Here is a 115,036-nt window from a genome sequence, read left to right as displayed (position 1 = left end):
CCGGCCGAGTCGGAGAAGGAAGCGCTGCGGGTCGAGCTGTTCGACGACGAGATCGAGCGGCTGTCGCTGTTCGACCCTTTGACCGGCGAGATCATTTCCCGCATCGCCCGCTACACCGTCTACCCCAAGACCCATTACGTCACCCCGCGGGAGAAGCTGCTGCAGGCGGTGGAAGAGATCAAGGTCGAACTCAAGGACCGGCTGGAGCATCTCCGCAGCCAGCACAAACTGGTGGAAGCCCAGCGCCTCGAACAGCGGACCCTCTTCGACGTCGAAATCATCCTGGAGGTCGGCTATTGCTCGGGCATCGAGAACTATTCACGCTTCCTGTCGGGCCGGGCGCCAGGCGAACCGCCGCCGACCCTGTTCGATTACTTGCCGGACGATGCGCTGATCGTGATCGACGAGAGCCATGTCACCGTGCCGCAGATCGGCGCAATGTACCGCGGCGACCGCTCCCGCAAGGAAACGCTGGTGGAGTATGGCTTCAGGCTGCCGTCGGCGCTCGACAACCGGCCGCTCAAATTCGAGGAATTCGAGGCGCGGGCGCCGCAGCGGATCTATGTCTCGGCGACGCCGGGCCCCTATGAACGGGCCCACTCCGGGGCGGTGGTGGAACAGGTCGTGCGCCCCACCGGCCTGGTCGATCCGGAAGTCGAGGTCCGCCCTGCATCGACCCAGGTCGACGATTTGCTGTCGGAGATCCGCTTCCGGGTGCAGGGGGGCGAACGCGTGCTGGTGACCACGCTGACCAAGCGCATGGCCGAGGACCTCACCGAGTACCTGATGGAACACGACGTGGCCGTGCGCTATCTGCACTCCGACGTGGACACCGTGGAGCGGGTGGAAATCATCCGCGACCTCCGGCTCGGCAAGTTCGACGTCCTGGTGGGCATCAACCTGCTGCGCGAGGGTCTCGACATCCCGGAAGTGTCACTGGTGGCCATCCTCGACGCCGACAAGGAAGGGTTCCTGCGCTCGGCGGTGTCGCTGATCCAAACCATCGGCCGGGCCGCCCGCAACCTGCACGGCAAGGCCATCCTCTATGCCGACAAGGTGACGCAGTCGATGCAACAGGCCATCGGCGAGACCGAGCGTCGCCGGGCCAAACAGATCGCCTACAACGAAAGGCATGGCCTGACCCCAAGGGGTATCACCAAGTCCGTGACCGACATCCTGGAAGTGTCCATTCCGGGAGGCTCCGCGGGCTCGCGAAAGCAGGCGGCCCGCGTCGCCGAACCTGGCGCCGGGTACAAGGTGGCCAAACCGGCGGAGGCGGCCAGGCTCATCAAGCAGCTCGAAGAAAAGATGTATGCGCATGCCCGCGATCTGGAGTTCGAGGAGGCGGCCAGGCTGCGCGACGAGATCCAGCGGATCCGGGAGAGCGCACTGATGGCGTGAAGTTTGCTTGGTCTCCGTTCGGCCGGGACGCGGAATCGCCGACCGGAAAACCAGGAACGGAACGGGGGTAAAACATGGCGCAACGCATCATCGTCTGGGATCTCGCCACGCGGATATTCCACTGGTCGCTGGTGACCAGTTTTTTCGGCGCCTACCTGTCGGCGGACAGCGACTACCGGGTGCTGCACGTGATGTTCGGCTACACCATCCTCGGGCTGATCGGTTTCCGCCTGCTGTGGGGCTTCGTCGGCCCGCGCTATTCCCGCTTCAAGGATTTCGTGCGCGGCCCGCTCGCGATCTTCCGCTACCTGAAGAGCCTGTTGTCCAAGCATCCCGAACATTACGTCGGCCACAATCCGGCGGGTGCCGTCGCCATCGTACTGCTGCTGCTTCTCGGCACTCTGGTCTGCGCTTCCGGATTACTTTCTTACGACGAACGCTGGGAGGATGCTCTGAAGCGCTTCCATGCCCTGCTTTCCAATTGCATGCTGGTGATCGTGTTCGTGCATATCGTGGCGGCGATTGCTTCCGGCTTCCTGCATCACGAAAACCTCGTGCTTTCCATGATCACGGGCTGGAAGGAAGGGGAAGCCGGACAGTCCATCCCCGGCAAGCGGCCCTGGGCGGGACTGGTGCTCGCTGTCGCCATCGTGTCGTTCTGGGTACTCGCTCTACCGGCCACTCCCTTCCAGTCGGAGGCCGGCTCCGGAAATGATCGGGTCGCGGAAGAGGCGGTCGTCGCCGGAAAGGCCGCGAAGCCGGTCGCGATGTCGTCGAAGTCCGAACGGCTTTGATGCGCACCGGAACGGCGGCGATGTCGAACCCGGGCCGATACTTGCTTGTTCTCCTGTCCTTCGCCGGGCTGGGCGGCCCGGCGGTCGTCCCGGCCGATGAAGCGCAGGAATGGGGGCTTGAGGCGGCGCGCCTCCGCCAGTACGATCAAGCGATCGCTCGCTGGCGGGTGCTGGCCGAACGGGGCGACGCCGAGGCGCAGTACCGCCTAGGGGCGATGTTCCAGAACGGTCGCGGTGTGCCGCAAGACCATGCGCAGGCCTTGCGATGGTTCCGAGCCGCGGCGGGACAGGGGCAGGTCCGCGCGCAGTTCGAACTAGGGCTGATGTACGAGAAGGGCCTGGGTGTACGCCCCGATCCGGTTCAAGCCCGGAGCTGGTATGAAAAAGCCGCAGCGCAGCATCACGCGATGGCGTACAGGCGGCTGGAGGCCATGCCGACCCCGGCGCCAAGCGCTGATTCCACCGCCGAACGCAGGCATCGAGAGAAGGACACTCCCCTTCACCGCGCCGCCCGGCGCGGCGATGCCGATGCCGTACGGGAGTTGCTGGCGCGGGGTGCCGAGATCGATGCCCTGGACGACAAAGGCCGCACGCCCTACCGGCTGGCGCTGGAAGCCGGACATCCGGAGATCGCCCGTTGGCTGGCGGCTGCCGGTGCCGACCGGCACCGGAGTGCGGCGGGTACCCCGGGGGAGTCCGAAAAACGGCCCAGGCACCCGCCGTCCCGTTTGAGTTCGAAAGACGGCATCGACGGCTATCCCGGCTGGCCGGCACTCACGGTGGCCGCCTGGCGAGGGCACGCTTCGACGGTCGAAACCCTGCTCGCAAGAGGCGCCGATGTCGCCGCCAGGGCTCCGGACGGTCATACCCCGTTGACCCGCGCTGCCTGGAACGGCCATGCCGGGATCGTGAAAATCCTGCTGGCTCATGGGGCGGAAGCCGATGTTGCGACGTCGGACGGCCGGACGGCCCTGATGTGGGCCGCCCGCGAAGGGCATGGCGAAGTGGTCGCGGTGCTGGCGGCCGCCGGGGCGAGGCTCGATGCGACCGACGGAGACGGAAACACCGCGCTCTCATGGGCGGCGCAGCGCGGCAAGGCCACGACCGTGCGGGTCCTGTGCAGTCTGGGTGCAGCCACCGGCGTGGCGCGGAAGGATGGCAGGACCCCGATCATGCTGGCGGCCCTCGGCGGGCATCCGGAAAGCGTCGAGGTCCTGCTGGCGGCTTCGGCCGATCCGAATGCAACCGACGCGGACGGCCATACCGCTCTGTGGCATGCCGTCGACGGAGGACATTCCGGGATCGTCGAGATATTGCTGGCTCACGGATCCGCCATCGATCGCGACCGGGCGCCCGGTCATGACGCCCTGGCTCGCGCTGCCTGGAAGGGCGATGAAAAGACCGCCGGGCGACTGCTGGCGTACGGCGCTCGCGTGGACGCGCCGAGCGGGGATGGCAACACTGCCCTGGCCGTGGCCGCAGGCCGCGGACACGCCGGCGTGGTTCGTCTGCTACTGAGGAAGGGCGCGAATCCCGACCGCCGGAACAGGCGGAACATGACGGCGCTGATGCTGGCGGCACAAGCCGGTCACAGTGAAACCGTCGCGGCACTGCTGGAAGCCGGCGCCGATCCGACCCTCCGCAACCGCCACAGGCACACTGCCGTCTCGCTGGCCCGGGCCGGGGGCCATGAAGACTGCGTCAAAATTCTCGAAAAACACCGGGTCGGCCGTAGGACGCTGCTCGGTTTTCTGTGGTAGCGCCCGCCGCAGGGCCGCCCCGCTCGCATCTGCCCGATCGGCTCGCTTGGCCCGTGGGGCCGCATTTCGCCGTACGATTTCGTACCAGGCCTTGGCGCGTCGGATGTTCGACCGGATTCCGGACCGTTCGCACAGAAGCAGCCGGACCTGCATCGCAAGGACGACGATGACGCTTTCCGGAGACAGCGCCCGGCCATTCCCGCGTTGGCGGCCGGACGCCGTGTGCCAACGGCTCCGAGGGTTCCCGTTCGCAACCATCCCGCAGATTTGATCCATATCAAGAATCCGGCGCCAGGGGGTGTTTCCTACCGGCGACGAGAGTCCCCGACAAAAGCCTTCGGTCGATCGTAACCGTATGTGTCACATGAGAAATATTTTGTGGCACAAATATTGTTTGGCTCTAATGAGCGAGGAAACGGAGAGGCCCGACGGACCCTTTGTTTTCAGCGTTTCGGTACGGAAGGGGTGCCGGGACGGTGGGAGTACCGGACGGCTTCTTCCCTCGTAGCATCGACCAACAAGCAAGAGGTTCGGGTCATGACGAAAAAACTTGGGATTTTCCGATCTGCGAATACTACGGCCGAGGGGCCTTGGTCCAGGCACGCCCTGTCCCTGGCGGTGGTCATGGTTGCGACCGGGAGCGTCCCGGGCGAGTCTTTTGCGGCGCTGACTTATGCCGGCAACTGCCAGATGTGTCACGGCGCCTACGACAGTGGGTCGGGGGCCACGGCCGGCGGGATGGCGCCCGCGTTGAAGGGAGCGAAGAAGAACGCCTCGGCCACCCGGGCGGCGATTGCCGCTGGTGGCACCATGGGGACGATGGGCGCGTCCTGGTCCGACGCCGATCTGAACGCGGTGGCACTGGAGATAGGAGGGGCGGCGGATCTCGGTGCCCCCACCCCCGCTCCGACGGCCACGCCAACACCCGCGCCGAGTGCGACGCCTGCTCCCACCACGACGCCGGCTCCCACCGCCACGCCGGCGCCGACCGGCACACCGGCTCCCACGCCCAAGCCATCGCCGACGCCAGCGCCCACGGCAACTCCCCGTCCTTCCCCGACGCCCGCGCCCTGTGCGGATGAGGCGAGGCCGGAGATCGACACCATCCCGTCGCCGTGGGATGCCAACGCAGGCAAGGAACTCCGGTTCACGGTCAGCGCCCTGGACTGCGACGACGACTCCCTGACCATCAAAGCCAAAGGACTGCCTTCGGGAGCCACCCTGACCCAGGAGTTCGACCCGGACGTCCGCAAACAGATCGCCACGGTTAGCTGGACGCCCGGGACGGAGGCCGTGGGTACGGTTCACACGGTGGTGTTCGTGGCTGTCGACAAAGACGGCAACGGCCACAAGAAGTCGGTGTCGATACCGCGCTGGACCGCCATCCGGGTATGGCCGGCCAACACGACGCCGGAAGCGGGGGCCGTCGAGGTCGTGGCGATTCAGCGTGCTCAGTGGTCAGCCGGTCAGAGCCAGCTCCTTCTGACGGGACGCATCAAATTCAGCCGGATTCTGACCAAGTCCGAGCGCCAGTCGCTGGTTGCCGACCCTGTCGTCATCACCGACGCCACCACGCATGAAGTCATCGGCCAGGCCAACGCCAGCGTATCCGGCAAGTGGTCGGCACGAATCCCCCTGGATGGCGGGAAAGTGCCATGCTCCGTAGCGGTCGATTTCCATGGCGAGATGGGATCGCGCCCCGTCAAGCGCGCTCCGTCGCAGTGCAATTGATCGAAAAAAGTGAAGGAACCTACTTTCGCTGCTTCATTTGTTGACTACATTTGTTTCTAGCGTTGCAGGCTATTGGTCAGCCTGGAATGTTAGAGTTTTCTGATTTGTTGCTCAAGAAGGGTCACTGCTCCGAAAAGATCGTTTCGAAGCGTGATGAGCAACTTGACAGGGGGGCCGGCCTCGAGCCGGGCGACTTTTCATGACATGTAACTTGGGGTTTATTTATGAATGAGACATTGGCTCGTTCCGGCGGGAAACCGGTCGGAATTCGCAACAAGGCGTTATGGTTGGCCGTGGTGGTGGCCGGGGCGGGGAGCGTTTCCGCCGACGCATCGGCCGCAGCGACTTACGGCGGCAGTTGTCAGGGATGCCACGGCGCCATCACTGCCAGCGGAACGGCGGGAGGCTATGGGCCCGCGCTGACGGGCTCCAAGCGTAATGCTTCCGCCACCAAGGCGGCCATTGCCAAGGTCGGCGCGATGAACAGCCTGAGCAACCTGACCAACGCCGACTTGAATTCCATCGCCCTGGAAATAGGCGGTGCGGCGGATCTGCCGGTGGCGACACCCACGCCGACGCCCACTCCGGCTCCGACGGCCACCCCGGCTCCGACGGCCACTCCGGCCCCGACGGCCACCCCGGCCCCGACGGCCACCCCGGCTCCGACGCCCACGCCCTGTGGGGATGAGTCGGAGCCTGAACTCGATACCATTCCGTCACCGTGGGACGCCAATGTCGGCAAGGAACTCAGGTTCACCGTGAGCGCCCTCGATTGCGACGATGATTCGCTGGTGATCAAGGCCAAGGGGCTGCCGACGGGGGCAAAGATGACCCAAGGGTTCGATGTGAACACCCGGAAGCAGGTGGCCACCATCACCTGGACGCCGGGTCCGGAAGCCGCCGGCAGGATCTACCATGTGACATTCACGGCGGTGGAGTCGGAAGTCAGTGCAAAGCGTTCGTGGAAAGGGGAGAAAGAGCACGAGGACGAGAACCATTCGTCACAGTCCCGTTCCACCGACATCCGCGTCTGGCCGGCGAACACCACGCCGGAAGCCGGAGCCGTGGAGGCCGTCGTCATCCAACAGGCGCAATGGCAGCCTTACAGGGAGGCAGGCAAGCTCGCGGTGAACGGCTCCATCAAGTTCAGCAAGCTGCTGAGCACCGCCGAACGCGCCGCCTTGCTGGCCCATCCCGTCATCATCCGAGCCGACAGTACTCAGGAGATCATCGGACAGGTGACCGCAAACTCCTCCGGCAAGTGGTCGGCCAATCTTCCGTTGGCCAACACCGCCGTCCCCTGTGCGGTGGATGTCGAGTTCCTGAGCGACACCGCTTCCCGGCCGGTGAAGCGCGCGCCATCGCAATGCAAATAAGGAGCGACATCGGATGAACGGGTTCGAATGGACTTGAAGGGGAGAACCCGTTCAGGCTCCTCCCCGCGAGGGGAGGGGCGTTTTCGACAACCTCTCGTTGAACTTCTTTTATTGGCAGCGTCCATTCGATATCGGCCCACTCATCAGGTGGGAAATTTGAATCGGCGGACGTTGGATACGTTATCGCTCTGGAGATACTGGAGGGAACGGTGGTATCCAAGGATTTCCGAGGACGGGATGGCGTAGAAGGGCGCCATCGGGAAAGGAGCGGTATTTTCTGTGGCATGAAACTTGGGAGTTTTGGTATGAACGTAAAATTGAACAAAGCCGTAACCAAGCCAGCGGGGTATCGATTCAGGACCCTGTCCCTGGCAGTGGTCATTGCCGCGAGTGGCGGTTTTTCCTCCGAAACCTTTGCCGCGGCGACTTATGCCGGAAGCTGCCAGGGGTGTCATGGCGCTTACGACAGTGCCAAGGGCGCGACGGCCGGCGGCTATGGTCCGGCTCTGTCCGGCTCCAAGAAGAACGCATCAGCCACCAAGGCGACCATTGCCAGCGTCAGCGCGATGAACAGCTTGAGCAATCTCAGCGATGCTGACCTGAATGCCATCGCGACGGAAATCGGTGGGGCTGCCGACCTGCCGGTCGCGACTCCCACTCCTACACCTACGCCGACTCCGGCGCCGACCGTGACTCCGGCTCCGACCGCGACTCCGGCTCCGACCGCGACTCCGGCTCCGACGTCCAGCCCCGCTCCTACCCCCAGCCCGGCTCCGACGGCCTCCCCGGCCCCCACCTCGACGCCGGCGCCGACGTCCACGCCTGTTCCGACGACCCGCCCAGCGCCGTTCCCCATCGGGTGTCTGCTGCAGTCCAGGCCGGAACTCGATACCATCCCGACCGGCTGGAACGTTCAGGTCGGAAAAATCCTGAAGATCATCTTGAGCGCTCTCGACTGCGATGACGACACAGCCACCATCAAAGGGGTGAAACTGCCGAAAGGGGCGAAACTGACCCAGGCATTCGACGCGGAGAGCCGCAAGCAGGTCGCCACACTCACCTGGGTGCCCAAGGCCGAGGATGCGGGTAAGACCTTCGACCTGGGCTTCCAGGCGGTCACCCTGGACCATGCGGGGCACGAGAGCGATGCTTCCGATCCGCGTTGGACCAACGTGACTGTTCAGCCCGCGCCCAGCGACGTGCCCGATGTCGAATCGATCCGGGCGCTGATCATCCAAAAGGCGCAATGGTTGGCCGATCAGAGCGAACTCATCCTGTCGGGGCGCATCAAGTTCGACAGGCAGCTGAGCAAATCCGAGCGCGAAGCGCTGGTGGCCGATCCTGTCACACTGGTGGACGGTGCGACGGACGCCGTGATCGGAGAAGTGCTGGCCGACGTGCACGGCAAATGGCTGGCGAAGATTCCCCTGGCCGAGGGAGCCGTCCCCTGCACGGTGAAAGTCCAGTTCCAGGATCAGACGGCGGTTCGTTCGGTGAAGCGCGTACCGCAGTGCAAGTAGCGATCGCGGGCGACGATAAGGGTTGATCAGCCCTGTCAGGTCCCCCGGTGCCGGTCGGCGCCGGGGGCCGTTCCGACTTTTCGCAGGTCGGTGCACCCGGACATCGAGGGGGGTCTCGTGAGATTTCTCGGGAAACTTCCCGAACTGGTATATCTGTGCGACCTTGAGCCGGTATGCCCAAAGTAAGCCTGCTGAAAAAATTCTTCCGTTTCGTCTTCGTAGGCGGACTGGCCACGGCCTTGCAGTATGTGATGCTCGTCGCACTGGTCAGTCTCTGGCAGTGGCAGGTGACCCTTGCCTCTTCGTTGGGTTTCACGGCCAGTGCCGTTGTAAACTACTGGCTGAATTACAAATTGACGTTCAAGGCCAAGAACGGCCATCGCGTCGCTGTATTCCGGTTTGCCGTCACGGCCGGGATGGGACTGTTGCTAAACGGCGCCATCGTTCAGATCGGAATCACTTACACGCATCTTCCTTACCTCTGGTCACAGATTGCGGCGACCGTCGCCGTGCTGTTCTGGAATTTCGTTGGCAGCCTCAAATGGACGTATGCGCCGCCGGTTAGAAAATCCGCCTGACTTGAAAATCCAAGGATCTGCCATGCGCACACTCGGTATCGTCGTACCCTGTTTCAATGAAGAAGAAGCATTGCCGGAAACCACCAGACGGCTCGCCGTAGTGTTGAATGACCTCCAAGAGAAAGGCAAAATCGGGCCGGATTCGCGGGTGTATTTCGTCGATGACGGCAGCAGGGATGGCACCTGGCAGAGCATTCGCGGTCTGGCGGAGACTTATGGTTTCGTCCGCGGGATGAAGCTGTCCAGAAACCAGGGGCATCAGAGTGCCCTGCTGGCAGGATTGATGCATGCAAGAGGGGATTGTCTCGTCAGCATTGACGCCGATCTTCAGGACGACCTGAGCGCCATCGAGTCCATGCTCGATGCCCACGCCGCCGGCGCCGACATCGTCTACGGGGTCCGCAAGAACCGGAAAACGGATTCGTTGTTCAAGCGCTGGAGTGCCGAATGGTATTACCGTGCGCTGGCGCTGATGGGCGTGGAAGTGGTGTTCAACCACGCCGACTATCGCTTGATGAGCAGGCGCGCCATCGATGCGCTGAGGGAGTTCGGCGAGGTCAACCTGTTCCTGCGCGGGATCATCCCGAAGCTGGGCTTCAACACCGCGACCGTGTATTACGACCGGGCGGAGCGCGTCGCCGGCGAGTCCAAATATCCTTTGCGGAAAATGCTGGGTCTCGCCCTTCAGGGCGTCACCTCGTTTTCGGTATTTCCGCTGCGCGTGATCACCTTCCTCGGTTTTCTCATTTCCGCCGTCAGTTTCCTGGTGGTCTGCTGGGTGCTGTGGGTGCGGTTCGTGGCGGGCGAGGCCGTGCCAGGCTGGTCGTCGATCCTGCTGCCAATGAGCCTGCTCGGCGGCATTCAACTGCTGAGCCTCGGTGTCATCGGCGAGTACCTCGGCAAGATTTACCTGGAGACCAAGCGCAGGCCTCGCTATTTCATCCAGGAGGTCGTGGCGCGCGACAGCCAGGAGCCGGGGGGCTGACCCGACTCTTCAATTCTTCCATCCCGGAACCGAAAAATATACGGCGTCGGCAAAACCCTGCGGAACGTGTATGGCGGTGTTGTCGGGGTAGAACACCACGAACCAGAGAACGGCCGCCGCGACGATGAATTTCGCGGCCATCCGATCGACTTTTTCGCCGCTCACCAGATTGCCGCCTAGCCAGCGGGCGAGAATGATGCACAGTATCGGCACCGCCGGTGCATAGTGGTAGAAGAACATGATCCTGGGCGACAGGGTCCAGGGCAGCCAGAGCATGAAATAGACCAGGATCATGAACGCCACGGGCCAGCTCCGGTACCATTCCATCTTGAGGATTGCGGCGGCGACGGCATAAAGCCCGCCATAAAGGATCACCGAGTTTCCCAGGTTGTAAATATTGGCGATTTTTCCGGGCACCGAATAATCGACGTACATCCATACCGGGCGGAGGTTGAGTATCCACTGCCAGGGTTGCGAATGCGCGGCATGGGTGGCTTTCAGTCCGGTATGGTAGAACCACATCTGCCGGAACAGTTCGATGAATTCCGGCCAACGGTAGCCCAGAGCGAAGTACTGCAGGTAGGACGACAGATAGATCGCAATGGGCAGGAGCCCCAGAGCCACGGGCATGTTGAGGCAGGCCGCAAGGGGAGGCAGGCGCCGGTTACGGACCGCCGTCACGCCGAGATCGACGGCCAGGACCAGAAACACGTAGAGCGTGGTCCATTTGGTCGCGAGCGCAAGGCCGAGTGCCATTCCGGTGAAATACAGCCAGCGCATCGAGGTCTCGTCTCTTTTCCAGCGGACGTAGCCGATCAAGGCCGTCAACATGAAAAAGATGAAGTAGATATCGTTCATCGCGATGCGGGACTGGCTGAGGAGGAGGCCGTCGAGGCTCATCAGCGCGCCGGTCAGGACAGCGACGGGGAGGGAGCCGAACAGCTCGAAAGCCAGCGCGGCGGCGGCAAGGGTGGCGAGGGTCCCGAAAATGACGGAGCCGATGCGCCAGCCAAACGCGTTCTCCCCGAAGACCGACATCATTCCGGCCATGATCAGCTTGGACAGGGGCGGGTGCGTCCACTCATACGCCTTCCCCGGCGGCGACTTCGCCCAGGGGTCGTAGGCGTTCCGGTCGCCGTGCAGGACGACGGTCGCCGTGAAGCCGTGATAGACCTCGTCGAAATAGAAGTCCTGCGGGTATTCGAGGCGGGCGATTTTCGTGAAAAAGCCGAACAGGACGATGGCGGCGAACAGGGTGAGAATCTTCTTGTCCGCCAGGAGGCTGCCGAAAAAACCGGTGTCCTTGTTTACTCCAGCCGTTGGAGCGGAATTCCCTGCGAATGCGGTCGTCATTGCACTGCTGTTCATCGATGGAGGTCGTCCGGGTGGATAGGGGCGGTGGGGTCAGAAATCCCAGCGGTATCCCACGTTGACATAATAGCCTTTGGTATCGCGTTCGTTGAGCGCCAGGGGCTTGGTCATGTATTCGAACCCTCCCTCCAGCTCGAAGTACAGTCCGTCGACCACGCGGTAGTTGAAGCGCGTACCGGGACGGACTCGCCAGACGTCGGGGCCGTCGAAGCCGGTGAAGTAGTCGATCCTCAACCTGGGATCGATGCGGATGTCCGGGGTGACAGGATAATGCGCGTCCACGAATCCGGACAGGATGTCGTCGATCTGTTGCGTCATGTAGCGGAGGCCGAAATTCCAGACATCGTCGTCGGTCAACAGGCGGTTGGTGATGATCTGGCCGAAATAGGAGACCTGGGTGCCCGAGCCCTGGTAGGCGGAGACCCAGGGAGAGCCCTTGGTCGCCGACAGATTGGAGACGGTGATGTCGGCGTTGATCTGGGTATCGGGGGTGATCGGCGTGATGGCGCTGAGGCTGAGGTATTTGAACGTCGGGGTATTGTCCGCCGCCAGCGTCTTGAGGTCGATGGTGTCCTGATAGCGCAGGATGTCGCTGACCGAGTCCACGCCGTAGCCGGTGCCGGGACCATAGCCCGATCCCCAGCCGATGAGCGCGTTGCTGGTGCTGAGGTAAGGCGTTTTCCGGTAGTCGGCCGTCAGGGTGAGGATGGCGCCGTTTTCGAAGTTCCAGTTCGTGACCACTTGAGCCGTATTCAGTGCGTTGAAGTGGACATCGTAGTCGAACAGGGTGAAAACGGGATGGACCGGATGCTGGTAGCGGCCTTCGCCGCCTATGGCCCGCCTGCCCAGCAGGCCGTCGACGGTCTGGTTGATGAAGAACACATTGCCCGCCCAGTAGTCCGCGAACGGCCCGAATTCCAGGGACGCGCCTTCGAACGAGGTATTGGTGTTGGGCGCGGTGGAACGATACGGTAGAACCGGGAAGCCGCCGATGACTGTGGCCTGCCACTGGGGCGCGAAGCGGTAGCTGAGCACCCCGCCGTCGAAACGGCCCATGGCGCCGCCGCTGCTGCGCGATTGGCGTCCGATGCGGCCGGAAATCCGGGTTTCCTTGTCCACGAAGTCGACGAAGGCGTTGGCGACCCGGAACTGGTTGTTCTCGTCGTAGACCACTTTCAGGAAGTTCTGACGGTAGCGGGCGTCGAACTGGGTCCGGATGTCGAAGCGTTCGGTGCGCAGACGGCTGGTGAAATCCAGCACGGTGAGGAACAGCGACTGGTCGACGTATTCGCCCTGGTTGTCGGTGAGCAAGGCATCGCGGAAATAGTACTGGCCGAAGCTGCCGTAGCTCTCCCAGCCGCGCTCGGCGACCGGGGGGGACGACAGCGGTGTCAGTTTCTCCTTGGGCCGCTGCCCGGCGCTGTTCAGCGCGTCCAGTCTTTTCTTGACGCGCTCGGCTCCTTCGCCCTCGGGATAGAGCTGCAGGTACTTCTCGTATTCGGACTTGGCGCGGAAGGACTGGCCGTTGCGCTCGCGCGCCACGCCCACCATCTCCTGGGCCTCCCGGTGATAGCTGGCATCGGCTTGCTGTAGCAGCTTGGTGTAGAGGGCCACGGCGGCGGGCCAGTCTTCCTCGATCATGCACCGGCGCGCGGCCTCCTGCAGTTCGGCGGGCGGTGACTTGGCGCGCAGGCCGGAGGCGCAGGTACCGCCGGCCCCTCGGACGGGCTTGGCTTTGCTGGCCGTCGTGGCGTGCTCTCTGTCCTCCGGTTCTGCAAGCTCCACGTCGATTCCCTGGGCATCTTCGCCCGGCCTGACATGGAACCGGACGACGCGATTGAAACGCAGCGTCAGGAAGTCCCCGCCGGGCTTGGTTTCATATTCGACTTCGGTCAGCGGCACCTCCGCGGTTGCCGTCCAAGGCAGTGCGCTCCGCTGCGGCAGGGGGCTCTGCGGCATGGCGGGTGACGTGCGGTTGACCCGGATGCGCAGGGTGTCGCCGGATTCCGTGGGCGAGTGCCGCACATAGTTGACCGGCTCCGCCATGCGGATGTGGATGACCGGCTGCGATGACGAATGGTCGACGTCCAATCCCTCAATGAAGCCCTGGGCCGCCGTGGCGGAAAACACCGCCGTCGCCAGCGCCCCGAATATCGCGCCCAGGGCGGTCCTGGCGCGTGCCGTCGTGCACGGTATCGGTCTCGACATGAACGGCTACCGCGTGAACACCGGAAGGAACGAATGCGTATTCAGATGGCACTGGCTGCAATCCGGCGCTACGTTCGGCTGCGGGTGGGGAGGGGCTGGCCTGGAGGTGATGCCGTAGATGTTTCCCGCTTCGTGGCAGCGCTGGCAGCCATGGGTGATGTTGGCGCCGGTGTGGTCCATCCGTGCGCCGGCGAAGGTACGGAATTGTGCGGGGTTGTGGCAGGTTTCACAGGGTGTCGCGGGTACCGGGATGTGGTTGCGGGGCTGGCCGATGGCGAGCACGTTGTTGTGGCAGCGGGCGCAGCCGGACGCGATGCCCTCGTGATTCATCCTGACCGCCGACCAGGCAGCAGTCGAAACATGGCAGGTCTCACAGGCCTGACCGGTCGGAATATGGTTGGCCGGCTTGCCGGCAACCGTGACGTTGTTATGGCATCGGCCGCATCCCGCCGAAACGCCCACATGGTCGAAGCGCGCGCCGGCCCAGGCGATCGTGGAGCGGTGGCAGGTCTCGCAAGGGGCGTTGGTGGGGATGTGGTTGGGCGGCTTGCCGGGTGCGAAGACGTTGTTGTGGCAGCTGGCGCAATTGTTGACGATACCGGCGTGGTTCATGTTGACGAGCTGCCAGCTCACGTTCGGGAGGAAGTCGTTGTGGCAGACGTCGCAATCCTCCGTGGTCGGGATGTGGTTGGGTGATTTCTTGGACGCCTCGATATCGGTCGCCAGTTGATGGCAGCCGATGCAGCGGCGCGGTGTGCCCTTGAAGATGCCGCGGACGTGGCACTGTTCGCAGGTCAGATGTTCATGCGCGCCCCGCAGCGGGAAGCCGGTGTTCAGGTGCTCGAAATCCTTCGGCGTGGCCGGCCGGTCGGCCGCGGCTGCCGGTACGGACAGCATTCCCGCCAGAACCAGAAGGATCAGGGCGAGCAATCGGAACGGCGAAGTCGTGCGGGAGGCTGAAGGTTTCACTGGCTTCTCCTTGCATCATCGGCGGGACGCCGAGGGGGCGCGATGGAATGCGGCGTCATCTGAGGCGCTGCTTCAGTTGGTTGAACCCTTGCGGCGTATGGCAGCGGCCGCATTCCCTGCCGTAGGCGCCGCGGTGCGGTTCGTCCTTTGCGTGACAGCCATGGCAATCGGCGGATAGCGCGATTGGGCCGTCGGCAGCCGCCGGACGTTTGTGGCAACCCGTGCAGACCAGCCTTTCGTGCTTGCCTTCGAGCGGAAAGCCGGTTTCCTTGCCGTGGTCGAAATTCCAGAGACGCCAGCCGTTCGGCGTGTGGCAGCGCTCGCAGTTGCGGCCCAGGGCCTCGCCATGTGGATCGTCCTTCCGGTGGCACGACACGCACTGGGTCTCCGCGTCCTGGAAGCTCGCGCCCAGGTGGCACTCGGCGCAGGGCGTGATGGTGTGCAGACCGGTGAGCGGGAATCGGGTCAGGTCGTGGCTGAAGGCGACGCCGACGCGCCACCCCCGGTCTGTATGGCATTTTTCGCAGGCATCCCCTTCCTGATTCTTGTGGGGATCGTTTTTCTCGTGGCACGAGACGCAGTTGAGGCTGAGTTTGTCCTCTAACATCGCGCCTTTGTGGCAGCTGCCGCAGGCGACGCTGGCGTGGCTGTTGCGCAGCGGGAACCGCGTCTGGGCGTGATCGAACGTGGTCTTCGCCCAGCCCAGCGGGGTGTGGCAGTCGTCACAGCGCCGGCCGCGTCGGCCTTCGTGCTCGTCGTCTTTTTCGTGGCAGCTCACGCATGCCGTCGCCGGCTTGTCCCGGAATGGATCGGCCTTGTGGCAGCTTTCGCAGGAAACCTTGTCGTGTTTGCCCGTCAACGGAAAGCTGGTATCACGCCGGTGGTCGAACTTCGGTCGTGTCCATTTCGTCGTTTCATGGCACTTGTCGCACTGTCGGCCCATGTGGCCGGCATGGATGTCGTTGATTCCATGGCAGGCGTAACAGTTCCTGGCTGTCTCCTTGAAGCGACGGTCGGGATGGCAGTTGCCGCAGGCGACGTCTTTGTGGCTGGCCGTCAGGGGGAACCGTGTCTTCGCATGGTCGAACTTCAGCTCTCTCCAGCCGGCTTCGCTGTGGCAGTCGGTGCACTTGTCGCCCAGCCGGCCTTCGTGAGGCTCGTCGTCCTTGTGGCAGACGGAGCATTGGTGTGAGGCATCGCGGTATTTGTTTCCGCCCCCATGGCAGCGCGCGCACTCGACCTTCAGGTGTTCGCCTTTCAGCAGGAAATCGGTGTTCCGGTGGTCGAAGGTTTCCTTGTCCAGCCCCATGATGTCGAAGCGCCGTCCCTTGTGCTCACCATGGCAGTCTTTGCATTTCCTCTCTTCCATGTTTTTCAGCCGTCCGTGGAATCCCGTGCCAGCCTCGATGTCCGCGGCCTGCTCCTCGTGGCAGGCCAGGCATGAGGCATTGGAAACGGTTTGTGCGGGCTGATCGTGGCACTTCTGGCACTGTCGTTCGTACTTGGCATGCGCCGAGACCAGCTCGCCGGGCATGACCAGCGAACTGAGGGTGTTCGCGGCTGCCGGCGACGGCAACAAGGCCGATGCCGTTTTCCCGTCAGGACGGCGAGCAAAAAGGCGGGGAGGAAAGCTCTCATGACCATGAAGCCGCCCAAGCAGGATGCGTTCCAGCGGCTGGCCGTCGCCGGCAGGCGCGGGCCCGGAACATCGCCGCCGTTCGGGAGCTGCCACCGAACCGTCAAGGGATCGTCACGAGCGCATAACTTTTGATCCTTAGGCTTCCGCCGGAGAGGTGCCCGGTGCAACGCGCCTGTCGGCATCCCCGTCTGAATTTCACGATCCGGTGGAGCATGAAGCATTTCGAAGACTGGTCCCGGTTGGCGCGATGTGGCGTCCTGTCATTTCTGGCCTGGACGGCTGGCTGTGCGAGCCAGCCCGGGGGCGGGACGTCGCCCGCTGCGGCGACCGTTCCGGCCGCCGAGCTGCGGCTGTCCGAATTCTTCAAGCTGCCCGTGGGACCGCGGGGACTCGAGCCCACGGACAAGCTCCGCGGACTCGCGGGCAAGCGGGTTCGCGTCCACGGCTATCTGGTCCAGGAGGAGGAGCCATTGCCGGGACTCGTCATGCTGACGCCTGTCCCCGTCACCCTGGCCGAATTGGCGGACGGTCCGGCCGATTATCTGCCGCCGGCCACGCTGTTCGCGCACGTGTCCGGCGACAATGCGGACAGGACACTGGCATACCGTCCCGGTCTCTGGACGCTGACGGGGACGCTGGAACTGGGCAGCCGGGAGGAGCCGAACGGGCGCGTTTCCTATGCGCGCCTGAATCTAGACGGCATCGATCCGATCAGGGCACCGGACGGCTCGGCGCCGGTCTTCGTGGAACCGGCGGTCGTGACGCATGGCCATCATCACTGAAGGGGCGTGCCGGGCTTGAATTCGGCGGGGCCGGAATGGAATGGGGCCCCGGCGTGTGTGCAGTCGTGACCTTGAAAAAAACTTTTCCTGACTACCGGAGTTTCCCGATGAGAGATGACAAGTCCTTGAACCGCATGTCGCTGACTGCGCTAGCGGCAGCCTCGGCGATTTCCGCGGGCGTCGAAGCGGCCCCCACGATATCGCGTCTCACGCCGCCCAGTGAATTGTTCAGGACGGGTAGCGCCGACCCGATCGTTTCCCGCTTCGTCGTCGGGCAGAAGTTCGACCTGCAGGCCACCGTCCGTCCCGACACCGGCAAGACCATCACTTCGGTGGTCTTCAAAGTCGATGGCCAGATCGTGGCGACCGTGACGCCTTCCACGGGCGGCAAGACCAGCATGGTTCCGGCGACCGCCATCACCGATGTGAGTCCGAATGCGGTGGCCGCATCGGTGCGGGGCTACTCGAATTCCAGAGCCGGTATCCGCACGCTGACCGTGACCGCCACCCAGAGCGACGACAAGACTGTGACCGCGACCGGGAACTTTGAAATCGTCCCTCTCACATGGGGCGGCGTGAAGGTCAAGAACGTCATCATCATGCTCGGCGACGGCATGGGCGCGGGTCACCGCGCCGCGGCCCGCATCATGCAATACGGCGTGGCGCAGGGTAAGGTCAAGGGCAGGCTGGCGATGGACACCTTTCCGGTCACCGCCAGCATCATGACCGCCTCGCTCAATTCCATCGTGACCGACTCGGCCCCCGGGATGCAGAACTACGTGACTGGCAACAAGGCCAACAACAATCAGGAAGGCGTATTCCCGGACGACACCACGGCGAATTTCGACAACCCGCGGGTCGAATACCTGTCCGAGTTCCTGGCCCGCGGCCAGGGCAAGAAACTGGGCATCGTCACCACGGCGGACGTATTCGACGCCACGCCGGCATCCATGGCGGTCCATACCCAGAACCGCGGGGCTGGAACCGGCATCGTCGACCAGTTCTTCGACGACAGGGCGAACACCGGCCTGACCGTGCTGATGGGGGGAGGTCGCAAATGGTTCCTGCCCAATCCGACCACCTGCAATGGCGGCGCGCCCGTCTGTGGCGACGCAGGCGGTGTGGCGAACTTCAACGGTTCCGCCCGCAGCAACGGCAGCGATTACGTGCTGCCCGCCGACATCGTCGCCGGCTGGGGCGCGGCGCCCGGGGCCCTGGATCCGGGCCGCGATCTGATCGCCGATTTCCAGGCCGCCGGCTGGAACTATGTCTACGACAGCGCGAGCCTCAGTGCCGCGGGCGCGAACCGGCCGCTGCTGGGGCTGTTCTCGCTGTCCAACATGAACGTGGCCCTGGACAAGCTCGGCAAACGCCGGGGTACCTCCACTGTCGTGGACGATTACGGCTTCCCGGACCAGCCGATGCTGGAGGAAATGACCGAAAAGGCACTGCAAGTGCTCGACGCCAACAGCCCGCGGGGCTTCGTACTGATGGTGGAGGGTGCGTCCATCGACAAGCAGGCCCACAACATGGACACCGAGCGCTTCATCCTCGACACGATCGAGTTCGACAAGTCGGTGGCCGTGGCCAAGGAATACGCCCGGACTCATCCCGGCACCCTGGTTTTGGTCACCGCCGATCACGAGTGCGCGGGGGTCGCGGTCATCGGCGGCTCACGCGTGACCGACGACGAACTGCAAGCCCGGATCGCGAAGGGTGAAGGGGCCACCCAGGTCCGCAACGGCGTGGTCGGCACTTACGAGGCGGCGGGTTTTCCGCACTATCCCATTTCCGGAACCGACGGCTACCCCAGTGACACCGATCCGGACAAGAAAATGCTGATCGGCTATGCCGCCAACGCCGACCGTTACGAGGACTGGCGTACCAATGCGCAGCCATTGCGCGACAGCCAGCAGCCGGGTAACGCCGTGGCTCCCTTGAACGCCTATCCGGGAAGCCCGATGGAACGAGACACCGCCGGCAATTTCCTGGTCACCGGACAGATTGCGGATGCCGTCGCGGCCCACACCGGCAACGACGTTCCGCTCTCGGCCTGTGGTCGTGGTGCATCGCTGATGGGTGGCACCATGGACAATACCGACGTGTTCTTTCAGTTGGTGCAGGCCACGGTCGGCGGTGTCGCTCCCGGTTCCATGGCGACGACCAGTTGCAAATAGCCTGGGCTCTGCCCGAGACCACGGATCCCGGGGAATGGAATCCCCGAGGTCTCCCTTCGGCCCTGCCGGCGAGCGGGAACTCCCTCGTGACGCTATAATTACGATGGAGTCGGCCAGACAGCCGCTGTCCTCGAAGGGGATGGAGGAAAGTCCGGGCTCCACAGGGCAGGGTGCCAGGTAACGCCTGGGGGGCGCGAGCCCACGGAAAGTGCCACAGAAAATATACCGCCCCGGTGCGTCCGGGGTAAGGGTGAAAAGGTGCGGTAAGAGCGCACCGCGCTGGCGGTAACGCCAAGCGGCAGGGTAAACCCCATCCGGAGCAAGACCAAATAGGGGGGCATTGGGTTCGCCCAGACGTGCGGCCCGCACGGCTCCCGGGTAGGTCGCTCGAGACGTACGGTGACGTATGTCCCAGATGAATGGCTGTCCACGACAGAACCCGGCTTACCGGCCGACTCTTCTTCCTAGTCGATCCGTCGGAGGATCGCATCGAGGGCGCGTGTGGGAAGCACGCGCTTCAACATCGCGAACAGATAGGTGGGGAAGGTCACGTAATAGCGGGCCTTCGGCCTTCTGCTTTCGAGCGCATGGATCACGCGTTTGAGCACCGCTTCCGGCCCGGCGGTGAACGGGGCCGCAGCGCCCCCCTGTTCCAGCCTCGCCTCCATGGTCCGGTAGCGTTCCCGGTGCACGCTGGCTTCGGCGTCGATGTTGCGCTTGTACAGATCATAGGCATGGGCGCGGAATTCGCTCGCGATCGGTCCGGGCTCTATCAGGCAGACATGGATGCCGCTGCCGGCCAGTTCCATCCGCAGCGTGTCGGTGAGCCCTTCCAGCGCGAACTTGCTGGCATTGTAGGCCCCGCGCCAGGGCATGGCGGCGAAGCCCAGCACCGAGCTGTTCTGGAGGATACGCCCCTCGCCCTGGCGGCGCATGATGGGGATGACGAGGCGGGTCAGTTCGTGGGTGCCGAACAGGTTGGTTTCGAATTGGGCGCGCAGCACCTCCCGGCTGAGGTCCTCCACCGCGCCGGGCTGACCGAAGGCACCGTTGTTGAACAGCGCGTACAGCTTGCCACCCGTCGCCCCCAGGACCTCCTCGAACGCAGTATGGACGGATGTGGAACATGCCAGGTCGAGCTGCACGGCTTCCAGCCCTTTCGCCTGCAGCAGGGCAACATCGGCGGTTTTGCGGGCGCTGGCGAACACCCGGTAGCCGCGCGCCTTGAGTCCGAGCGCGGTGCACAGGCCGATGCCGGAGGAGCAGCCAGTGATGAGGATGGTGCGGGGGGATTGGGAGCGGTCTTGCATGGCTCGGATTCTATCGTACATCGACCGCCGAATGATGTTTTCTGCGTCTTGTGGGGGAGGGGGGCGTGGGCTAGACTCGGCTTGGATGGAACTATCCGGAAGACCCATGAAGACTGCCGCCTCCCTGTTTTCGCCGCTCGTCCTGCCGCTCGTCCTCGCCGGCTGTACCAAGGATGCCGTTTCGCCGCCGCAGGCGCCGGCCGTGGCGAACTACAAGCCGGACTATCGCCAGGGCATGTACACCTACAGTATGTACTGTTCGCGCTGCCATGATACGGGGGCGGGGGGAGCGCCGATATTGGACGACGTCGACGAATGGGAGTCCCGCGGCATCCTCTGGCCTTCGCTCATGCAGGACCATGTCCGTGACGGTTTTCTCCACATGCCGTCCATGGGACAGGCCGGCTTGTCGGAGCAGAACATCGCGGATGCGATCTATTTCATGACGGTCAAGATCGAGGCCGCCAAGTAGGCGGACGGCGGGTCGTTATGGACCTGTGCGGCAGCTCGGGAGGCCGAGAATGATGCAAAGACTCGAATGTCGGCCGCTGTTCCGCGCCGGAGCCGGGTGGGGACTGGCTCTGTTCGTCGGTCTGGCGTCGGGATGTGCCTCCAGTCCGGTTCCAGAATCGCTGCGCCGGCAGGCGGCTTTACAGCCGAGCAGTTTCGTCGAGCTCAAGTCGCACGCCGCTGCGTACCGGGACCGCATGGTGATCCTGGGCGGCGACATCGTTCAAACCCGCCATCTCGGCAAGACCTCGGAGATCGAAGTCGTCCAGAAGGCGCTCGACAGCGCCGACCGACCGGAGCAGAGCGACAGCTCCGGCGGCCGGTTTCTGGCCGAGTGTCCTTATTTCATCGATCCTACGATTTACGAAAAGGACCGGGAACTGACGGTAGCCGGGAAGGTGCTCGGGGAACGTTCCCAGAAGCTCGACGAAGCCGAATACAACTACCTGGTGGTCGGCTGCGACTACCTGTACCTGTGGCCCCAGCGCCAGCCGGTCGGCTATTACCCCTATCCGTACGGCTGGTATGGCTGGTACGGCTGGGGATGGCCGTATTACTACTATCCCTATCCGTTCTACTACCCGTACTATCCGGGGCCGGCGCCCGCTCACGGCAAGCACCGATGACGATCACTCGCCGATGATTTTGACCAGAGCGCGCTTTTTGCGGCGGCCGTCGAATTCGCCGTAGAAGATCTGCTCCCATGGGCCGAAATCCAGTCGCCCCTCGGTGACGGCGACCACCACTTCGCGCCCCATGATCTGCCGCTTCATATGGGCGTCGGCGTTGTCCTCGCCGGTGTCGTTGTGGCGGTACTGGCGGATCGGCTCGTGGGGCGCGAGTTTTTCCAGCCACTGGGTGTAGTCGTGATGCAGGCCGGATTCATCATCGTTGATGAACACGCTGGCGGTGATATGCATGGCGTTGACCAGTACCAGGCCCTCGCGCACCCCGCTTTCGCGCAGGCAATCTTCGACCTGCCGGGTGATGTTCACGAAGCCGACACGGTTCGGCACGTTGAACCAGAGTTCCTTGCGGTAGCTTTTCATGCGGTCTCCTCGAGTGTTTTGGCGAAGGGTCGAATCTTAACCGTTTCCCCCTCTTCCAGACGATATCATGCGGTTGTGGCCACATCGAAGGGAGAGGACCGGTGGAACTGAAAAGCGTCTGTGTCTATTGCGGCTCGAGTGTCGGGGAGCGGCCGGAATACCTCGGCGAGGCCCGCAGGTTCGGGCGGCTGCTGGCGGAGCGCGGTATCCGCCTGGTTTATGGCGGAGCCAGTGTGGGGTTGATGGGCGCAGTCGCCGACGCGGCTCTCGCCGCCGGCGGGGAAGTGATCGGCGTGATCCCCCAGGCTCTGGTCGCCAGGGAAATCGCTCATTCCGGACTGACGGAACTGCGGGTGACCGCCTCCATGCACGAACGCAAGGCCCGGATGGCCGAGCTGTCGGATGGCTTCGTTGCCCTGCCCGGTGGCATCGGCACTTTCGAGGAACTGTTCGAGGCCTGGACCTGGGCTCAGCTCGGTATACACCACAAGCCCTGCGCCTTGCTGAACGTCGCCGGCTACTACGACCGGCTGGTGGCGTTCCTGGAGCACGCGGCGGCCGAGGGTTTCATGCGGCGCCTGCACCGTTCCATGCTGCTGGTGGCGCGGCAGCCGGAAGAGTTGCTCGAGGTCTTCGCGGCCTATCGTCCGCCCGAGGTGGAAACCTGGGTGCGGGCCGATGAGTCTTGAAAGACACTGCCCATTGGAACGGCGTGTCGAATCATCAATAATTCGACTTCCCCCAATCGAGGAGCCGTCCGCATGCATATCCGACTCGTCCCGATCACCTGCGCCGTACTGGCCGCGTCCACCGTATTCGCCGGAGAACCGTCCGCCCCGCTGACGGGCGACGAGCTCGATGCCCGACACGGCGCGAAGGTCTACCGCTCGGCCTGCGCCGGCTGCCACGACCATGGGAAGGACGGGGCGCCGAGGCTGGATCGGCCGGAGAGCTGGAAAAGCCGTTCTTTCGAGTCCTTCTCCGTCATGGAGAACCACGCCCGCGGCGGATTCCTCAAGATGCCGCCGAAGGGCCGCCGCCCGCTGCTGTCCGATCGCGATGTCGCCGATGCGGTGTTCTACATGACCCAGCGGCTCGAGGGAGGGGAAACGGCCATGCCGTCCCCGGCGAAGGAGCCGAGCGCACAGCGGCTGGACGAGGTGGCGAAGCGCGGCGCGTGGGTCATGCCCTTCGATCTGGACAAGACCATCCACGTCTTCAGCAAGACGGCGCAAGGCGGTATCCAGCAGGTCGTGGCGAAGCAAGGGACGGACGCCGAGCAGATCCGCCTGATCCGCCAGCATCTCGCCGAAATCGCCGGGAAGTTTTCCCACGGCGATTTTTCCGCGCCCGCACGCATACACGGTGAAGACATGCCTGGCCTGGCCGAGCTGAAGCGTGCCGCTCCCGGAAGTCTGAAGGTCAAGTACAGCATCCTGGAGCAGGGGGCGCAGATCGAATATTCGGCGGAGGATCCCGCCTTGGTCGAAGCGCTTCACCGTTGGTTCGATGCCCAGTCGAGCGACCACTCCGGGCACACAATGGAGGGCCACGGCGGGCATCATCCCCATTGAAACAGCCTGGCGATTCAATGGTCTGCCAGCCGGCGATCCTGGCGCAACGTCCCCCCGGCTCTCCTTCATTCCTTCATTTGCTGGTGGTGATTGGGAGCGGCACGAAAATCGGTGGAGAGTCGCTACCGTGACGATGGATTGAATCGGCCTTCCGCACCCGAAGGGGCTTCCACCCCTGGATCGCCTGACCGCTCCCCGGGGCGCCCCTTCGGGCCGTTTCCGGTGAAAGCCTGACTACTCCGGCTCGGCATACGGGGATCTCTGCTACCCGAACGTCGATTACGAAAGCTTCGGCAGGGACGTTGCCTCAGAAGCTGATGGTGATGCTTCCGCGTAGCATCCGGGGTTCCACCGGGTGGATAGTCTTGCCTTCCACGCCTTCCGGCGGCTGGTTCTGCAGACGGTACTGGTAGTAGTAGGCGATGTCGTTGGCCCGGGAGTCGAAGATGTTGAACAGATCCAGCTGCAGTTTGACGTTCTCCTCCTGCCAGCCCAGGCCGAAGTTGACCAGGGTGGTGTCGCCCAGAAACACCGTTCCCGCCTCGTTGAGTGGCACGTTGCTGAAGTGGCGCAGCCTCAAGGTCGACCAGAATCCGTAGGGCATCTGAACCGTGGCGCCGCTGGTGATGACGTTGCCGACCGAGTTGGGAATGCTGTTGTCGCCGCTGGGCAAATCCGTGTAGTAGGACTTGGTGAAGGCCAGGTCGGCGTCCAGGGTCAGCCAGTCGGTCGCCTGGTAATAGTTGGCCCATTCCACGCCGTAGCGGTTGCCAGGGCCGGTCGGTTCGGTGGTGCCGGCGTCACCCGTAAACACCAGCTCCGACGCGGTGTGCAGGAACCAGAAGGCCAGGGTGCTGTTGAGCCCAGGGATGTACTGGGTGCGCGCGCCGATTTCCGCGCCTTTCGAGCGTACCATCGGCGTCACGGCATGGACCGGGTCGCCGTTGTTGGGATTCACGCTCTCGACCGCACCACGGGCATCGTTGGAATGAAAACCATAGCCGAGGTTGATGAAGAATTCGGTATCCGCCCAGGGGCCGAACACCATGCTGAGCTTGGGGCTGACCATGCTGGAATTGCGGTTGCCGGAATTCAAGGGTGTCAGTTGGCTGTCGACATTGAACACGAAGATGTCGTTGCGCAGTCCGGCGATGGTTTTGAACTTCTCCATCCAGAAGGTTTCGTTCTTGAAGTACATGCCGATACTGGTCTCGGACACGTTGTCGCGGCTGACGATGTTGAAGACCTTGCGCCACTGGGTATTGACCAGCTCCAGCCCGCCGATCTGGTCGTGGCGGATCTGAAGACCCACGCTGTTTTCCATGTTGGTGCCGAACAGGTTGTTGAACCAGGTCTGCGAGGCAGTCCCGCCGTAATACCAGCGGTGTTCGCCCTGCAGGATCTGGTCGCCCTGCTGCGGATGCTCCAGAAAATAGGTGAAGTCCGAGTACAGGTCCAAGTCGTAGTAGGCCAGGTACAGGTTGACTTCGCTCTTCGATGACTCGCCCCGATTCCAGAGGTTGGTGGAGAGGCTGTAACGGTTGGTGTTGCCGCCGTCGCTGCGGTTCATGGTGCCGTAGAGGTCGAGCTGATTCTCCAGCACCAGCGCTTCGGGAATCTGGTTGGTAGCGTACCAGCGGGAGTTGTACCCCTTGGCGATCACCGAAAGGCCCCAGTCTTCTTTGTCGATGGTGTAGCGCACCATTCCGTTGAACTGGTTCAGATCCATCGGCCGCTGCCAGGGGCCGTCGTAGAAGTTGACCGAAGCGGCGTAGAGCAGATCGCCCGGCCCCAGCTCGTTGGAATTGGCCGCGACCGTCCGGTAGTAGTTGAATTCGCCGCCGGTGAAATTGACGAAGCCCTGCGGCAGCCGGTGCTTGGTATGCATATAGGCATAGCCGGCGGCGGAAAAATCGCCCATTTCCGCGTAATACGGTCCCTTGCCGTACTCCACCCGGTCCACCAGTTCCGGGATGATGCTGTTGAGGTCCATGTAGCCCTGGCCGTGCGCGTTGGTCGGCAGGTTCATCGGCACCCCGTCGACCCAGGTGGCGAAGTCGGTGCCGTGGTCCAGGTTGAAGCCGCGCAGGAAATACTGGTTGGCCTTGCCGGTGCCGCTGTGTTGCGTGGCCAGCATGCCGGGCACGACCTCGACCAGTTCGCCCACCCGCAGCAGGGGCCGGTACTTGAACTGGTTCTGGCCCACCACCCCTTGAGAGGCCGATTGCGTCAAACCTATCAGGTCGGTCTCGCGCCCTACGACCTCGACCGTTTCGAGGCTGACCGGTTCTTCGATGACTTGCGGATCATTCTCGTCATCGTCATCTGTTTTCGATCTCGCTCTCGACTTGGCTTTGGCCGTCGATTCGGCCGGTGTCGCCGGCTGTACCCGTATCTCGGACGGTGATTCCGATTCCGGCAGTGCTTCGGCGGGAGGTTGTGGCTGAGGATGGGCAAAACCGGCGCCGGGGCAGGTGGCGCTTAGCGTGCACAATATCGCCCAGACCTTATGGCGGTCTTGCAAGGCGCTGCGAAAAATACGGACGTTTCCGGTTGCAAAGGATCCCGAAGCACGCGACGGAGCGATGACTTTTCTTGCTTGCATGGAGTCTTGTCGTATTGGTCGACTTATTATTATTTCGGAAGCCCCATTGCGCGTAATGGGGGACGATCCGGAGCGCCGGGGTCCGGTACGAAGAATAATGTGTACCCGACCGGTTCCCCGGAGTCAGGCTGGAGTGGTAATTGGCAGTGAATTATTTGTTGGGCGGGTTGGCGTCCGTTTCTTCCGGAGTCTCGCTCTTCGATTTCATCCATTCCGGTTTCTTGGGGCCAGGGGTGTTCCCGAATGGTCCTTCCTTGCCGCAAGCGGACAAAAATGCGGTTCCAAGGAGGATGACTGCGATTTTCTGGTAGGGTTTCATGGTCGACTCGAATGGGTGGAGGAGGTGACGAGGCGCACGCTGCACCGTTTGTCCAGAAACGAAGCGGCGTACGCCGTCGGTTGTCGGGTCGGGACTTTAAAGCTTGCCTTCTTTCTTGTAATACTCGACTTCGTCGCCCACTTCTTTCACCACTTCTTCCAGTGGCGTCACCGCTTCTGTGACTTGACCGGCTTCAAGCGAGTTGATCACCGATTTCAGTCGGCTGCTGGAAAGCTGCATGGGCATGGTGCTCTTTTCCTTGTAGGAATCGATGGCCAGTTTCCTCGCCTTTTTGGCGTTCTCCAGACACAAATCTTTGTTGGATTGCTTTGCGGCTTCCAGTGCCGCCTTGCTGGCGTTGAAAACTTCGACGAGATTGGGCGGTGGGTCCGCATAGCGTCCGCCGGCGAAACTGACGCCGGTTGCCAGTCCCAGAAAGGAAGCGAGCAGGACGCGGCGAAGACCATGATTATTCATTCGAGACTCCTTGAGAGTATTTATTTGTATAGGGAATTATGAATGTCGCCCGGTTCCAAGTTCATGGCCGGGTGCACACATGTACTGCAGTGAATCTTCGAGGGTGCGCAAAAAACCCCGCCGCGAGCGGCGGGTATCGGAATGCGTCCATGTTTTCAGGAGCTTTCGGCAGCAGTCTTCCGCCCGGTACGCGTCGAAAAACGTCGACTGGCGGCTGTGCGTCAAATCCCGAACTGGGCGCCCTAGGAGATTCAGCACAAATATCATTTGCAAGACATGTGCCTGATTGTGTGAGCACGGGTTGGAATATCCAGGGATCGAGTTTGCGGTCGCAACATGGATTCGGTGTGGGACGTTTCATAAGTGAAACAAGCATTGATATCAATATGTTATGGTATCGGCGCTGGGTTTTGCTGGGACTGTGTCGATCGGGTGCTGGAAAACCCAAGGGAGTCAGTCGGCGAGTATCTGCAGCGAATCCGTGCCGCTGCTTGTCCGTCGTTCATCGTTAACTGCGTTAAATCCCACGATGGATATATCAAATCACGTAGTCGTTCCAGCCTGACCCGATATTGTCCTGGACATCGGTCAGCCTAGACAAAGGGGTACGAATGTCATGGCCAGGTGTTTCGCAGGAGCGAGCTTTTTCCGGAAAACGGCAACGTTTAGAGCCGGATGCCGGAAAAACGTAACAGCATCATCAGGCCGAGATAGGCCAGCGCCGTTATCGCCGAGGAGAGGGTCAGGCTAGTCCAGAAGCCCAGGCCGTGTTTCAACAGCAGGGGCAGAAGGAGGAACAGCAGCAGGGAAGGCAGCACCAGCCAGAAAATGCGGGAGGAAAGTTCCGCGATCTGGCCCGCAGGCGCGCCGTCATAGTACAGCCAGACGAAGGCGAGCAGTGAAGTGAGGGGGAGCGATGCGACCAGTGCCGCGAAAACGGTGCTGCGTTTTGCGATTTCGGTGATCGCCACCAGGGCCAGCAGCGATACCGCCAGCTTGACCGCGTAATACAGCATGGGACACTCATCAGCGCTGGAGGGCCATCTTCAGATTCTCGATGTTCCGTTTCATGACGGCAAGAAAATCTCCGGATTCCGGCCGGTTGGCGCAGGGGTCGAAAACCACGCTGGTGACACCCTTGGCGCTCAGTTTGTCCGCGATGGCGGGGGAAGGACGGGCCTCCCACAACATGGTCTTGGCGGGGTGGACGGTCAGGGTTTTCCCCAACTCGGTCCATTCCTTTTCCGGCGGCATTTCGCCCGGTTCCCAGTGGACGCTTTTCAGATTCAGTCCGTAGCGGCGGGCGAGGTACTGGTAAACCGGATGCGATGCCATCAGGGGTACGCCCGGTTTGGCGGTGGCGATCCGTTTGAGCTCGCCGTCCAGCCCGGCCAGGTCCGTTTGCAGTGCTTTCAACGCGTCGAGGACGGCCGTCTCGAGTTCGGGGCGTCTGGCGATCAGCGCCTTGGCGACCGCTTCGGCCTGTTGCGCCGCCTGGTCGAAATCCAGCCAGGTGGTGTAGGCGGTGCCTTCGTGGGAATGCTGGCCGGCCGGGCCGTGGCTGTGCACCACCGCGTTCTCGATGCGGATGAAGCGGTCGCGGAAGCCGGCCGAGGTGTCCACCCGCTTCAGGCGGGGGAGGGCGACGTGCGCCAGCCATTTTTCATAGTCCGCACCGTTGAGCAGAATCAGGTCGGCCTTCTGCATGGCGCCGACCGCTTTGACGTCCGGCCGCCAGTAGGCTGGATCGGCATCCGCCGGCGCCGGCAAGGTGACCGTGGCCCAGGAGCCTGCCAGCCGTTCGGCGAAGTAGGCCAGAGGATAGTTCGATGCCACGATTTTGAGCGGGTGCTCGCTGACGGCGCCGGCACCCCAGGCGGAGGCAGCGGCGAGCAGGGCGATGACGAAGGAAAGAATGCGGAAGGTCGGCATGGCGGTTTTCAGCTCAGGATGAAATGACGTGCAAGATCGGAAGCATAGGGGGCAGCGGTCGCCAGCACCGCGGCGCAGACCGCGGCCGCGAACAGCGCAATGAGCAGAATCTCCGCGAACAGCAGGCGCAGCACCGTGAGCCGCGCGCAGCCGAGCAGATAGATCGTCTCGATTTCCCGCTGCCGCAGGCGCAGCGACAGCGAGAACACCAGGGCGACGAGGAGCAAGGCGATGGTGCCGACCAGCAGCAGGATGCCATCGAACAGTGCGCCGACCCGGAAGATGTTCTGCAGCAGGCCGCGGGTCACGTCCAGCGGGCGGACGATCTCGGTTTCCGAATGGTCGTCCAGATAGCGTCCCTGTAGCAGGGTAGCCGCGCGGGTATCGTGGGGCAGGGCGATCACGGCGCTGATGGGGTAGGTGGCCGGATCGCCGTGGAAATGAAAGAACTCCAGGTTCTCCGGAGTGATCTCGGTGTAGGTGAGGAGTCCCGCATCGGCACGGCGGACGGCCGGGGAGCCGAAGGGCGAATCGGGCCGGGTGGGGGCGGCCTGGGTTTCCCCGTGGCCGTGGCCCAGACCTTCGATGACCCAGGCGGTCTGGATATCGACGAAGACGGCATGGTCGTCCGGCGAATGCGCCTTGGCCAGCACGCCGGTGACATGGAGTTTCAGCGGGTAGCTGCCGGCGAGATCGAAGGCGTTTTCCGAAGAAGATGCCAGGGTGCCGCCCGGCCCGAGTCCGAGGCGGTCGGCGGCATCGGCGCCGAGTACACAATCGCCCAGAATCGCGGGCAGTTCACCCTGGGCTGGCGCAAGTCCCCGGAAGTCGAAGTAGTCCAGAGTGACGCCGATCAGCGGCTGGTCCTGGACTCGGTGGCGGGCGTAGACGGGCAGAGCGTCGGCCCAGCCGGTGGCGGTGATGCGGTCGGCCTCCTGCATGCGGATGGTCGGCACGCCGGTTTCGCTGAAATACAGGGCGCCGAGCGTGAGATCCACCGAACTGCCGCGGGCGCCGACCAGGAGCGGTGTGGCTTCGGCTCTGCGGGTCATCCAGTATTCGCCCGCCTCGAGCACCTGGTGCAGACCTAACGGAAGCGCCGCGATCAGGCCCAGGCACAGCACCAGGATGAGCGTCCGGGTCCGGTGGTGGCGCAGATGGCGCCAGGCCAGGTAGAAATCGTGCCTCATTCTGCGCGTGGGCTCCCGGGCTGGCGGATGTCGATGACGCGGTCGAACAGTGGCAGCAGTTCGTGGTCGTGGGTGACGGCCAGCAGGGTGGCCCGGTTGCGCTCGGCGGCCCGTGTCAGCAGTTCGATGATCCTGAGCTTGTTGGCCGGATCGAGATTGCCGGTCGCCTCGTCGGCCAGCAGCAGGTCCGGCTCGGTCAGCAGCGCGCGGCAGACCGCGGCTCTTTGCCGTTCGCCCTGGGACAGTTCCCGCGGCAGTGCGGCGAGTTTGTCCCCCAGACCGGTGTGTTCCGCCAGCGCCCGGGCTCTGTCCCGTACCTGCCGGTCCAGTTTCAGCACCCGGTTGATCCGGTAGGGATGCACGATGTTGTCATACACGCTGAGGTAGTCCAGCAGCTCGAGCTCCTGAAACACGAAGCCGATGCGGGAAATCCTGAAGTTCCGACGCGCGTCGTCATCCAGCGCGCTGACGGTGATTCCGTCGACGCGGACGGTGCCCGTCCCGGGGGTCAGAATGCCGGCGATCAGTTTCAGGAGGGTGGTTTTCCCCGCCCCGCTGGGCCCGATGATGGCGACCCGGGCGCCGCGCTCGATGCGCAGGGCGGGCAAGGCGACGCCCGTGCCGGCGCCGGGATAGCGGAAGCTCAGGCGTTCGATTTCAATCATGAACGGGCGGAGGGCGAGGGCTGGCCCTCAAGAAGATCCATCGCAGTGATTTTCCAGGTGCCGTCTCCGGCGATGCTCAGCACCATGCGGGCGGCATACAGCGTGTGGCGTTCATGGGAATGGCCCCAGTGGGAGACCGCGCCGTGGGCGATCCACCGGCCCGTGACTTCGAAGCTCGAAGCCCCGAGTTTCCGGATGACGAGGCCATCGTCCAGCATTTCGACACGGCTGACCCGCCCTTCGCCACCCAGCCCCTGATTGCGGGCCAGGACCGCCTTCCGCTGGCGGAGATAGACTTGTTCCAGCAGTGGGCCGTCCAGGCTCATCGCCAGACGGTCGTAGCTCGCTTCTTCCCCGCGCAGGGCATAGGCGCGGTAGACGTTGTGCAGCAGGGCTTCCAGGCGGGTCCGGACTTGCGGAGGAGGAAAGGCCACGGTGCGGGCTTCCGGCTGCCCGACAGGGTCGAGGAGCTGTGGAAACAGCATTGCGGCGCCAGCCGCGGCCAGACCGGTGCAGGCCAGGACGGGATGCCTGCGCCGGGCGAACCATGCCGCGGTCAGGAGAGCCACGGCCGCGGCCGCGGTCCGTAAGCCGATGACCGGCACTCCGCGCCCGTCCTCGGCGGCCGAAGCCGGCCGTTCGATCTCGGGCGCGAGCCCCAAGGCCTCTTCCGATGACCAGCGGAATACCGGATCGCGCGGAGTGGCCTCGAACTCGAAGGACTCTCGACCGAAATACAGCGTCACGGGCCGTCGTTCCAGGTCGGGACCGAACAGCTCCCATTGCAGTTCCACCGTTTCGGTGGGTGCTTCGGTGAGATAGACCAGGATCGTTCCGACCAGCGCCGAGGCCGGATGAAGAGTTTCAGCGTCGTTGGCATTCTGCATGCCCTGGCGGCCGAAGCGCAGGAATTCCACCCGGTCGAGCTGGGCTTCCACGGCGGCGCCGTTGATCCGGAGGGGGTTGTGCGCCCGCAGGAAATCGCCGGCCGCCCGTTTCAAGGATTCGCGTTCGCTCGTGCTGAGATTTTGCGGATCCCCGGGTTTGAAACGCAGATACGGTGCCAGGTCTTCGAGCCGCAGCAACACCTCGTGTCGGACTTCATAGGGTTCGACATAAAGGAAGGATCGGGGGGCGCTGTGGCGCCTGAGGCGGCCGGGATCGTCGAAGCGCGAGCGCCAAGGGTCGTTCCAGTCCAGCCTCAGCCGGACGGGCGCTTCGAGCTCGCCGAGGTCAGCCAGTGGCACGCCGCGATGGCTGACCACGATGCCGAGCTTCTGACCGGGCGCCAGCGTCGGGACCAGGGTCAGGGTGTCGGGGTTCCCGCGAACGGGGAAATGTATCTTGGCTCCGTAAAAGGGGACATCCATCGAGCCCTGGACCGGGCTGGCTTTGGCAAGGGATTCCATCCTGCCTGCGAAGATGTGCCCGTTTCCGTCCCGTAGCTGCAACAGATCAGGAACGGCAGAACCGTCAGCGGCTCCGGCCTTCGGGAACGGGTCCTCCCTGAGGCGGAGGTCCATGTCGACTGCGCCCGGCTCAATCGAGATTTCCGCCACCGCGTCGTATTGGGCGAAGCCGGCCCAATCCGCGAACGTGCTCCGCCCGCCTGCCAGGGTGAGCAGCAGGCACAGGGCGACGTGGTGACGGGTGTGGCGATGATCCCTCATCGAGGACCGGTCTCAGACTGGGAAGCGGCGCGGTGCTTTTTCGGCGCCGTCGCCGACGGCAGAGGCGGCGCGCCGCAGGCCGAGATTGCGGTAAGCGACGTAGCAGAGCGTGGCGAGCACCAGGCCGCCGATCAGCGCCGCCAGCGCGCCGGGCCAGCGGTTGGGCTGAACGGGGGAGGGAACGCCGACGCTGAACGGAATCCGCAGCCGGTCGTCCTCGGTCACGGCCTCGTCTCCAAAGACGGCGATCAGCGCGTAGTGGCCGGGTTCGGTGATGTTGGTGTAGGTTTCGACCGTGCCGCTCTTGTAGATTTTGGCCGGCACTTCCGCCAGTGTTCTTTTCTCCTTGGGCAGTTGGCCGCCTTCGCCCAGGTCTTCTTCGATCACCCGCAGGGCGACCGGGATGTTGCGCACGTCGCGGTCCAGCAGGTCGATGCTCAGATAGGTCTTACCGGTGCCCGGAATCTCCTGGCAGTATTTCGTGAATTCATGCCTTTCGTTCTCGTAGCGTCCTTCCTGCATGGCAGTGAAATGCACTGCGTAGAAGTCGTTGGCCACCAGGCAGCTCATCGATGCGCCCTGATACATCTGCCGGCCATTGCCGGGGTCGCGGGGGGCGCCGGCGCCGAAGGCCGTACCGGCGGTCAGGGCCAGGCCGATCAAGACTGGAACGGTGCGGCAGAAGAATGCGGAACGATGCGTCATGAGAGATATCCTCCTTCAGGGATTCTGGACTTGAAAGAAATATTTGCCACTGACCACATGGCCGTCGGCGGAGAGCACCCGGTAGCGAACCATGTAGCGGCCGGGGGTGAGCCTGGAAACCGAGGTCCGCAGTTTGGAGCGGTCGGTGAAATCAAGTCTGGCGTCGTGGTTGTCGACACGCTTGCCTTCGCCATCGACCACGGCCAGAGCCAGGAAGTCGTTGCCCACGCCTTCGTTGAACGTCAGGAGGATCTCCTCGGGGGCGTCGGTGATCGTGGCGTCCCGGTCCGGTATCGCCTTGACCAGGATGGCGTGGGCCAGATGGACAGGCATGTCCACCTTCCGGGCAAGGAAAGGATCGGGGGCGGTCAGCATGCCGTCGTCCGCGGCTTCCGCAGTGCCGGTCAGACCGGCGAGGACCAGGGTCAGGGATGGAATGAGGGGGCTCATGAATCTCGTCGTGCTTGGGTTTCGGTTTTCGGGGCCGCGATGGCCCAGGTTTTCTGCCCATCGGCGCGGGTTTCGGTCCAGAAGACCCGGAATCCGAAGGGTGTGGCCAGGACTCTCGGGTGCCGGGCCTTGGCGGTTTCGGCACTGAGGGCGGCGGGTTCCGTCCAGCGGGCGCCGTCGTCGCCGGACTGTATGAGCTGGACAGCGGCGCCCGCCGCCGTATTGCGGGTGAAAGCGATCGCCAGCATCCCTTGGCCGAGCGTGGCGATGTCGCCATCGCGGCTTTGACTGTCGCCGACTTTCCGCGGCGGGGACCAGCTCCTGCCGGCATCCGCCGATTTCAGATAAAACAGGCCCGCCGAATCCTCCTTGCCCGTCCAGACCACGCTATGCAGCGTCACCCGGCCGTTCCCGGCCTGGCTGCCGGTCAGCCCGCCGCCGCAATGCGGACAGCCGGGGAAATGCCAGCCGAAGGCGCCGACCGGCCCTGCGGACAGCCAGCCTTGGGCTGGATCGCGGCGCAGGAAAAGCTTCATGTCACGCGGCTCGGCGTCGCGGTACAGAACGGACAGCGCGCCGTCCGGCAGGACCGCGAGCCGGCTCCAGCAGCAGGTGCAGACCGCCGGGTCCAGGGTGGTTTCGGGGCTCCAGTGCAATCCGCCGTCTTTCGAACTGGCATAGCGCAGTCCCTGGGTGTCTCCGGTTTCCTCGCGGTCGTCCAGCCAGGCCAGATGGAATGCCCCTTGCGGGTCGGCTGCCAGGGAGAGGTAGGCCTGGTTTTTCAGGGCATCGCCGGTCGCGGGATTGCCGCCGGGCGTCCAGGTCTTGCCGCCGTCGCGCGAGCCCACGATGTGCATCGGCCCGGTGCCTGGCAGTTCCCCTTGGATCTGCCAGGCGGCCACCAAGTCTTTTCCTTTGACGGCGATGCGCGCGTCGTTGCCGGGCCGGGCGATGACCGGCGGATCGTCCGGGTGGTCCAGGAAATTCGGTGGCGTCCAGGTCCGTCCGCCGTCCTCCGAATGCACGTGGACGACGCGGGAGCGGCCGCCATCCGCCGGTTTTCCGACCAGCAGGGCATGGATGGACCGGCCGTCGACCGCGACATCCAGTCCTTGGATCTCGGTCAGTCCGGCGATGTCGGGGTAGGTCACGGCGTACGGTTGTTGCGCCAGAGATGCGGGCTCAAAAAGAAACCCGGCCCACGCCGCCACGAGGGCGGTGAGTAGCCGGGCATTCAGAGAGGACGTGCGCATATCGGAATTTGAAGATGAAACTTGCCAGTCTTCGGTGTTTTCGAACCGGTGCCCCCGACTGCCCGACGCTCTTCGCGTCTGCGGGAAAGAGGACGCCGCTATGGTCGTTGACATCCAAAGCATCCCGCATGCCAACGCTTTTTGTTTTTATTAACAAGACGTTGAGGCGCCGTGACGGCGACGGCGGTAAGTGAAATCACCAAGCGGCTGAGGTAAATGCCGTGCTGGCAGGAACGCGAAGGGAGCGGAAAGAGAAGGCAACCGGTGCCGGTGGCGACCGGTTGCCGAGCGTCGCTGAGGGAGATTTGAGGTCGTCGCGGAACGCGGAAAATGCGTTCTGCGAAAGAATTTGGGTCAGATCAGGGTCGCGCTCGGATTGAACGCAAAGAAACCCAGAGCCAGATAGCAGATGACGGCCAGTCCGGCGTGGACCACCAGGATGGCGCGCGGCACCCTCTTGCCTTTCTTGGCGGTCAGCCCCATCAGGAGTCCCAGAGCGATGATCACGACGGCCATGCCGATGTTGAGATAGACGCGGGTGTCGCCTTCCAGGGCGGCCACGATGACGAGGGCGGAGCCGACCAGCGAGGCTGCGCCGTGCAGCATGGGATAGGCGGGCCCCACGGCGCGGCCTGCCCAGACGTCGCCGATCATGGCAAGACCCATGAGAGCGACGAGCGTGAATGCAGCGAGAGCACCTACGAGCATGATGAATACCTCCTGTTTTGTGGGGTTGATAAGGGAAAAATGCTCCTGGGAGCATGAAAACATTATGCCAACATCGTTGCCGCGGTATGAAAGCCTCGGCGCATGCAGAGAGTAAACGCTGAATCAACGCGATGGCAGCATGAGTTTTTTCCTTCGGTTGTGGCGTATGCCGCAGCGGGGCGGGGCAATAGTCTCAAGCAGTAGGGGCGTCGGTCGGTTGACGGGACTGATGCCGATCGATTACTGTTCATAAAAACAGTGATCGTATGTCCAGCATGAAGCCACTGACCGTCCGCCAGCGTGAGATTCTGGATTGCATCCGCCGCAGCGTGGAAAACGAAGGCTTCCCTCCCACAATCGCCGAGATCGCCCGCGCCATCGGCGTCAGCTCGCCCCATGGGGTGCGGGAGCAGTTGCGCGCGCTCGAGCGCAAGGGGGTGATCGAGCTCATCCCCTCCGCATCGCGCGGCATCCGTCTGCTCGCCAGGGCCGAGGAGCCCGGCCTGCCCTTGATCGGCAAGGTCGCGGCGGGACGGCCGCTGTTGACCGAGGCACAGGTCGAGCGCTACTGCCAGCTGGGGCCGGAGCTGTTCGAGCACAAGGGCGATTATCTGTTGCGGGTCCAGGGCATGAGCATGCGCGACGCCGGCATCATCGACGGCGATCTGCTGGTGGTGCAGCAGGCGCAGGAAGCCCGCTCCGGCCAGATCGTAGTGGTGCGTCTCCATGACGAGGTGACCGTGAAGCGTCTGCGGCTGGAAGGCGCCGTGGCCTATCTGGAGCCCGCCAATCCCGAGTTTTCCGTCATCGCCGTCGATCCGGAACGCCAGCCGCTTTGCATCGAAGGCATCGTGGTCGGCGTGATCCGTACCCGGGTGGGCTGATGGCCGGGAAGACGGAGACGCTGACCGGGCTGCTGGACCGCGACCCCCGGATCTGGCGCGGGCGCCGGCCGGGATCCTGGCGGGCGCCGGTCATCCCCACCGGCCATGCGGCGCTGGACGCGGTGCTGCCGGGTAGCGGCTGGCCGGCGGGTGCGCTGACCGAGATCATCACACCGGCCCAGGGTATCGGCGAACTGCGGCTGCTGCTGCCGCTGATGCGGCGCATCGCCGGGGACGGCCGCCGCTTGGTGTGGGTCGCGCCGCCGTTCGAGCCCTACGCGCCGGCGCTGGTCCAGGCCGGGGTCGAGATCGGCCGGATGCTGGTGGTGGCGGTCGCGGATCGGCAGCGGGATTTGGGCTGGACGCTGGAGCTTTTGTTGCGTCATCCCGAGACCGGGCTGGTGCTGGCCTGGCCCCGGACGCTGCCGCCCTCCGTCTGGCGCCGCCTGCAATTGGCGGCGGCGGAAAGCGGTGCGCTCGGTATGCTGTTCACCGACGGCGCCGCCGGCGGCACGACGGCGGCATTGCGCCTGAGCCTCGGAGTCTGTGAGGGCGGACTGGAACTGCGGATACTGAAAGCCCGCGGCGGATTCTGCGGGGCACGCGTCCCGTTGATGCTTTGAGGGTGCCATGGCACTGGCCCGCGCCCACCCTTTTCCCTCTCTTCCGGCGGAACCGCCCTGTACGGCTTCCGCGGCCGAAGCCGCGCCGCTCTGGCTGGCGCTGCGTTTTCCCGCGCTTGCGCTGGAGGCTTTGGGGATCACGGGGCCGGAGCCGGTCGCCATCACCGAAGCCGGTGATGGCCGGCTCCGGGTGCACAGTGCTTCGGCGGCAGCCGCCGCGCAGGGCGTCGCCGCCGGCATGGCCTTGTCCGAAGCCCAGGCGCTCTGTCCCGGGCTGACGGCGGTGAGCCGTGATCCGGAGGCCGAGCAGCGCGTCCTTTCACATCTGGCGGAACGCTGCCTGCGATTCACTCCCTGGATCAGCCTGGACTTCCCGGCCACCCTGCAACTGGAGGTGCGCGGCAGCCTGCGGCTGTTCGGCGGACCGGCGCGGCTGGCCGGAGCAGCGCGGCAGGTTTGCGCGGCGGACGGCCACGCGGTGCAATGCGGTCTGGCACCGACGCCCATGGCGGCCTGGCTGCTGGCGCGGGCGGGATTCCCCGCGCCGGTGCTCGAGACCGAGGCGCTGCGTTCCGTGCTGGGCGACCTCTCCATCGCCGCGCTGGGCATCGACGATAAGCTCAGCGGCCGTCTGGCCCGTGCCGGTCTGCGGGTGCTGCGCGATCTCTGGCGCATGCCGCGGGACGGCTTGGCGCGCCGCTACGGCAGCGATCTGCTGCGGCGGCTGGACGAGGTCGTGGGCAGCCGGCCCCAGCCGCTGGGTCGGTTCCATGCCCCGCCGCGGTTCCGTGCCGGGCGGGAACTGGCGATGGAAACCGAAGACCTGAGCCGGGTCTTCCCGCTGGTCGAGGCTTTGCTGGCGGAATTCGAGGGTTTCCTGCGGAGCTGCGATGCCGTCGCCGCCGGGCTGGAGCTCGAACTGCGGCATGCCCGCGCAGCGCCGACGCGGGTTTGCTTGAGGCCACGCCGGGCGGGCCGGGAGGCCCGGCACTTCGCAGCCCTGCTGCGCGAGCGGCTGGATCGGGCAGCGCTGCCCGGCCCCGTCCGGGGGGTACTGCTGCAAAGCGTCGACATCCAGCCCTTCACGCTGCCGACGGCGGATCTGTTCACGCCCGGGGCGGCTGGCGGGGAGTCCTGGGACGAACTGCTCGACCGCCTCCAGGCCCGGCTGGGACCGCAGGCTTTGCGTCGGCCCATGCTTCGCGCCGATCACCGGCCGGAGCGTGCGGAGTTCGGCAACGCTCCCCGAAGCGGCGAGACGGCGCGGTCGCCCCGGCCGCTGTGGCTGCTGTCCCGGCCCCGGCGTCTGAGGGACCGGGACATCCGCATCCTGCCCGAGTGCGAGCGGATCGAAACCGGCTGGTGGGACGGCGGACCGGTGCGGCGCGATTATCACCTGGCGGTCGACGGTGTCGGGGCGCGGCTGTGGGTCTACCGCGACGCCGGCACGGCGGGTCCCTGGCACCTGCATGGCCTGTTCGGCTGAGGCGGTGTTCGCTGAACTGCATGCCTTGAGCAATTTCAGCTTCCTGCGCGGCGCCTCGCATCCCAAGGAGCTGGTCGCCGAAGCGGCCCGTCTGGGCTATGCGGCGCTGGCGCTCACCGATGAATGCTCGCTGGCCGGCGTGGTACGCGCCCATGCCGAGGCCAAGACGCTCGGCTTCAAGCTCATCATCGGCAGCGAATTCCGGCTGGAGGACGGTCCCAAGCTGGTGCTGCTGGCGATGGACCGCCGCGGCTACGGCCAGCTCGCGGCCTTCATCACCCTGGGGCGGCGGGCGGCGGAGAAAGGGGAATACCGGCTGCTCCGCGGCCAGCTCGAAACCCATCCGCTCGACCATTGTATTGCGATCTGGCTGCCGGAAGACGCGCCCGATGACGAAACCGGCGCCTGGCTGGCGCGGTTGTTTCCGGCCCGCTGCTGGATCGGCGTCGAGCTGTTCCTGAGCGGCGGAGACGGCCTCCGCCTTTCCGTCCTGCAGGCGCTGGGCGAACGGCTGGGGCTGCCCCTGGTCGCCTGCAACGACGTCCACATGCATGCCCGCGAGCGCCAGCCGCTGCAGGACACCCTGACCGCCATCCGCCTCGGCCGGCCGCTGGCGGAACTCGGCTACGCGCTGTTTCCGAACGGGGAACGCCATCTGCGTCCCATCGAATTCCTGGCGCGGATCTATCCACGGGCGCTGCTCGAAGAATCGCTGCGCATCGCCGAACGCTGCCGGTTTTCGCTGGACGAACTGCGCTACGAATACCCGGCCGAGCTGGTGCCGGACGGCTACACGGCCATTGCCTGGCTGCGCGAGCTGACCCGGCAAGGCATGGCCGAACGCTGGCCGGAGGGCGCGCCGGACAAGGTGCGGCGGCAGGTCGAGCACGAACTGGAACTGATCGGCGCCATGGCCTACGAGCCGTTCTTCCTGACCGTGCACGACGTGGTCCGGTTCGCCCGCAGCCGCGGCATCCTGTGCCAGGGCAGGGGATCGGCGGCGAATTCGGCCGTGTGCTATTGCCTCGGCATCACCGAGGTCGACCCGGCCCGGCTCGATCTGCTGTTCGAGCGTTTCATCTCACGGGAGCGCAACGAGCCGCCCGACATCGACGTGGATTTCGAGCATGAGCGGCGCGAGGAGGTCATCCAGTACATCTACCGCAAGTACGGCCGCCACCGGGCGGCGCTGGCGGCCAGCCTCATCACCTTCCGCGTGAGGAGCGCGGTGCGCGACGTCGCCCGCGCCCTGGGCTTCTCCCCGTCGCGGATCGACACCCTGGCGCGGGTGCTCGACCGCCACGGCGTCGCGGAGACCTTGCCGGAGCGCCTGGCCGAAGCCGGCCTCGCGTCCGAAAACCCGGCGGTGCGGCATCTGCTGGCCCTGGTGCAGATGCTGGTGGGGTTTCCCCGCCACCTGTCCCAGCACGTGGGCGGCTTCGTCATCGCTGCCGAGGACCTGTCGCACTGGGTGCCGGTGGAGAACGCCGCCATGCCCGAGCGCACCGTGATCCAGTGGGACAAGGACGACCTGGAATCCCTGGGTCTTCTCAAGGTCGACGTCCTCTCCTTGGGCATGCTGACCGCGATCCGCAAGGCGCTGGCCTATGTCGGCGAAGGGCGGGGCCGGCCGTTCACGCTGGCCGACGTTCCCCCGGAAGACCCGGCGGTGTATGAGATGCTGCAGCGGGCCGACAGCATCGGCGTGTTCCAGGTGGAATCGCGGGCGCAGATGAGCATGCTGCCGAGGCTCCGTCCCCAGAGCTACTACGACCTGGTGATCCAGATCGCCATCGTCCGGCCCGGACCGATCCAGGGCGACATGGTGCATCCCTATCTGACCCGGCGGGCCGGGCTGGAGCCGGTGTCCTACCCCAGCCCCGCTGTGGAGAAGGTGCTGAAGCGGACGCTGGGCGTGCCGATCTTCCAGGAGCAGGTGATGCAACTGGCCATGGTCGCCGCCGGATTCACGCCGGGCGAGGCCGACCGGTTGCGCCGCGCCATGGCCGCATGGCACCGCAAGGGCGGGCTGGAGCCGTTCGAAAAGAAGCTGATGGACGGGATGCGCGAACGCGGCTACGAAGAGCGCTTCGCCCGCCAGATCTACCGCCAGATCCGGGGTTTCGGCGAATACGGCTTCCCCGAGTCGCATTCCGCCAGCTTCGCCCTCCTGGCCTACGTCTCCGCCTGGCTCAAATGCCACCATCCCGCCGCCTTCGCCTGCGCCCTCCTCAACAGCCAGCCGATGGGCTTCTACGGCCCCTCCCAGCTCATCCAGGACGCCCGCCGCCACGGCGTCGAAGTGCGGCCGATCGACGTCAACCACAGCGGCTGGGACTGCACGCTGGAGCCGACTGAGATTCCTAACCCCCTCTCCCTCTGGGAGAGGGTTGGGGTGAGGGCCCTTCAAACAGGTAGCAATCCCGCCCTCCGCCTCGGCCTGCGCCTGGTCAACGGATTCTCGTCCGCTGCGGCGCAACGCCTGAGCGACGCCCGCCGGCAGGGACCGTTCCAAAGTGTCCAGGATTTAGCCACCCGCGTCCGGCTCGACCGCCGCGAACTGGAAGCCCTGGCCGCCGCCGACGCCCTGCACGGACTCGGCGGCCACCGCCATCGCGCCTTCTGGGAAGCCGCCGGCGTGGAAGCACCGACCCCGCTCTATGCCGAACCGCAATTCGCCGAAGCCGAGCCTTTGCTGAGGAAACCGGGCGAAGCCGAGGACGTCATCGCCGACTACGCCGCCGCCGGCGCCAGCCTGCGCCGCCATCCCTTGAGCCTACTGCGGGAGCGGCTGGACCGCCGCGGCTTCCGCACCGCCGAAGCCTTGTGGCAGGTGAGGAACGGCTCCATCGCCCGCGTCGCCGGTCTCGTGGTTTGCCGCCAGAGCCCCATGACCGCCAACGGCACCACCTTCGTCACGATCGAAGACGAAACCGGCCAGATCAACCTCATCGTCTGGCCCGCCACCGCCCAGGCCCAACGCCGTGCGCTGCTGCGCGCCCATCTCCTCGCGGTATCCGGCACCGTGCAGCAGGAAGAGGGTGTATTGCACCTCGTCGCCGGGAGGCTGGAAGATATCGGAAAATGGCTGGGCGGGTTGGTGGTAAAGTCCAGGGATTTTCAGTGAGCGTCAAAAAGTCAGATAACATGTTCGAGGGCTTGATCAATGAATATTGTTGGAATAATTCAGAGAGACAATTACGTGCTGTATATCAAGAGCGAAGACGGCAAGGCTGGTTTATTCGATGTCAAGCCATATCCCGAGTCGGAAGCTTTCACTCCGCTGAAGGACAGGGCTGAGTTCGAACGAATTCACAACGGCAAGTATTTTATTGAGTGGGACTGCGGAGCGGACTTTTCTGCAGATACGATTCAGGCGGGATTGGAAATTTCATAAATCTAAACAATCGTTTTTCACAATGTGCAATTGTACCATTGTACCTCATGGCGGATGATTATATGATTTCAATGTCGTTGTTTTTAATTATGGCGCATGGCGGAATTTTGTGATGGGGAAGATTTCGGTAATAGGAGCTATTTTATTGCTTTCTGGGTGTCAGTTGTTTGACTGGCATTGCACCAAAGGTGGACAGTGGAGCTCTGGTTACTTTACAGGGGATGGAAGATGTACTTACTTCTGTGCGGATAAAGACGAGAAGTATTGCGCTGATTCTCCACAGGAAGCCGAGGCGCTTCAATCAAAGGATCCTGAGTTTCAAAAGATGCAGCAAGAAAGGGCTGCCGAAAATATGGAGCTGTCTAGAGCTATATGTGCAAAACTTGGATTTAAACCAGAGACCGATGCATTTGCGAATTGCCTTCTTACCCAGATGCGAATGCAGTTTGATGTTGAAGTGCTGAATCATCAGAACAATTTAAGAAATGCTCAGCAGGACATTGAAGCATACAAAAATATGTGGCAAGCATTGCAGCGTGGCGCTCAGCAGATCATGAATCGACCTCAGTCACCGCTCTATAACTCTCCGATGAAGTGCACTCCTGATCTGGTTGGCGGTTTTACATGTCGATAGGGCCAGAGGATGCGTTGAGGCACGAAGCGTATCAATCGCGAGTGGTGAGCCAGAGCCAAGTCTTGTAACGAATAAAGGAAAATGTAGCGACAAACCCAGTCCACATGGGCCTGCTCGGTATGTGTCAGGTCCCGTGTGATTATTTGCCGAGGAGGAGTTATCCTCTTTTCGAGGCCCGGAGTCTTCTCCGGGAGGTTTTGGGTCAACCCGGTCAGGTTCGTCACCATGCAGATTCGCCTTCATAAGAACGCCCGCACCACGCCCGCCGTAAGGCAAGCGATTCGAGCCTCCGACCTGAGCGAGCGCGCCTTGGCCCAAAAGCATGGCATCAGCCGTACGACCGCCCGTAAATGGAAACGCCGCGATTCGGTCGAAGATGCCTCGCACCGACCCCATACCCTGCACACCACGCTGACGCCGGCCCAGGAAGCCATCGTGGTCTATTTGCGGAAGTCCCTGCGCCCGCCTTTGGATGATCTCCTGGCGGTGACGCGGGAGTTTCTCAATCCCGCGGTGTCCCGCTCCGGGCTGGACCGCTGCCTGCGCCGCCACGGGGTGGCGTTCCTCGAGGCCCTGCTCCCGCCGGCGGAGAAGGCCCCGGTTAAACCTTTCAAGACCTATGAACCCGGCAGTCTTCGGGCACGCATGACTTCGACCGCCTCTGCGCCGAACAGGCCATCGAACACCGCCTGATTCCGCCCCGAAGGCCCCAAACCCACGGCATGGTCGAGCGTTTCAACGGCCGCATCGAGGCGGTCCTGCAAACCCATCGCTTCGACTCCACGGCCGATCTGGAGACCACTTTGCACCGCTACGTCGCTCTCTACAATCAGCATATCCCCCAGCGGGCCTTGGGTCATATCACTCCCGTTCAAGCACTCAAAAACTGGCATACATCCCATCCCCATCTCTTTCGTAAAAAGGTTTATAAACAGGCGGGACTTGACATGCAGCGGATCGAATTCTTTCCGGACGTCGCGGAGAGCGAAGCGGTCACCGACGTATTCCTGCCGCTCCGGTAGCCGGGAAAAGCGGAGACGGGACGTGCTATCCGCTCATCCGGACGACGTCCCGCAAGCTGCGGTTTCCCAGAGTCGTTTCCGGGTTGCGGTCGATGGCGGCCAGGATTTCCCGGACGGCGTCGGGTTCGTCTTGAAGAGTCAGGGCCGGCTGGTCGCCCGCGGTTCGAACCGCCTCCACCACTTCGCTCAACAGGATCGCATCGGTGTCCCGTGCGAGAACGTAAGCTTTCCGTTCGCCGTTCAGGCTCAACAGCAGGCCGTGCCGTTTCAGGCATTCCAGCGGGTCCGCCACGGCTTCCCAGGGCAGGTTCACCTGATCCGCCAGGTCGGGCAGCGTGCAGGCGGCGGCTTCGCCGCGCGCATGGCTTCGCCCGATCAGGATCATGAGCAGCAGGGCGAGGCGCTCCTGGGACTGCGGACTCAGGTGGGGCCGCCGTCCGCCGTAGCCGAGATAGCGGGGAAACTGGACATGGAAGGAGACGACGCTGCCCAGCAGCAGGATGAGCCAACTGAGGTACAGCCAGATCATGGACAGGAGGATGACGGCGAAGCTGGAATAGATGGCGCTGTAATGGGCGGAATTGACCGTGAATGCGGTGAACAGAAAGCCCGTCGCTTTCCAGCTCAGGCCGGCGAACAGCCCCCCCCGCCAGCGCGGGCCGCCACTTCACCGCGGTGTTGGGTATGAACGAATAGGCGAAGGCGAAGGCGGCGACGATCAGCACATAGGGCAGGACGATGCCGGCCAGATAGTAGGCCGTGCCGAAGGGCTCCAGGGCGATCAGCCGCCGTACGATTTCCATGCTGCTCATCGAGGCCGCGATGCCGATCGCGGAAAACAGCAGTACCGGGCCGATCAGGACGATGCTGAGGTAGTCGCTGAACTGGCGGTAGAGCGGGCGCGTCCTGGACACCCGCCAGATGTGATTGAAGCTGTCCTCGATCTGCTCCAGCAGCGACACCACGGTGTAGAACAGCATCAGAAAGCCGACGAAGCCCAGAACGCCTACCTGGATGTTCCCGACGAAGCCGATGACGTTATCGGACCTCTCTCGCCTTTTCGCCCAGGGGCGCCAGCATTTCGAGGAGCAGCGGCTGGATCTCGTTGTGTACGCCGAACGCCTTGAGCACCGAGAAGCTCACCGCTAGCAGCGGCGCCAAGGAGAGCAGGCTGGTATAGACCAGGCTCATCGCCCGATGCCTGATTCCCCCTTCGCGGTACTCGCGCACCAGCACCAGGACCAGCAGTTTCAGCACCTTGCAGGTGTCCGCGATTCTCGGCCTGACGGCGGGAAACAGGCGCTCGGCGGATTTCATGGGCTTGGCTCTCGGCGGTAAGCGGTGGTCCCGGACGCCTTACCGGCTCCTCGGCCGGCAAGCCGGGCGCGGTCCGTGCCCGGGAGTTCAGTCTAAGCCAATGCGATCGTCCGCGTCGATTTGCCGGGAATGGGTCCGACGGTGAGGAGACCGGATGCCCGGTTTCTCGCCTATTTTTCCCCCAGCCGCGGTATCAGTTCGGCAAGGTTGCAGGGGCGGGTGCGGAGGTCGAGCTGCTGGCGGATGAGCTTGTCCCACGCCGTGCGGCAGGCGCCGGAGGAGCCGGGGAGGGCGAAGATGTAGGTGCCGTTGGCGACGCCGGCGATGGCCCTCGACTGGATGGTGGAGGTGCCGATTTCCTGATAGGAGATGGCGCGGAACACTTCGCCGAAGCCGTCCAGGGTCTTGTCGAACAGCACCGATACGGCTTCGGGGGTGCCGTCCCGGCCGGTCACGCCGGTGCCGCCGGTGCTGATGACGACCTGTATGTCGGGATCGGCGATCCACCGGGAGACCACCGCCCGGATGCGGTAGATGTCATCCGGCACGATGCATTTCTCGGCCAGCCGGTGACCGGCCTCGGTGAGGCGTCCGACCAGTACCCTGCCGGAGCTGTCGTCGTCTTCGGTGCGGGTATCCGAAACCGTGAGGATGGCGATGGAGAGCGGAAGGGATTCGTGGTTGGTCATGGGCGGGGATTCGGGAGGGGGCGCCCGCCCGGACGGGCGCCGGGGACGGAAAGGCTCAGTTCTTCAGGCGGACGATACCCAGGGCCTTGAGGCCCAGGCGCTCGTAGATGGGCTCGCTGATGCCCTTCCTCACCTTGCGGAGGAAGTACTTCTCGAAGGCGATCTTGGCCAGGTGCACCCAACGTCCTTTCTTGGCCCAGGTGACGTTGCGCGGCGGGATCTGCGGCTGGGCGATGAAGGCGGCGCCGGTGTCGCCCATGTCGGCCAGACACAGTGCGGCCCATGTGCCTTTGAAGCTGGGCTCCTTGCCGTCGAGTTGCTCGCGGATGTTGTGTGCGGTGGCGGTGACCATGGACTCGATCATGTAACCGGTCTTGGGTACACCGGTGGGTACCGGCGTCTGCTCCAGCGGCGGAATGGCGATGCAGACGCCGACCGAGTAAACGTTCTTGAACGTGGGGTTGCGCTGATATTCGTCGACGATGACGAAGCCGCGTGGGTTCACCAGCCCCTCGATGCCGCGCACCGCGTCGACGCCGGTGAAGGCCGGAATCATCATGCAGTGCTTGAACGGCAGTTCGTGCTTCTTCTTTTCCTTGCCGTCGTCGTCGACTTCGGTGACGAACATCTTGCCGGCCTCGATCTTGTCGACCTTGGCGTTGGTGATCCACTTGATGTGGCGGTCGCGCAACTCGCTTTCCAGGAGTCCCTTGGAGTCGCCCACCCCGCCCAGGCCGAGATGGCCGATGTAGGGTTCCGAGGTGACGAAGGTCATCGGCACCTTGTCGCGGATCTTGCGGCGGCGCAGGTCGGTGTCGGCGATGAAGGCGTATTCGTAGGCCGGGCCGAAGCAGGAGGCGCCCTGTACCGAGCCGACCACGACCGGACCGGGGTCCTTGACGAAGCCGTCCCAGAATTCCATGGCTTCGGCGGCGTGATCGACGTGGCACACCGACTGGGTGTGGCCATGCGGGCCGAAGCCCGGCACTTCGTCGAATGCGAGGCGGGGGCCTGTGGCGATGACCAGGAAATCGTAGTTCACGGAGCTGCCGTCGGCGAGTTCGATGCGGTTGTTGGCCGGATCGACCTTGGTCGCTTTCTGCTGGATGAACTCGATCTTGCGCTTCTTCAGCATGGGGGCGAGTTCGACCTTGATGTCCTCCGGTTTACGCCAACCGACCGCGACCCAGGGATTGGAGGGGACGAAGTGGAAAGTGGGGCTGTCGGAGATGAGCACCACCTCGTCCTGTTTTTTGCGGGCGAGGTGCTTCATTTCCAGGGCCATGGGGATACCGCCGATGCCGGCGCCGAGTATGACGATTCGAGCCATTGCGTTTTTCCTCCCGCGCAGTCCTTCTGCGTACTTGATGGTGTTGTTGGGCAACGCTGTCGACGATCGGTTGAAAATTCTGCTCGTATACCGACCGCTTGTCGAGAATATTAGCAAATGCTAAAATTCAAGGCAAGCCCGGATCGGGCAAGGGGGCCGGTAGTTCCACGCGGTGGAACTGGCTATCATTCATTCAAGGAGTTTCCCGCCGGGAACCGTCGACATCGACACGCAGCGTCGCGCCCATGAATTCGACAGAAATCAGGTCTGCCCGTTTCCGGATGTGGTTTTCTCCGGTCTTCTTGGCATGGGTACTGGGGAGTCCGCCGGTATTTCCCGCTACCTCGGGCGGTGCCCGGCTGACCTTGCAGCAAGCCATCGAGCTCGCCTGGGAAAGGAATCCCGACATCCATGCCGCCGAGGCCCGGCTGGGCCAGGCCCAGGCCAGCGTCGAGGAAGCCACCGCGGCGTTCTATCCCCGTCTCACCGCGCGCGTCGGTTATGACTATTCGGACAACCCCGCCTTGGCGTTCTCCTATGTCGTAGCCCAGCGCCGCTTCAATTTCGGCATGAACATCAACCATCCGGGCTATGTCGAGAACTTCCGCCCGGAGGTGTTCACCACCTGGTCGATCTTCCGCGGCGGCCAGGACTACTACCGCAAGAAGGCGGCCGAACTGGGCGTCGAAGTGGCGGAACTGGAGCACTCGGCTCTGCGCAACCAGTTGGCGGCGGCGGTGACCGCGGCCTATTACGCGTTGCTCGAGGCCCCGCGCCAGGTCGAGGTCTCGAAGAAATCGGTGGAAGCGGTCACCAGTGAACTCGAACACACGCGTCACCGCCATCAGGCCGGTTCCAGCCTCAAGTCCGACGTGCTCTCCCTGGAGGTTCGGCTGGCGCAGTCCCGCGAAAACGAAACCCACGCGCTGAACTCGGTCGAACTCGCCCGCGCCGCCATCAAAACCCTGCTCGGTGGCGAAACGGTGGCCAGCCTGGAGGCGGTGGAGCCGGCCGCCAACGGTGCCGCAGGCCGGGAGAGGATGGAAAAAGTGCTGGCCCAGGCGCTGTCGCAGCGGCCGGAAATGCAGGCGGCCACCAGCCAGGTCGCCCTGCGTCAGCACGAGCTCGACATGGAACGGGGCGCACGGCTGCCCAGGGTCAACGCCTTTGCAGCCTACGGTCAGAACAGTCGGACGCCGGGTTTCTCCACGGAGCAGGGCAACGTCACGCTGGGCGTCAGCGCCGAACTCGACCTCTATGCAGGCGGCGCGGTCACGGCCCGGATTTCCGCCGCCGAGAAGCGACTGACCGAAGCCCAGGCGCTGGAAACGCGCACCCGGCTGGAAATCGAAGAGGAAGTACGCAAGGCCTATTTGCAGCTCGAGGAAGCCTTGTCGCGCAAGGACGCGGCGGAAGCAGGCGCCAAGTCGGCGGAGGAAGCGCTGCGGCTGGTGCACGAACAATACCGGGAAGGCGCGGCGACGGTGACGCGTTATCTCGAAGCCGAGGCCGACCGCGCCCAGGCCCAGACCCGCGCCATCGCCGCCCGCTATGCCGTGGAGGTCGCGGAGGCGAATCTGAAGAAGGCTTCGGGTTTCTGGCGCTAGATAGAGATAGAAGGAACAAAGCAATGCACGCTCAAGCGCACGGTTCGAACTCCCGCAAGACACTGTCGTATGCCGCCATGGCCGTCTCGGCCCTGGTCCTGATGCTGGTCTGGATGGAGGGCGGCTTCGTCGGCAAGGCGGCGCCGGGGCTACGGGCCGAGGAGCAGGCCGAACCGGTGAGGGGGCAGACGTACACACTGGCGCCGCGGACCATCGCGGAGACGTCCGCCTGGCCCGCCACCGTGTCCGCCCGGGTCGTCGCCCGCATCTCGCCCAAGGTCGCGGGACGCATCACCGAGATCACCCGCAGGGTGGGTGACCGGGTGCAGCGGGGCGAAGTCCTGGCGCGGCTGGAAGCCAAGGAGCTGGGTGCCCGGCTCGGCCAGGCCAGGGCGCAGCTTGCCGCGGCCGAAGCCGAAGCGGTGCGGGCCCGCGCCGAGCTGATCCGCAGCGAAAGCCTCTATGCCAAGGAAGCGGCCACCCGCCAGACACTGGAAACGGCCCAGGCCGCCGCCCGCGCCGCGAACGCCCAGGTGAAGGCGGCGCAGGATGCCATCGCCGAGGCCGGTTCGCTGTTCGGCGAGACCGAACTGAAGTCGCCGGTGGATGGCACGGTGGTGTCGCGCGAACTCGACCGGGGCGACACTGCCATGCCCGGCATGCCGGTGCTGACGGTGCAGGAAAGCGGCAGGCTGCGGATCGAGGGCGCGGTCGCCGAGCGCTGCGCGGGGGCGCTGCGGGCCGAAGCCCCGCTGACGGCACGGGGCGGCTCGCCCGAGCAGGTCTATCCGGTCGAGGTGGACGAAGTCGCCCCCGCCGCCGATCCGGCCACCCGTACGGTCTGGTTCAAGGCGCGCCTGCCCGATGCCGCGACCTGGCAGCCGGGCGCCTATGTCAGTGTGGAACTGCCTTGCGGCCAGCGCGAGGTGCTGCTGATTCCCGCGGCCGCCGTGACGCGCATCGGCCAGATCGAGAGCGTGCGCCTCGTCGAAAAGGACCGTTCCGTACTGCGCCACATCCGTACCGGCCGGTTCCACGATGGCCAGCTCGAAGTCCTGGCGGGGCTGGAGCCGGGTGACACCGTCCAGATTCCGAGCCCCTGACCATTCCGGAGAACCCGCATGGCCAAACCCAACGACGAACGGGGCCTGACGGCGGCGATCGTCCGCATTTTCATTACCTCCAAGCTGTCCCTGGTCTTCCTCATCGCCTCCTTCATGCTCGGGGCGGCGGCCTTGTTGCTGACGCCTCGGGAAGAGGAGCCGCAGATCGTGGTGCCGGTGGCGGACGTCTTCGTCAGGGCGCCGGGGGCCTCGGCCGAGGAGGTCGAGAAGCTGGTGGCGACGCCGTTGGAGAGCCGGCTGCGGGAGATCGACGGGGTGGAGTACGTCTATTCTGCCTCCCGTGCCGGCGAAGCCATGGTGACGGTGCGCTTTTACGTCGGTGAAGACCGCGAGGACAGCCTGCTCAAGGTTTGGAGCAAGCTGATGTCGAACAAGGACGCCATTCCTTCCATCGTCGAGTCCTGGCTGGTCAAGCCGGTGGAGATAGATGACGTCCCCATCCTCACCTTCACCCTGTCCTCGTCCAATCCGTTGTACGATGCGGCGACGCTGCGGCGTCTGGCCGACGAGATGAAGGACAAGCTGTCTTCCCGGGAGGATACCGGCCGCATCTACGTGGTCGGCGGTCAGCGGCGGACGGTGCGGATCCATCCGGATCCGGCGCGGCTGGCGGCCCACGGTCTGGACATCGGCGGCCTGATGCAGGCGTTACGGGGCGCCAACGTCAAGCTGGAAGCCGGGAGCTTCGACCGCGCCGATCGCCGCGTCGACCTGGAAGCCGGCCCGCATTACGCTTCCGCCGCCGAGGTCGCGGACACCGCCGTCGGTCACCGTGACGGCAGGGTGGTGCGCCTGCGCGAGGTGGCAGAGGTGATCGACGGGCCGGCCGAGGTCGAGAGCTATACCCGCATCGGCTTCGGCGCCGCAGCAGCGGACAGCCGGTCGGTCGGCCAAACCGCCGCCGCCCGCCCCGGCGAGGAGCGCCAGGCCGTGACCCTCGCGGTCGCCAAGCGCCGTGGCGCCAACGCGGTCAGCGTGAGCGAGCGGGTCATCGAGGAGGTGAAGGGTCTTTACGGCACCCTCATCCCGGAAGACGTGACCGTGACGATTTCGCGCGATTATGGTGAGACCGCGAACCACAAGGTCAATGAGCTGGTGAAGCATCTCTTCATCGCCATCGTCACCATCATCGTGCTGCTGGCCTTCGCCCTGGGGCCGAAGGAGGCCTTCATCGTGGCGCTGGCGGTTCCGATGACGCTGGGTATCACCCTGCTGTTCGACCTCGTGTTCGGCTACACCATCAACCGCGTCACCCTGTTCGCCCTGATCCTCTCCCTGGGGCTTCTGGTGGACGATCCCATCGTCGACGTCGAGAACATCTACCGCCATTTCAAGCTGCGGCGCGAACCGCCCCTGGAGGCCGCTATCACCGCCGTCGACGAAGTCCGGCCGCCGACCATCTTCGCGACCTTCACCGTCATCGTCTCGTTCCTGCCGATGTTCTTCATCACCGGCATGATGGGGCCCTACATGGCGCCGATGGCCTTCAACGTGCCGGTCGCCATGCTGATGTCGCTGCTGGTCGCCTTCACCGTCACCCCCTGGGCCAGCTATTACCTGCTGAAGAGCGAATACGGCACGGGCGGGGCCGCGTATGCCTTGCAGGACAGCCCCATTTACAGGTTCTATCGCCGCACCCTCGGCGCCTTGGTGTTGCAGCCCGGACGCGCCAAGTTGTTCATCTGGCTGATGGTCGGCGCCCTGGTGGCGTCGAGCCTGCTCGCCGTGACCCGGGTGGTGCCGCTGAAGCTGCTGCCGTTCGACAACAAGAACGAACTGCAGCTGGTGATCGACATGCCCCGCGATGCCAGCCTCGAACGCACCGATGCGGTGGCGCGGGCGCTGGGCGAATACCTGGCGCGGGTCAACGAAATCACCGATTTCGAAACTTATGTGGGTCTGGCCTCGCCCATGGATTTCAACGGCATGGTGCGCCATTACTACCTGCGCCGCGGCGGCTACGTCGGCGAAATCCGCATCAGTCTGCTGCCGAAGGAGCGGCGTGAGCAGCAGTCGCACGAGATCGCGCTGCGGATACGCCCGGAGGTGGAGCGCATCGCCGCGCGCTTCGGAGCCAAGGCCAAGATCGTGGAAACCCCGCCCGGGCCACCGGTGCTCTCTACTTTCGTCGCCGAAGTCTACGGCCCGCTGGATGCCGAGCCCGCCGAGCTGGACCGGGTGACCGAACGGGTGCGGGACGATGTCGCGGGCATCGCCGGCATGGTCGATGTCGACGACCTGGTGGACGAGCCCAAGACCCTGATCCGCTACCGGGTCGATCGCGACAAAGCGGCGCTCAACGGGCTCAGCGTGGCGGCGTTGGCCGAAGCCTTGGAGGCCGCGACGGCCGGGCGTTCCGTCGGCACCGTGCATGTGCAGGGGGAACGGGAGCCGCTCGAGATCGTGCTCCGCCTGCCGCGCGCCGAGCGCTCGTCCCTGGCCGAACTCATGACGCTCGGGGTGAGGGGAGCGGACGGCCGCCTGGTGCCGCTGGGCGAACTCGGTACTTTGGTCGAGGACCAGGCCGACCGCACCATCTACCACAAGAATCTGCTCCGGCTGAATTACGTCACCGCCGAAATGGCGGGCCGCACGCCGGTCGAAGCGGTGCTGGACTGGGGCGACATCGAGGAGGCCAAGCCGCTGCCTGCGGGCTACAAGGTCGACCTGGCCGGGGAAGGGGAATGGAAGATCACCGTCGACGTGTTCCGCGACCTTGGGCTGGCGTTCGGCGCCGCGCTGGTCATGATCTACGTACTGCTGGTGGCCCAGACCGGTTCGCTCGGCATGCCGCTGGTCATCATGGTGGCGATTCCGCTGACCATCATCGGCATCATGCCGGGATTCTGGCTGTTGAACCTGCTGTTCACTTCGCCAGTGGCCGGCTACGACAATCCCATCCTGTTCACCGCCACCGGCATGATCGGCATGATCGCCCTGGCCGGCATCGTGGTGCGCAATTCCATCATTCTCATCGACTTCATCGAACGCCTCCGGGAGCGGGGCACGCCTCTGTTCGATGCGCTGGTCGAAGCCGGCGCCACTCGCCTCAGACCGATCTTCCTCACCGCCGGAGCCGCCATGTTCGGCTCCTTCGTCATCACGCTGGATCCGATCTTCTCCGGCTTGGCTTGGAGTTTCATCTTCGGCATCTTCGCTTCCACCCTGTTCACCCTGTGGGTCGTCCCCGTCGTCTACTGGATGATCAACCGGGAAGTGCCGCGCTGATTTTTCTCCTGCTCGACCGATTACAATGAGCTTCCGGCCTGACGGGGGAGGGCCGCATGATGAAAACAATCGGGCAGGGTGCGCACATGGGGAAGCTATCGCCATTCCAGGTCGGTGAACTGGTGGTCTGGCGGGATGAAAAGGGGTTCGGGTTCATCCGCCCTTTCGCGGGTGACCACGATCTCTTCATCCACATCAGCGCTTTCAAAAAGGGCATGAGCCGCCGGCCCCAGGTCGGAGACATCGTGCATTACCGCATCGAGACCGAGGCCGACGGTCGGGAGCGGCTGCGGCATGCGGCAATCGAGGGGGTCAAGTACGCCATGCCGCGTTTCGGTCCCGTCAAGGTCAAACCCCTGGAACGCTCGCCCTACGTCAATGGCGTCATCGGCCTGCCCTTCCTGTTGTCGACCTGGCTGCTGTGGAGCGTCGGCAACCCCGTTCCTCTCCTGATGTACGTGTTCATCAGCGCCATCACGCTTTTCCTCTATGGTCTGGACAAGCGTTCCTCGATCACCGGGCACTGGCGCGTGCCTGAAACCTACCTGCATCTCTTCGCCCTGTTCGGCGGCTGGCCGGGTGCCCTGATCGCCCAGCGGGAATATCGGCACAAGCTCAGGAAGCCGCGGTTCCAGGTCGTTTTCAGAGCGATCATTGCCTTGCATGCCCTGATTTGGCTCATTGCCATCGCGTTCGCATTCTCGAGTCGGGGAATGGCGCAATTTATGCAGTAATTAAACGGCACAAAAAAAGCAGAACTTTCAATAATCAACCATGTCCATACGAGCCGATGAGGGCGCGGCCTTTCGTCCGTTACGTCGAGAATAAACTCGTTGGTATCGCAATCCACCCGGAAGACGGTTTGGGCGGTGAAACGATCTTTTCATCGATGAATATATGCCGGAAGCCAGGAGGCACAGCAGGCTCTCCGATATGTGAATGTCTGTTTTTATTTGAGTTCATAAGGAGATATGAGAATGGCCGATAATGCAAATTCGAAAAACCTTTGTTCATTGCTGATCGTGAGCGCTGGCCTGCTGGCGGCACAGGTCGCCCAAGCGGACGCGCCTTGCGTCGTACCGTTGAAGCTCATCGACATCAATGCCGGTTCTGGAAAACCCCCGGAGTATAAGCTCGGCATCCATGTCGGGCTCGGCGGCGGCGCGCCCCAGTTGTACGAATTCGATACCGGCGGTCCGGGATTCTGGGCGGCGTATACGCCTACGCCACCGAAAAATAAAGAGCAGTGGTGGGGAAATTACGAAACTGTCCAGACCGATGCGCTTTCGATAGCCTATACGTCTGGCAATGAGTACACGGCCAATCTGGTGGATACTGTGGTGGCGCTGTATAGACCCCAGGGATCCGGATTCGCCAAACAGTGTGAATCCGCGGCTCCGGTCGGCGTCGCCCAGATTACAGCCTTCGCGGACAAGAAAAAGCCGAAGAAGGTCAAGGCCTGGTATAAGGCCTTGGCGACCGGTAAGCCGCCCTTGTTCGGGCATTTCTATGGTGACTTCGGTGCGGCGCTTTTCCCTATAATGACGGCCGATAAGTCCGCCGGCGTCTATTCCGTCCTCCCTCAGTTGCCGCAAACCGGCCTGACCAACGGTTTTATCGTCCATGTGGGTCCGCTGGGAAAATCCAAACCGACATTGACGATCGGCATTGCCGATGAGGAGCTGGCCACCTTCACCACGCAGTTGCCGATGAATCCGACCTGTGTGGATGCGGGTGGGGCGCCGGAGGCCCCTTCTTCTGCTTGTCCGCCGTATCCGAATTTTCCGGTCGGCGACATGCCGACATGGAGCGAGCAGATCACCTATGCGAATCTGTCATGGGAGTATGGCAAGTCCAGCGATGGCAATGGCCAAGCGTTTTCGAACGTTGGCTTGACCCTCGACACCGGCGCGCCCGCGACGACCATTTGGCAAAACGATGATTTATATGTCGACTCTCGGTTTCTTCGCAACCCGGAGGGTAGCACTGTACCCTATACCGGAGATTTCAAACCGAAAGTGCGTCTGACGATCAGCGCGGCGACGATGGTTCCGGGTGGCCACGATCTCGATTTTTATCTTCTCACCGGGCAGAAGGCGACTGTCAACCAGGTTTCTGCCAGCGTGCGCGGAAACGATGGCGGGCCGACGTGGTCGGGATATATGAATACCGGGTTGATGTTGTATACCTACTATGACGTCATGTTCGATGTGGAGCATGGCGTGGTGGGATTCCGGCCAGTGAAGAGATAGACATCCAGTGAGCCTATCCTGCGGGGGCTTGGGTTCGTGTCCGGATTCAACCCCGCGGTGTCGGCGCGGTGACCTAACCGGTTGTCCAGGAGTAACCATCGGTTCCCGAGGAGTGATTGATGAAACCTTCATCGGCATCTGTTTTCGCTTTCGTCATGTCGGCGCTTTGGGCCGTCGGTCAGGCGGCCCCGCTGGGCTGGAATCTTTACGACGGTTACATCCAATCGTTCACCGTTCCTTATGCTTCTCCCGTCCCCTTCGGATCGGCCGGCATGCCGGCGGAGTTGAGAATGAACGCGACGATAGGGGGGAATACCCTAACCTTCCAGCTCGATACCGGCTCGCGCGGTATCGCTGTCAGCCGCGATCTGTTGCCACCGGATTTTCCGACGAAAGGCAGACCCGGCCATATCTTTTACTGGAGCAGCAGGAATCGGCTCAATGGTCGGTGGATAGAGACCCGGATCACTTTTCCGGATGCCCTCGATGGTCAGACCGGCGCCGCGTTGCCTGCTCAGGCCACGCTGCCGATCCTGGTGGTGGAGACCGAGACCTGCGTGGCGGCCCCGGCCGGCGAGATTTTCCCCAATCATTGCACCGACCCCGGGGTGACCAAGCCGTCGACGCACACCACCATGATGGGGATCGGCTTCGACCGGACCGGCCACGGCGACACTCCGAACAATGACCGCTGGAACCAGCAGTTCAATCCTTTCCTGAACCTGGACGGCATGCGCAGCGGTTCGATGCGCGCCGGCTATATCCTCACGCCGCAAGGGGTGCAACTGGGGCTGACGGCCGCGAACACCGCGAACGCCGGTCAGGCGGGTGTGTCGGTCTCGGATTTCGCCTTTCAGAAGCTGATTCCCACCGGGCTCGAGCAGGTTCCCGGCAGTCCCCCGGACTGGCAGGCGCCGACCGGATCCGTCACGCTGAATGGAACCGCCTACCCGGTGGGGCAGGCCGTCCTGGATACCGGCATCGACGACATGCTGCTGTCCTTGCCGGCGCACCCGTCGTCCGGGAATCTGACGGCCGCCACTCTGGAGGTATCCCTGCTCGATTCGAAGGGTGCCGTGGGATACGGTTTCAGCGTCTCGGATGCACAGGATCCCGTCACCCCGGCCACGGTGACCTGGTCGCCGCTGCAGTCGGGACGCTGGTCGGAGAACCGGATGAGTGGTGCGTTCGTCAATACCGGCGTCCGTGCGCTCAATGCCTTCAATTTTCTGTATGACGGTACTGGCGGTTATGTGGGGCTGCAACTCAACGGGGCGGCGGCGGGCGTTTCCGCCCGTTTGTCTCCGCAAATCTCCGCGCAGGGCCAGTTGCCGTTCCCGAATGGTTTCAACACCAATCTGCCGGTCGTCCTGCAAGGAAAGACGGAAATTTCGGTTGCAGGCAAGCCGCCGGGGGCCGTGGTCTTCAACGGGCCGGTTTCCGGCAGCGGTGGTTTGATCGTCAGGAAAGGCAAGGTCGTGCTGGCCTGCGATGCCAGCCATACCGGTACGACCGTCGTCGATTCCGGCGCCATTCTGGTGTACAGCCGGCTTGCGGGGAAACTGAAAAGAAGGCCGGGAGGCGTCGTGATCCAGGAACCGGATCCCAGCGGGACGAACTGCCCGGCCGGTACCGATACGCTCCCCGGCTGGGCGCAAACGGCGGGGGATACGTGATCCGGAACCGGCGGCTGACGGTGAACCGGGGCGGGAGTATGCCATCCGACGTAAGGCTTACCGTGAGACGCGTCGATGCGATCCACCACGGAGGGGGGTGGGACTTTCCCGGCTGGCAGCCCGTCGCCTCGGCTTTCGCTCGATGCCTGCTGCTCGCGGCCGCGGTTTGCACCGCCCAGGCGGCCGGCGGACCCGGCCATGCCGCCATCGCCAGCGCCCATCCCCTGGCCACGCAGGCCGGGTTCGAAATCCTGGATCAGGGCGGCAATGCGTTCGACGCCGCGATCGCGATCTCCGCAACACTAGCGGTGGTGGAGCCGCAAAGCTCCGGGATGGGCGGGGGCGGATTCTGGCTGCTGCGCCGGGCGGCCGACGGCAAGACCGTGATGCTGGACGGACGGGAGACCGCCCCGCTTGCCGCCCGGCCCGACATGTACCTGGATGTCCGCGGCGAGCCCCGCCCACGCGCCTCGCTGGACGGCGCGCTGTCAGCCGGGATTCCGGGCTTGCCCGCGGCGCTGGTGCGGCTGTCCGAGGACTACGGGCGCCTGCCTCTGGCCAAGTCCCTGGCGCCCGCCATCCGCCATGCCGAAAACGGTTTCGCCGTGGGCCAGCGCTACGCGAAAGCGGCGAAAGACCGCGAGTCGGCCTTACGGCAATCACCCGCCGCACGTGCCATTTTCCTGGATCAGGGGATGGCGCCCCAGCCCGGATTTCATCTGGTTCAGAAAGATTTGGCCCAGACCCTCAGGCGGATCGCGCGGTTCGGCCATGCCGGATTCTATGGCGGAACGACGGCGCGGCTCCTGGTGCAAGGAGTGAAGGATGCCGGCGGTATCTGGCGGGCCGGCGACCTGGCGGGCTATCGCGCGGTGGAGCGGGCGCCGGTGCGGGGCATGTACCGTGGCATCCGGATCACCAGCGCTGCCCCGCCATCCAGCGGTGGCACGGTCCTGCTGGAAGCCCTGAACATATTGTCCGGTTACGATCTCGCCCGCATGGATGCGTCGACGCGCAAGCATCTGGTGATCGAAGCCGAGCGCCGCGCCTACCGCGATCGCGACCTTTATCTGGGCGATCCGTCTTTCGTGAAGATGCCGCTGAGCCGGTTGTTGAGTGCGGACTACGCCGCAGGGCTGCGCGTCGCCATCCGGCCCGACCGCGTTTTGCCCAGCGCGGCTCTGGGTACGGTACCGGAGCCGGCCCGGCAGGGCGACAACACCAGCCATTTCTCCGTCATCGACCGGCTCGGCAATCTGGTCGCCGCCACCCTGAGCATCAACGACAGTTTCGGCTCCGGCTTCGTGCCGCCCGGGACGGGGGTTCTTCTCAACGACGAAATGGACGATTTCGCGACCGTACCCGGCAGGCCCAACGCCTATGGTCTGGTCGGCGGCGACGCGAATGCCATCGCGCCGGGCAAGCGCATGCTCTCCAGCATGTCGCCCACTTTCCTGGAAACGAAGGACCGCACCGCGGTACTTGGAACACCCGGCGGCAGTCGGATCATCTCCATGGTGCTGTTGGCCGTGCTCGATTTCGCCGAAGGGCGGGGGCCGGAATCCTGGGTTTCTGTCGGGCGTTTCCATCATCAATACCTGCCCGATGTCGTGGAGTACGAGCCCGGCGGGCTGTCGGCGGACGACATCCGGGGCCTGGAGAGCCGCGGTCACGCCCTGAAGCCGACCGGGTACCGCTACGGCGACATGCAAGCGGTGCAGTGGGACCGGGCACGCAACCGCCTGAGTGCCGCCAGCGATCCGCGCGGAGAAGGCGCGGCGGAAGTCAAATGACGACCGTTCACCGTTCCGTCTGCAAATGCAATTCTTCCCGGTAGTTCCGGCTGTAGGCGAAAAAGCCGAGCGCCGTGGCCAGCATGAGCCCGGTAAAGAACCAGAAATAGCCGGCACCGTCCAGCCACGGCGTTTTCGAGCGTTCGATCCAGAAGTTCACCAAGGCGGTGAACAGGTTTCCCAGCGCGACGGCACCGAGGTACAGCGCCATGACGAAGGACTTCATGGTCAGCGGTGCCTGGGTGTAGGCGAACTCCAACGAGGTGATGGACACCATGACCTCGGCCGAGGTCAGCAGCAGGTAAGCCAGCAGTTGCCAGCCGATGGAGGGTTTCAATCCTGTGTCGATCCGCATCTGTATCCAGGCGGCGAGGGCGAATGCCAGCACGGTGAACGACAGACCCAACGCGATCTTGTTCAGCGCGGTCATCGGTATGAGACGTGCCAGGGCCGGGTACAGCAGGTGGTGGAAGAAGGGCGTGAGCAGTACGATCAGCAAGGGATTGGCCGCCTGGATCTGCGAAGGCAGGATCGCGTGGCCGAACAGCACGCGGTCCATGCGCTGGGACTGCAGCACCCAGGACGAGCCGGTCTGGTCGAACAGCGCCCAGAACATGGTGATGAAGAGAAACACGCCGATCAGCCGGCCCACTCCGCGCCGCCCTTCGCTGCTCCAGGCTTCCCGGATGAAGCGCATGCCCCCGGGCGGAATATGCACGAAGCGGTGGCGCCCCGCCCAGAAAACGAGGGTCGCGATCAGCATCAGGAGGCCGGGCACGGCAAACGCGACGGAGGCGCCATGGCGTTCCAGCAGCCAGGGAATCAACAACATGGACACGAAGGCGCCCAGATTGATGGCAAGATAAAACCAGCCGAAGACCTGGCTCAGCAGATGCCGGTTGGATTGCCCGAACTGATCGCCGACGTGCGCCGAAACACAGGGCTTGATGCCACCGGCGCCGAGTGCAATCAGCGACTGCCCCAGCAGGAGGCCCGTCCGGGTGTCGTCCAGGGCCAGGGCGAAGTGCCCGAGGCAATAGACCAGCGAGAGCGCGATGATGGTGCGGTACTTGCCCAGCACGCCGTCGGCCAGCAGCGCACCGAGGAACGGCGTGAAATAGGTGAGCGACACGAACAAATGGAAATAGCCCTTCGCCTCGCCTTCCTGCATGGGCGCCGGGTTGCCCGCCGCATCCACAAGATACCGGGTCATGAACACCACCAGGATCGCCCGCATCCCGTAGTAGCTGAAGCGCTCGGCCAGCTCGTTGCCGATGATGAAGGGAATGCCGGGTGGCAGTTCGGTGGTGGCCAGGGGGGCGGTGCGATAACGGCTCATCGGGACAGAGGGTGGTCGGACAGGACGGCGCATGGTAAATGGAACGGCGGGACCTTGGGAATTCGGGAGTGAGACGAGGTGGGTGGAGTGATCACGGCATTGCAACGGCGGCTCATCGGTTCGCTTTTCCTGATCGCTGCTTCGTTAAACGCGGCCGCGGATTGGCCAGGGAGTCTGTTCAATCCTCAACCGGCGGAAGGCGATGTGATTTTTCCCATGCCCTGCGGTGGCGCCATGGTTTTCCGCAAGGCGCTGATCCCCAACCAGGGGCCACTCGACGACTACGGCATCGTCGTAGGCGGGGACGATGCGGACCATGCCTATGCCGAGCACCCGCGTCCGGCCCAGATCGCCGGGAGCTTCGACCAGGACGCCAAGACCCGCTTCTACCTCATCGGCAAATACGAGGTGAACCGCGCCCAGTACGCCGCTCTGGGATCGCAATGCCAGCCTCCGGCGGACGATCAGCGGCTGCCGCAGACCAACGTCACCTGGCTGGAGGCCATGGCGTTCGCCGACCGCTACAGCCAATGGCTGCTGAAAAACGCTGCGGACAAGCTGCCGAAGGATGGCCAGCAGCCCGGATTCCTGCGCCTGCCGACCGAGGTGGAGTGGGAGTTCGCCGCCCGCGGCGGTCTCGCCGTGCCGGTCGCGCAGTTCCGCGAGCGGACGTTTCCGATGGATGACGAAATGGTGCGCTACGTCTGGTTCGAAGGCACCGAATCGGCCAACGGCAAGCCCCAGCCCATCGGCATGCTCAGGCCCAACCCGCTGGGTCTGCATGACGTCCTCGGCAACGCGGACGAAATGGTGTTCGAGCCCTATCGCTTGAACCGGCTCGACCGGCTCCACGGCCAGGCCGGCGGCTTCGTGGTGCGCGGCGGCAACTACTTCACGCCGCAGGCCGAGGTGCGTACCGCCCAGCGCATCGAGGTGCCGTTCTACGTCAAAGGCGAGCCGAGGCGGGCGGAGACCACGGGCTTCCGGCTGGTCATGACGGTGCCGGTGGAATCCTCCCGCGAAAAGCTCAGGTCGCTGCGCGAGAGCTGGGACAAACTGGGCTCGGCGGCGATCGCGCCGAAAGCCTCGCCCGGCCAGCCCAAATCCATCGAGCCCGAGGGGCTGGACGACCCGGTCGCGGAGCTGGGGGTGATCTCCGACGCGGCGCAGGACGCCAACATGAAGAACCGGCTCAGGAACGTCCAGAACCGGCTCAAAGTCACCATCCAGGAACGCGACGACCAGCGCAAGCTGGCGGCCAAGGCGGCATTGCGCCTGGGCGCCTTCCTCTGCCAGAAGATGGGGGCGGACGGGAAATGGGTCGACGCCGCGGAGACCCTGCTCAAGCAGCGGGAGGCGGCGTTCGGCGCGGACGATCCGGGCGTCAAATCCCGCCGCGAGCAGTTGAAGGGCGACCGTGCTGCCCTGACGGAGAATCTCTTGTACTATTCCGAAACGATTCTGGGCTCGGCGGCGATCTATGACGGACCGGTACTGGGCGAACAGTTCGAGGTCCTGAAAACCGAGCTGGAATTGAAAAACTACCAGGCCTTGCTCGGCTACGCCGATACCTATTACCGGCAACTGGCAGCGTACCGTGACAAGCCGGTGGTCCGGCAGCGTGCCTGGCTCGACGAATGCAAAGCGCTGAACAAGAAATGAACGGGTGTGGTGTGCGGGTTCCCGAATCTCCCAAAGGGACTGGTCTCTTCCCCCTGCCTCCGGCAGGGCGGCGGCTGGTCGCCGCTGCGCTGATCCCGGCGCTGCTCGTTTCCGGTTGTGCCGGTACCGGAGGCTACCGGCAAACCTACGGGAGCTCCAGCCAGGCGCGCCTGGCGCAGCTTTCCGAGGCCTACAACCGGACCCTGGCGGAGGGGTGCGTCGCTGGCGCCTCGGTCGGTGGCCTGGCGGGCGGCCTGATCGGCAGGGACTGGAAAGGCGCGGTGGCCGGTCTGCTCGCGGGCGCCGCCTTAGGCTGTGCCGCGGGGAGCTACATGGGCAATCTCCAGAACAACTATGCCCGGGAAGAGGACCGGCTGAACGCCGTCATCATCGACATCCGCCGCGACAACCAGTCGCTCGCCGAACTGATTCCCGTCGCCCAGCGAGTCGTGGAGGACAACAAGGCGCGGGTCGCGGAGCTGAACCAAGCCATCGCCGCCGGGCGGATCAGCCGCGCGCAGGCCGCCGGCCAGCTGGCCGATCTCGATGCAAGCCGGTCCCAATTGCAGGCGACGCTGGGCAGCGCCAAGAAGCGCCTGGCCGAGCAGCATGCGGCGATCGCGATGAACGCGCACAATGCCGATCCGCAGTTGGCGAACATCGCACAGGAGGAACTCGCCCGTAAGGAACAGCAGATCCAGACGCTCGAATCGGAACTGAATACGCTCACCCAACTGCGGAGTGTGGACCGTGTCGGTTAGACCGTTCTCCGATTCCCGGCCAGGCATCGTATTGCCGGCGGCGCTCGCTGTCTGGGTTTCGGGCTGCGCCACCACCGACTGCGATCCCGGCCAGGGCGGGTTCTTCCGCGGCCTCGGCTGTTCGGCCAGCGGCAGCTACGGGCAGCGGCAGCAGCAGATGCAGTCCACCATCAGCCGGGAGCAGCAGACCCAGGCCGGCCTGCAGAGCGCGTACGCGCAGGCGAACCAGGCCGCCATCGAAAGCGACGCTCAGCGGCAGGCCGCCGAAGAGGAATACGCGGGCCTACAGCGCGACATCGATGCCCTGAACGCCAAGGCGGCTCGATCCAGGACGAAGAAGAAGGACCTGAGCCGCGAGATCAGGAGCGTCCAGAACCAGCTCGATCTGCTCAAGGCGGATACGATGTCACCCCGCGCCGAACTCGACAAAAGGCGCGCCGAGCTGGACCGGCGATTGAAGGAGCTGGAGCGGGAAGTCGATCTGGTGCGCGGCAAATGAACGAAAAAACTGGAACTCGAAGTGGAATGAAGAAAAGCATCGGATATCCGGCCGTGCTGGCAATGGCCCTGTTGGCAGGTACGGGCGTAGCGGCACAGGACGGGCCGAGCCTGCAGGAGCAGATAGAAAAGCAAAAGGCGGAGAACGAGGCGCTCAAGGCGAAAATCGCCAGGATCGAGCAGGTCCTAAAGACCGACGTCTGTTCGAATCCCGAGGCGGCCAGACTCCTGGAATCGGGAGAGGTTCCCGGTCTGCCCGCCAAGAAAGGAGCGGATGCCTCCAAGTAGCGTTCGGGGAAGAAGAGCCTGGCATCGTTCGGGGGAACACCGCCCCCGATGCAGTTTGACCCGCCCCGCGTGAACTGTTCTGGCGATTCGTAACCCAAAGTCGAGTGCCACCGCTTGCGGTGGTAAAACGCCATCGCCTTCATATCGGCGATCCCGATCCGAAGGAAGGATCGATGGCTGCCGGCTTTCGTCGGAACCACGCCATGGTCAGCGCATCGGTCACGATGTCCGCCGTCATGCGCGGCTTCGGTGACCAGCCCACGACTTCCCGGTTGAACGGGTCCGGGGTGATCGCCGGATACAGCCGGTCTCCACCCGTCCACAGGTAGGTGATGTCCGAGCTCCGGACCTGATTCGGCCCGGTCGGAGTGAGGTTGCGCTCCGGAAGGTCGTGCTTCGAGTCGTGACCCGGAAACGCCGCAGCCGTTCCACGCGCTGCTGGCCGGCCGGATATCCCTGCTTCGGGATTCTCCATCGTCTTCCTTTCCAGGGTGAGGATGATTCTACGTCACCGTTTGAAGACCATTTTTCGAGGGAAGGTCACTCAAGGAAATGTCCGCGTGGCGGTGAACGAGCTCGATGGGATCTCACGATTTGGTCACGCGGGCAATAAAAAAAGCGGCAGGTGAAATCACCCAAGCCGCTTTCTTGATTTTGGGAATTGGTCGGGGCGAGAGGATTCGAACCTCCGACCACCTGCACCCCATACAGGTGCGCTACCAGGCTGCGCTACGCCCCGAGATTTACTGCATTTGCTGCGAATGTCCCCTGGCTGGGCATTCGTTCAGTCTCAAAATGGCGCGCCCGAGACGACTCGAACGTCCGACCTTTGGCTCCGGAGGCCAACGCTCTATCCAACTGAGCTACGGGCGCGCTGAGCGGACCATTATACAAGATCATCAGTCGCTTAACAAATTCCGCAGCTGCGCCAGTGAGGCGCGGCCGCGTTCGCGCTTGGTTTCGGGATCGAGCGGCTGGCGGTCGGGCCATTCGAGGTCTTCCTGCGGCAGTTCGGCGAGAAAGCGGCTGGGCTCGCAGCCGATCATTTCGCCGTAACGCTTCCGGTGGCTGCAGTAGCTCAGGGTGAGGTCGCGGCGGGCGCGGGTGATGCCGACGTAGGCGAGGCGGCGCTCTTCTTCGATGTTGTCCTCGTCGATGCTGGTTTGGTGGGGGAGGAGATTTTCCTCCATGCCGACCAGGTAGACATAGGGAAATTCTAGCCCCTTGGCGGCGTGCAGGGTCATGAGGCTGACCCGGTCGCCGGTGTCGTCTTCCTGGTTGCGGTCCAGTACGTCGAGCAGCGTGGCCTTGGCCACGGTTTCGGCCAGGCTGCGGTTTTCGCCGTCTTTCTCGGCGATGCGCCGGAGCCAGTCGAGCAGTTCGCGCACGTTGCCGAATTTGCGCTCGGCGGCCTTGGCGTCGCTGCTGTTTTCCCGCACCCAGTTTTCGTAACCGATCGTGCCGAGAAAATCGTCGATGATCTCGAAGGCGTCTCCGCGTGCGGTGCGGTCGGCGGTATCGGCGATGTGCTCCCCGAAGCGGCGCAGGCGCTGGACGGCGTTGGCCGGAAGGGATTGTTCCAGGCCCAGTTCGAAGCAGGCGGCGTACAGGCTGATATGACGGCGGTTGGCGTACTGGCCGAGTTTTTCCAGAGTGGTGGGGCCGATCTCGCGGCGCGGGACGTTGACGATGCGCAGGAAGGCGGCGTCGTCGTCCGGATTCACCAGCAGGCGCAGGTAGGCCATGACGTCCTTGACCTCCGTGTAGCCGAAGAAGGACGTGCCGCCGCTGATGTGATACGGCACGCTGAATTCCCGCAGCGCGCGCTCGAACAGCCGCGACTGGTGGTTGCCGCGGTAGAGAATGGCGTAGTCGGCGAAGCGGGTGTTGTGGCGGAATTTGTGATGCACGATATCGGCGGCGATCTGGCGTGCTTCGGCGATTTCGTCGCGGTGCCTGAGCACCCGGATCGGGTCGCCTTGGCCCATGGCGCTCCACAGTTTCTTTTCGAAAATGTGCGGATTGTTGCCGATCAGCTGGTTGGCGGCCTTGAGGATGCGTCCCATGGAGCGGTAATTCTGTTCGAGCTTGATGACCTTGAGGCGGGGGAAGTCGTTGCGGAGCTGGGCCAGGTTTTCCGGCTGGGCACCGCGCCAGGCATAGATGGACTGGTCGTCGTCGCCGACCACGGTGAACTTGCCCAAGGTGCCGGTGAGCAGCTTGATGAGTTCGTACTGGGTCTGGTTGGTGTCCTGGTATTCGTCGACCAGCAGGTAGCGGATCTGGTTGCGCCATTTGTCCAGTACCTCCGGGTGCCGCTGGAACAGCATCACCGGCAGCAGGATCAGGTCATCGAAATCGACGGCGTTGTAAGCGTTCATGTGGTGCATGTAGGCTTCGTACAGGGCGGCGATCCCGGCCGCATCGGACTCGTCGAGCGAGCGGGCACGGTCGGGGGTGATGAAGCGGTTTTTCCAGCGCGAGATGCGCGCGGCGTAGGCGTCGGCTTGCTCCGGGTCGAAGCGGTGGTCGCCGTGGCGGATCAGTTCCCGCAGCAAAGCCTGCCGGTCCTGCTCATCGAAGATGGAAATGGCGGACTTGAGTTCCAGCGCCTTGTGTTCACGCCGGACGATCTCCAGTCCCAGAGCATGGAAGGTGGAGACCGTGAGACCCCGCAGTGACTTGTCGTCGGCCAGCTTGCCGACCCGGCTTTTCATCTCGCGCGCGGCCTTGTTGGTGAAAGTGACGGCGACGATATGGCGGGCCGGTGTGCCCTGCCGGATCAGGTAGGCGATCTTTTCGGTGATGACGCGGGTTTTGCCGCTGCCGGCGCCGGCGATCACGAGCAGCGGACAGTCCAGGGTGGTGACCGCCGCGTGTTGCTGGGGGTTGAGACCGTTCATCGGGTCGCGGAGCGGTCGAGACGCCGGTAGCCGATGGCTTCTCCGATGTGGGTGGCTGTGATTGCCTCGCTGCCGTCCAGATCGGCGATGGTGCGGGCCAGCTTCAAAATGCGATGGTAGGCGCGGTGCGACAGATTCAGCCGTGTCATGGCCCGTTCCAACAAGGCGCGTCCCGCACTGTCGGGGGCGCAATGGCGCTCGATCTGACGCGGTGTGAGCAGTGCGTTGGGCTGGCCGCTGCGCCGGAGCGCCCGCTCGCGGGCGGCAGTCACGCGGGATCGGACCTGAGCGCTGGTCTCCTCGCTCGGGGCCGCGCCGTCCATAAGTGTGGCCGGGTCCTGGCGGGGCACGTCGATGTGGATGTCGATCCGGTCCAGGAGAGGTCCGGAGATGCGTGCACGGTAGCGGGCCACCTGTTCGGCCGAGCAATGGCAGCGCCCGGAGGCATCGCCCAGATAGCCGCAGGGGCAGGGATTCATCGCGGCGACGAGCTGGAAACGGGCGGGGAAATCCAGCCGTTGGGTGGCGCGGGAAATGGTGATGGTGCCGCTCTCCAGGGGTTCGCGCAGGACCTCCAGCACCCGCCGGTCGAATTCCGGCAACTCGTCCAGGAACAGCACGCCGTTATGGGCCAGCGAAATCTCCCCGGGTTTGGGACTGCTCCCGCCGCCTACCAGCGCCGGTGCGGAGGCAGTGTGATGAGGGGCGCGGTACGGCGGTCGGCGCCAAACTGCCGGGTCGAAGGGCATCCCGCTGACCGAGGCGACCGCCGCGGTTTCCAATGCTTCCGTCTCGGTCAGGTCGGGCAGGATGCCGGGCATGCGCGAGGCCAGCATGGATTTGCCGGTGCCCGGCGGCCCCAGCATCAGCAGGTTGTGGCGGCCGGCGGCGGCGATCTCCAGGGCGCGCTTGGCCTGGAACTGGCCGCGGACTTCGGCGAGATCGGGGAATTCCTCGCTTGCCTGAGACGCTTCGGCGCACGGTTCGGCGGCGGCGAGCGGGCGGCTGCCGTCCAGATGGGCGCACACGTCCAGCAGATGGCGCGCCGGGAGCACGCAGGCGCCGGAGACCAGCGCCGCTTCGCCGGCATTGTCCCAGGGTACGATCAGGCTGCGCTCGGCACGGCGCGACTGGAGGGCGACGGGCAAGGCTCCGGGGACCGGACGCAGTTCACCGGTAAGCGCCAGCTCGCCGACACACTCCAGCGCCAGCAGATGCTCGGTACGGATCTGCTTGGAAGCGGCCAGTATGCCGAGGGCGATGGGCAGGTCGAAACGGCCGCCTTCCTTGGGCAGGTCGGCCGGGGCCAGATTGACGGTGATGCGTTGGGCGGGAAATTCGAAGCCGGTGGTGACGAGAGCGCTGCGCACCCGGTCCTTGCTCTCGCGCACCGCGGTTTCCGGCAGTCCCACGATGGTGAGATTGGGCAGCCCCGGAGCGATGTGGACTTCCACCGTCACCTCCGGTGCGTCGATGCCCTGGCAGGCCCGGCTGTGGACGATCGCGAGCGCCATGTCCGGCTTCAGGCGGGAGGCAGTCGTTTTTCCAGTTCGGAGAGGCGGGCTTCGAGTTCCACCAGGCGGGTGCGGGCCCGTTCCAGCACCGCGCGTTGCACATCGAACTCTTCCCGGCTCACCAGGTTGAGGCGGCTGAGCGTGCCCTGCAGCACGGCGTTGAAATTTTTTTCCAGCTCGTCGCGGACGCCGAGCAGCCCGGTGGGTACGGCGTCGGCGAGGCGTCTGGAAAGTTCGTCGAGAGTGGTCTTGTCGATCATGGCGGTCCGTCTGGAGGTTCGGAATGGGTAAGTGCCGGATGTGCGCCGGCGCGCCTTAAATTGGTGCGTAATGTTGCGGTCGTTTGACAACAAAGGTGCAATTTGTTTGGGGGCCAGGGTTTGTTTGGCTCTTGGCTGCTCTTTTATCTCCCGTGGCATGGCTCATGCTTTTCATCCAGTGGAGCCATCGGATCGCGCCTGATTCGCCGTGCAAAGGAGACGTGAGGCCGACCGCGTAATACTTCAACCAAGGAGACCTGCATGAAATTCGTTACCGCAATACTCAAGCCTTTCAAGCTTGACGACGTCAGGGAAGCCCTGTCCGAGGTCGGCATCACCGGCATCACGGTCACTGAAGTCAAGGGGTTCGGGAGACAGAAAGGGCATACCGAATTATACCGTGGCGCGGAGTACGTCGTGGATTTTCTGCCCAAGGTGAAGCTCGAGGTGGCGATCACCGACGACCAGCTCGAGGCGGTGATCGATGCGATCACCAAGACGGCCAATACCGGCAAGATCGGCGATGGCAAGATTTTCGTGGCCGATCTCGAACAAGTCGTCCGGATTCGCACCGGCGAGACCGGTCCGGATGCCCTGTGACAACGACAACGGACGATGGAGACCCTTCATATGAAAAACATTCCGACTTCCCTGGTGACTCTGGCGTGTCTCGGTTTCAGTGCCGCCGCGCAGGCCGAAGGCGCCACCGAGATCGTCGAGACCGTGGTCGAGACGGTGCAGCAGGCCGCTACCCCCGCCGTTCCGACCCCGGACAAGGGTGACACGGCCTGGATGATCGTCGCCACGGTGCTGGTGACCCTGATGGTCATTCCGGGGCTGGCGTTGTTCTACGGCGGCATGGTCCGCGCCAAGAACATGCTGTCTGTGCTGATGCAGGTCTTCGTGATCTTTTCGCTGATGGCCGTACTCTGGGCCGTCTACGGTTACAGCATCGCGTTTACCGAAGGGGGCGTCTTCTTCGGCAGTCTGGACAAGGCCTTCCTCGCCGGCGTGACGCCCGATTCGACCGCCGCCACCTTCAGCAAGGGTGTGGTGATCCCCGAACTGATCTACGTCGCGTTCCAGTTGACCTTCGCCTGCATCACGCCGGCCCTGATCGTCGGTGCCTTTGCCGAGCGCATGAAGTTCAGCGCGGTGCTGCTGTTCATGGTGTTGTGGTTCACCTTCTCCTATCTGCCGATCGCCCACATGGTGTGGTACTGGGCCGGCCCCGACGCCTATACCGATGCCGCGGCGGGCGAAAAGGCGACCGCTACCGCCGGCTTCCTGTTTCAAAAGGGTGCGCTGGATTTCGCCGGCGGCACCGTGGTTCACATCAATGCGGGCATCGCCGGCCTGGTAGGCTGTCTGCTGGTGGGTAAACGCATCGGCTACAAGAAGGAGTCGATGGCGCCGCACAGCGTTCCTATGACCATGATCGGCGCCTCGCTCCTTTGGGTCGGTTGGTTTGGCTTCAACGCCGGTTCCAACCTGGAGGCCACCGGCACCGCGGCTTTGGCCTTCGTCAACACCATGCTGGCCACCGCCGCCGCGACGCTGGCGTGGTCGGCCGTCGAATGGATCGCGCGCGGCAAGCCCAGCATGCTGGGCGGTGCTTCGGGTGCGGTCGCCGGCCTGGTGGCCATCACGCCGGCCTGCGGGTTCATCGGTCCGATGGGTTCGATCGTGCTGGGTTTGGCGGCCGGCGCGGTGTGCTTCTGGTCCGTGACCACCCTCAAGAATGCGCTGGGCTATGACGACTCGCTCGACGTGTTCGGTGTCCACGGCGTGGGCGGTATCATCGGCGCGCTGGGCACCGGCATCTTCGCCTCTCCCGCCCTCGGCGGTGCCGGGGTCTACGACTATGTGGCCAACGCCGTCGCCGAATACGACATGGTGAGCCAGGTCATCAGCCAGTGCTGGGGTGTGGGCGTCACCATCGTCTGGAGCGGCGTGGTCTCCCTGATCGCCTACAAGATCGTCGATCTGCTCGTCGGCCTCCGGGTTTCCGAAGAGACCGAGCGTGAGGGATTGGACATCCGTGAGCACGGCGAAACCGCCTATCACCCCTGACGCCGGGTTTCTTTCCCTGGTTCCCTGGCAGGGTATTGGAAGATGCCCTGCCAGGGGCATGAGCTGGAGGTTCGGGCCGGATCCTCGGCGTCGATCACGGCCCCGTCTCCAATCTCATCTGCCGGAGGTCATCTCCGCGCGGATGGTCAGGCTTTCTGTCGTCCGGTTTTCCGCCGAAGAACTTTATCCCATGCGTTCGCTTGCGGCCCGCGCGAGGTTCGGCGATCGCATTCGCCTAGTCCTTGGCCTGGGCGGCCAGAAAGCGATCGGGATCAAACGGACCGGGGTATCGATGCCATCGGGCAGGGGGCCCGGCAATTTGCCGGGTCGCTCTTTCCGCTGCATCAACCGCGTTGCAGCCAATCCATCAAGGGGCCGAAGCCGAGCGCTCCGCTGATTCGGCGCGTTTCCTGGCCGTGCCGGAACAGCACCAGGGTCGGGACGCTGCGGATGTTGAAACGCTGAGCCGTGGCAGGGGCCCGGTCGACGTCCAGCTTGGCGACCAGGATCCTGCCATTGAGGGCGTTCGCCGCCTGGGCCACGATCGGTGCGAGGGATCGGCAGGGTCCGCACCAAGTCGCCCAGAAATCCACCAGCACCGGCAGATCGGAGTGACGGGTGTAAGTATCGAAGCGGCCGTCGTCGAGTTCGACCGGATGGCCGCTCAACAGCGGCGTGGAGCAGCGGCCGCATTTGGGCTGCTCGCCGAGCCGGTCGGCAGGCACGCGGTTGCGGGTGAGGCAGGCCGGGCAGACCAGTTGCATGGCTATTCCGTGCCGCAGGCGCTTTTCACGCCCAGTTTCCGCAAGATGCTTTCCAGCGGACAGAAGCGGGTAAAGCCGCTCTGGAACAGGTTGGCACCGACGAAGGCGGTGAACCAGAGCCAGTTGGCGTTGACGAAGAGGGGGCTGGCTTCCACGCCGAGGGACAGGGAGAGCAGGATGAAAAAGCCGGCGACGATACGTACCCAGCGCTCAGTAGTCATGGTATTCACCCAGGTCATTCCAGTAAATTCTAATATTCTCACGAAACATGGATTTGTAAAGAGGGACCGCTGAACGATCGGGAGGCGTCTCCGGCCCGGGGCGCGTGTTAAACTCGGAAACCCTTCCCGCCATAGAGCCGATGCGACGATTATGCTCCCAGTCCGCATGTACAGCACAGCCATGTGTCCTTTCTGCTCGGCGGCCGAGCGGCTGTTGAAGTCCAAGGGGGTCGTGGAGATCGAAAAGATCCGGGTCGACCTGGATCCCGCCAGACTCCAGGAAATGATGACGATCACCCACCGCCGCACCGTGCCGCAGATTTTCATCGGTGACAGGCACGTGGGCGGGTTCGACGATTTGGCTGCGCTGGAGCGCACCGGCGAGCTGGGCGAGCTGCTGTCCGGACCGGCCTGACATTTCCTTTCCGCTTCATTTGCCACCGGTTCGAGGGGCGCCCCCCCATGTCCAACAAAAGTTTCGGCGTTCTGGTCCTGGCCGCTTCGCTGGCTGCCATCGCCGGATGGTGGCGACATACCGCGACGCCGCCGGCAGCGGTGCCGCCCGCCGACGTGCGGGTGCCGCCGTCGGTCCCGGTGTTCGTGGCGCGGGTCTGGGCTGAGTCCGTCGACGATGCCATCGACGCCGTCGGTACCCTCTTGGCTGACGAGTCGGTCGTGATCCGCCCGGAGGTCCCGGGACGGGTCAAAGCGATCCGGTTCACCGAGGGTAAACCGGTCAGGGCGGGCGAGGTGCTGATCGAGCTCGAGCAGGACGAATACCGGGCGGCCTTGGCCCAGAGTCTGGCCCAGCAGGAGCTGGACCAGGCCAACTTCGCGCGCATGAAGGCGATGCGTGAGCGCGCCCATGTCAGTGCCCAGCAGTACGACGAGGCCGTGTCCAAGCTCAAGTATTCGAATGCCCTGGTGGAGCGGGACCGGGTGCTGCTGCAGAAGACCGTGCTGCGCGCGCCGTTCGACGGCATCGTCGGTATCCGGCAGGTCAGCGTCGGGGAATACGTAGACAAGGGCAAGGCGCTGGTCAACCTGGAGGCCCTGGACCCGGTCAAGCTGGATTTCAAGGTGCCGGAGAAGTATGCCGGTACCGTGACGAGGGGGCTCGCCCTGACTGCCGAGGTGGCGGCTTATCCCGGGCGGGTTTTTTCCGGCCAGGTCTACGCCGTGGACCCGCGTCTCGAGGAGGAAAGCCGCGCCCTGAGGGTGAGGGCGCGGCTGCCGAACCCCGATCGGGCACTGCGTCCGGGTATGTTCGCGCGTATCCATCTGGCACTGGGCGCGGCGCGCAGGGCGCTTTTCGTGCCGGAGTCCGCCCTGGTGGTGAAGGGCAGCTCCGCGTCGGTGTTCCGGGTGGTAGCCGGCAAGGCGGTCGCGACTCCGGTGGCGATTGGCGCGCGCTACAAGGGCAAGGTCGAAATCGTGCAGGGGCTCGCCGAGGGTGACAGCGTCGTGACCGAAGGCCAGGTCAAGCTTCGCGACGGGGCCCCGGTCGCGGTTCTCGAAGCGAAGGAAAATCCGCCCGCCCCATGACACTGAGCGACATTTCCATCCGCCGGCCGGTGCTGGCGACGGTGATGAGCCTCGCTTTGGTGCTGGTCGGGCTGATGTGTTTCCAGCGCCTGCCGGTGCGGGAGTATCCCAACATCGATGCACCCGTAGTCTCGGTCCGCAGCGTCTACAAGGGCGCCAGTTCGGAGGTGATCGAGAGCCAGGTGACGCGGCCGCTGGAGGACTCGCTGTCCGGCATCGAAGGCATCCGGACCATGAAGTCGGTCAGCCGCGAAGAAGTCAGCCAGATCACCCTCGAGTTCAACGTCAGCCGCGACCAGGATTCGGCGGCGGCCGATGTGCGCGACCGGGTGTCGCGGGTCAGGGCCCGGCTGCCGCGCGAGATGGATGAACCCGTCATCAGCAAGATCGAAGCCGACGCCCAGCCCATCCTGTGGCTTGCTTTTTCCAGCGATCGCCACAGTCCCCTGGAAATCACCGATTTCGCCGATCGTTACGTGCAGGACCGGCTGCAGACTCTGCCGGGCGTCGCCAGTGTGATCATCGGCGGTGAACGCCGCTATGCGATGCGGCTGTGGCTCAACCGCGAGCGGATGGCTGCCCACGGGGTGACGGTGCAGGATGTCGAGGCTGCGCTGCAGAAGCGCAACGTCGAACTGCCAGGCGGACGCATCGAAAGTGCACAGCGCGAGTTCACCGTATTCAGCGAGACCGACCTGAAAACGGTCGAAGAATTCAACGCTCTGATCGTGCGGGAGGTGAACGGTTTTCTGGTGCGGCTGTCGGACATCGGTCGGGCCGAGCTGGGGGCGGCGGATGAGCGCAACATCGTGCGGGTAAACGGCAATCCGGCGGTGGCGCTGGGGGTGGTCAAGCAGGCCACGGCCAACACCCTGGAGGTGGCCCGGTCGGTGCGGGCGGAGCTGCCGAAAATCCTGCAAACCCTGCCGGACGGGATGAAGCTGGAAGTGTCCTTCGACACCTCCCAGTTCATCGACGAGTCCATCCATTCCGTCTACAAGACCCTGGCCGAGTCCCTGGGGTTGGTCACGCTGGTTACCTGGTCGTTTCTGCGTTCGGCGCGCGCTACCCTCATCCCGTTCGTGACCATCCCGGTCTCTCTGATCGGCGCCTTCATCTTCATTTATGCGCTGGGGTTTTCGGTCAACATTCTGACCCTGCTGGCGTTGGTGCTCGCCATCGGCCTGGTGGTGGATGACGCCATCGTGATGATGGAGAACATCTACCGGCGCATCGAAGGCGGTGCACCCCCTTTGAGGGCGGCGGTCGAGGGCAGCCGGGAAATCGCCTTCGCGGTGGTTGCCATGACGTTGACGCTGGCTTCGGTCTTCGCGCCGCTGGCGTTCATGAGCGGCAATACCGGCCGGCTGTTCTCTGAATTCGCTCTGGCGGTGTCCTGCGCAGTGCTGGTCTCCGGCTTCGTGGCGCTGACGCTGACCCCGATGATGTGCTCACGCCTGTTGAAGCCGGGCGCTACCGTCAGGACGGGGCGGGCCGAAAGCGGCCAGGCCTCCGGTTTCACGGCGCTCTACCGAAAGGGGCTCGAGGCCGCCTTGCGGCACCGGTGGGCCGTGATCGGGGTGATGCTGGGTATAGCCGTCGGCGCGGTAGGGCTGTTCCGTGCGCTCAACGCGGAACTGTCGCCGCTGGAGGACCGCGGCAACATCATCATCATGATCGCGGCCCCCGAAGGTGCGACCGTGGAGTACACCGACCGTTATGCCCGCGAAGTCGAGGCTATGGTCCAGCCGATCCCGGAAGTCCGGAGTTATTTCATGGTGGTGGCGCCGGGGTTGGACCGGCCCAACCCGGTGAATTCCGCGATCGGTTTCGTGCGCCTGAAGCCATGGCAGCAGCGCCACCGCTCGCAGCAGGAGATCGCGGCGACCTTGTTGCCGAAGCTGATGGCCTTGCCGGGGGTGATGGCTTTCGCCATCAATCCTCCTTCCCTGGGGCAGAGCTTCCGCAGCCCGCCCGTGCAGTTCGTGATCCAGGGGCCGACCTACGAAAAGCTCGATGGTGTGGCGGCGCAATTGGTCGACCGGGCCCGGCAGTACGCCGGCTTGGTCAACGCCGATACCGACCTCAAACTCGATAAGCCGCAGATCAGTGTGCAGGTGAACCGGGAAAAGGCCGCTGACGTCGGGGTCGACGTCGACGAGATCGGCCGGACGCTGCAGACGCTGCTGGGCGGGCGTCAGGTGACGCGTTTCAAGAAGGGCGGTGAACAGTACGACGTGATCGTCGAACTGGAGGATGCCGAGCGGATGACCGTGAACGACGTGGGCTCGATCTACCTGCGCGGTGCCGGCGGCCGGCTGGTCCAGCTCGCCAATCTGGTCGAGACCCGGGAAAAAGGCGCGGCCAAGGAACTCAACCATTTCAACCGGCTGCGTTCGGCGGTGCTGTCTGCCAGCGTCACCCCCGGCTTCACATTGGGTGAGGCCCTGTCCTACCTCGGTGCAGCGGCGAAGGAGATTCTGCCGGCCGATTTCAAGACCGATCTCGATGGCCAGTCGCGCGAGTTCGTCGAATCCAGTCGCACGCTCTACCTCACCTTCGTGTTCGCGCTGCTGTTCATTTATCTGGTGCTCGCGGCGCAGTTCGAGAGCTTCTCCGATCCGTTCATCATCATGCTCACTGTGCCACTGGCCGTGACCGGTGCGCTGCTTTCACTGAAATGGACCGGTGGCACCCTCAATGTCTATAGCCAGATCGGCATGATCATGCTGATCGGCCTGGTGACCAAGAACGGCATTCTGATCGTGGAGTTTGCCAACCAGCTCCAACGGGCGGGGCGCGGTCTCGTGGAGGCTGTGGTCGAAGCCTCCGTGCTGCGCTTCCGGCCGATCCTGATGACCTCGCTGACCATGATTCTGGGTGCCCTGCCGCTGGCCTTGTCGTCGGGCGCCGGGGCCGAGAGCCGGCAGCAGATCGGCTGGGTCATCGTCGGTGGACTGCTCATCGGGACCGTATTCACGGTGTTCGTCATTCCGGCCGTATATACCCTGCTGGCCAGGCCTCCGAGGACGCTGGACGAAGGGAACGAAAGGGCGGCCGGCGTGGTCTAGAGTGATACCGCGCCTCCGCCGGGCGGCCTTTAATTCAAGGGTTGTCTATGTTAGTCTGCCCGCGCGCAATGCCATGCCGCTGCTTCCGTCACGGATGCGGTGCGCTCGCGGGGCTTAACGAGTGCGGGCTCCGGCAATTATTAGAATAAATCACTACATTCAGTGAGGGACGTCTCCAATGATAAGAACGAAATTTCTTAAGTGCGGCCTGCTGGCTGCGATTCTGGGTCTTGGCGCCCTGATTCCTGCGACCCTGTGGGCACATGGTGGTGGTTCCGGCGTCGACGTCGACTCCTGCCGCATCCCGGTGGGCGGTTTCTGGGTCCATTTCACCGCTTATCAGCCGCAGCTCACCGGCACCACCGAATACTGCGACAAGATTCCGGAAACCGGATCGACCACCCTGGTCTTCGACTATGAAGGCAAGGCGCTCCGCAACATGACCGTCGAGTTCGAAATCACCAAGGAGCCCGAGGGCAGCCGCGTGTTCTACCAGGCGCCTGCCGCGTATCCCACGGGCACCGTGAACGCCACCATCAACTTCACCGAGCCCTCCGACTACCTGGCGCACGTGACGCTGGTGAACGAAGGCCAGAAGATCGATGCGCACATTCCTTTCAAGGTCGGCGTCAATCAGACCAGTGTTTCCGGCTCCACCTGGATCATCATCCTGGTGATCGTCATCGCGCTCGGTTACATCCTCTATCTCTCGAATGCAGGCTTCAAGAAAGTCGTGGATTCGCTGCTGCTGATCAAGAAGAAAACCTGAAGGTACACCGGCCCATCGCCCGCCTGGCCGGGTGATGGGCGCTTCCGGCGTGTTTTCGCATTTCTCAGTCACCGTGCCCTGGTTACCATGATCATGATCAAACGCTCTTTGTCGGCAGCGCTGGGGTCTGCCTTTCTGGCCTGGTCCGTAGGTGCGCCGGCCGTGACCGCCCTACCCGCAACCAAGAAGGTCGAGCTCGGTGAAGTCGAGCCGTTCTGCAACAGCGGAGCGCCGGCGGAGTGGCGCAAGGCCCAGGTGCTGGAAGGTGTGGAAATCCGGGAGTCCAGGCTGTGCAATCCAGACAGCCCCGCCGAAATCGCAGCGTTCGTGAAGGGCACGAACAACGTTTCCATGCAGACGCTGATGGATACCAACCTGGCCGCCGACGCCCTCATCCTGTCGAACGACATGGACAACGACGGCGACCCGGACCATTACATCATCAAGCTGGAAGTCATGGAGCTGAACGGCCATTCCCCGGACTTTGCCGGAGTCGTGCCGACCTACGACATCGCGCCGGGCATTCAGCCGGCATTCTGGGTGTTCGCGCCCAAGACCCGCGACATGTCCACCCGCAGTTTCGCCAGCGCCGAGGCCAATCCCATGCTCCGAATGCCGGCGCCGGTCATTCGTGTGGAACAGGGAGACGTCGTCTGGCTGGTGCTGGAAAACACCCATTACTTCCCGCATTCGATCCACCTGCATGGGGTGGATCATCCCTTCATGGATTTCAGCGGCGAGGGTAACGACGGCGTCGGACAGACCAGCGCAATGGACGTGATGCCGGGTCAGAGCAAAACCTATGTGATCAAGCCGCGCCAGGCCGGCACCATGTATTACCACTGCCATGTCCAGCCGCATACGCACATTCCGCTGGGGCTGGCGGGCATGTTCATCGTCGAGGAAAACCGGCCGAACAACTGGGTGCAGGTTTTCAACGTCGGTGCCGGTCAGGTCAGGCACCCCTCCAAGGCAGTGGCGGAAAAGTATGATGCCGAGTACGACCTGCATTATCAGTCGGTCGACAAGGAACTGCACAAGCTGCCGCAGTCGTTCAACGACCCCCGCCTGATCGCCCGCGCCATCAACCAGGACTACGACATCACCGACGCGACCGACGACTATTACCTCCTCAACGGCCGCGCCTTCCCGTATACCCTCCGGGAATCCCTGGTGGTGGTCGAACCCAACCAGAAGATCAAGCTACGGGTGCTCAACGGTCACACCGAGGTCATCTCGCTGCATACCCATGGCCACAAGGCGGTGGAGACGCATTATGACGGCGTCGAGCAGCGGCCCGAGGCACGTATCCGGCGTGACGTCTATACCCTTTCTCCGGCGCAGCGCCTGGACCTCGAGCTGGAAACCGTCGATGACGGCCTGCGCAGCTTCGGCCCCGGCCTGTGGATGTTCCATGACCACGTCGAAAGGGCGTTCACGACCGATGGCATGGGCGAGGGCGGCAGCATCAGTCTGATCGCCTACAAGCAATACCTCGACGAGAACGGTACGCCGCATGCCCACGGCATGAGTCTGGCCCAGTATTTCACCAAGAAATACTGGGAGCGGAAGATCTCGCCCTGGCAGGAAGTGTTCGACGCCAGCCTCGGCGATCCCGAGACTTTCGTCAAGGCGGAGGTCAAGCCGGCCGCCACCACCAAGCCCGCCGCATCCGGTGCCGAGCCGGTGGCGCCGGGCAACACCGGCCGCAACCTGTTGCTGGGACTCCTGTTGGGTATCGCCGGCTATTTCGCCTATCTCAACCGGGCGAAGCTGCTGGAAACCGCATCCGAGTGGATCGCCGCCGTACGGAAATAGAGACATGAATACCAAGTCGATCACGATCCGTTTGAGTTACCTTTGTTCGGCCGGGCTGCTCGCCGTCAGCGTTGCCGCCGTGGCCGCGGAGACGGCCGAAATCAGGGAGCATACCCGGCTCATGGACCATGGCGACGGTCACCTGATGGACATGGACGGCGGCATGGTCATGGGACAGAACAAGGACAAACTGCCCGGCGGCTGCAGCAGGATCTCCGAAGAGGCGGAAATCACCGTCCGCGCAGGCCACAAGTACGCGAAGGAGTTCCCGGGTACCATGTACGGGTTCAGCGAGCATGAGTGGCGCTTCAAACCCTGCACGCGGCTCACCGTGCATTTCATCAACGAGGACAACATCCGCCACCAGTGGATGATGCATGGCCTGCCCAAGTATCTGTATGACAAAGGCATGTTCCATCTGGAGGTCACGGGACCCGCGAAGATCAGCGGTACCCTGATCCTGCCCAAGGAGGACCGGACCTACCTGGTGCACTGCGACATCGCCCAGCACATGGAAAAGGGCATGAAGGGCGAACTGATCGTGGGCAAGGGCAGTGGCACCTTCCCGACCATTCCCGGCGTGACCGATGCCGCGATTCCCGACAATTACACCCCGGCTCCCGATGGCAAGGTTCAGCCTGCGGTGGCACCGCCGACTGCCGGTGTGGAGAAACCCGGCGAGTCCACAGTGAAGAAGTCGGACCAGACTGCGGCGGCGCCCTCCGGTTCCTGGTTCAGCGGCAGCCTGGTGCTGGGGATGGTGCTCGGCATATTCGGAACGCCGGTCGCCCTGCGGTTCGGGCGCGAGCGCCTGAGCGGCATGACGGGCGGGGACGTGCTCGCCATGGTCGGCGGCTTCCTCGGCCACATGATCGACATCACGCTCGGCCTCATCAGCCGGTTGATGCATTCGCGCGGCAAGAAGAAATAGCTGGCAGGATAAAGGGGGATTCCTTACCCTGCGAGGGGAAGGCGTCTTCGAGGAAGGCGCCTTTTTTCTTGCGAACCGTTTCGTCGATTACAGCACATGTGCGGAATAGCGGGGCTCGTCCTGAAAGGACGGAATGTCCAGGCAGACAGGCTCCACCCCATGATCGAGCGCCTGGCCCATCGGGGGCCGGACGGTCAGGGGGTATTCACCGAAGGCGGATTCGGCCTGGCCCACACCCGCCTGTCGATCATCGATCTCAGCGGCGGCCGCCAGCCCATTCTGGCCGACGACGGCCGGCTCGCCGTCGTCGCCAACGGCGAGATCTACAACCACGTCGAGCTCCGCGAGGCGCTGGAGCGGGAGGGGCGCCGTTTCGCCACGCATTCCGACAGCGAAACCATCCTGCATGCTTACGCGCTCGATCCGGAAGGATTCGCCGGGCGTCTCCACGGCATGTTCGCATTCGCGCTGTACGACGGCGTCCGCCGGCGGCTGGTGCTGGGACGCGACCGTTTGGGGATCAAGCCCTTGTTCTACGCCGCGCTGCCCGACCGGCTGGTGTTCGCGTCCGAGATGAAGGCGATCCTGCCGCTGCTGCCGAACGCGCCCACTATCGACGCCGGCGCCTTTTCCCAGTTCCTCCACACGCACTGCTCGACCGGCGAAGAGACCCTGTTTTCCGGCATCCGGCGCCTCGGGCCGGGTGAGATCCTCGAGGCAGACGCCGAGCTGAACCTCCGCAAGCGGCGGTACTGGACGCCGCTCGGCGTGAGGTCGCGGGCGCTGGACTTCGCGGAGGCTGAGGCCGAATTCGAGGGGATGTTCGAGCAGGTGATGAAGGAGCACGTCCGCTCCGACGTGCCCTATGGCCTGTTTCTGTCCGGGGGCAACGATTCGGCGATCCTGCTGGCCATGCTCAGCCGCTTGCAGGCACAGCCGGTCCGGACCTTTTCCATCGGTTACGTCGATGCGGCGATGAAGGACGAGCTGGGCGATGCCGAGCGGATCGCGCAGGTGTTCGGCAGCCGGCACACGTCGATCCGCCTGCGCCGCGAGGATCTGTTCCGGCGGATTCCCCACACGGTCTGGGCCGCCGACGACCTGATGCGGGATTACGCGAGCTTTCCGACTTCGGCGCTGTCCGAGGCGGCGGCGAAGGAACTCAAGGTGGTGTTCACCGGCGAAGGCGGCGACGAGGTCTTCGGCGGCTACCGGCGCTACCGTCAGCCGCGACTGGCGTGGCTGGCCAGAAATCTCCTGGCACCGGGGACGGGCGGTTTCCGCACCCGCAGCGAATGGTGGCGGAAGCGCTCACAGCGTCTGTTCGGGCCGGCGCTGGCGGCCGAGCGGAAGCATTTCCGTGCTCCGTACCTCAAGGCCTGGAGCGAGGCGCCCGCGGTATGGAGCCATCTGCAGCACTGCCAGTATACCGATCTGGTCACCGACCTGCCGGACAGTCTGCTGGTCAAGGTGGACCGGATGATGATGGGTTTCGGCCTGGAAGGGCGGGTGCCCTTCCTCGACCACCGGGTCGTCGAATTCGGCCTGGGCTTGCCCGATGCGCTCAAGACCGATGGCAAACGGCCCAAGGTGTTCCTGCGCCGCTGGGCCGAGCGCCACGTGCCGAAGGAGCATCTCTACACCAAGAAGCGCGGCTTCACCGTGCCGGTGCGGGAATGGCTGGGCGGCGAGCTGTTGGACCGGCTGGAAGGCAAGCTCTCGGGCAACGCGGCGGTGCGCGAATGGTTCGACACCCGTCATTTTCCCGCCCTGTTCCAGGCCCAGCGCAAGAAGGGGAATGCCAGCCGGGAGATCTTCTGCCTGATGCAGTTTGCGATCTGGCACCGGCTGTTTATCGATCGACCGGGACTCAAGCCGTCGCCCGACGAGGACCCGCTCGACTGGATCAGCTGAGCGGGCCACCTTTCTCCGCCAGCAGTTCCCGGTAGACTGCCAGGTTCCCTTCGACCATGCCATCGACCGAGAACTCACGGTCGATCAGCGCCCGGCCGCGCTGGCCCATGTCCCGCGCCAGGTCCCGATCGTCGAGCAGGCGGCGGATGGCGGCGGCCAGGGCCGCGGCATCGCCCGGTGGGACGAGCAGTCCATTGTCGCCGTCGCGCACGGCTTCGGGAATCCCACCGGCGCGCGAGGCCACGATGGGGACGCCGGCCGCGGCGGCCTGCAGCAGTGAGATTCCCAGTCCTTCGCGCAGGGCCGGATGCACCACCAGGTCCAGGCAGGGCAGGATGCGCGGCAGATCGTCCCGGAAGCCGGCGAAATGGACGCGGTCCGCCAAGCCGAGGTGGCGTACGGTTTCGATCAGGGAAGATTCCAGCGGGCCCTTGCCGAACAGGAGGACGTGCAGGCCCGGATAGCGCCCGGTCAGTTCGGGCAGGGCTTCGAGCAGAAAGCGATGGCCCTTGCGTTCGATGAGCTGGGCGATCACGCCGATCACCGTGCAGTCCTCGGGCAGGCCAAATTCGGTGCGGAACCCGGGGCGGTCGCCGGGCTGGAGGAAAGGGGCCGGATCGATGGCACTGCGCACGACACGCAATTTCGCCGCCGGCAGACCTTCCGAGGCGAGTACCCGCGCGATGCCTTCGGAAATCGCGACCACCCGGTCATGCAGACGGTATTTCACGGCGACGGCCCAGCGCATCTCGGGGTTGTCCTGACGCCTGGAATGAACCACCGGCACGCCGGCCAGACGCGCGGCGATGCCGCCCATGACGTCCGCCCCGATCCGGCTGTGCAGGTGCGCGAGGTCCGGCCGGACCCGCCCGATGATCCGGTAAAGCCGGCCGATGAGGCGGAAATCGAGGTCGCCGGACATCGGAATGGCATGCACCTCGGCATGGGCGGCGGCCTCCCGGGCGAGTTCGCTGCCGGCCGGGCAGACCAGTACGTTGTCGATCCCGCGCTGCTCGAGCCCTTCCAGCAGGTACAGCACCTGGCGGGCGCCGCCGTAGAGGTTTCTGCCGCCTTCGACGTGCAGCACCTTCATCGGCGGTTCTCCCGTTGGGACAGGACGAAGGCCGTGGCGGCGGCTATAATCCCGCCGTTTCGGGCCAGGGAAACCGGGGGGATGCGATACGCGCAGGGCATGATCGGGTGGCTCTCCGAGAGGCCGTCGAAAGAACCCCGAAGTTTACACCAAGGCATGGGGGACCGGGCTTCGCGGCTCCGGGTCACGGCACCAATCCGCAGCAGATACCACATCACATGACCAAGCAGACCAGCCCGGCGCTCAGGGAAGATTTCCTGGTTTTCGGCGCGCCCGCCATTTCCCGCGCGGAGATCGACGAAGTCGTCGCCTGCCTCGAATCGGGGTGGATCGGGACGGGGCCGCGGGTGGCCCGGTTCGAGTCGGATTTCGCCCGCTACAAAGGCGTGCCGGAACAGCGCGTCGCCGCCGTGAATTCCTGCACCGCGGCCCTGCACCTGAGCCTCCTGGCGTTGGGCCTGGAGCCGGGGGACGAGGTCATCACCACGCCGCTGACGTTCTGTGCCACCGTCAACGCCATACTTCACGCCGGACTCAGGCCGGTGCTGGCGGACGTCGATCCGGCGACGCTGAATCTCGATCCGGCGGCGGTGGGGGCTGCCGTCGGCGAGCGGACGCGGGCGATCCTGCCGGTGCATTTCGCCGGCCATCCCTGCGACATGGCCGCCCTGGGCGAAATAGCCGCCCGCCACGGCCTGCGCGTGGTGGAGGACTGCGCCCACGCCATCGAAACCGAATTCCGCAGCCAGCCCGCCGGCACCTTCGGTGAGTTCGCCTGCTTCAGCTTCTACGTGACCAAGAATGTCGTCACCGGCGAAGGCGGCATGGTGATCGGCAAGGATGCCGACAGCATCGGCCGGGTCAAGACCCTGGCGTTGCACGGCATGAGTCGGGACGCCTGGAAGCGCTTCGGCGACGAGGGCTTCAAGCATTACCAGGTCGTCGAATGCGGATTCAAATACAACATGATGGATTTGCAGGCCGCGATCGGCATCCATCAGCTCGCCCGGGTGGAGGAGAGCTGGCGCCGCCGCCGCGAGATATGGGCGCGCTACCAGGAGGCCTTCGCCGACCTGCCGGTGACCCGGCCGGCCGAGGCGGCGCCGGATTGCCGCCACGCCTACCACCTGTACACACTGCTGATCGACGAGAAGGAAACCGGTGTGAGCCGTGATGCCTTCCTGGATGCGATGACGGCGCGCAGGGTCGGGGTCGGCGTCCACTACCTCAGCCTGCCGGAGCACCCGTATTACCGCGAGACGCTGGGCTGGCGGCCGGAGGACTTTCCCCACGCCCGACGCATCGGCCGCCAGACCGTGAGCCTGCCGCTGTCGCCCGCCTTGAGCGACAGCGACGTCGCCTACGTCATCGACGCCGTCCGCGCCATCGTACTGCGCTGATCGCCCATTTCTTACACTCGGAACCATGACAGACAAGCCGCTCAAGGTCCTCCATTACTCGCCGGTCTGGCTGCCGCTGACCGAAACCTGGCTGTACGGCCAGGTCAGCCACCTGCCGGCCGGGTTCGAAAACCACGTCGTATGCCGCAGCGTCAGGAACCTGCACCAGTTCGAGGTGCCCAACATCCATTGCCTCAAACGGGAAAGCCCGGTCGGCTATCTGCTGCACCGTGCCCTGTTCCTGGCGGGGTTCCGGGAAGGATTCAGCTTTTTCGACCAGACCGCCGCCCGCATCCGGCCCAACCTCGTCCACTCCCATTTCGGCAACAACGGCTGGACCGTGCACAAGGCCGTGCGGCGTCTGGGTGTGCCCCATGTCGTGACTTTCTACGGCCAGGACGTGTCGCGGATGCCGGCGGTCAATCCGGCTTGGCGCGAGCGCTACCGGGAGATGTTCGCCGAGGAGGGGACGTTCTATCTGTGCGAGGGCCATGCCATGGCCAAAGCCCTGGCCGGCCTTGGCTGCCCCCCGGAGCGCATCCGGGTACAGCATCTCGGGGTACCGGTGGAGACGATCCGCTACCGGCCCAGGGCCTGGACGCCGGGCGCACCGTTGAAAGTGCTGATTGCCGCGAGCTTCCACGAGCGCAAAGGCATTCCCTATGCCTTGGAAGCGCTGGCCCGGCTGAAGCGCGAGCTGCCGGTGGAAATCACGGTGATCGGCGATGCTGGCGCGTCGGAGGAAAGCCGGGAGGAAAAGCGGAAGATCCTGGCGGTGATCGAGCGGACGAATCTTGGACCGGTGACGCGCATGCTGGGGTTTCAGCCACATGAGGTGTTCTGGCGCGAAGCCTACGCCAGCCACATATTCCTCTCCCCCAGCATCACCGGCCACGACGGGGATACCGAAGGCGGCGCCCCGGTCGCCATCATCGAACTGGCGGCCAGCGGGATGCCCATCGTCAGCAGCCGGCATTGCGACATCCCCGAGATCGTGCTGGACGGCGAGACCGGCTGGTTGGCCGACGAGCGCGACGTGGACGGCCTGCTGGACTGCCTGCGCCAGTGCCTCGCCGCGGCGCCCGAATGGGAAAGCATCCTCGCGGCGGGAAGGCGGCGCATCGAATCGGAATACGATGCGGCGACACAGGGGCAGCGTCTGGCCGGCATCTATCGGCAGCTGGTGGGTGCGGGACACTGAGTCGCGGGGGATGTGACATCGGGGGGACGCAGGAGCTCGTCCCCCCTCGTCAAGAGAGATTCGGGATGCTCGGCATCATTCTTCGAGCCCGAGGACAAACCTTGATACCGGCTGCACGTCCCGTCATCGGTCGACGGCTCGCGGCGGGTCCGCGTCCGGACCGCAATCGGATCGAGCAGGCACCGAAACGTGTCGGCGAATGAAACCCGTGCTGGAACTCCGGGATTTTCCCGCCTGCGGACACGAATTCAGGTGAAAGTCAGCACCAGGTCCGCTCCCCGCAGGTATTCGGCTTCCTGTTCCAGATCGGCGCTGGTAAGGGGGTGATCGTTGATCCAGCCTTCGGGAAAGCGCAAGGCGATCGTATTGCCATGGCGCTCCAGTGTCGTGGGTGGCGGGACGTTGTGGCGGCTGCGGTTGAGGACGACGGCGAGCCGCAGTATGACCGCGAGGATTTTGCCGGCCTCGTTCCAGGGGGCGGGCAATTCGCGGAACGACTTGGGCTGGAACTTCCGGCGGTGGGCGCGGATCAGCGCAGCGAGGATGTTCTGCTCGTGGCGTGAGAATCCCGCCAGATCGGCGTTGGCGGCGATGTAGGCGCCGTGTTTCTGGTACTGGCTGTGGGCTATGTCGAGGCCGATCTCGTGGAGTTCGGCCGCCCAGTCCAGCCAGAGGCGGGCGACGTCGCGGTCGATGGCGCTGGTCCAAGGCCATTGTTCGAACAGATGGCGGGCGGTGTCGCGCACCCGTCCGGCATGGACGGCATCGACGTGGTAGCGCGCCGCCAGGGCCGAGACGCTGCGGCTGCGGACATCGTCGTCGAACAGACGGCCCAGCAGATCATACAGCAGACCTTCGCGCAGGGCGCCGTCCGCGACCTTCATGAGGGGGATGCGCAGCACGTTGAAGGCGGCATGGACGATCGCCACTCCCCCGACGATGATGGGCCGGCGCTCGAGGCTGAGTTCCGGCAGCGCCAGGCGGTCGACGTGTCCGGCCGTAAGCATTGCATCCGCCAGCCGGTTCAGCCCTTCCGGGGTGATGCCGTCCCGGCTCCATCCTGCAGCCTGGATGATGCGCTGGACTACGCGCAAGGTGCCGGACGAGCCCACCGCTTCGTCCCAGTGGTCGCGGTTGAAGGCGTGTTCGATCGGTTCGAGTTCCTGCTCGGCGTGGAGGACGGCGCGCCGGAAGCGTTTGGATGTGATCTTGCCGTCACCGAAATGGGTGGAGCTCAGGGACACGCAGCCCAGGCGCAGGCTCTCCTTGTCGCGCGGAGTGTTGTCCACGCCGATGATGAATTCGGTGCTGCCGCCGCCGATATCCATGACCAACCGGCGCCGGCCATTGGCGGCCAGGCTCTGTGCGACGCCCAGATAGGTCAGACGGGCCTCCTCGATGCCGGAAATGACCTCGATGGGATGGCCCAGCGCCTGTTCCGCCATGATCAGGAAGGACTGGGCGTTGCGGGCGGCCCGGAGGGTATTGGTGCCCACGGCGCGGACGGTGCCAGGCGGCATGTCACGCACCCGCTGGCCGAAGCGTTCCAGGCATTCCAGCGCTCGCAACTGGACTTCCGGCGTCAGATTGCGCGCCGATGTGAGCCCAGCGGCCAGCCGCACCATTTCGCGCAGGCGGTCGACCACGATCAGTTCACCACCGCGAAGGCTGGCGACGATCATGTGGAAGCTGTTGGAACCGAGGTCGATCGCGGCGACGAGTTCCGGCGGGGGGCGGCTGCCTTTGGGCCTGCGGTCGCTGCTGGTGGCCGGGGACGCGGCGGCGGGAGGGTTCTGATACAATGGGCGGTCTCGGCTGTGGGGGAACGGACGTCTCCATTGTAATCAATCGAGCCGCCAAATTTCCGTGACGCCGGCCCTTTCCATCCGCGATCTCCGCAAGACCTACCGCAACGGCCACGAGGCTCTCAAAGGCATCGACCTCGATGTGGCGGCGGGGGATTTCTTCGCCCTGCTGGGGCCGAACGGCGCCGGCAAGTCCACCACCATCGGCATCCTGAGCTCCCTGGTGACCAAGGGTTCGGGCACGGTGCGCATCTTCGGCCATGATCTCGACCGCGAGCGGGAGGCCGCCAAGCGCTGCCTGGGCCTGGTGCCGCAGGAGGTCAATTTCAACCAGTTCGAGAAAGTCATCGACGTCGTGATCAACCAGGCGGGCTACTACGGCATTCCCCGTCGCGAGGCTCGCCGCCGCGCCGAGGAGTGCCTCACCCAGCTGGGGCTCTGGGACAAGCGCAACACCGTTTCCCGGCAGTTGTCCGGTGGCATGAAGCGGCGCCTGATGATCGCCCGGGCGCTGGTGCATCGGCCGCGGCTGCTGATCCTCGACGAGCCGACCGCCGGCGTGGACATCGAGATACGCCGCTCCATGTGGGCGCTGCTGCGCCGCATCAACCGGGAAGGCACGACCATCATCCTGACCACCCACTACCTGGAAGAAGCCGAAAACCTCTGCCGCCATATCGCCATCATCAATCACGGCCGGATCGTGGAGCACAGCGACATGGCCAGCCTGCTGGCCAAGCTCGAGGCGAACGCCTTCATCCTGGAACTGCGTCGCCCCGTGTCGGCGCTGCCCGAGGTTCCCGGCTATCGGCTGGAGCTGCGGGGAGATCGCAGCGTCCTGGCCACGGTGCCGACGGAGCTCGGGGTGCATGGCCTGTTCGACGCCCTCGGCCAGGCCGGCATCGAGGTGGCGAGCCTGCGCAATGCGGCGAACCGGCTGGAACAGCTTTTCGTGGACATGCTCGAGTCTTCCGAAGACGACATCTGAAGCCGATATGACCTACCGTGTCGCTCTCCAGACCATCCTGTTCAAGGAAATCTACCGGTTCCTGCGGATCTGGCCGCAGACCGTGCTGCCGCCCGCGGTGACCACGGGCCTGTATTTCCTGATCTTCGGCACGGTGGTCGGCGCCCGGATCGGTGAAATGGGCGGTTTCAGCTACATCGACTACATCGTCCCCGGCGTGGTCCTGATGTCGGTCATCACCAATTCGTACATGAACGTGGTGTCTTCGTTCTATTCCACCAAGTTCCAGCACAATATCGAGGAATTGCTGGTGGCGCCGGTGCCCGATGGAGTGATTCTGGCGGGCTACGTCGGCGGCGGGGTGATGCGGGGACTGGTGGTCGGCGGGGTGGTGCTGGCGATCTCGGCGCTGTTCGCGGATTTTCACCCGGTGCATCCCTGGGCGGTGGCGGCCATGCTCGTGCTGACCGCGACCTTGTTCTCCCTGGCGGGTTTCCTGAACGCGATATTCGCCAACAGCTTCGACGACATTTCCATCGTCCCGAATTTCGTGCTCACGCCGCTGGTCTACCTGGGCGGGGTGTTTTACTCGATCGAACTGCTGCCGGATTTCTGGCGGGAGGCCTCGCGCTTCAATCCCATCCTGTACATGATCAATGCCTTCCGCTACGGTTTTCTGGGCATTTCCGACGTTCCGGTCGAGCTGGCCTTCGCCATGGTCGGGATACTGATCCTGGTCCTGACGCTGGCAGCCCTGATCCTGTTGCGGCGAGGGACGGGCCTCAAGACTTGAGCCAGGGGTCGCCTCGGGCGATCCGGTTCAGCGTGGCGGTATCGAGGATCTGGACGTTGCGACTGTTGATGGTGATGACGCCCTGGCTGGCGAACTGGCTGAGGATGCGGCTGACGGTTTCCAGTGCCATCCCCAGGTATTCACCGATTTCCTGCCGGGTCAGGCTCAGGCGGAACTCGGCTCCGGAGAATCCGCGCTGCTGCAGGCGTTCGGACAGATCGGCGAGAAAGGCGGCGACCCGGGCTTCGGCAGGCCGTTTGGCCAGCAGGGCGAGGTCGGTGGCGCTGTCGATACTCTTGCCCGCATGCCGGAACAGCTCGCGCAGGAGTTTCGGCACTTCCTTGCACAGGGAGTCCAGCTGGGCGGCGGGCAGTTCGCAATAGCTGAAGGTTTCCAGCGCGATGGCGGAACACTGGTGGATGTCCGTGGACAGGCCGTCGAACCCGAGCAGTTCGCCCGGCAGCAGGAACGCGGAGACGAATTCCTCGCCGCGACGGTCCTGGGCGATCAGCTTGGCGGTGCCGGCCTTGATCGCGATGATGCCGCGGAAGGAATCGCCGCGCCGGTAAAGGTATTCACCGCGCGCCAGGGTCTTCCGACGTCCGACGATGTCGGCGATCCGGTCGACGTCGTCCTTGGCGAGGCCGCGCGGTATGCAGAGCGAATTAAGGCTGCAGTTGGTACAGGTGACGCGGAGTTTTTGAGAGATGTTGGGCTGGTGTTCCATGTCAGATCGGGCTGGTCCCGGCCGTTTCCTTATCCTTGACAAAGCGGACGCCACGCTCTAACAGGATGCCGGAGTTGAAAAACCAAAGGATAACATCCGGAAGCCGTCCCAGGAGGGCTTCCGGTGAGGATATTTTGCGGTTTCTTCAGAATTCCTGCTGGAGGATGGTCAACGTACGGCGGCAAAGTTCCCGGCCATAGTCGGTCCACAGTCCCTGACCCCAGTAGCGGTAGCAGCTCGTCTGCGCCGTGAGGAGATGGAACAGGGCCTTGCGGTAGCGGGGTTCTGCGGGGCTCACTCCGGCTTCGATGGCTTTGGCGTTGAACGCCACACTGGCTTCCTCCATCGGCCCCAGTACGTTCTCGTAGCCGCGCACCCAGGAGATGTCGTTGGTCCAGCTTCCGCCCTCCATGTGGAAGCGGTGGTCTTCCTTCTTCAGTTCCTCGATGGCATGGGCCAGCTTCTCCGGGTCCTCGCCCGGCTGGAAGCGGTCCCAGATTTTCTTCTGGTGGATGGGCTGGAGTTCGGGCAGGTCGGATTCCTGGATGCCCAAGCCGAACAGGAATTCCAGGTATTCGGTGGCATTCATCAGCGGGGTGTCGCTGTCGCTGGCTGCGCGCACCACCTCCATGAACTTGGGCGGGAATTCGTTCATCATCACCCCCCCGTTCTCGCCGTCGGCGATCTGGGTGACCAGGGGAGGGACGCTCTTGCCGGCCAGCTCCCAGCGCGAAAGGCCCAGTGCCTCATAGTAAGGCTGCATCTGCGCGACCAGTTTGGTGTCGCTGCCCTGGGTCTTGACGATGGCGATGATGCTGACGCTTTCGCCGGCGGTATTGCGGCAGACCAGCCGGTGGGGCAGGTGTTTCAGTTCCGGCCCCCCGCCGTTGTCGGGGCGTTCCACCGTGTGCTCCTGCACCATCACCCACAGATAACCGCACTCCTTGAGGGTCTTGACGAATTCGAAGGCGACGTCGGGATGATTGGGCAGGGCCATCTCGGACGGTGAGAAACCCCGCACCCTTTGCAGAGCTTCCAGGCCGAAGATGCCGGCAAAATGCTGCTGCCAGGCCTTGACGTGCAGCCGGAAATCCTGACTCGGGGTGGACGGTGCGACGGCGTGTCCCCAAGGGCAGCCCAGCCACTCCACGGCGCGGCGGTATTCGGGATGGCAGGTGATGGTTTTCAGACTGTCGAAAACGTCGTTGAGTCCCATCTTGCGCAGGCCGTGGAACAGCGTTCCGGAATATTCCAGCATCACCCGCGGTTCCTTGCCTTCCTGCATGAGCTGGGGGATGAACTCGCCCATGCGCTTGTAGCACCAGTGGAACACCGGCGCATTGTGGTTGTCGCCGATGTGCTGGTTTTCCATCATGTACTGGAGGTTGCCGATGATCTCGGCGCTGGCGAGGTCGCCGCCGCCGGCCGGGATGAGCGGCTGGTGCATGTGCAGGGCGATGGCGCAGGCGCTGCGGATGCGATCGAAGGCGATCGGGCTCGAAGGCCGGAAGACCTCTGGCGGGCGCCGCTTCAGCGCCTCGTCGATCGAGTTTTCGTTGCCGCAGATGTTGGGCAGGCCGTCGACGTATTCCGCGATCTCGGTCATGGACAACTCCTCGAATTGGGACGGGGGGACGTAATTGACGTCCGGCAATGATACACAAGCGATCGGGCTTGATCGGTGTCTGCTGGCCGGCTATTGGGGCGCTTCCGGTTGACGCCGAGTTTCCGGTCCCGCGGCGTCGGCGGCAGCGTCCGCCGGACGGGCGGCGAGGTGGCGGGTCAGCGCGGCCCGGGCCTCCTCCAAGTCGGCACGGGCGCGTCCGACCCAATCCTCGCCCCAGTAGAAATTGCAGCTCGTTTCCGCCCGCAGCAGCCGCCAGAGCGCGGTGTCCAGGTCGTGTCCGGGCGGCGGCGCGCCGGGTTTGTCGAGTTCGGCGTGCAAGGTGTCACTCAAGGCCCGGATTTCCGCCAGCCCGCGTCTCTGCGCATCCGACCCCGTCCACTGGGTGAAGTCACGGCCGTGGTGCCAGCCGGTGTTCCAGGCGCCGGTTTTGACCTCGACCTCGCCAAAAACCCCGTAGCGGTCCAGGTAGTCGTGGATGAATACCGGCTGGATGTCGCCGCCCTTGCGTGCGGTCGCCAGCAGCGGCTGGTAGAACGCGCCCCAGAAGTTGGCCTCCTGAGTGGTGTTGCGGAACCAGCCACCATTTTCGCCGTCGGTGCAGGTGGTTACCAGCGGCTCGAAATTGCACCACTTGGTGCGCTCCTTCAGCTCGTTCTCGAACCAGGTCGGTTCCATGCCCGCTTCCTGGGCGTCCGACAGCTCACGGTCGCGCACGATGACGATGATCTCCAGGCTGCCGTGGCGGGCGATGTGGGGGCGGTAGCGGATTTCCTGCCAGGCCATGGGCGTGACCGGCTCCACGTGTTCGCTGTCGACGATCACGTAGCGGTAGCCGAATTTCCTCAGCAGAGGGATCAGTTCCATGGAGAAGCCCATTTCCGGCGGCCAGAAGCCGTTGAAACGCTGGCGCCAGAACACATGACCGGCGATGCCCTGCCAGCGCTTGAGGTGCTCGAGCCGGTCGCGTTCGGGGATCAGTGGTAGCACCGGGTGGTAGTAGCCGGTGCCGAGGATATCGATGATGGATTGGTTCTGCCAGTGCCACAGCAGCGAGCCGCAGTCGACGATCCCGTAGACCCGTTCCTGGAATCCCGGACTGGAGAGGGTTTCCAGCAGGGTGCCGGAGACTGACAGATGGACCCGGCCGACGTCGGAATAGTCCCACAGCGAGCGGGCGATGCGGTCGTAGGCGAACAGGATTTCCTTGGCTTCCCAGCTTTGATGGTCGAGCAGGTGTTCGAGGTTGCCGGGAGGCTGATGCAGGTTGAGCACCAGGGCATGGTGGATGGTCATCGTCGCTGGTCTCCAGAGGGTGTTTGGGTGGTAAGAGGATGGCCTGGCAGAGGATTTGCTTAATGGTGCTTGATGCCTCCGGCGCCGGCGCGGGAGGCCGTGGGGCCCGGTTGCCGCAGGGCGGGATGCCACCCTGGAGCGCGCCGTGACCGTTGTCCTGAATCCTACAACCGATCCGACACTGTGTGATGTACCGACGCATATCGACACGTGAAGCGCGCGAGCTGATCGCGACCAGGGAGCCGCTGCTGCTCGACATCCGCGATGCCAGCGCTTACCGCAGCGGCCACCTCCCTGGGGCGCTGCTGTTCTCCGATCTCGATCCGCTGGCGCTGCGCAGAGTCCTGCCACGCGACAAACCATTGCTCGTATACTGCTATCACGGCGTCGCCAGCCAGGATGTCGCCCGGCTGTTTGCCGATCTCGGTTTCGGCGAAGTATACAGCCTGGACGGTGGCTTCGAGGCCTGGCATGCCGACACGGCGCACGTGGGGATGACGGCCGCTCCACTGGCCGACTGGCTGCGCGAACACGGCTTCGAGCCGGGCGAGCCGAACCGTCAGGGCGGCGGGACATGGCCCCTCATTAAGGCCTGCCAACAGGGAAGGGCCGATATCGTCGAGGCGCTTGCCGCCGCCGGGGCCGATCTGACGGTGACCGACGCTTACGGCAACGACGCCCTGTGGGCGGCATGCTACAGCGGGGATCTTACGACCGTTGCGGCGGTGCTCGACGCCGGCGTCGATCCGGACCGCCGTAATCCGTCGGGCGCGACCGCCCTCGTTTTCGCCGCCTCATCCGGCAGGACCGAGGTCGTCTCGCTGTTGCTCGACCGCGGCGCCGATCCCGGCATCCGGACGGAGGACGACTTCACGGCCATGGATCTGGCGGCGAACCTCGAGATTCTGCACCTGCTACGGCGTGCGCAACGGCGTGAAAGCCATGCCTGAGCCGGTCACCGATGCTGCCACGACAGCCGGGACGGGGGCTGTTTCTGCTTTGGCGCCGGGTTGCGCCGGCTGCGAATTCCAGAACGACCTGTTGGCATCGAGCCGCTGCGATCCGGGGGATGCCTGCATCCAGGTTCAGAACAGCCGCCGGATCGACGGTTTTCTGAAGCGCAATCCGCATCTTGCCGAACGCTATCTCTTCGACTCCCGGTGGGAGCAGCGGGCCGTCGCCGCCCGTTATGCCAGCCAGAGCGCGCTCAAGCCACTCTTGTTCGACGACGACGAGGCGGTCCGGCGGACCGTCGCCTATCGGGTGCCGGTAGACTGGCTGGACGCCCTGATGCACGACGTCGACCGCGAGGTCCGGATCACGGTGGCCGATCGGCTGCCGGCGGAGCGGCTGGAGGCCATGGTCGTGGATCCGGATTACCTGGTGCGGGTCTACGTGGCGCGGCGGCTGCCGGTGGGGCGGCTGTTCCGCCTCATCGCCGATCCGGACGAGCAGGTGCGCAAGGAAGTGGCGCGGCGGCTGCCGCCGCAGAGCCTTGCCCTGATGGCCTACGACGAAAACCTGCAAGTCCGCCAGATCGTCGCCGAGCGGATGGACCCGGCAGGCGCGACGCTGCTGCTGCGTGATCGCGAATGGCTGATCCGTTACCTCGCCGCCGCAAAGGCGCCGCCGGAATCCCTGCGGGGGCTGCTCGACGATCCGGTGGAGGAGGTACGCGAGCTGGTCCGGGCGCGGCTGGCCGGGGGGTAAGCCCTCAGTGGAGCAGCGCGGCGCTCAACGGCGATCCGCCCGACCGGCCGGGGTCCAGACCGGGAATGCCGACGTTCTGGATATGCATGGCGTTGTCGCCTTCCTCGTAGCGTGGCAGCTTGCCGTCCAGCCGCCAGAGCCGGAAGGCAAGGGCCGAACTCAATACCCGGATCGGATAGTCCCTGGGCAGGTTTTGCAGGTACGGCTGGATCGTGACGAAATCGCGGGCGCCGTACTGGCTCATGATCGAGTGGAGGCCGCCGTTCTTGGGGCCGATGTTATAGGCCAGCAGGGCGAGGAACAGGTCGCCATGCATTTCGGTCTGGTAGTGCCGGAACGTGGCGGCCCCGACGTAGGCGTTGTGGCGCGGATTCGCCAGGTCCAGCCTGGCGGTGGCCAGCCGTTTCCGGGCGGCTTCCACGGCCGGTGCCGGCGCTGCGGTGATCTGGAACAGGCCGCGGCCGCCGTCCTTGCTGTCGCGGGGGAGAAACGAGGATTCCGTGGAAGCGACGCCGAGCAGGAGTTCCGTTTCGATGTCGAAACTCGCTGCAGCCTCCTGGATCGCGGGCCAGAAGAGCTGGCTCCGCTCGATCAGCCGCTGCAGGTCGGCCAGGTTGGAACGCCGGTAGGCGGCGAAGACCTGGTGGGAGAGGGTGATGCGTTCGGCCTCCTCTTTGCCGCCGACCAGGGTCCGCAGACTGCCGAGTTCCTGCCGGAATTGTTCGCGGGAAGCGTGGGTGCCGGCGCCGGCGGCGACGAGCACGGCCAGGATCGCCGGCAGGATTTCTGCTTTTCCCGCGAGCCAGGGGCGGAGGAGGAACCAGAGCCGGAGCGCCAGGGCATGCGCGAGGGCCAGGGCCAGCACCATCGCCGTGAAGGGCAGCAGATGCGCCCAGAAACCGGTGCCGGAAAACCAGTCCGCCGAATGGCCCAGCACGGCGATGATGGCCACCAGCGACGCGGCGGTCAGTGCTCCCGCTTCGGTGCCGATCATGGCCGTGCGTTTCCAGGCCGGGATGCTGTTTTTTTTCTTCTTGCGGCGGCGCGGCTTGGATTGCCGTTTGGGCCGGGTCTTCCGGACGGGCGGGTCTGGCGGTTTCGGTGCGGAGTCGGGTTCCATCGGCGAAGACTCTGTCGGGTCCAGGGCAAAAGGTCTGCACGGATTGACCGGGTGAAGGATACCGTCCGGACAGGCCGGTATGCCAGCCATCCGGCGGCCGATGGATTAGAATGCCTGGCCACGGCCCCCCGGCGGGGCGCAATCGCGGACTCCCCTCTGGCTATGCGTCATCGATTTTCAGTATCCCCTGCAATATTCGTCGGACTCCTCCTCCTGTCGGGCTGCTCTTCCCATCCCCCGGCCCGGCCCGGTGCCATCGCGGACCGCGCGGCCGTGCCCGCGGTCGGGGAGGCCTCCCGGCCCACCGCAGCCGAATCAGACATGCCGCTCGAAGGGGGCTATTCAGCGCGAACGGTCACCGGGGATTATGCCGGCTACCCGGCGCTCGACCGCTTCATTGCCAGGATGGCGCAGCAGCACGGGTTTCCCCATGACTATCTGAAAGGCCTGTTTTCCCAGGCGCAGCGCAAAACCTGGACCATCAACTACATGCGCAAGGAATCCAAGCCGGGGCCGCCCAGTCCGGGCGGATGGTCCCGGTACCGGGCCCAGTTCCTGGACGGTCTGCACATCGCCCGGGGTGTCGATTTCTGGCGCCGGCATGCCGGCACCTTGCGCCAGGCCAGCGAGCGCTATGGTGTGCCGGCTGAGTACATTCTCGGCATCATGGGCGTGGAGACGGTCTATGGGGCCAACCTCGGCAGCCACCGGGTGCTGGATGCCTTGACGACTCTGGCGTTCGATTCGCCACGGCGGGCCGATTATTTCACCGAGGAGTTGGAGAAATTCCTCCTGATGGCGAGGCAGGAGCGGATCGATCCTGCGCAGCCGAGGGGATCCTTCGCCGGTGCCATGGGTCTGGGGCAGTTCATGCCCAGCAGCTTTCTGAAGTGGGCGGTCGATTTCGACGGCGACGGCCGGAAAGATCTCTGGCAGCCTGCGGACGCCATCGGCAGTGTGGCCAACTATTTCGCCGCGCACGGCTGGCGCAGCGGGGAGGGGGTCGTTATACCGGCGGTCCTGACGCCCGGCGGGCGCTGCGAGCTCGAAACGGGATACCACACCCGTTATTCGGTGGCTGAACTGGCCCGCAACGGCATCATGCCCCGTGGCGTCCTGGATGCGGACATGCCCGTCAGTCTGTTGCGGCTGCGTGCGCAGGCGGGCGATGAGTACTGGTTGGGCCTGCCGAATTTCTATGTGATCACCCGTTACAACAACAGTACCTACTATGCCATGGCCGTGCACGAACTGGCGCAGGCCATCAGGGGGCGGTATCACTAGCCGGTCCCTCCCCGGTACCGGATGTTCCGGCACCTCCCGAATTGAGGCGGGGGGCGCCGAGTGTCGCAGGAGCGGGGTGCAGCAGGGCTTCCAGCTCACGGGTCATGGACTCGCATTCCGGTACCACGTCCGCGAGCTTCATCAGGGTGGAAAAGCTGGCATGGTGCTGTTCGGCTTCCGCGGCGATCACTTCATTGAGGGGGTCGCAGGTCCTGATCATGTCCGCTTCGGCCTCCTCCAGTTCTTCGGCGTCGACGTCGCCGTTCGCCAGGGCGGTTTGCTCCGAAGTGATCAGCTCGTCCAGTACCCGGTTGTGGTGGCGGAAGACGTGTTCGACGTAGGTGGCGAATTCCCGTTCGTTCATGGTGACGTCACCGCCTTCCGGTGTGCGGGTCCGGATGGACATACAGCCGGTGAGGACGCTCCCCGTAAGCAGCGCGATGCTGACGATAGCCGTAGGGTGCCGCATAGATCGTGAATCGGTCGTCTGAAAATGCTTTATCCGGAGGATTCCGCAGGGTGCACCTTGAGGCGGTGCCGCTGCTCGGCGTGTCGGATGCGGCAGAATACGGTGTCACACTTTAGCGCAATGGCGGGCGTTGCGGTATGGGGACTGCGTTGGGAGGCACTGGGACGATGGCGTTGGTGATAAATCGGTTTTTTGTTGCATCAGTGCAAATATGGAGCACGATTGCATCACTGTGGTGCAATTATTAGCAAATCATGATGCTTTGACCTGCTCCAATTCGTTGTTCGATGGGTGTTTTCGAGATGGCATGCCCTGTGCTTCGGTTCCAGGTGAGAGTAGCGATCCAAGATGACGCTGCATAACCAACTGGAGACGATGATGACTCAAACGGCCAAGCTGAGACCGCTGGTGTTCGGGATCCTGGCGACACTTTCCATGGGCGGGGAAGCGAAGGATTTCGCGGAAACGACGGGGTTGCTGGACTGGGCGACCGACGGCGCCAACGTGCAGCCTTTCGAGGAGTGGGGTGTGAAATGGGGAGGCTGGATCGATACGGGAGTGTCGACGAATTTCACCAACAGTAAATGGAACGGTCCGGTATCGTTCGGCGACCGCTCGGCCGAGTTGCAGATGAACCAGCTCTACCTCTATCTGGAACGGGCCGTGGCGACCTCGGGCGATGACTGGGACTTCGGCGGCCGTTTCGACTTCATGTACGGCACCGACGCAGGATTCACCCAAACCTATGGTGCGCCCCAGGGCAACTGGGATCTGCACCTCAACGCCAGCAACATCAAGTACTACCGGACCGCGCTGCCCCAGGCCTATGCTTCGGTCTACGCGCCCATCGGCAATGGCCTGACCCTCAAGCTCGGCCACTTCTACACCATCATCGGCTATGAAGTCGTCACGGCGCCCGACAACTTCTTCTATTCGCATGCCTATACCATGCAGTATGGGGAGCCCTTCACCCATACCGGCCTCCTGGGCAGCTATCCGATCGACTCCAACTGGACTCTGACCGGCGGTGTCGTGACCGGCAGCGTGACCGGTGGCTGGGACGGCGGCTTCAACCAGGGGCTGGGAGCCTGGTCCGGCATTGGCGGCATCGGCTGGGTCAGCGACGACCAAGGCACCAAAGTCAACATTTCCGGCACCACCGGTCCCACCTCCGAGACCAACTCCAACCAGTGGAGTATCTACAGCCTGGTGATCCAGCACGACATCACCGAAGACCTGCACTACGTCTTCCAGCATGACCATGGTTTTGCCGACGGTGCGTCGATGGGCGCCAATGGCAAGCCGCAGGATGCAACCTGGTATGGCATCAACAACTATCTTTTCTACGACATTCAGGACGATCTCTCGATCGGTCTCAGAGGCGAATGGTTCAGGGACGACGATGCCTTGGTGAATTTCGGTTCGAGTGGCGCAAACTTTGGTCGGGTCTATTCCATCGGCCGTCAGGTCGGGGGGGTTGGACTGGGCTCCGGGCTGCCCGCCTCGAGCTACTATGAATTTACCTTGGGGTTGAACTGGAAGCCTTCGCAGTGGCTGATCGTCCGCCCCAACCTGCGCTACGATTGGGCGGACAACGCGAAGCCATTCAACAACGGCGGCGCATCGGTGGGCTATGCCGGAGACAGGCGAGACCAGATTCTGTTTTCCACGGACGTAGTCATCAGCTTCTGATCCGGTCCGGCCCGCGTTGATTCCCTAAGGAGACGTTGCAATGAAAAACGACATGAACATTTTCGGTCTGACCCTCGCCGTGCTCGTTGCGGCTACATCGCCATCGCTGGTTCTCGCGGACGAGCAGGGCGAGGAGGCCATCGAAGACCTGGAGAAAGCGGCGCAGGACAGTGCGAAGGGCGCGACTTCGAAAGCGGCGAAAGAGCTCGAAGACGCCGAGAAACATCTGATCAAGGAAAACAAGACACGTCCTTACGCCGAACCCCTGAAGCAGATCAGCGGCGACGCTCCGAAAGCAGAAGCCGACCGCAAGGCTTTCCGGGAGCTGAAGAAAGCCGAGAAGGATGCGAAAAAGAAGGTCGCGGGCGATGCCGCCGACGAAGCCAAGAAAGCCCTGTCGGACGTCAAGGAAAAGGAAAAGGCTCCGTGATTCAACCCCTCGAGTTAACCCGGGTCAAACGGACGGGGCGTCGGAGTTCGTGAAGCTCCTGGAGTAGCCCCCCTTCGTCTTCACTCCGCGCCGATGGCCATTTTTAGGTCGGCATAGGCGTAGGCGCGGTTGGCCTGGGCTTGGTAGTAATCCATGATCGTATTCCGGTAATCACGCTGTGCCTGGATGAGGTCGATGATATCGGTGCTGCCATTGGTATAGGCGATTTCGGCCGAATCCCGGATGTGTTTTGCCTTTTGCATGATCTCGGTCTCGAAGCGTTTAACGACGGTGTTTGCCGAGATCCATGCGGCGAAGGCGGTGTTCACTTCGGAACGTACCGCGACTTCCGTTTGCCTGACGCGTAACTCGTTGTCGTTCGCCCGGATGCCTGCCTGGGCGATCTCGCCTTCCTGCCTGTAAAACAAGGGCAGGGGGATACTCAGTCCCAGCGTCGCCCCATTCTGTATATAGTTGCCGAGGTCATGGGCGAAGCCGGCTGTGACTTTGATATCGGGGATGCGTTGGGCCTTGGCGAGGTCGATACCTTGTTTGGCCTGCGCGTACCGCGTCTTGGCCGCCAGCAGGTCGGGGCGTCGCTCCAAGGCTGCGTTCACCGCCGCCATCTCGTCTTTGAGATCTTCGAAGGACTTTCCGTCCGGCCACTGGTCTTTCACGCTCAGGCTGCCGGCATCGTCCGGCCACGCCAGGAACACCGCCAACTGCGATCGCGCCGCGACGAGCTGGGCGGCAATTTTGTCGATATCCGATTGAGCTTTCAGCGCTTCGATTTTGATCCGGGTGAGGTCCCGCTCCGAAATGTCGCCGACCTCGAAGCGCTTCTGTTGCACTTCGACCAACCGTTGAACGTGATGGCTCTGTTCCAGGGCGGCATCCATCGTTTCCTGCGCCAACAGGAGTCCGTAGTAGGCGCGGCGTAAAGCCTGAGTCAACGTGCGGATCACATCGCGCAGCTCGCTTTCCACGGCTTGTTCCCCCAACAGGCTGTTTTCCATGCGGAGTCGGCGTTTTCCCGCGGTTTCGATGAGCTGGCTGACCGCCACATAGGTGGCCGGTCCGTTTTGCCAAATGGGATAATTCGGGGCCCATTCCTGCTGATAGATGCTCAGTTCCGGGTTCGGTATGGCGGCAGCGATCACTTTTTGGGCCTGTGCTGTTTCCAGTCCCAATTCCGCAGAGAGGATGGAGAGATTGCGGGCATAGAACAGGCCGATGACCTGGCTTTCGGTCAAAGGTTCCACGCCGGCCCAGGATGGCGAAAGCCACAGGCCGAGGCAGGCAAGAAATCCCAGACGGGCCAAAATCCTTTGGAACGGTATGCCGGCTTCGTGAGGCCATGAAATGTTGACTAGCCGGTGCAGCGAAATTTCCATGTCGAGGACAAAAATACGGTCACGATTTTCCGCGTGTGCAGTGCATGGGGCAGCCCCGGGGCGGGGCGATTCGCTTGGGGAGGGCGTGACACTCGGCCTGAAGCAAATACGAAGCCATGTATGGATACCACGTTATGAATCAGTGGCATGAACGTCCCGTCGAGTGCTCCATCCGCAAAAATAGGGTGTAATCCACCACGAATCAGGCTCGGCTGGAATGAGCGTGCTTTCACCAGGCCGAACGATCATCCCGCGGACGATGCTGGCAAGTATCATCTGCGATGGCCGGAGAGCATCCATCGAATTCGAGGATCGGGACCTCGAGCAGGGGACGCCGTACGGGTTTCAGAGAACGGCGCTCGCGGATTTATCAGAGTCTGGCATCGGGTTGGGCCTGCGGTGGTCTCGGTGACGCCGTTGGAGGAGCCGGACAGGTCCCACGGTTTGGGGTCTACGGGGCACGAGGCCGTGCAGCAGCCCCCGACATCCCCCGTTTCGCTCGGTGGCGGCGGGGCTCCATGCCGCCAACGGGTATGCCCGATCCACGGTCGATCGTAACCTGGTTTCAAAGGAATGCGGCATGATCATTTGCTGCATACCGAGCCGGAGAGGCACTTTATGTCATAAGTGGCATTCTTACCACAACCTGCGACCTTGATGGAGTATTCAGCCAGTTCTTCTCGTCCGACCCACCGCATTCGTTGGGCGATACGTTCAGAAACGATGGTACCGGTGACTCGATCACAGTCAAGGTCGATGCGTGCTTGGACTTCCGCAAACTTGAGCGCGGCGCCGGAGTGTTCGGCAAGAAACTCCTGGTCAGTCACGCAACCGCTCGCGATGACCATCGATGCGATTGCAGTCAATGGTGTCCGGACTGCGGTTCTTTTCATCGTCATATCGGTGCCATTGGTAGATCAATAATTGCCTATCGGTACGAACAAAATCGTTTTGATCGTCCAGTCATCCGTCTCGCTGGTCATTCCTCGGCCAATTCCGAAGTTGATACTCCAATCCTCCTCGTCCCAGTCGACTGTGGCAAAAATAGTATGGGACTGCAGATGAATCGGCTCGGGATGGGCGATGGGACCGATGGCACCATAGTATTCGAGGCCGAGCGTCAAGTTCTCGCCAAAATAGTGTTTGGCCGCGAATGCCGGTTCGAGACCTGGCGCGTCTGAGCTTTGGTAGCGATCGTTCAGACCCCAGTTGAAAAAGGCATTGATCGCAAACAACCAGTCATCGTCGTCATAGCCCGCCGTGAACCCGCCATTGAGATTGAGAGTGGCTTGTGAATATTTCCAATTGTAGTCTGAGAATGCCCAAGTGGTTCCAAGAAACCATCCTCCTTCGTCGGGTGCCTCGATGGGAACCCACGTGAGCCTACCTATCCCCCCGGCGACATTCCATTGCCCGTGTTCATCGGTCACGACTGGCAGGTACAAGCTGCCTTCCAGTGATTCGAGCAACCCATAAGACAGTTCCGGGGTTATCCTGACTCCGCCCCCATTCATGATTTCCCCGACATAGCTCCCCCTCGTGATGCCCAGCGGCGTTGCGTTGACGTGAAGACTGGTCGTGAGTTCTCCTTGACCATCCAGTCCTCCAGTAAAAATCTGAATGACGGGTGATATATCGGCATGCGTAAGATCGGTCGTCAATGCCATTGCGACGGCCGGAAGTATTCTTGGATACGGGATAAGTTTCGACAAGAATTTGGCGCTTCTTGCGGAATCATCAGGAACGATAGGGATAGGCTGGAATGCCTATCCAGCGAGATCGTGCGGGTATGAATTCCGCTTTCATCACCATTGAAAGATTCTCGATATAGCTCCCTTTGGAAACGATCGCATCGTAAAGAACGATACATCGCGATCCTATCTGCGACTGACTTTCTATCTTGACCTTTGACATTTTCATTACCCTGTCCTCAAATAAATGTGTCTGCAATGATGTATCTTTCCCGATGGCGCAGTCGTCTCCAATTTCGAGCAGGTCGAATTCAGTGATGAACGTCGAGTCACAATACACGCGCTTGCCGATTTTTACTCCGTGTATCCTGAGAAAAGGCGCTAGCCATGGTGTGCCCGTGAGCCAGTCCAGCACCAAGCTGACCGATACGTTCTCGTACAGCGCCGTGACCAGTTCGGTACGGCGGACGAACAGAGCCCAGTTGGGTTCTTTGCGCGGACGATAGGAGCCCACCAAGGTCCACTTGATGATGGCGACAAAGACCACGAGGCCTATACCCGTACCGAAAATGGCCATCGGATAAACCGTCAGCTTCTGCCAAAGTGGTACGGAATCGGGTATCTGCCTGAGCAGGCTGAAAACCAGACTGGCGCTGAACAGGCTCAAGCCCTCGGGCAGTGTCACCCTGAAAAACTCGATCACCAGCCTTACCGCATAGGCAAGGAGGGGCGGGCGATAGGTTTGCGCTTCGCCGGCTTGGACTACCTCACGGTTGGGCAGGTACAACGCCGGTGATCCGAGCCAGGACGTGTTTGGGGGAATCTCACCTGCAGCGGTCGTCGATTGAACCCCCAGCAGCGAATTGTCTTCCATGCGAGAGTTTGCAGGTACCAACGCTGCGTTTCCGACGAACGAGCGTTTTCCGATGGTGGTCGGCCCGATCTCGAACCAGCCGCGCAGGTGTGTGGTCGGACCGATGGATGCCATATCGGCAACGAAGCACTCATCTCCCAGAGTGAGCAGATCGGGGTCAATGTCGCTGACAGTGGAAATCTCCGCCCGTGCCCCGACTTTGGCACCCAACATACGTAGCCATGGTGCCGTATAAAGCGTGGAGTAGAGTGAGTTCGTATAGAGCAAGCTGGTTTCCATGAGTTTATCGGACAGCCAGTTGCAGACCCCCTGCATCGAGCGCAAAGGATGAATCCCCGGCTCCAGATGGGGGAGGCAAATCCGCTTTATGAATGCGATGAATCCGCAAAGCATCAATACGAAAATCAGGCCGGCCGGTACTACAGTGGCCAGTCCGCCGATGAAACCCCAATGGTTTAAGGCAGCGGAGGCCAGGAGCATACCAGCAAGGGCGGCATGAAAAGGGGCATGATAAACCATCAGAATTCCCCCAAGAAATCCACACAAATGCGCCCTGGTCCATTTGTCTGGCGCGTTTCCCAGCTCGCGGAGCTTTATGTCGCTCAGCGGCGGATCTGAAACCGGATGAGCGGGAGAGCCCTGCCAGTATTGACCCGCCTCGATCCGCTGGCCGGCGGGTACCAGCGTCAGCGCGCCGAGGCGGGAAGCATCTTCGAGGACGCAGCCGCCCATGAGCAGACACCTCGGGCCGATGCCGACGTCCCGGCCGATGGTGATCGGACTGAGATGAAGCCAGCCATCCGCTATCCGAAAGGGTTGAACCTCGGTATCGTAGCCGACCGTGGTACCTTCGCCGATGACAACGAGACCGGGGTTGTTCAGGTTACTCGATATCAGGTGGACATTCTTTCCGATCGTAGCACCCAATGCGCGCATGAACGTATTCAGGAAAGGCGTGCCGGCGAGCAGATAGGTTGGCGCAATCAGCGTCGTCTTACGCTCGATCCACCACCTGAGGAATGTGGATCCCCACAATGGATACCGACCCGGTGTCAGTTTGCCGACGATGAGCTTCTTTGCCAGGATGGGCAATAGCAGCGAATTGACAAGCATCAGTGACGGCAACAGGAAAATGAACGCTGGCGAGAGCCCGTCTTCAGCCGTCCAGGAAGTGAACCAAGTCGTAATGCGGGATACGGACCGAGATATGATTCGAAGAAGATCCAGGTGTGTCGAATCGGTCGAATTTGGATATAAATTCAGGCTTCCGATGCGGAAGTGCGATATCGCACCGGAAATGTCCGACCAAAACGCTGATGAGGTCCAATCGGGTATCCGCCCCCAATCAATGGCGTAGAGCAGGAATGCGGCAGGAGCAAGGAAAAGGGTCAGATAGATTGCTATGAAAGTACACTGAAGCAGGCCGCAGATATATACTTGCAGATTGGATGCCTTGCGGTAGTGATCCGTGGTATCGGGAATCCGCCGTTTGCAGGTGTCCCGTTGCAACGTTTCGCAGTGTCGGGCCAACAAACGAATGGTAGGGAAGTTATAAATATCTCCCATAGACAGTGCTTGGTAATCGGGATCTCGCCGCAGCTCGGCAATTGCATAGGCAGCGAGCAGGGAGTGCCCGCCCAGATCGGTAAAGAAGTCGGCTTCCACCGAAATCTCGTCAACGCCCAGTATTGATTTCCAAAGTTCGACGAGCCGTGCTTCCTTCGGGGTGGCTGGAGAGACGATGTTACCACCCGTGCCGATACGCGAGGATTTTGGTGGGGGGAGAGATTTGCGATCCACCTTGCCGCTCGTCAGAACGGGGAAATCGGAGAGAAACTCGATCCATGCCGGCACCATATAGGAGGGTAATCTGTCGCGGCATACACGATGGAGACGCTCGGCATCGGCCTTGGCGGGAGAAGCCGATCCGGCAAGAATCACGTAGGCCACCAGATCCGGAGCTTCGGTATTGCCGTCGAGTGTGGTCACAACAACGTCCTTGACGCCGGTCTCGCCTCTGATGACTTCCTCGATTTCACTGAGTTCTATCCGATAGCCACGGATTTTTACCTGAGTGTCGCATCGCCCAAGAAATTCGATGTCGCCATTTTCAGTATAGCGCCCCAAGTCTCCGGTACGATAAAGACGGCTGTGTTCACCAGCCGGACGGAAAGGGTCTGGCAGGAAACGTTCCGCAGTCAGCTCTGGCCGGTTGACATAGCCTTTGGCGACCCCGGGGCCGCCTATACAGATCTCTCCTGTTTCCGAACCATTGACCGGCATAAGCCGGTCATCCAGCAGATATACTGAATAGGTAGGCAGAGCCTTGCCAATGGTGACAGGTTTGTCTGGCATGAGCTCCGTCCAGGTCGCCGTCACCGTCGTCTCGGTAGGTCCATAAGTATTCAGGATGCGCCGCCCTGGTTTGGACCATCTCTGAACCAATGCCCGCGAGCATGCTTCGCCTCCCACCATCAAGAGTCGCAATGACGGGATGTCACGATTCAGGGTGGCCAGCAATGTGGGCACGCAGCATAAGACGGTTATCCCCATCTGATTAAGGAAATCGCATAGCCCTTCTCCGAAGCGCTCCATTCCTGCCGGCCTGGGAACCAGCGTCGCGCCGACGGCAAACGATGTCCAGATTTCCTCCACCGAGAAATCAAAAGCGATACTCATGCCCTGATAGACCAGGTCGGTGCGCCTGAATCCATAGATGGGTGTTGCGGCTCGAATAAAATTGCATATGTTGGAGTGGGTTATCGCTATGCCCTTTGGTGCTCCGGTGGATCCCGATGTGTAGCAGATATAGCACTCGAAGTCGACCGACGTAACCGGCTTGGGCCTGGATTCTGGTAACGAATCAACGATATCTTTTATTCTGTCAATATGAATGATCTCGCACGGAAAATCTTCCATGCCTTGTGGAATCGAGTTGGCAGTGATGATCGTCTTCGTTTCTGAGTCATTGGCTATATAGGTGAGACGGTCGATCGGGAAGGATGGGTCCATGGGAACATATACGGCCCCTGCTTTTAGTATGGCCAGCAGGCAAACATATAGATCTATGCTTGGATCAAGCATTAATCCTATGCGCATGCTTGCCACGAATTCCATTCGTCAACAAATAGCAGGCAAGTTTGTTTGAGCGGATGTCTATATCGCGATACGAATATATTATACCGTCTTCTATGGCGCAAAATTGTTCTGGGTCCGTGTCGGTCGTTCTGTAAAAAAAATCTTCCAGTCTATTGCACGAGTCGAAGTGTTCCGGCGTGTGGTCTGCAAGCTCATGGTAATGCTCATACTCAAGCTCTAATGGGCCGCTTCGATGTTTTGTTGGTGATGAAGATTGTCTGTCCGATACTCTGTATAGAGAAGAAATAATCGCACTCATGCAGTGGTCCCAGTCAAAGTTGCCGGCAACAGGTGGTCGAGTTTTTTTGAGGCGTAAGCATTGAGCATGCCATCTCGTAGGCAAAGCCGGTTCGTGCTGCCGGTAGAGGAGGAGCGTGTTTCGAGTGAACTTCTCCGGTCTCGGCAACAGCCGCCGTGGACACGGGATTTTGACTTAAGGAACAAATAGATGGTTGCGTGAGGGAGCAGCGGCCGGGTCAGCGCATCATTCAGGCCGATAGGGTCTCAAGAGCATTGCTAAGCTTCGGTCGTAAGGTTTATTTCGCACAGGCAAGTGAAATCAACCACCGTTCGATGGCATGGCGTCGAACTGGAAATGAAACATTTCGGATGCCTCCGTAAAGTCGTTTTTCATGGCTGGTCGGTTAAGACGGACGTAATCGTTGGCGATACAGAAGATTGATCCTTGTTATTCCCTGTTTGGTCGGAATATCGGGCTCGAATCTCGCCGCATAGCAGTCCAGAAAATCAATTGGGTGTGCTCGAAGCATCCATTTTTTTGAAGTGATGGAATAATATTTAGGGCGTGGTGAAAAGTGATCTCCGGGCCGATGGCCGGCGTAGCCGGATGTTCTTGACAAGGGCTAGTCATGGCCGGAGGGTCGATCGGGCCGGTGCCTGTACGAGGTATGGGATCGCAGAGAACTCTGCGGAGGTGCGGCACGTCGATCATGGACCGCCGCGAACGGGGGCCGGCGCGTGTCGCCGCGGCAGCGGGGATGCTTGCTCGTTCAGGGAGGCTTGGTTCGGGGTTGTCCACGAAGGCCGAGACCCGGCGTGCGCGCTGGCCGTTGCTTCACGGGATCGCTGGGGCGGCCCGATGCCCGGTCTGCGCCGGTTTCCCTCCGTCATCGCGTCGGCGGATAGCTGCACGACGGGGGATGGTTATAATTCCCCTCATCTGACCGGTGGAATCCAGACCGGGCAGATGGCTAAAATCCAAAGCGACCCTTGGGGGGTCCACAATAATTAATTTTGGAGGAGGTTCTATGCCGTTCAAGTTTGACGTCAACACGTTCGTCGGTCATCCGCTCCTGACCAGCCTGCTGGTTGCCGACATCGGCATCCTGATGTTCATGCCGCTGGTTCGTCCTCCCGTCGTGCTCAACATGCTCTTTGTCGGTGGGCTGATTTATCTTTCGATGTATTTCGGTGCAAAGCTGGTGAGCCGGGAGTGACCATTCCTCCGTGAAATCCATGAGATCCGCTGCGGGCCCCGTGGACGGGGGCATGCCGGGGTGCGGCGAGGTGGCGGGGGTGTTCCGCCGCTTCGCCGCGTTTCTTTACGACGCTTTTCTGCTGGCAGGTTTGCTGTTCGCGGTCACGGCGGCCGTACTGCCTTTGAACGAGGGGCAGGCGTTTCGTTCCGGGCATCCGGCGTACTCCGCGCTTCTGGCGCTGTTCGTTTTCCTTTATTTCGGCTGGTTCTGGACCCATGGCGGACAGACGCCGGGCATGCGTGCCTGGCGTATCCGGTTGTGTACGGAAAATCCCGGGCCCTTGCGCGGGTCCCAGGTCGCGGTCCGGTTGCTGGCCGGCATTCTGACGCTAGGCTTGGGGACTTTCTGGGCTTGGTTCGACGTCAAGCGCCGAACCTTGCAGGACATCGTTTCCCGGGTGCGGGTGCTGAGGGTCGACTGAAAGGACTAGGGGCGGCGTCTGAAGGCGGCGAGGGCGGCGAAGAGGACGACCAGGGGAGGTGTTACCATCGTCAGTGGGGCATTCACTTCGTAGACCAGTCCCAGATGGGACACCATTCTGTTGGTCAGGTAAAAGCCGAGGCCGATCGTGACGCCGATCACGATCCGTTGCCCGCTGCTGACGTCACGGCGGGCGTTGAACACGAAAGGGATGGCCAGTAGGAGCATGGCCAGCGTGATGAGCGGGTTGACCATGCGTCCCCAGAAGGCTTGCTCCACGGCCAGCGATTTCTGCGCGTTTTCGGTCTGATAGGCCATGTACTTCGCGAGGTCCTGTGCCGACAGGTTTTCCGGGCGGACGATGAACACGTCGAGCATGTCCGGGGATAGGACGGAGGACCAATCCTCCTGTTCCTTGTGTTCGGCGATGGCGGCGTTCCCCGCGGGGTCGAAGCGCGTGAGGCCGATGTCCTCGAGTTTCCAGATGCCGCGGTCGAAACTGGCGCGCGCGGCATGCATGGCCAAGGCCGGGCGGCCGTCCGGCGATATTTCGAAGATGTGGATGTCGCCCAGGCGTTCCTGGTTCTCGATTTCCCGGACGTTGACGTAAACGTTACCGTCCCGGATCCAGACTCCGTACTTGGTCTGGGAGGCGACCTGTTGGCGGGTTGCGGTGGCCTTGAGCATCTGGGCGGCCCGTTCCGCCGGCGGAATGACGTATTCGCTGATGACGACCGATATCAGCGAGATCACGATGCCCGCCCGCAGGACCGCCCAGACGATGCGACCCCGGGAAACGCCGGCGGCCTGCATCGCCACCAATTCGTGGTTGTTTGCCATGTTGCCGAGCACCACCAGGCCGCCGATCAGTGCGCCGGAAGGGATGAGTTCGTACAGGCTGTGGGGCGAGGTCAGCGTCAGATAGAGGAAGATGCTGCCCAGCCCGTAGTTGCCCTCACCCAGGTCGCGCAGTTCGTCGGCGAAGGTGAAGAAATTCAGGAGGGCGAGGAGGACCAGGGCAGCGAATGCCGCCCCCTTGATGACTTCCCAGCCGATGTAGCGGTTCAGCGTATTCATCGGCGGCCCAGCGCCGTGTCGCGCACCCAGCGCCAGCCGCTATTGCGGGCCAGGAGGACGGACGTGGCGAGCAGCATCACGGCATAGATGCCGGCGTAGCTCGTCCACACCGATAGCTTGCCGGTGGCGAGCAGACCCTGCGATATCTTCTGCAGGTTCTCGTAGATGATGTAGATCAGGAAGGCGCTGATGAGATTGCCCCAGACGCCGCCGCGCGGCGAGGTCCGTGCGATCGGCACTGCCAGTAGGGTTAGGGTGAAGGTGCCCAGCGGTACCGCCAGACGGCGCTGGAGTTCGGCGAGTTCGCGTGGCCGGCCCGACATCCACAGATGCAGGCTGTCCGCGGCTTCGCGCTTGAGCGCCGCCTGGCTGCCCTCGGGCGGGTTGATTCGCACGCCATAGGCCTGAAATTCGTTGAGCACGAAATCGGCACGTCCAGGTACGCCCTGGTAGCGGCGGCCGTTGTTCAGGACCACGAAATGGTCGCCCGCGTCGTTGATTTCCATGTGACCGCTTTCGGCGATGACGATACCGGTTTCGTCGCCGCGACGGCTTTGCGCGAAAACCCGGCTCATGGTCTTGTCCGTGTTCAGCTGCTCGGCGTACAGCACCACGTCGCCCTGGCTGAATTCGTTGAACCGGCCGGCCTTGATGCCACGCACGTCGGCGCCTTTCTCGTCCTTACTGATGAGTTCCTGGCTCAAGCGTTCGGACCATGGCATCGCCTGCAGGGAAAGGAATGCGCCCAGTACGCAGACCGGCCCGGCGAACAGCAGGATGGAGCGGTAAATCCTGAGGGGACCGACGCCCGCGCAGGCGAACACCGTCATCTCGTTGTCGCGGTACATGCGTCCGAGCACCATCAGTACACTGAGGAACACCGAGGCCGGCAGGAGTGAGGCGAGGGTGACGACGACCTTCAGGCCCAGCAGGGTGAAGATCGTGTCAGTGGCGACTTCGCCTTCGATCGCGCGCGCCAGAATGGCCAGGAACTTGCGGCTGACGACGATGGTCACCAGAACGAACAGCACCGCGAGCAGGGTCTTGGCCAGTTCGCCTGCAATCAAACGGTCGATCGTCGGGAGTCCGAAGGAACGGCGTGCTTTTCCGGGTTCAAAAGGCGGCGGATTCATACTAACCTAGCAGCTTTTCCGGCGGCTGGGCTGCGTGTGGACGCGGCGGTGCCGGGCGACTAAAAAGCAGGCGGATGATAGCATGGAGTATTCGACAAGAACTGACACGCTGGAGCGGCTTTCGACCGATTGTCTGATCGTGGGCGTGTTCCAGAAGCGTAAACTCGCACCCACGGCCGAGGCGCTGGACGCGCTGTTCGACGGGCTGCTGGCCAGGCTGCTCAAGCGCGATGACGTGGAAGGCAAGGCCGGCGATACCCTGCTGGTCAACCATGTGCCGGGCGGCCGGATCGACCGGGTGCTGCTGGTCGGGCTGGGGAAACGTGAGGAGCTGAACGTCGCCGCCTATCGTAAAAGTCTGGCGGCGGCCTTCAAGGTGTTGAAGGAATCCGGCGCCAAGCATGCGGTGTCGGCTCTGCACGAGGTGGAGGTTGGCCAGCGGGGGGCGGACTGGAAGATCCGTCAGGCCATCGAGCTGCTGGAAAGCGGGCTCTACCGCTTCCAGGAGATGAAGGGGGCGTCAGCCGAAGACCATCCGCCCCGCCTGTCCAGGCTGCAATTCCTGTTGGCCTCCGATCAGGATGCGGCCCCGGTCGAAACGGGAATCCGGGAGGGTCAGGCGATCGCCCACGGCATGACCCTGGCCCGCAACCTGGGCAATCTTCCGGGGAACGTCTGCACACCCGCTTACCTCGCCGAACAGGCGCTGAAGCTCGGCAAGGAATACAAGAAGCTGAAGGTTTCGGTGCTGGAAGAGAGCGACATGGAGGAACTGGGTATGGGAGCCTTGCTGTCGGTGGCGCGCGGCAGCCGCCAGCCGGCCAAGCTGATCGTCCTGGAATACCGTGGTGCCGCCGGCAAGGCCAAGCCTTATGTCCTCATCGGCAAGGGTCTGACCTTCGATGCGGGAGGCATTTCCCTGAAGCCTGCCGCCAACATGGACGAGATGAAATACGACATGTGCGGGGGCGCCGGCGTCATCGGCGCGATCCAGGCGGTGGCGGAGATGGGGCTGCCGTTGAACGTGGTCGGTCTGGTGCCGGCTTCCGAGAACCTGCCGGACGGCAATGCCAACAAGCCCGGCGACATCGTCAGGAGCATGGCCGGCATCACCATCGAGATCCTCAATACCGACGCGGAAGGGCGCCTCATCCTGTGTGACGCGCTGACCTATGCCAAGCGTTTCGACCCCGTGGCGGTGATCGACGTGGCGACCCTGACCGGGGCTTGTATCGTGGCGCTGGGGCGTCATCCCAGCGGCCTGATGGGCAATGACGACGCATTGTGCGAGCAGTTGACCCGGGCCGGCGAAACCACCTGGGACCGGGTCTGGCGCATGCCGATCTGGGACGATTACCAGGAACAGCTCAAGTCCAATTTCGCCGATGTCGCCAACATCGGTGGGCCGGATGGCGGCAGCATCACCGCCGCCTGCTTCCTTTCGCGGTTCGCCAAAGACTTCAAATGGGCGCATCTCGACATCGCGGGGACGGCCTGGAAAACGGGAGCCGACAAGGGCGCTACCGGCCGTCCGGTGCCGCTCCTGGTGCAATACCTCATCGACCGGGCGGCATGACCCGGGTCGATTTCTATCTGCTGCCGGCCGGTGAAAGCCTGTTGTCCTACGCCTGCCGGCTGACCGAGAAGGCCTACCGCCAAGGACACACGGTGTTCCTGGTGACGGATACCGATGACGAGGCGGCGCAACTGGACGACATGCTGTGGACTTTCCGGCAGGGCAGTTTCGTCCCACACCGTGCAGTGACCGGTCACACGGCTGCCGGTCCTTGTCCGGTGGCGGTGGGCCGGGAACCGCCCGTCGGGTTCGACGATGTGATGATCAATCTGGGTTCTGCCGTGCCCGAGGCATTCCGCCGCTTCCGGCGCGTGATCGAGCTGGTCGGGCCGGACGATGCCGCGCGGGCGCTCAAGCGCGAGCATTTCCGCCATTACCGGAGCGAGGGGCTGAACCCCGCCATGGTCGACCTCGAAGCCGAGGCGTGCCCCTCCCGGCGGGTTGGATATCATTAACAATATTATAATTGCTGGAAAACGCCGGCTCCGACGCCGGCCGGCTTCGCTCATCTCTTTGAAATCCATGGACAAAGTCTACGAACCCCACGCCATCGAACAGCGCTGGTATCAGCACTGGGAGGCATCCGGCTTCTTCGCCCCGGTGGGCGAGGGCGCGCCTTACTGCATCATGATCCCGCCGCCCAATGTCACCGGCAGCCTGCACATGGGGCACGCCTTTCAGGACACGGTGATGGATGTCCTCATCCGGTACCACCGCATGAAGGGCGACCGCACCCTCTGGCAGGCCGGTACCGACCACGCCGGCATCGCCACCCAGATGGTGGTGGAGCGCCAGCTCGCCGGCGTCGGTCAGACCCGCCACGATTTGGGCCGCGAGGCGTTCATCGAGCGGGTCTGGCAATGGAAGGAGACTTCCGGCGGCACCATCACCCGTCAGCTCCGCCGCATGGGAGCCTCGCTGGACTGGTCGCGCGAGCGTTTCACTCTGGACGAGGGGTTGTCGCGGGCCGTGCGAGAGGTATTCGTCCGCCTCTACGAGGAGGGACTCATTTATCGCGGCAAACGCCTGGTGAACTGGGACCCGGTGCTGCATACCGCCGTGTCCGATCTGGAAGTGATCTCCGAGGAGGAGCAGGGGCATCTCTGGCACATGCGCTACCCGCTGGCCGATGGCAGCGGCCATCTGGTGGTGGCGACCACCCGGCCGGAAACCATGCTCGGCGACACTGCGGTGGCGGTACATCCGGAGGACGAGCGCTACCGCCACCTGATCGGCCATTCGGTCCGGCTGCCGCTCACCGGCCGCGAGATCCCGGTGATAGGCGACACGTATGTGGATCCCGAATTCGGCTCTGGCTGTGTCAAGATCACCCCGGCCCATGACTTCAACGACTACGCCATCGGCGTGCGCCATGCCCTGCCGATGATCAGCATATTCGATCAGGGCGCGGCGATTCTTCCGAGGGCGGATATTCCCGCCAAGTACCACGGCCTCGACCGCTACGAGGCGCGCGACCTGGTTGTCCATGATCTCAACGAACTCGGTCTGATCGAGAAGATCGAAGAGCACCGGCTGATGGTGCCGCGCGGGGACCGTACCGGCGTGGTGGTCGAGCCATTCCTGACCGATCAGTGGTTCGTCAAGGCCGGTCCCCTGGCCGGGCCGGCCATCAAGGCCGTGGAGGAGGGGCGCATCCGCTTCGTGCCGGAAAACTGGAGCAACACCTATTACCAGTGGATGTACAACATCCAGGACTGGTGCATCAGCCGGCAGATCTGGTGGGGACACCGCATTCCGGCCTGGTACGACGGCGAAGGCCGGGTCTACGTTGGCCGTTCCGAGGAGGAAGTCCGCGCGAAGCATGGCCTCGATGCGTCCATCCCCCTGCGGCAGGACGAAGACGTGTTGGACACCTGGTTTTCCTCCGCCCTGTGGCCGTTCTCCACCCTGGGCTGGCCCGAGCGCAAGCCGGAACTCGACACCTTCTATCCCACCAGCGTCCTGGTCACGGGTTTCGACATCATCTTCTTCTGGGTGGCCCGGATGATCATGATGGGCCTCAAGTTCATGGGTGACGTACCGTTCCGTGAGGTCTACATCCATGGGCTGGTGCGCGATGCCGAAGGCCAGAAGATGTCCAAGTCCAAGGGCAACGTGCTGGACCCCATCGACCTGATCGACGGCATCTCGTTGGAGGATCTGGTCGCGAAGAGGACCCAGGGGTTGATGCAGCCGCAGATGGCTGCGCGGATCGAGAAGCGCACCCGCCAGGACTTCCCCGAGGGCATTCCGTCCTATGGCACCGACGCACTGCGCTTCACCTTCGCCTCGCTGGCGTCCACCGGCCGCGACATCCGTTTCGACCTGAAACGGGTGGAGGGTTGCCGCAACTTCTGCAACAAGCTGTGGAACGCGGCGCGTTATGTGCTGATGAACACCGAAGGGCAGGATTGCGGCTCGGGCGGCGGCGCCTGCAGCTACAGTTTGCCGGACCGCTGGATCAGGAGCCGGTTCCAAGCCGCCGTCGGCACTGTCACCGAGGCGATGGGTCAGTACCGCTTCGATCTGGCGGCTCAGGCCCTGTACGAGTTCGTCTGGAACGAATACTGCGACTGGTACCTGGAGCTGGCCAAGGTGGTGCTCCAGTCGGGCAACGAGGCCGAACGACGCGGCACCCGCCAGACGCTGGCGGGGGTTCTGGAGTCCCTGCTGCGGCTGGCACATCCGTTCATGCCGTTCATCACCGAGGAGATCTGGACCCGGGTGGCGCCGCTGACGGGGGCATTCGCGCCCACGATCATGCGGCAAAGCTATCCTGAAGCCGATCCGGCTCTCGCTGATCCCGAGGCCGAGCGTGAAATGGCCTGGGTGATGGAAGTGATCCTGGGAGTGCGCCGCATCCGGGCGGAAATGAACCTCGCTCCGGCCCGGCCGCTGCCGGTGCTGCTGAGTCACGGCACCGGCCAGGACCGGGTCTGGTCGGCACGTTCGGGCCCGCTGCTGGAGAAACTGGCACGGCTGGAAAGCCTGAACTGGCTCGCGCCGGGCCAGGCCGAACCGGAAGCGGCGATCGCCCTGGTGGGCGAACTGCGCGTCCTCATCCCAATGCGGGGCCTGATCGACAAGGAGGCCGAGCTGACCAGACTGGACAAGGAAATCCAGCGCCTGGACAAGGAGCTGCCGCGGCTGGAAGGCAAGCTCGGCGATGCCTCTTTCCTGAGCAAGGCGCCGCCGGCGGTGGTGGAAAAAGAGAAGGCCCGTCTGGCCGATCTGCAGGCCGGTCTGGCCTCTCTGGTCGCCCAGAAAGAACGTATTCAGGCGCTGTGATGCTCCCGTCCGATTCACGATCGGCGGGGTTCGGGGGAATGGCCTGAGCATGGCGGCGGTTTCCGGCGTCCAGCAGCTGAGCGGTCTGGCGAAAAGCCTGGTCAAGGCCCAGTTGCTTTCGGAGGCGGACGCCCAGGCGTACTTCGAGGATGCGCGCAGGAAGAACACCCCTTTCGTCAGCTATCTCGTCGCCAACAAGATCCTGGACGGTCTCCAGATCGCCCAGGTCGCCCA

The 115,036-nt window shown here is 63.5% G+C and carries 95 protein-coding genes, 2 tRNA genes, 1 other RNA gene and 3 pseudogenes (2 of these 101 running past the window's edge); 57 read left to right on the top strand and 44 right to left on the bottom strand.

The annotated features are described in order from the left end of the window. The 8 genes from uvrB to ACSHWJ_RS05650 form a co-directional block, all read left to right on the top strand. Window positions 1-1,401 carry the 3' portion of an excinuclease ABC subunit UvrB gene (gene uvrB / locus ACSHWJ_RS05685; protein ID WP_432539371.1) on the top strand. It extends 678 nt beyond the left edge of the window, so 1,401 of the gene's 2,079 nt are visible here — the last part of the coding sequence; its start codon lies beyond the left edge, outside the window; its stop codon occupies window positions 1,399-1,401. A 74-nt stretch (window positions 1,402-1,475) separates the two neighbouring features. Continuing rightward, window positions 1,476-2,195 (top strand): cytochrome b/b6 domain-containing protein, encoded by a 720-nt coding sequence (locus ACSHWJ_RS05680; RefSeq protein WP_010961432.1) that lies wholly within the window; start codon window positions 1,476-1,478, stop codon window positions 2,193-2,195. Between the two features lie 20 nt (window positions 2,196-2,215). Further along, window positions 2,216-3,955, top strand: a complete 1,740-nt coding sequence (locus ACSHWJ_RS05675) for an ankyrin repeat domain-containing protein (protein WP_432539372.1) — start codon at window positions 2,216-2,218, stop codon at window positions 3,953-3,955. A gap of 537 nt (window positions 3,956-4,492) precedes the next feature. Further along, window positions 4,493-5,686, top strand: a complete 1,194-nt coding sequence (locus ACSHWJ_RS05670) for a c-type cytochrome (RefSeq protein WP_432539373.1) — start codon at window positions 4,493-4,495, stop codon at window positions 5,684-5,686. A 224-nt stretch (window positions 5,687-5,910) separates the two neighbouring features. Continuing rightward, entirely contained in the window at window positions 5,911-7,062 is a 1,152-nt protein-coding gene (locus ACSHWJ_RS05665) for a c-type cytochrome (protein WP_432539374.1), read from the top strand. Window positions 7,063-7,367: 305 nt separating this feature from the next. After that, window positions 7,368-8,582: a c-type cytochrome gene (locus tag ACSHWJ_RS05660; RefSeq protein WP_432539375.1), complete on the top strand. Its 1,215-nt coding sequence runs from the start codon at window positions 7,368-7,370 to the stop codon at window positions 8,580-8,582. Window positions 8,583-8,755: 173 nt separating this feature from the next. Continuing rightward, a complete protein-coding gene (locus ACSHWJ_RS05655) occupies window positions 8,756-9,160 on the top strand; it encodes a GtrA family protein (RefSeq protein ID WP_218800410.1) in 405 nt (134 codons plus the stop codon). Between the two features lie 22 nt (window positions 9,161-9,182). Then, on the top strand, window positions 9,183-10,145 hold the full coding sequence (locus ACSHWJ_RS05650) for a glycosyltransferase family 2 protein (RefSeq protein WP_249385280.1): 963 nt from the start codon (window positions 9,183-9,185) through the stop codon (window positions 10,143-10,145). Window positions 10,146-10,154: 9 nt separating this feature from the next. On the opposite strand, the gene ACSHWJ_RS05645 is transcribed toward ACSHWJ_RS05650, so the two are convergent. The 4 genes from ACSHWJ_RS05645 to ACSHWJ_RS05630 are packed head-to-tail and all read right to left on the bottom strand — an operon-like array spanning window position 10,155 to window position 16,272. Next, window positions 10,155-11,498: a phospholipid carrier-dependent glycosyltransferase gene (locus ACSHWJ_RS05645; protein ID WP_218800408.1), complete on the bottom strand. Its 1,344-nt coding sequence runs from the start codon at window positions 11,496-11,498 to the stop codon at window positions 10,155-10,157. Window positions 11,499-11,549: 51 nt separating this feature from the next. Further along, a complete protein-coding gene (locus ACSHWJ_RS05640) occupies window positions 11,550-13,724 on the bottom strand; it encodes a hypothetical protein (RefSeq protein WP_432539376.1) in 2,175 nt (724 codons plus the stop codon). A 6-nt stretch (window positions 13,725-13,730) separates the two neighbouring features. Next, window positions 13,731-14,693, bottom strand: a complete 963-nt coding sequence (locus ACSHWJ_RS05635) for a cytochrome c3 family protein (protein ID WP_218798073.1) — start codon at window positions 14,691-14,693, stop codon at window positions 13,731-13,733. A gap of 55 nt (window positions 14,694-14,748) precedes the next feature. Next, entirely contained in the window at window positions 14,749-16,272 is a 1,524-nt protein-coding gene (locus ACSHWJ_RS05630; protein ID WP_432539377.1) for a cytochrome c3 family protein, read from the bottom strand. A gap of 272 nt (window positions 16,273-16,544) precedes the next feature. On the opposite strand from ACSHWJ_RS05630, the gene ACSHWJ_RS05625 reads away from it, so the two are divergent. From ACSHWJ_RS05625 to rnpB, 3 genes are all read left to right on the top strand, one after another. Continuing rightward, window positions 16,545-17,114, top strand: coding sequence for a hypothetical protein (locus ACSHWJ_RS05625; protein ID WP_017364223.1), 570 nt, complete (start codon window positions 16,545-16,547; stop codon window positions 17,112-17,114). Between the two features lie 107 nt (window positions 17,115-17,221). Then, on the top strand, window positions 17,222-19,291 hold the full coding sequence (locus ACSHWJ_RS05620; protein ID WP_010961421.1) for an alkaline phosphatase: 2,070 nt from the start codon (window positions 17,222-17,224) through the stop codon (window positions 19,289-19,291). A gap of 105 nt (window positions 19,292-19,396) precedes the next feature. Continuing rightward, window positions 19,397-19,754, top strand: an RNA gene (gene rnpB / locus ACSHWJ_RS05615) — RNase P RNA component class A. Between the two features lies 1 nt (window position 19,755). Here rnpB and ACSHWJ_RS05610 read toward each other — a convergent pair. Continuing rightward, entirely contained in the window at window positions 19,756-20,601 is an 846-nt protein-coding gene (locus ACSHWJ_RS05610) for an SDR family oxidoreductase (RefSeq protein ID WP_432539378.1), read from the bottom strand. Between the two features lie 106 nt (window positions 20,602-20,707). On the opposite strand from ACSHWJ_RS05610, the gene ACSHWJ_RS05605 reads away from it, so the two are divergent. Further along, entirely contained in the window at window positions 20,708-21,073 is a 366-nt protein-coding gene (locus ACSHWJ_RS05605) for a c-type cytochrome (protein WP_256996510.1), read from the top strand. A gap of 49 nt (window positions 21,074-21,122) precedes the next feature. Then, a complete protein-coding gene (locus ACSHWJ_RS05600) occupies window positions 21,123-21,737 on the top strand; it encodes a Slp family lipoprotein (protein WP_432539379.1) in 615 nt (204 codons plus the stop codon). Window positions 21,738-21,740: 3 nt separating this feature from the next. Here the strand turns inward: ACSHWJ_RS05600 and ACSHWJ_RS05595 are convergent, their stop codons facing one another. After that, a complete protein-coding gene (locus ACSHWJ_RS05595; RefSeq protein ID WP_010961417.1) occupies window positions 21,741-22,160 on the bottom strand; it encodes a secondary thiamine-phosphate synthase enzyme YjbQ in 420 nt (139 codons plus the stop codon). Window positions 22,161-22,261: 101 nt separating this feature from the next. On the opposite strand from ACSHWJ_RS05595, the gene ACSHWJ_RS05590 reads away from it, so the two are divergent. Further along, a complete protein-coding gene (locus ACSHWJ_RS05590; protein ID WP_432539380.1) occupies window positions 22,262-22,849 on the top strand; it encodes a TIGR00730 family Rossman fold protein in 588 nt (195 codons plus the stop codon). Window positions 22,850-22,921: 72 nt separating this feature from the next. Then, window positions 22,922-23,734, top strand: a complete 813-nt coding sequence (locus ACSHWJ_RS05585; RefSeq protein WP_010961415.1) for a c-type cytochrome — start codon at window positions 22,922-22,924, stop codon at window positions 23,732-23,734. A 307-nt stretch (window positions 23,735-24,041) separates the two neighbouring features. Here the strand turns inward: ACSHWJ_RS05585 and ACSHWJ_RS05580 are convergent, their stop codons facing one another. The 11 genes from ACSHWJ_RS05580 to ACSHWJ_RS05530 form a co-directional block, all read right to left on the bottom strand. Beyond that, window positions 24,042-26,258: a TonB-dependent receptor gene (locus tag ACSHWJ_RS05580; RefSeq protein WP_432539381.1), complete on the bottom strand. Its 2,217-nt coding sequence runs from the start codon at window positions 26,256-26,258 to the stop codon at window positions 24,042-24,044. 496 nt (window positions 26,259-26,754) lie between these two features. After that, window positions 26,755-27,135 carry a hypothetical protein gene (locus ACSHWJ_RS05575; protein ID WP_282213278.1) on the bottom strand — a complete coding sequence of 127 codons (381 nt, stop codon included), beginning with the start codon at window positions 27,133-27,135 and terminating at the stop codon, window positions 26,755-26,757. 665 nt (window positions 27,136-27,800) lie between these two features. Next, entirely contained in the window at window positions 27,801-28,151 is a 351-nt protein-coding gene (locus ACSHWJ_RS05570; RefSeq protein WP_282213279.1) for a DUF3147 family protein, read from the bottom strand. A 10-nt stretch (window positions 28,152-28,161) separates the two neighbouring features. After that, complete coding sequence (locus ACSHWJ_RS05565; RefSeq protein WP_282213280.1) at window positions 28,162-29,067, bottom strand: metal ABC transporter substrate-binding protein; 906 nt, start codon at window positions 29,065-29,067, stop codon at window positions 28,162-28,164. An 8-nt stretch (window positions 29,068-29,075) separates the two neighbouring features. Continuing rightward, window positions 29,076-30,257: a hypothetical protein gene (locus ACSHWJ_RS05560; RefSeq protein WP_218798065.1), complete on the bottom strand. Its 1,182-nt coding sequence runs from the start codon at window positions 30,255-30,257 to the stop codon at window positions 29,076-29,078. Beyond that, window positions 30,254-30,922, bottom strand: coding sequence for an ABC transporter ATP-binding protein (locus ACSHWJ_RS05555; protein ID WP_017364212.1), 669 nt, complete (start codon window positions 30,920-30,922; stop codon window positions 30,254-30,256). The genes ACSHWJ_RS05560 and ACSHWJ_RS05555 overlap by 4 nt, the downstream gene beginning before the upstream one ends. Next, window positions 30,919-32,592, bottom strand: a complete 1,674-nt coding sequence (locus ACSHWJ_RS05550; protein ID WP_432539382.1) for a hypothetical protein — start codon at window positions 32,590-32,592, stop codon at window positions 30,919-30,921. The genes ACSHWJ_RS05555 and ACSHWJ_RS05550 overlap by 4 nt, the downstream gene beginning before the upstream one ends. Window positions 32,593-32,604: 12 nt before the next feature. Continuing rightward, window positions 32,605-33,297 (bottom strand): hypothetical protein, encoded by a 693-nt coding sequence (locus tag ACSHWJ_RS05545; protein ID WP_333689167.1) that lies wholly within the window; start codon window positions 33,295-33,297, stop codon window positions 32,605-32,607. Window positions 33,298-33,312: 15 nt separating this feature from the next. Beyond that, window positions 33,313-33,747: a copper resistance CopC family protein gene (locus ACSHWJ_RS05540; RefSeq protein ID WP_218798064.1), complete on the bottom strand. Its 435-nt coding sequence runs from the start codon at window positions 33,745-33,747 to the stop codon at window positions 33,313-33,315. Then, window positions 33,744-34,898 carry a sialidase family protein gene (locus ACSHWJ_RS05535; RefSeq protein WP_282213282.1) on the bottom strand — a complete coding sequence of 385 codons (1,155 nt, stop codon included), beginning with the start codon at window positions 34,896-34,898 and terminating at the stop codon, window positions 33,744-33,746. The genes ACSHWJ_RS05540 and ACSHWJ_RS05535 overlap by 4 nt, the downstream gene beginning before the upstream one ends. A gap of 456 nt (window positions 34,899-35,354) precedes the next feature. After that, a complete protein-coding gene (locus ACSHWJ_RS05530; protein WP_143708529.1) occupies window positions 35,355-35,708 on the bottom strand; it encodes a hypothetical protein in 354 nt (117 codons plus the stop codon). A 275-nt stretch (window positions 35,709-35,983) separates the two neighbouring features. On the opposite strand from ACSHWJ_RS05530, the gene lexA reads away from it, so the two are divergent. The 7 genes and pseudogenes from lexA to ACSHWJ_RS05495 all read left to right on the top strand — a co-directional run bounded on the left by lexA (window position 35,984) and on the right by ACSHWJ_RS05495 (window position 43,754). Continuing rightward, a complete protein-coding gene (gene lexA / locus ACSHWJ_RS05525) occupies window positions 35,984-36,592 on the top strand; it encodes a transcriptional repressor LexA (RefSeq protein WP_026045790.1) in 609 nt (202 codons plus the stop codon). Beyond that, window positions 36,592-37,215, top strand: a complete 624-nt coding sequence (gene imuA / locus ACSHWJ_RS05520) for a translesion DNA synthesis-associated protein ImuA (RefSeq protein ID WP_218800396.1) — start codon at window positions 36,592-36,594, stop codon at window positions 37,213-37,215. The genes lexA and imuA overlap by 1 nt, the downstream gene beginning before the upstream one ends. A gap of 7 nt (window positions 37,216-37,222) precedes the next feature. Then, the gene (locus ACSHWJ_RS05515) at window positions 37,223-38,701 is read left to right on the top strand and encodes a Y-family DNA polymerase (protein ID WP_218800395.1); all 1,479 of its coding nucleotides are present in this window, start codon (window positions 37,223-37,225) and stop codon (window positions 38,699-38,701) included. Next, entirely contained in the window at window positions 38,685-41,828 is a 3,144-nt protein-coding gene (locus tag ACSHWJ_RS05510; protein WP_218800394.1) for an error-prone DNA polymerase, read from the top strand. Before ACSHWJ_RS05515 ends, ACSHWJ_RS05510 begins: the two co-directional genes overlap by 17 nt. A 75-nt stretch (window positions 41,829-41,903) precedes the next feature. Continuing rightward, window positions 41,904-42,098 carry a DUF2442 domain-containing protein gene (locus ACSHWJ_RS05505; RefSeq protein WP_218800393.1) on the top strand — a complete coding sequence of 65 codons (195 nt, stop codon included), beginning with the start codon at window positions 41,904-41,906 and terminating at the stop codon, window positions 42,096-42,098. Between the two features lie 112 nt (window positions 42,099-42,210). After that, a complete protein-coding gene (locus ACSHWJ_RS05500) occupies window positions 42,211-42,732 on the top strand; it encodes a hypothetical protein (RefSeq protein ID WP_218800392.1) in 522 nt (173 codons plus the stop codon). Window positions 42,733-42,957: 225 nt separating this feature from the next. Further along, a pseudogene (locus ACSHWJ_RS05495) lies at window positions 42,958-43,754 on the top strand (integrase core domain-containing protein). Between the two features lie 25 nt (window positions 43,755-43,779). Here the strand turns inward: ACSHWJ_RS05495 and ACSHWJ_RS05490 are convergent. The 5 genes and pseudogenes from ACSHWJ_RS05490 to ACSHWJ_RS05470 all read right to left on the bottom strand — a co-directional run bounded on the left by ACSHWJ_RS05490 (window position 43,780) and on the right by ACSHWJ_RS05470 (window position 47,090). Continuing rightward, window positions 43,780-44,358: a YhjD/YihY/BrkB family envelope integrity protein gene (locus ACSHWJ_RS05490; protein WP_371129696.1), complete on the bottom strand. Its 579-nt coding sequence runs from the start codon at window positions 44,356-44,358 to the stop codon at window positions 43,780-43,782. A 109-nt stretch (window positions 44,359-44,467) separates the two neighbouring features. Further along, window positions 44,468-44,734 (bottom strand): annotated as a pseudogene (locus ACSHWJ_RS05485) (YhjD/YihY/BrkB family envelope integrity protein); the annotation flags it as partial. 58 nt (window positions 44,735-44,792) lie between these two features. Beyond that, window positions 44,793-45,071, bottom strand: coding sequence for a hypothetical protein (locus ACSHWJ_RS05480; RefSeq protein WP_256992982.1), 279 nt, complete (start codon window positions 45,069-45,071; stop codon window positions 44,793-44,795). A gap of 170 nt (window positions 45,072-45,241) precedes the next feature. Further along, entirely contained in the window at window positions 45,242-45,760 is a 519-nt protein-coding gene (gene moaB / locus ACSHWJ_RS05475; protein WP_218800391.1) for a molybdenum cofactor biosynthesis protein B, read from the bottom strand. A 55-nt stretch (window positions 45,761-45,815) separates the two neighbouring features. Then, window positions 45,816-47,090: an NAD(P)/FAD-dependent oxidoreductase gene (locus ACSHWJ_RS05470; protein ID WP_010961392.1), complete on the bottom strand. Its 1,275-nt coding sequence runs from the start codon at window positions 47,088-47,090 to the stop codon at window positions 45,816-45,818. A gap of 245 nt (window positions 47,091-47,335) precedes the next feature. On the opposite strand from ACSHWJ_RS05470, the gene ACSHWJ_RS05465 reads away from it, so the two are divergent. From ACSHWJ_RS05465 to ggt, 7 genes are all read left to right on the top strand, one after another. Beyond that, window positions 47,336-48,697: a TolC family protein gene (locus tag ACSHWJ_RS05465; RefSeq protein ID WP_218798055.1), complete on the top strand. Its 1,362-nt coding sequence runs from the start codon at window positions 47,336-47,338 to the stop codon at window positions 48,695-48,697. A 23-nt stretch (window positions 48,698-48,720) separates the two neighbouring features. Then, window positions 48,721-49,800 carry an efflux RND transporter periplasmic adaptor subunit gene (locus tag ACSHWJ_RS05460; RefSeq protein WP_432539383.1) on the top strand — a complete coding sequence of 360 codons (1,080 nt, stop codon included), beginning with the start codon at window positions 48,721-48,723 and terminating at the stop codon, window positions 49,798-49,800. An 18-nt stretch (window positions 49,801-49,818) separates the two neighbouring features. After that, on the top strand, window positions 49,819-53,049 hold the full coding sequence (locus ACSHWJ_RS05455) for an efflux RND transporter permease subunit (protein WP_218800390.1): 3,231 nt from the start codon (window positions 49,819-49,821) through the stop codon (window positions 53,047-53,049). A gap of 56 nt (window positions 53,050-53,105) precedes the next feature. Then, the gene (locus ACSHWJ_RS05450; RefSeq protein ID WP_017366422.1) at window positions 53,106-53,783 is read left to right on the top strand and encodes a DUF1294 domain-containing protein; all 678 of its coding nucleotides are present in this window, start codon (window positions 53,106-53,108) and stop codon (window positions 53,781-53,783) included. Window positions 53,784-54,026: 243 nt separating this feature from the next. Then, window positions 54,027-55,301, top strand: a complete 1,275-nt coding sequence (locus ACSHWJ_RS05445) for a hypothetical protein (protein WP_218812213.1) — start codon at window positions 54,027-54,029, stop codon at window positions 55,299-55,301. 119 nt (window positions 55,302-55,420) lie between these two features. Next, a complete protein-coding gene (locus ACSHWJ_RS05440; protein WP_249385286.1) occupies window positions 55,421-56,977 on the top strand; it encodes a hypothetical protein in 1,557 nt (518 codons plus the stop codon). Window positions 56,978-57,015: 38 nt separating this feature from the next. Continuing rightward, window positions 57,016-58,770, top strand: coding sequence for a gamma-glutamyltransferase (gene ggt / locus ACSHWJ_RS05435; RefSeq protein ID WP_432539384.1), 1,755 nt, complete (start codon window positions 57,016-57,018; stop codon window positions 58,768-58,770). Window positions 58,771-58,777: 7 nt separating this feature from the next. Here ggt and ACSHWJ_RS05430 read toward each other — a convergent pair whose 3' ends face one another. Continuing rightward, window positions 58,778-60,109: a POT family MFS transporter gene (locus ACSHWJ_RS05430; protein ID WP_435920140.1), complete on the bottom strand. Its 1,332-nt coding sequence runs from the start codon at window positions 60,107-60,109 to the stop codon at window positions 58,778-58,780. 234 nt (window positions 60,110-60,343) lie between these two features. Here ACSHWJ_RS05430 and ACSHWJ_RS05425 point away from each other — a divergent pair, with 234 nt between their 5' ends. From ACSHWJ_RS05425 to ACSHWJ_RS05410, 4 genes are read left to right on the top strand one after another with little or no spacing between them, the layout of a single operon-like run. Then, the gene (locus tag ACSHWJ_RS05425; RefSeq protein WP_228370180.1) at window positions 60,344-61,771 is read left to right on the top strand and encodes a formylglycine-generating enzyme family protein; all 1,428 of its coding nucleotides are present in this window, start codon (window positions 60,344-60,346) and stop codon (window positions 61,769-61,771) included. Continuing rightward, a complete protein-coding gene (locus tag ACSHWJ_RS05420) occupies window positions 61,768-62,532 on the top strand; it encodes a glycine zipper 2TM domain-containing protein (RefSeq protein ID WP_432539386.1) in 765 nt (254 codons plus the stop codon). The genes ACSHWJ_RS05425 and ACSHWJ_RS05420 overlap by 4 nt, the downstream gene beginning before the upstream one ends. Continuing rightward, window positions 62,522-63,031: a hypothetical protein gene (locus tag ACSHWJ_RS05415; protein ID WP_432539387.1), complete on the top strand. Its 510-nt coding sequence runs from the start codon at window positions 62,522-62,524 to the stop codon at window positions 63,029-63,031. The genes ACSHWJ_RS05420 and ACSHWJ_RS05415 overlap by 11 nt, the downstream gene beginning before the upstream one ends. A 26-nt stretch (window positions 63,032-63,057) precedes the next feature. Next, window positions 63,058-63,318 (top strand): hypothetical protein, encoded by a 261-nt coding sequence (locus ACSHWJ_RS05410; RefSeq protein ID WP_432539388.1) that lies wholly within the window; start codon window positions 63,058-63,060, stop codon window positions 63,316-63,318. 178 nt (window positions 63,319-63,496) lie between these two features. Here ACSHWJ_RS05410 and ACSHWJ_RS05405 read toward each other — a convergent pair. The 6 genes and pseudogenes from ACSHWJ_RS05405 to ACSHWJ_RS05380 all read right to left on the bottom strand — a co-directional run. Then, window positions 63,497-63,786, bottom strand: a pseudogene (locus ACSHWJ_RS05405) (DDE-type integrase/transposase/recombinase); the annotation flags it as partial. 194 nt (window positions 63,787-63,980) lie between these two features. Then, window positions 63,981-64,057, bottom strand: a tRNA-Pro gene (locus tag ACSHWJ_RS05400). Window positions 64,058-64,114: 57 nt separating this feature from the next. Next, window positions 64,115-64,191: transfer RNA gene (locus tag ACSHWJ_RS05395), tRNA-Arg, on the bottom strand. A 26-nt stretch (window positions 64,192-64,217) separates the two neighbouring features. Then, window positions 64,218-66,221: a DNA helicase Rep gene (gene rep, locus ACSHWJ_RS05390; protein WP_432539389.1), complete on the bottom strand. Its 2,004-nt coding sequence runs from the start codon at window positions 66,219-66,221 to the stop codon at window positions 64,218-64,220. Continuing rightward, on the bottom strand, window positions 66,218-67,735 hold the full coding sequence (locus ACSHWJ_RS05385; protein ID WP_432539390.1) for a YifB family Mg chelatase-like AAA ATPase: 1,518 nt from the start codon (window positions 67,733-67,735) through the stop codon (window positions 66,218-66,220). Before ACSHWJ_RS05385 ends, rep begins: the two co-directional genes overlap by 4 nt. Window positions 67,736-67,743: 8 nt before the next feature. After that, window positions 67,744-67,995 carry an accessory factor UbiK family protein gene (locus tag ACSHWJ_RS05380; RefSeq protein ID WP_017366411.1) on the bottom strand — a complete coding sequence of 84 codons (252 nt, stop codon included), beginning with the start codon at window positions 67,993-67,995 and terminating at the stop codon, window positions 67,744-67,746. Window positions 67,996-68,256: 261 nt separating this feature from the next. Here ACSHWJ_RS05380 and glnK point away from each other — a divergent pair, with 261 nt between their 5' ends. Continuing rightward, window positions 68,257-68,595, top strand: a complete 339-nt coding sequence (gene glnK, locus ACSHWJ_RS05375; protein WP_010961376.1) for a P-II family nitrogen regulator — start codon at window positions 68,257-68,259, stop codon at window positions 68,593-68,595. A gap of 30 nt (window positions 68,596-68,625) precedes the next feature. After that, entirely contained in the window at window positions 68,626-70,068 is a 1,443-nt protein-coding gene (locus ACSHWJ_RS05370; protein WP_432539391.1) for an ammonium transporter, read from the top strand. 344 nt (window positions 70,069-70,412) lie between these two features. Here the strand turns inward: ACSHWJ_RS05370 and trxC are convergent, their stop codons facing one another. Next, window positions 70,413-70,832 carry a thioredoxin TrxC gene (gene trxC / locus ACSHWJ_RS05365; protein ID WP_432539392.1) on the bottom strand — a complete coding sequence of 140 codons (420 nt, stop codon included), beginning with the start codon at window positions 70,830-70,832 and terminating at the stop codon, window positions 70,413-70,415. Between the two features lie 2 nt (window positions 70,833-70,834). Continuing rightward, entirely contained in the window at window positions 70,835-71,053 is a 219-nt protein-coding gene (locus ACSHWJ_RS05360; protein ID WP_026046091.1) for a YgaP family membrane protein, read from the bottom strand. 166 nt (window positions 71,054-71,219) lie between these two features. Here ACSHWJ_RS05360 and grxC point away from each other — a divergent pair, with 166 nt between their 5' ends. The 7 genes from grxC (at window position 71,220) to asnB (ending at window position 81,101) form a co-directional block, all read left to right on the top strand. Then, window positions 71,220-71,468, top strand: coding sequence for a glutaredoxin 3 (gene grxC / locus ACSHWJ_RS05355; protein ID WP_249385289.1), 249 nt, complete (start codon window positions 71,220-71,222; stop codon window positions 71,466-71,468). Window positions 71,469-71,515: 47 nt separating this feature from the next. After that, window positions 71,516-72,598: an efflux RND transporter periplasmic adaptor subunit gene (locus tag ACSHWJ_RS05350; protein WP_432539393.1), complete on the top strand. Its 1,083-nt coding sequence runs from the start codon at window positions 71,516-71,518 to the stop codon at window positions 72,596-72,598. Next, window positions 72,595-75,669: an efflux RND transporter permease subunit gene (locus ACSHWJ_RS05345; protein WP_432539394.1), complete on the top strand. Its 3,075-nt coding sequence runs from the start codon at window positions 72,595-72,597 to the stop codon at window positions 75,667-75,669. Before ACSHWJ_RS05350 ends, ACSHWJ_RS05345 begins: the two co-directional genes overlap by 4 nt. 178 nt (window positions 75,670-75,847) lie before the next feature. Beyond that, on the top strand, window positions 75,848-76,438 hold the full coding sequence (locus ACSHWJ_RS05340; RefSeq protein WP_010961369.1) for a hypothetical protein: 591 nt from the start codon (window positions 75,848-75,850) through the stop codon (window positions 76,436-76,438). Between the two features lie 93 nt (window positions 76,439-76,531). Next, the gene (locus ACSHWJ_RS05335; protein ID WP_036246021.1) at window positions 76,532-78,256 is read left to right on the top strand and encodes a multicopper oxidase domain-containing protein; all 1,725 of its coding nucleotides are present in this window, start codon (window positions 76,532-76,534) and stop codon (window positions 78,254-78,256) included. A 4-nt stretch (window positions 78,257-78,260) separates the two neighbouring features. Next, window positions 78,261-79,187 carry a multicopper oxidase gene (locus ACSHWJ_RS05330; RefSeq protein ID WP_017366403.1) on the top strand — a complete coding sequence of 309 codons (927 nt, stop codon included), beginning with the start codon at window positions 78,261-78,263 and terminating at the stop codon, window positions 79,185-79,187. 96 nt (window positions 79,188-79,283) lie between these two features. Continuing rightward, entirely contained in the window at window positions 79,284-81,101 is a 1,818-nt protein-coding gene (gene asnB / locus ACSHWJ_RS05325) for an asparagine synthase (glutamine-hydrolyzing) (protein WP_026046089.1), read from the top strand. Here asnB and ACSHWJ_RS05320 read toward each other — a convergent pair. After that, window positions 81,094-82,194, bottom strand: a complete 1,101-nt coding sequence (locus ACSHWJ_RS05320; protein WP_017366401.1) for a glycosyltransferase — start codon at window positions 82,192-82,194, stop codon at window positions 81,094-81,096. The genes asnB and ACSHWJ_RS05320 overlap by 8 nt on opposite strands. Before the next feature lie 218 nt (window positions 82,195-82,412). On the opposite strand from ACSHWJ_RS05320, the gene ACSHWJ_RS05315 reads away from it, so the two are divergent. After that, window positions 82,413-83,594, top strand: a complete 1,182-nt coding sequence (locus tag ACSHWJ_RS05315) for a DegT/DnrJ/EryC1/StrS family aminotransferase (protein WP_010961364.1) — start codon at window positions 82,413-82,415, stop codon at window positions 83,592-83,594. A gap of 25 nt (window positions 83,595-83,619) precedes the next feature. After that, a complete protein-coding gene (locus ACSHWJ_RS05310) occupies window positions 83,620-84,795 on the top strand; it encodes a glycosyltransferase (RefSeq protein WP_017366399.1) in 1,176 nt (391 codons plus the stop codon). Window positions 84,796-85,043: 248 nt separating this feature from the next. Here ACSHWJ_RS05310 and ppx read toward each other — a convergent pair whose 3' ends face one another. Continuing rightward, complete coding sequence (ppx, locus tag ACSHWJ_RS05305) at window positions 85,044-86,597, bottom strand: exopolyphosphatase (protein ID WP_017366398.1); 1,554 nt, start codon at window positions 86,595-86,597, stop codon at window positions 85,044-85,046. Window positions 86,598-86,661: 64 nt separating this feature from the next. Between ppx and ACSHWJ_RS05300 the strand changes: the two genes are divergently transcribed. Continuing rightward, the gene (locus tag ACSHWJ_RS05300; RefSeq protein ID WP_010961361.1) at window positions 86,662-87,588 is read left to right on the top strand and encodes an ABC transporter ATP-binding protein; all 927 of its coding nucleotides are present in this window, start codon (window positions 86,662-86,664) and stop codon (window positions 87,586-87,588) included. A 7-nt stretch (window positions 87,589-87,595) separates the two neighbouring features. After that, window positions 87,596-88,360 (top strand): ABC transporter permease, encoded by a 765-nt coding sequence (locus tag ACSHWJ_RS05295; protein WP_010961360.1) that lies wholly within the window; start codon window positions 87,596-87,598, stop codon window positions 88,358-88,360. On the opposite strand, the gene ACSHWJ_RS05290 is transcribed toward ACSHWJ_RS05295, so the two are convergent. From ACSHWJ_RS05290 to ACSHWJ_RS05280, 3 genes are all read right to left on the bottom strand, one after another. Beyond that, the gene (locus ACSHWJ_RS05290; RefSeq protein ID WP_010961359.1) at window positions 88,350-89,087 is read right to left on the bottom strand and encodes a helix-turn-helix domain-containing protein; all 738 of its coding nucleotides are present in this window, start codon (window positions 89,085-89,087) and stop codon (window positions 88,350-88,352) included. The two genes, ACSHWJ_RS05295 and ACSHWJ_RS05290, sit on opposite strands and share 11 nt — an antisense overlap. Before the next feature lie 145 nt (window positions 89,088-89,232). Next, on the bottom strand, window positions 89,233-90,693 hold the full coding sequence (locus ACSHWJ_RS05285; RefSeq protein ID WP_218798036.1) for a glycosyl hydrolase family 57: 1,461 nt from the start codon (window positions 90,691-90,693) through the stop codon (window positions 89,233-89,235). A gap of 90 nt (window positions 90,694-90,783) precedes the next feature. After that, on the bottom strand, window positions 90,784-92,007 hold the full coding sequence (locus ACSHWJ_RS05280; RefSeq protein WP_432539395.1) for a glycoside hydrolase family 57: 1,224 nt from the start codon (window positions 92,005-92,007) through the stop codon (window positions 90,784-90,786). A gap of 188 nt (window positions 92,008-92,195) precedes the next feature. Here ACSHWJ_RS05280 and ACSHWJ_RS05275 point away from each other — a divergent pair, with 188 nt between their 5' ends. After that, complete coding sequence (locus ACSHWJ_RS05275) at window positions 92,196-92,957, top strand: ankyrin repeat domain-containing protein (RefSeq protein ID WP_432539396.1); 762 nt, start codon at window positions 92,196-92,198, stop codon at window positions 92,955-92,957. Next, complete coding sequence (locus ACSHWJ_RS05270; RefSeq protein ID WP_036246026.1) at window positions 92,950-93,717, top strand: 4Fe4S-binding leucine-rich repeat protein; 768 nt, start codon at window positions 92,950-92,952, stop codon at window positions 93,715-93,717. Before ACSHWJ_RS05275 ends, ACSHWJ_RS05270 begins: the two co-directional genes overlap by 8 nt. 4 nt (window positions 93,718-93,721) lie before the next feature. Here ACSHWJ_RS05270 and ACSHWJ_RS05265 read toward each other — a convergent pair whose 3' ends face one another. After that, window positions 93,722-94,927 (bottom strand): transglycosylase SLT domain-containing protein, encoded by a 1,206-nt coding sequence (locus ACSHWJ_RS05265; RefSeq protein ID WP_432539397.1) that lies wholly within the window; start codon window positions 94,925-94,927, stop codon window positions 93,722-93,724. 72 nt (window positions 94,928-94,999) lie between these two features. Here ACSHWJ_RS05265 and mltB point away from each other — a divergent pair, with 72 nt between their 5' ends. Then, window positions 95,000-96,121, top strand: coding sequence for a lytic murein transglycosylase B (gene mltB, locus ACSHWJ_RS05260; RefSeq protein WP_218798032.1), 1,122 nt, complete (start codon window positions 95,000-95,002; stop codon window positions 96,119-96,121). Here the strand turns inward: mltB and ACSHWJ_RS05255 are convergent. Beyond that, window positions 96,102-96,590, bottom strand: a complete 489-nt coding sequence (locus ACSHWJ_RS05255; RefSeq protein WP_249385292.1) for a hypothetical protein — start codon at window positions 96,588-96,590, stop codon at window positions 96,102-96,104. The two genes, mltB and ACSHWJ_RS05255, sit on opposite strands and share 20 nt — an antisense overlap. 348 nt (window positions 96,591-96,938) lie before the next feature. Here ACSHWJ_RS05255 and ACSHWJ_RS05250 point away from each other — a divergent pair, with 348 nt between their 5' ends. Beyond that, on the top strand, window positions 96,939-98,282 hold the full coding sequence (locus tag ACSHWJ_RS05250) for a porin (protein ID WP_432539398.1): 1,344 nt from the start codon (window positions 96,939-96,941) through the stop codon (window positions 98,280-98,282). A 40-nt stretch (window positions 98,283-98,322) separates the two neighbouring features. Then, window positions 98,323-98,712, top strand: coding sequence for a small metal-binding protein SmbP (gene smbP, locus ACSHWJ_RS05245; RefSeq protein ID WP_010961350.1), 390 nt, complete (start codon window positions 98,323-98,325; stop codon window positions 98,710-98,712). A gap of 80 nt (window positions 98,713-98,792) precedes the next feature. On the opposite strand, the gene ACSHWJ_RS05240 is transcribed toward smbP, so the two are convergent. The 4 genes from ACSHWJ_RS05240 to ACSHWJ_RS05225 all read right to left on the bottom strand — a co-directional run bounded on the left by ACSHWJ_RS05240 (window position 98,793) and on the right by ACSHWJ_RS05225 (window position 105,755). After that, a complete protein-coding gene (locus ACSHWJ_RS05240) occupies window positions 98,793-100,106 on the bottom strand; it encodes a TolC family protein (RefSeq protein WP_432539399.1) in 1,314 nt (437 codons plus the stop codon). A gap of 584 nt (window positions 100,107-100,690) precedes the next feature. Continuing rightward, on the bottom strand, window positions 100,691-100,999 hold the full coding sequence (locus tag ACSHWJ_RS05235) for a hypothetical protein (RefSeq protein ID WP_143708522.1): 309 nt from the start codon (window positions 100,997-100,999) through the stop codon (window positions 100,691-100,693). A 24-nt stretch (window positions 101,000-101,023) separates the two neighbouring features. Then, window positions 101,024-101,773 (bottom strand): hypothetical protein, encoded by a 750-nt coding sequence (locus ACSHWJ_RS05230; protein WP_432539400.1) that lies wholly within the window; start codon window positions 101,771-101,773, stop codon window positions 101,024-101,026. A 70-nt stretch (window positions 101,774-101,843) separates the two neighbouring features. After that, window positions 101,844-105,755 carry a Pls/PosA family non-ribosomal peptide synthetase gene (locus tag ACSHWJ_RS05225; RefSeq protein ID WP_435928715.1) on the bottom strand — a complete coding sequence of 1,304 codons (3,912 nt, stop codon included), beginning with the start codon at window positions 105,753-105,755 and terminating at the stop codon, window positions 101,844-101,846. A gap of 1,322 nt (window positions 105,756-107,077) precedes the next feature. Here ACSHWJ_RS05225 and ACSHWJ_RS05220 point away from each other — a divergent pair. Both ACSHWJ_RS05220 and ACSHWJ_RS05215 read left to right on the top strand, forming a co-directional pair. Beyond that, window positions 107,078-107,266 carry a hypothetical protein gene (locus ACSHWJ_RS05220; RefSeq protein ID WP_017366385.1) on the top strand — a complete coding sequence of 63 codons (189 nt, stop codon included), beginning with the start codon at window positions 107,078-107,080 and terminating at the stop codon, window positions 107,264-107,266. 19 nt (window positions 107,267-107,285) lie between these two features. Further along, complete coding sequence (locus tag ACSHWJ_RS05215; protein WP_026046085.1) at window positions 107,286-107,729, top strand: RDD family protein; 444 nt, start codon at window positions 107,286-107,288, stop codon at window positions 107,727-107,729. Window positions 107,730-107,734: 5 nt separating this feature from the next. On the opposite strand, the gene lptG is transcribed toward ACSHWJ_RS05215, so the two are convergent. Together lptG and lptF are read right to left on the bottom strand one after the other, a co-directional pair. Further along, entirely contained in the window at window positions 107,735-108,805 is a 1,071-nt protein-coding gene (lptG, locus tag ACSHWJ_RS05210; RefSeq protein ID WP_010961344.1) for an LPS export ABC transporter permease LptG, read from the bottom strand. After that, a complete protein-coding gene (gene lptF, locus ACSHWJ_RS05205; RefSeq protein WP_256996503.1) occupies window positions 108,802-109,872 on the bottom strand; it encodes an LPS export ABC transporter permease LptF in 1,071 nt (356 codons plus the stop codon). Before lptF ends, lptG begins: the two co-directional genes overlap by 4 nt. Window positions 109,873-110,020: 148 nt before the next feature. On the opposite strand from lptF, the gene ACSHWJ_RS05200 reads away from it, so the two are divergent. From ACSHWJ_RS05200 to pilB, 4 genes are all read left to right on the top strand, one after another. Next, the gene (locus ACSHWJ_RS05200) at window positions 110,021-111,514 is read left to right on the top strand and encodes a leucyl aminopeptidase (protein ID WP_010961342.1); all 1,494 of its coding nucleotides are present in this window, start codon (window positions 110,021-110,023) and stop codon (window positions 111,512-111,514) included. Further along, window positions 111,511-111,969 (top strand): DNA polymerase III subunit chi, encoded by a 459-nt coding sequence (locus tag ACSHWJ_RS05195; RefSeq protein WP_010961341.1) that lies wholly within the window; start codon window positions 111,511-111,513, stop codon window positions 111,967-111,969. The genes ACSHWJ_RS05200 and ACSHWJ_RS05195 overlap by 4 nt, the downstream gene beginning before the upstream one ends. A gap of 67 nt (window positions 111,970-112,036) precedes the next feature. Next, complete coding sequence (locus ACSHWJ_RS05190; RefSeq protein WP_010961340.1) at window positions 112,037-114,802, top strand: valine--tRNA ligase; 2,766 nt, start codon at window positions 112,037-112,039, stop codon at window positions 114,800-114,802. A gap of 49 nt (window positions 114,803-114,851) precedes the next feature. Further along, a protein-coding gene (gene pilB / locus ACSHWJ_RS05185) for a type IV-A pilus assembly ATPase PilB (protein WP_010961339.1) crosses the window boundary here: on the top strand, window positions 114,852-115,036 show its 5' portion. Its footprint extends 1,531 nt past the window's final position; 185 of the gene's 1,716 nt are visible here — the first part of the coding sequence; its start codon is at window positions 114,852-114,854; its stop codon lies beyond the right edge, outside the window.

Origin of the sequence: Methylococcus sp. S1M, assembly GCF_051295855.1 — a bacterium.
Classification (GTDB): domain Bacteria; phylum Pseudomonadota; class Gammaproteobacteria; order Methylococcales; family Methylococcaceae; genus Methylococcus; species Methylococcus capsulatus.
The sequence above is the reverse complement of the archived record's forward strand: the minus strand, read 5'-3'. Positions and strand labels throughout refer to the sequence as shown.

Excerpts from the sequence above, each read along its gene's own strand:
- ACSHWJ_RS05500 (WP_218800392.1), top strand. The coding sequence starts at position 42,211 with ATGGGGAAGATTTCGGTAATAGGAGCTATTTTATTGCTTTCTGGGTGT.
- ACSHWJ_RS05560 (WP_218798065.1), bottom strand. The coding sequence starts at position 30,257 with ATGAGGCACGATTTCTACCTGGCCTGGCGCCATCTGCGCCACCACCGG.
- ACSHWJ_RS05295 (WP_010961360.1), top strand. The coding sequence starts at position 87,596 with ATGACCTACCGTGTCGCTCTCCAGACCATCCTGTTCAAGGAAATCTAC.
- ACSHWJ_RS05360 (WP_026046091.1), bottom strand. The coding sequence starts at position 71,053 with ATGACTACTGAGCGCTGGGTACGTATCGTCGCCGGCTTTTTCATCCTG.
- ACSHWJ_RS05235 (WP_143708522.1), bottom strand. The coding sequence starts at position 100,999 with ATGAAAAGAACCGCAGTCCGGACACCATTGACTGCAATCGCATCGATG.
- rep (WP_432539389.1), bottom strand. The coding sequence starts at position 66,221 with ATGAACGGTCTCAACCCCCAGCAACACGCGGCGGTCACCACCCTGGAC.
- ACSHWJ_RS05670 (WP_432539373.1), top strand. The coding sequence starts at position 4,493 with ATGACGAAAAAACTTGGGATTTTCCGATCTGCGAATACTACGGCCGAG.
- ACSHWJ_RS05620 (WP_010961421.1), top strand. The coding sequence starts at position 17,222 with ATGAGAGATGACAAGTCCTTGAACCGCATGTCGCTGACTGCGCTAGCG.
- ACSHWJ_RS05515 (WP_218800395.1), top strand. The coding sequence starts at position 37,223 with ATGGCACTGGCCCGCGCCCACCCTTTTCCCTCTCTTCCGGCGGAACCG.
- ACSHWJ_RS05310 (WP_017366399.1), top strand. The coding sequence starts at position 83,620 with ATGACAGACAAGCCGCTCAAGGTCCTCCATTACTCGCCGGTCTGGCTG.
- ACSHWJ_RS05595 (WP_010961417.1), bottom strand. The coding sequence starts at position 22,160 with ATGAAAAGCTACCGCAAGGAACTCTGGTTCAACGTGCCGAACCGTGTC.
- lexA (WP_026045790.1), top strand. The coding sequence starts at position 35,984 with ATGAAGCCACTGACCGTCCGCCAGCGTGAGATTCTGGATTGCATCCGC.
- ACSHWJ_RS05470 (WP_010961392.1), bottom strand. The coding sequence starts at position 47,090 with ATGGCTCGAATCGTCATACTCGGCGCCGGCATCGGCGGTATCCCCATG.
- lptG (WP_010961344.1), bottom strand. The coding sequence starts at position 108,805 with ATGAATACGCTGAACCGCTACATCGGCTGGGAAGTCATCAAGGGGGCG.
- ACSHWJ_RS05610 (WP_432539378.1), bottom strand. The coding sequence starts at position 20,601 with ATGCAAGACCGCTCCCAATCCCCCCGCACCATCCTCATCACTGGCTGC.
- ACSHWJ_RS05410 (WP_432539388.1), top strand. The coding sequence starts at position 63,058 with ATGAAGAAAAGCATCGGATATCCGGCCGTGCTGGCAATGGCCCTGTTG.
- ACSHWJ_RS05680 (WP_010961432.1), top strand. The coding sequence starts at position 1,476 with ATGGCGCAACGCATCATCGTCTGGGATCTCGCCACGCGGATATTCCAC.
- ACSHWJ_RS05645 (WP_218800408.1), bottom strand. The coding sequence starts at position 11,498 with ATGACGACCGCATTCGCAGGGAATTCCGCTCCAACGGCTGGAGTAAAC.
- ACSHWJ_RS05545 (WP_333689167.1), bottom strand. The coding sequence starts at position 33,297 with ATGACGCATCGTTCCGCATTCTTCTGCCGCACCGTTCCAGTCTTGATC.
- ACSHWJ_RS05290 (WP_010961359.1), bottom strand. The coding sequence starts at position 89,087 with ATGGAACACCAGCCCAACATCTCTCAAAAACTCCGCGTCACCTGTACC.
- ACSHWJ_RS05650 (WP_249385280.1), top strand. The coding sequence starts at position 9,183 with ATGCGCACACTCGGTATCGTCGTACCCTGTTTCAATGAAGAAGAAGCA.
- ACSHWJ_RS05215 (WP_026046085.1), top strand. The coding sequence starts at position 107,286 with ATGAGATCCGCTGCGGGCCCCGTGGACGGGGGCATGCCGGGGTGCGGC.
- ACSHWJ_RS05565 (WP_282213280.1), bottom strand. The coding sequence starts at position 29,067 with ATGCCGACCTTCCGCATTCTTTCCTTCGTCATCGCCCTGCTCGCCGCT.
- ACSHWJ_RS05660 (WP_432539375.1), top strand. The coding sequence starts at position 7,368 with ATGAACGTAAAATTGAACAAAGCCGTAACCAAGCCAGCGGGGTATCGA.
- ACSHWJ_RS05440 (WP_249385286.1), top strand. The coding sequence starts at position 55,421 with ATGAAACCTTCATCGGCATCTGTTTTCGCTTTCGTCATGTCGGCGCTT.
- ACSHWJ_RS05465 (WP_218798055.1), top strand. The coding sequence starts at position 47,336 with ATGAATTCGACAGAAATCAGGTCTGCCCGTTTCCGGATGTGGTTTTCT.
- ACSHWJ_RS05425 (WP_228370180.1), top strand. The coding sequence starts at position 60,344 with ATGGTTTTCCGCAAGGCGCTGATCCCCAACCAGGGGCCACTCGACGAC.
- ACSHWJ_RS05455 (WP_218800390.1), top strand. The coding sequence starts at position 49,819 with ATGGCCAAACCCAACGACGAACGGGGCCTGACGGCGGCGATCGTCCGC.
- ACSHWJ_RS05605 (WP_256996510.1), top strand. The coding sequence starts at position 20,708 with ATGAAGACTGCCGCCTCCCTGTTTTCGCCGCTCGTCCTGCCGCTCGTC.
- ACSHWJ_RS05570 (WP_282213279.1), bottom strand. The coding sequence starts at position 28,151 with ATGCTGTATTACGCGGTCAAGCTGGCGGTATCGCTGCTGGCCCTGGTG.
- ACSHWJ_RS05250 (WP_432539398.1), top strand. The coding sequence starts at position 96,939 with ATGACGCTGCATAACCAACTGGAGACGATGATGACTCAAACGGCCAAG.
- ACSHWJ_RS05240 (WP_432539399.1), bottom strand. The coding sequence starts at position 100,106 with ATGGAAATTTCGCTGCACCGGCTAGTCAACATTTCATGGCCTCACGAA.
- ACSHWJ_RS05230 (WP_432539400.1), bottom strand. The coding sequence starts at position 101,773 with ATGGCATTGACGACCGATCTTACGCATGCCGATATATCACCCGTCATT.
- ACSHWJ_RS05285 (WP_218798036.1), bottom strand. The coding sequence starts at position 90,693 with ATGACCGAGATCGCGGAATACGTCGACGGCCTGCCCAACATCTGCGGC.
- ACSHWJ_RS05370 (WP_432539391.1), top strand. The coding sequence starts at position 68,626 with ATGAAAAACATTCCGACTTCCCTGGTGACTCTGGCGTGTCTCGGTTTC.
- smbP (WP_010961350.1), top strand. The coding sequence starts at position 98,323 with ATGAAAAACGACATGAACATTTTCGGTCTGACCCTCGCCGTGCTCGTT.
- ACSHWJ_RS05280 (WP_432539395.1), bottom strand. The coding sequence starts at position 92,007 with ATGACCATCCACCATGCCCTGGTGCTCAACCTGCATCAGCCTCCCGGC.
- ACSHWJ_RS05385 (WP_432539390.1), bottom strand. The coding sequence starts at position 67,735 with ATGGCGCTCGCGATCGTCCACAGCCGGGCCTGCCAGGGCATCGACGCA.
- ACSHWJ_RS05350 (WP_432539393.1), top strand. The coding sequence starts at position 71,516 with ATGTCCAACAAAAGTTTCGGCGTTCTGGTCCTGGCCGCTTCGCTGGCT.
- ACSHWJ_RS05225 (WP_435928715.1), bottom strand. The coding sequence starts at position 105,755 with ATGCTTGATCCAAGCATAGATCTATATGTTTGCCTGCTGGCCATACTA.
- glnK (WP_010961376.1), top strand. The coding sequence starts at position 68,257 with ATGAAATTCGTTACCGCAATACTCAAGCCTTTCAAGCTTGACGACGTC.
- ACSHWJ_RS05255 (WP_249385292.1), bottom strand. The coding sequence starts at position 96,590 with ATGCGGCACCCTACGGCTATCGTCAGCATCGCGCTGCTTACGGGGAGC.
- ACSHWJ_RS05200 (WP_010961342.1), top strand. The coding sequence starts at position 110,021 with ATGGAGTATTCGACAAGAACTGACACGCTGGAGCGGCTTTCGACCGAT.
- asnB (WP_026046089.1), top strand. The coding sequence starts at position 79,284 with ATGTGCGGAATAGCGGGGCTCGTCCTGAAAGGACGGAATGTCCAGGCA.
- ACSHWJ_RS05480 (WP_256992982.1), bottom strand. The coding sequence starts at position 45,071 with ATGAAATCCGCCGAGCGCCTGTTTCCCGCCGTCAGGCCGAGAATCGCG.
- ACSHWJ_RS05450 (WP_017366422.1), top strand. The coding sequence starts at position 53,106 with ATGATGAAAACAATCGGGCAGGGTGCGCACATGGGGAAGCTATCGCCA.
- mltB (WP_218798032.1), top strand. The coding sequence starts at position 95,000 with ATGCGTCATCGATTTTCAGTATCCCCTGCAATATTCGTCGGACTCCTC.
- ACSHWJ_RS05420 (WP_432539386.1), top strand. The coding sequence starts at position 61,768 with ATGAACGGGTGTGGTGTGCGGGTTCCCGAATCTCCCAAAGGGACTGGT.
- ACSHWJ_RS05275 (WP_432539396.1), top strand. The coding sequence starts at position 92,196 with ATGTACCGACGCATATCGACACGTGAAGCGCGCGAGCTGATCGCGACC.
- ACSHWJ_RS05190 (WP_010961340.1), top strand. The coding sequence starts at position 112,037 with ATGGACAAAGTCTACGAACCCCACGCCATCGAACAGCGCTGGTATCAG.
- ACSHWJ_RS05675 (WP_432539372.1), top strand. The coding sequence starts at position 2,216 with ATGTCGAACCCGGGCCGATACTTGCTTGTTCTCCTGTCCTTCGCCGGG.
- ACSHWJ_RS05445 (WP_218812213.1), top strand. The coding sequence starts at position 54,027 with ATGGCCGATAATGCAAATTCGAAAAACCTTTGTTCATTGCTGATCGTG.
- ACSHWJ_RS05665 (WP_432539374.1), top strand. The coding sequence starts at position 5,911 with ATGAATGAGACATTGGCTCGTTCCGGCGGGAAACCGGTCGGAATTCGC.
- ACSHWJ_RS05600 (WP_432539379.1), top strand. The coding sequence starts at position 21,123 with ATGATGCAAAGACTCGAATGTCGGCCGCTGTTCCGCGCCGGAGCCGGG.
- ACSHWJ_RS05265 (WP_432539397.1), bottom strand. The coding sequence starts at position 94,927 with ATGGCTGGCATACCGGCCTGTCCGGACGGTATCCTTCACCCGGTCAAT.
- ggt (WP_432539384.1), top strand. The coding sequence starts at position 57,016 with ATGCCATCCGACGTAAGGCTTACCGTGAGACGCGTCGATGCGATCCAC.
- ACSHWJ_RS05340 (WP_010961369.1), top strand. The coding sequence starts at position 75,848 with ATGATAAGAACGAAATTTCTTAAGTGCGGCCTGCTGGCTGCGATTCTG.
- ACSHWJ_RS05655 (WP_218800410.1), top strand. The coding sequence starts at position 8,756 with ATGCCCAAAGTAAGCCTGCTGAAAAAATTCTTCCGTTTCGTCTTCGTA.
- trxC (WP_432539392.1), bottom strand. The coding sequence starts at position 70,832 with ATGCAACTGGTCTGCCCGGCCTGCCTCACCCGCAACCGCGTGCCTGCC.
- ACSHWJ_RS05555 (WP_017364212.1), bottom strand. The coding sequence starts at position 30,922 with ATGATTGAAATCGAACGCCTGAGCTTCCGCTATCCCGGCGCCGGCACG.
- ACSHWJ_RS05430 (WP_435920140.1), bottom strand. The coding sequence starts at position 60,109 with ATGAGCCGTTATCGCACCGCCCCCCTGGCCACCACCGAACTGCCACCC.
- ACSHWJ_RS05540 (WP_218798064.1), bottom strand. The coding sequence starts at position 33,747 with ATGAGCCCCCTCATTCCATCCCTGACCCTGGTCCTCGCCGGTCTGACC.
- imuA (WP_218800396.1), top strand. The coding sequence starts at position 36,592 with ATGGCCGGGAAGACGGAGACGCTGACCGGGCTGCTGGACCGCGACCCC.
- ACSHWJ_RS05315 (WP_010961364.1), top strand. The coding sequence starts at position 82,413 with ATGACCAAGCAGACCAGCCCGGCGCTCAGGGAAGATTTCCTGGTTTTC.
- grxC (WP_249385289.1), top strand. The coding sequence starts at position 71,220 with ATGTACAGCACAGCCATGTGTCCTTTCTGCTCGGCGGCCGAGCGGCTG.
- ACSHWJ_RS05640 (WP_432539376.1), bottom strand. The coding sequence starts at position 13,724 with ATGTCGAGACCGATACCGTGCACGACGGCACGCGCCAGGACCGCCCTG.
- ACSHWJ_RS05220 (WP_017366385.1), top strand. The coding sequence starts at position 107,078 with ATGCCGTTCAAGTTTGACGTCAACACGTTCGTCGGTCATCCGCTCCTG.
- ACSHWJ_RS05460 (WP_432539383.1), top strand. The coding sequence starts at position 48,721 with ATGCACGCTCAAGCGCACGGTTCGAACTCCCGCAAGACACTGTCGTAT.
- ACSHWJ_RS05585 (WP_010961415.1), top strand. The coding sequence starts at position 22,922 with ATGCATATCCGACTCGTCCCGATCACCTGCGCCGTACTGGCCGCGTCC.
- ACSHWJ_RS05270 (WP_036246026.1), top strand. The coding sequence starts at position 92,950 with ATGCCTGAGCCGGTCACCGATGCTGCCACGACAGCCGGGACGGGGGCT.
- ACSHWJ_RS05625 (WP_017364223.1), top strand. The coding sequence starts at position 16,545 with ATGAAGCATTTCGAAGACTGGTCCCGGTTGGCGCGATGTGGCGTCCTG.
- ACSHWJ_RS05530 (WP_143708529.1), bottom strand. The coding sequence starts at position 35,708 with ATGCTCGTAGGTGCTCTCGCTGCATTCACGCTCGTCGCTCTCATGGGT.
- ACSHWJ_RS05330 (WP_017366403.1), top strand. The coding sequence starts at position 78,261 with ATGAATACCAAGTCGATCACGATCCGTTTGAGTTACCTTTGTTCGGCC.
- ACSHWJ_RS05335 (WP_036246021.1), top strand. The coding sequence starts at position 76,532 with ATGATCAAACGCTCTTTGTCGGCAGCGCTGGGGTCTGCCTTTCTGGCC.
- ACSHWJ_RS05550 (WP_432539382.1), bottom strand. The coding sequence starts at position 32,592 with ATGAGGGATCATCGCCACACCCGTCACCACGTCGCCCTGTGCCTGCTG.
- ACSHWJ_RS05320 (WP_017366401.1), bottom strand. The coding sequence starts at position 82,194 with ATGAAGGTGCTGCACGTCGAAGGCGGCAGAAACCTCTACGGCGGCGCC.
- ACSHWJ_RS05575 (WP_282213278.1), bottom strand. The coding sequence starts at position 27,135 with ATGAATAATCATGGTCTTCGCCGCGTCCTGCTCGCTTCCTTTCTGGGA.
- ACSHWJ_RS05510 (WP_218800394.1), top strand. The coding sequence starts at position 38,685 with ATGGCCTGTTCGGCTGAGGCGGTGTTCGCTGAACTGCATGCCTTGAGC.
- moaB (WP_218800391.1), bottom strand. The coding sequence starts at position 45,760 with ATGACCAACCACGAATCCCTTCCGCTCTCCATCGCCATCCTCACGGTT.
- ACSHWJ_RS05345 (WP_432539394.1), top strand. The coding sequence starts at position 72,595 with ATGACACTGAGCGACATTTCCATCCGCCGGCCGGTGCTGGCGACGGTG.
- ACSHWJ_RS05195 (WP_010961341.1), top strand. The coding sequence starts at position 111,511 with ATGACCCGGGTCGATTTCTATCTGCTGCCGGCCGGTGAAAGCCTGTTG.
- ACSHWJ_RS05380 (WP_017366411.1), bottom strand. The coding sequence starts at position 67,995 with ATGATCGACAAGACCACTCTCGACGAACTTTCCAGACGCCTCGCCGAC.